The sequence below is a fragment of the Sphingomonas panaciterrae genome (assembly GCF_036890205.1).
Lineage (GTDB): Bacteria > Pseudomonadota > Alphaproteobacteria > Sphingomonadales > Sphingomonadaceae > Sphingomonas > Sphingomonas panaciterrae.
This window is the reverse complement of sequence record NZ_JAKNQR010000003.1, coordinates 1-111,856: the sequence shown is the minus strand read 5'-3', so window position 1 is coordinate 111,856 and position 111,856 is coordinate 1. Positions and strand designations below refer to the sequence as shown.

General features: G+C 66.5%; 109 protein-coding genes, 2 tRNA genes and 1 pseudogene (1 of these 112 cut by a window edge). 46 read left to right on the top strand and 66 right to left on the bottom strand.

What is annotated here, in order from left to right; all coding sequences use genetic code 11:
• The 3 genes from L8F96_RS10635 to L8F96_RS10625 all read left to right on the top strand — a co-directional run.
• Window positions 1–733, top strand: partial view of a circularly permuted type 2 ATP-grasp protein gene (locus L8F96_RS10635; protein WP_417158973.1) — the 3' end only. 1,754 nt of this gene lie to the left of the window's left edge; the window shows 733 of its 2,487 coding nt (coding positions 1,755–2,487); its start codon lies beyond the left edge, outside the window; the stop codon is at window positions 731–733.
• Entirely contained in the window at window positions 730–1,620 is an 891-nt protein-coding gene (locus L8F96_RS10630) for a transglutaminase family protein (protein ID WP_334655969.1), read from the top strand. The genes L8F96_RS10635 and L8F96_RS10630 overlap by 4 nt, the downstream gene beginning before the upstream one ends.
• A gap of 84 nt (window positions 1,621–1,704) precedes the next feature.
• Window positions 1,705–2,898: a multidrug effflux MFS transporter gene (locus tag L8F96_RS10625; protein WP_145120826.1), complete on the top strand. Its 1,194-nt coding sequence runs from the start codon at window positions 1,705–1,707 to the stop codon at window positions 2,896–2,898.
• Between the two features lie 14 nt (window positions 2,899–2,912).
• On the opposite strand, the gene L8F96_RS10620 is transcribed toward L8F96_RS10625, so the two are convergent.
• From L8F96_RS10620 to L8F96_RS10610, 3 genes are all read right to left on the bottom strand, one after another.
• Entirely contained in the window at window positions 2,913–3,215 is a 303-nt protein-coding gene (locus L8F96_RS10620; protein ID WP_136450451.1) for a hypothetical protein, read from the bottom strand.
• A 121-nt stretch (window positions 3,216–3,336) separates the two neighbouring features.
• The gene (locus L8F96_RS10615) at window positions 3,337–3,984 is read right to left on the bottom strand and encodes a peptidylprolyl isomerase (RefSeq protein WP_334655968.1); all 648 of its coding nucleotides are present in this window, start codon (window positions 3,982–3,984) and stop codon (window positions 3,337–3,339) included.
• A gap of 469 nt (window positions 3,985–4,453) precedes the next feature.
• Window positions 4,454–4,987 carry a hypothetical protein gene (locus L8F96_RS10610; protein WP_296218094.1) on the bottom strand — a complete coding sequence of 178 codons (534 nt, stop codon included), beginning with the start codon at window positions 4,985–4,987 and terminating at the stop codon, window positions 4,454–4,456.
• 98 nt (window positions 4,988–5,085) lie between these two features.
• Between L8F96_RS10610 and L8F96_RS10605 the strand changes: the two genes are divergently transcribed.
• A complete protein-coding gene (locus L8F96_RS10605) occupies window positions 5,086–5,460 on the top strand; it encodes a PRC-barrel domain-containing protein (protein WP_125945133.1) in 375 nt (124 codons plus the stop codon).
• A 27-nt stretch (window positions 5,461–5,487) separates the two neighbouring features.
• Here the strand turns inward: L8F96_RS10605 and uvrB are convergent, their stop codons facing one another.
• A complete protein-coding gene (gene uvrB / locus L8F96_RS10600; RefSeq protein WP_334656071.1) occupies window positions 5,488–7,680 on the bottom strand; it encodes an excinuclease ABC subunit UvrB in 2,193 nt (730 codons plus the stop codon).
• Window positions 7,681–8,033: 353 nt separating this feature from the next.
• Here uvrB and L8F96_RS10595 point away from each other — a divergent pair, with 353 nt between their 5' ends.
• The 3 genes from L8F96_RS10595 to L8F96_RS10585 are packed head-to-tail and all read left to right on the top strand — an operon-like array spanning window position 8,034 to window position 10,546.
• The gene (locus tag L8F96_RS10595; protein WP_052742520.1) at window positions 8,034–8,855 is read left to right on the top strand and encodes a ferredoxin--NADP reductase; all 822 of its coding nucleotides are present in this window, start codon (window positions 8,034–8,036) and stop codon (window positions 8,853–8,855) included.
• A gap of 57 nt (window positions 8,856–8,912) precedes the next feature.
• A complete protein-coding gene (locus tag L8F96_RS10590) occupies window positions 8,913–10,241 on the top strand; it encodes an amidohydrolase (protein ID WP_334655967.1) in 1,329 nt (442 codons plus the stop codon).
• A complete protein-coding gene (locus L8F96_RS10585) occupies window positions 10,238–10,546 on the top strand; it encodes a hypothetical protein (protein ID WP_052742519.1) in 309 nt (102 codons plus the stop codon). The genes L8F96_RS10590 and L8F96_RS10585 overlap by 4 nt, the downstream gene beginning before the upstream one ends.
• A gap of 61 nt (window positions 10,547–10,607) precedes the next feature.
• On the opposite strand, the gene L8F96_RS10580 is transcribed toward L8F96_RS10585, so the two are convergent.
• Complete coding sequence (locus L8F96_RS10580; RefSeq protein WP_125945129.1) at window positions 10,608–11,600, bottom strand: adenosine kinase; 993 nt, start codon at window positions 11,598–11,600, stop codon at window positions 10,608–10,610.
• A gap of 97 nt (window positions 11,601–11,697) precedes the next feature.
• Between L8F96_RS10580 and L8F96_RS10575 the strand changes: the two genes are divergently transcribed.
• The 5 genes from L8F96_RS10575 to L8F96_RS10555 all read left to right on the top strand — a co-directional run bounded on the left by L8F96_RS10575 (window position 11,698) and on the right by L8F96_RS10555 (window position 16,719).
• Entirely contained in the window at window positions 11,698–12,366 is a 669-nt protein-coding gene (locus tag L8F96_RS10575) for an EI24 domain-containing protein (RefSeq protein WP_334655966.1), read from the top strand.
• A complete protein-coding gene (locus tag L8F96_RS10570) occupies window positions 12,363–12,731 on the top strand; it encodes a hypothetical protein (protein ID WP_046409064.1) in 369 nt (122 codons plus the stop codon). The genes L8F96_RS10575 and L8F96_RS10570 overlap by 4 nt, the downstream gene beginning before the upstream one ends.
• A 519-nt stretch (window positions 12,732–13,250) precedes the next feature.
• A complete protein-coding gene (locus L8F96_RS10565) occupies window positions 13,251–14,180 on the top strand; it encodes an ABC transporter ATP-binding protein (protein WP_334655965.1) in 930 nt (309 codons plus the stop codon).
• The gene (locus L8F96_RS10560; RefSeq protein WP_334655964.1) at window positions 14,177–15,442 is read left to right on the top strand and encodes an ABC transporter permease; all 1,266 of its coding nucleotides are present in this window, start codon (window positions 14,177–14,179) and stop codon (window positions 15,440–15,442) included. Before L8F96_RS10565 ends, L8F96_RS10560 begins: the two co-directional genes overlap by 4 nt.
• A gap of 35 nt (window positions 15,443–15,477) precedes the next feature.
• Window positions 15,478–16,719 carry a cytochrome P450 gene (locus L8F96_RS10555; protein WP_145120608.1) on the top strand — a complete coding sequence of 414 codons (1,242 nt, stop codon included), beginning with the start codon at window positions 15,478–15,480 and terminating at the stop codon, window positions 16,717–16,719.
• Between the two features lie 296 nt (window positions 16,720–17,015).
• Here the strand turns inward: L8F96_RS10555 and ftsH are convergent, their stop codons facing one another.
• The 12 genes from ftsH to L8F96_RS10495 all read right to left on the bottom strand — a co-directional run bounded on the left by ftsH (window position 17,016) and on the right by L8F96_RS10495 (window position 29,101).
• Window positions 17,016–18,980: an ATP-dependent zinc metalloprotease FtsH gene (gene ftsH, locus L8F96_RS10550; protein WP_145120610.1), complete on the bottom strand. Its 1,965-nt coding sequence runs from the start codon at window positions 18,978–18,980 to the stop codon at window positions 17,016–17,018.
• A 75-nt stretch (window positions 18,981–19,055) separates the two neighbouring features.
• Window positions 19,056–20,039: a tRNA lysidine(34) synthetase TilS gene (gene tilS, locus L8F96_RS10545; RefSeq protein ID WP_125945123.1), complete on the bottom strand. Its 984-nt coding sequence runs from the start codon at window positions 20,037–20,039 to the stop codon at window positions 19,056–19,058.
• Between the two features lie 4 nt (window positions 20,040–20,043).
• On the bottom strand, window positions 20,044–20,994 hold the full coding sequence (locus L8F96_RS10540; RefSeq protein ID WP_145120612.1) for a tetratricopeptide repeat protein: 951 nt from the start codon (window positions 20,992–20,994) through the stop codon (window positions 20,044–20,046).
• Window positions 20,995–21,070: 76 nt separating this feature from the next.
• Window positions 21,071–21,991 carry a helix-turn-helix domain-containing protein gene (locus L8F96_RS10535; RefSeq protein WP_136450442.1) on the bottom strand — a complete coding sequence of 307 codons (921 nt, stop codon included), beginning with the start codon at window positions 21,989–21,991 and terminating at the stop codon, window positions 21,071–21,073.
• Window positions 21,992–22,118: 127 nt separating this feature from the next.
• Window positions 22,119–24,389 (bottom strand): phosphoenolpyruvate--protein phosphotransferase, encoded by a 2,271-nt coding sequence (gene ptsP, locus L8F96_RS10530; RefSeq protein WP_334655963.1) that lies wholly within the window; start codon window positions 24,387–24,389, stop codon window positions 22,119–22,121.
• A gap of 69 nt (window positions 24,390–24,458) precedes the next feature.
• A complete protein-coding gene (locus tag L8F96_RS10525) occupies window positions 24,459–24,767 on the bottom strand; it encodes a hypothetical protein (protein ID WP_125945120.1) in 309 nt (102 codons plus the stop codon).
• A gap of 55 nt (window positions 24,768–24,822) precedes the next feature.
• A complete protein-coding gene (gene ruvB / locus L8F96_RS10520) occupies window positions 24,823–25,845 on the bottom strand; it encodes a Holliday junction branch migration DNA helicase RuvB (RefSeq protein WP_125945119.1) in 1,023 nt (340 codons plus the stop codon).
• Entirely contained in the window at window positions 25,845–26,582 is a 738-nt protein-coding gene (locus L8F96_RS10515) for a ParA family protein (protein WP_334655962.1), read from the bottom strand. The genes ruvB and L8F96_RS10515 overlap by 1 nt, the downstream gene beginning before the upstream one ends.
• Window positions 26,579–27,175, bottom strand: coding sequence for a Holliday junction branch migration protein RuvA (ruvA, locus tag L8F96_RS10510; protein WP_145120618.1), 597 nt, complete (start codon window positions 27,173–27,175; stop codon window positions 26,579–26,581). Before ruvA ends, L8F96_RS10515 begins: the two co-directional genes overlap by 4 nt.
• A gap of 81 nt (window positions 27,176–27,256) precedes the next feature.
• Entirely contained in the window at window positions 27,257–27,763 is a 507-nt protein-coding gene (gene ruvC / locus L8F96_RS10505; RefSeq protein ID WP_125945116.1) for a crossover junction endodeoxyribonuclease RuvC, read from the bottom strand.
• Between the two features lie 10 nt (window positions 27,764–27,773).
• Window positions 27,774–28,517, bottom strand: coding sequence for a YebC/PmpR family DNA-binding transcriptional regulator (locus tag L8F96_RS10500; protein WP_046409052.1), 744 nt, complete (start codon window positions 28,515–28,517; stop codon window positions 27,774–27,776).
• 47 nt (window positions 28,518–28,564) lie between these two features.
• The gene (locus L8F96_RS10495; protein ID WP_334655961.1) at window positions 28,565–29,101 is read right to left on the bottom strand and encodes a DUF1003 domain-containing protein; all 537 of its coding nucleotides are present in this window, start codon (window positions 29,099–29,101) and stop codon (window positions 28,565–28,567) included.
• A gap of 96 nt (window positions 29,102–29,197) precedes the next feature.
• Between L8F96_RS10495 and L8F96_RS10490 the strand changes: the two genes are divergently transcribed.
• The gene (locus tag L8F96_RS10490) at window positions 29,198–30,655 is read left to right on the top strand and encodes an AAA family ATPase (RefSeq protein WP_046409140.1); all 1,458 of its coding nucleotides are present in this window, start codon (window positions 29,198–29,200) and stop codon (window positions 30,653–30,655) included.
• Window positions 30,656–30,673: 18 nt separating this feature from the next.
• Here the strand turns inward: L8F96_RS10490 and L8F96_RS10485 are convergent, their stop codons facing one another.
• The 4 genes from L8F96_RS10485 to L8F96_RS10470 all read right to left on the bottom strand — a co-directional run bounded on the left by L8F96_RS10485 (window position 30,674) and on the right by L8F96_RS10470 (window position 33,291).
• Window positions 30,674–31,096 carry a hypothetical protein gene (locus tag L8F96_RS10485; protein WP_046409050.1) on the bottom strand — a complete coding sequence of 141 codons (423 nt, stop codon included), beginning with the start codon at window positions 31,094–31,096 and terminating at the stop codon, window positions 30,674–30,676.
• 47 nt (window positions 31,097–31,143) lie between these two features.
• The gene (locus L8F96_RS10480; protein ID WP_125945112.1) at window positions 31,144–31,410 is read right to left on the bottom strand and encodes a DUF2312 domain-containing protein; all 267 of its coding nucleotides are present in this window, start codon (window positions 31,408–31,410) and stop codon (window positions 31,144–31,146) included.
• A gap of 139 nt (window positions 31,411–31,549) precedes the next feature.
• Window positions 31,550–32,878: a metal-dependent hydrolase family protein gene (locus tag L8F96_RS10475; protein WP_145120624.1), complete on the bottom strand. Its 1,329-nt coding sequence runs from the start codon at window positions 32,876–32,878 to the stop codon at window positions 31,550–31,552.
• Between the two features lie 122 nt (window positions 32,879–33,000).
• Window positions 33,001–33,291, bottom strand: a complete 291-nt coding sequence (locus L8F96_RS10470; RefSeq protein ID WP_145120625.1) for a DUF1244 domain-containing protein — start codon at window positions 33,289–33,291, stop codon at window positions 33,001–33,003.
• Window positions 33,292–33,363: 72 nt separating this feature from the next.
• On the opposite strand from L8F96_RS10470, the gene pyk reads away from it, so the two are divergent.
• Window positions 33,364–34,818 (top strand): pyruvate kinase, encoded by a 1,455-nt coding sequence (gene pyk, locus L8F96_RS10465; RefSeq protein WP_145120626.1) that lies wholly within the window; start codon window positions 33,364–33,366, stop codon window positions 34,816–34,818.
• 57 nt (window positions 34,819–34,875) lie between these two features.
• Here the strand turns inward: pyk and L8F96_RS10460 are convergent, their stop codons facing one another.
• Window positions 34,876–35,487: an HAD family hydrolase gene (locus L8F96_RS10460; RefSeq protein ID WP_314472420.1), complete on the bottom strand. Its 612-nt coding sequence runs from the start codon at window positions 35,485–35,487 to the stop codon at window positions 34,876–34,878.
• A 5-nt stretch (window positions 35,488–35,492) separates the two neighbouring features.
• A complete protein-coding gene (ykgO, locus tag L8F96_RS10455; RefSeq protein WP_003046794.1) occupies window positions 35,493–35,618 on the bottom strand; it encodes a type B 50S ribosomal protein L36 in 126 nt (41 codons plus the stop codon).
• 132 nt (window positions 35,619–35,750) lie between these two features.
• Here ykgO and L8F96_RS10450 point away from each other — a divergent pair, with 132 nt between their 5' ends.
• The 4 genes from L8F96_RS10450 (at window position 35,751) to L8F96_RS10435 (ending at window position 38,952) form a co-directional block, all read left to right on the top strand.
• The gene (locus L8F96_RS10450; protein ID WP_046409045.1) at window positions 35,751–36,350 is read left to right on the top strand and encodes a DUF4136 domain-containing protein; all 600 of its coding nucleotides are present in this window, start codon (window positions 35,751–35,753) and stop codon (window positions 36,348–36,350) included.
• On the top strand, window positions 36,347–37,456 hold the full coding sequence (locus tag L8F96_RS10445; protein WP_334655960.1) for a M14 family metallopeptidase: 1,110 nt from the start codon (window positions 36,347–36,349) through the stop codon (window positions 37,454–37,456). Before L8F96_RS10450 ends, L8F96_RS10445 begins: the two co-directional genes overlap by 4 nt.
• The gene (locus tag L8F96_RS10440) at window positions 37,453–37,911 is read left to right on the top strand and encodes a GNAT family N-acetyltransferase (RefSeq protein ID WP_052742518.1); all 459 of its coding nucleotides are present in this window, start codon (window positions 37,453–37,455) and stop codon (window positions 37,909–37,911) included. Before L8F96_RS10445 ends, L8F96_RS10440 begins: the two co-directional genes overlap by 4 nt.
• A gap of 141 nt (window positions 37,912–38,052) precedes the next feature.
• Window positions 38,053–38,952: a MipA/OmpV family protein gene (locus L8F96_RS10435; protein ID WP_334655959.1), complete on the top strand. Its 900-nt coding sequence runs from the start codon at window positions 38,053–38,055 to the stop codon at window positions 38,950–38,952.
• Between the two features lie 40 nt (window positions 38,953–38,992).
• Here L8F96_RS10435 and L8F96_RS10430 read toward each other — a convergent pair whose 3' ends face one another.
• Window positions 38,993–39,766: a hypothetical protein gene (locus tag L8F96_RS10430; protein ID WP_334655958.1), complete on the bottom strand. Its 774-nt coding sequence runs from the start codon at window positions 39,764–39,766 to the stop codon at window positions 38,993–38,995.
• Window positions 39,767–39,897: 131 nt separating this feature from the next.
• On the opposite strand from L8F96_RS10430, the gene L8F96_RS10425 reads away from it, so the two are divergent.
• From L8F96_RS10425 to L8F96_RS10415, 3 genes are read left to right on the top strand one after another with little or no spacing between them, the layout of a single operon-like run.
• Entirely contained in the window at window positions 39,898–40,791 is an 894-nt protein-coding gene (locus L8F96_RS10425; RefSeq protein WP_125945102.1) for a dienelactone hydrolase family protein, read from the top strand.
• A 30-nt stretch (window positions 40,792–40,821) separates the two neighbouring features.
• The gene (locus L8F96_RS10420; RefSeq protein ID WP_334655957.1) at window positions 40,822–41,451 is read left to right on the top strand and encodes a glutathione S-transferase family protein; all 630 of its coding nucleotides are present in this window, start codon (window positions 40,822–40,824) and stop codon (window positions 41,449–41,451) included.
• Between the two features lie 39 nt (window positions 41,452–41,490).
• Window positions 41,491–42,297: an energy transducer TonB gene (locus L8F96_RS10415; protein WP_334655956.1), complete on the top strand. Its 807-nt coding sequence runs from the start codon at window positions 41,491–41,493 to the stop codon at window positions 42,295–42,297.
• Between the two features lie 36 nt (window positions 42,298–42,333).
• Here the strand turns inward: L8F96_RS10415 and L8F96_RS10410 are convergent, their stop codons facing one another.
• The 3 genes from L8F96_RS10410 to L8F96_RS10400 form a co-directional block, all read right to left on the bottom strand.
• Complete coding sequence (locus L8F96_RS10410) at window positions 42,334–42,768, bottom strand: NUDIX domain-containing protein (protein ID WP_334655955.1); 435 nt, start codon at window positions 42,766–42,768, stop codon at window positions 42,334–42,336.
• Between the two features lie 39 nt (window positions 42,769–42,807).
• The gene (locus L8F96_RS10405) at window positions 42,808–44,193 is read right to left on the bottom strand and encodes a DEAD/DEAH box helicase (protein ID WP_046409037.1); all 1,386 of its coding nucleotides are present in this window, start codon (window positions 44,191–44,193) and stop codon (window positions 42,808–42,810) included.
• 103 nt (window positions 44,194–44,296) lie between these two features.
• Window positions 44,297–44,746 (bottom strand): hypothetical protein, encoded by a 450-nt coding sequence (locus L8F96_RS10400; protein ID WP_231621916.1) that lies wholly within the window; start codon window positions 44,744–44,746, stop codon window positions 44,297–44,299.
• Window positions 44,747–44,787: 41 nt separating this feature from the next.
• Here L8F96_RS10400 and L8F96_RS10395 point away from each other — a divergent pair, with 41 nt between their 5' ends.
• Together L8F96_RS10395 and L8F96_RS10390 are read left to right on the top strand one after the other, a co-directional pair.
• Window positions 44,788–46,260 carry an FAD-binding oxidoreductase gene (locus L8F96_RS10395; protein ID WP_417158963.1) on the top strand — a complete coding sequence of 491 codons (1,473 nt, stop codon included), beginning with the start codon at window positions 44,788–44,790 and terminating at the stop codon, window positions 46,258–46,260.
• 54 nt (window positions 46,261–46,314) lie between these two features.
• Entirely contained in the window at window positions 46,315–47,079 is a 765-nt protein-coding gene (locus tag L8F96_RS10390) for a SapC family protein (protein ID WP_046409035.1), read from the top strand.
• A 252-nt stretch (window positions 47,080–47,331) separates the two neighbouring features.
• Here L8F96_RS10390 and L8F96_RS10385 read toward each other — a convergent pair whose 3' ends face one another.
• Window positions 47,332–48,165, bottom strand: coding sequence for an N-formylglutamate amidohydrolase (locus L8F96_RS10385; RefSeq protein WP_046409034.1), 834 nt, complete (start codon window positions 48,163–48,165; stop codon window positions 47,332–47,334).
• Between the two features lie 121 nt (window positions 48,166–48,286).
• Here L8F96_RS10385 and cpdR point away from each other — a divergent pair, with 121 nt between their 5' ends.
• From cpdR to L8F96_RS10365, 4 genes are all read left to right on the top strand, one after another.
• Entirely contained in the window at window positions 48,287–48,664 is a 378-nt protein-coding gene (cpdR, locus tag L8F96_RS10380) for a cell cycle two-component system response regulator CpdR (protein WP_125945097.1), read from the top strand.
• Window positions 48,665–48,713: 49 nt separating this feature from the next.
• Window positions 48,714–48,788, top strand: a tRNA-Val gene (locus L8F96_RS10375).
• A gap of 280 nt (window positions 48,789–49,068) precedes the next feature.
• Window positions 49,069–50,733: a catalase gene (locus L8F96_RS10370; protein ID WP_334655954.1), complete on the top strand. Its 1,665-nt coding sequence runs from the start codon at window positions 49,069–49,071 to the stop codon at window positions 50,731–50,733.
• A 54-nt stretch (window positions 50,734–50,787) separates the two neighbouring features.
• Window positions 50,788–51,390 (top strand): ankyrin repeat domain-containing protein, encoded by a 603-nt coding sequence (locus L8F96_RS10365; protein WP_334655953.1) that lies wholly within the window; start codon window positions 50,788–50,790, stop codon window positions 51,388–51,390.
• Between the two features lie 26 nt (window positions 51,391–51,416).
• Here the strand turns inward: L8F96_RS10365 and L8F96_RS10360 are convergent, their stop codons facing one another.
• The 4 genes from L8F96_RS10360 to sucC form a co-directional block, all read right to left on the bottom strand.
• A complete protein-coding gene (locus L8F96_RS10360) occupies window positions 51,417–51,986 on the bottom strand; it encodes a septal ring lytic transglycosylase RlpA family protein (RefSeq protein WP_417158972.1) in 570 nt (189 codons plus the stop codon).
• A gap of 227 nt (window positions 51,987–52,213) precedes the next feature.
• Window positions 52,214–53,143 carry an electron transfer flavoprotein subunit alpha/FixB family protein gene (locus tag L8F96_RS10355; RefSeq protein WP_334655951.1) on the bottom strand — a complete coding sequence of 310 codons (930 nt, stop codon included), beginning with the start codon at window positions 53,141–53,143 and terminating at the stop codon, window positions 52,214–52,216.
• A gap of 76 nt (window positions 53,144–53,219) precedes the next feature.
• Window positions 53,220–53,969, bottom strand: a complete 750-nt coding sequence (locus L8F96_RS10350; protein WP_125946175.1) for an electron transfer flavoprotein subunit beta/FixA family protein — start codon at window positions 53,967–53,969, stop codon at window positions 53,220–53,222.
• 116 nt (window positions 53,970–54,085) lie between these two features.
• A complete protein-coding gene (sucC, locus tag L8F96_RS10345; RefSeq protein WP_334655950.1) occupies window positions 54,086–55,285 on the bottom strand; it encodes an ADP-forming succinate--CoA ligase subunit beta in 1,200 nt (399 codons plus the stop codon).
• Window positions 55,286–55,540: 255 nt separating this feature from the next.
• Here sucC and L8F96_RS10340 point away from each other — a divergent pair, with 255 nt between their 5' ends.
• Both L8F96_RS10340 and L8F96_RS10335 read left to right on the top strand, forming a co-directional pair.
• On the top strand, window positions 55,541–58,246 hold the full coding sequence (locus L8F96_RS10340) for an ATP-dependent DNA helicase (RefSeq protein WP_334655949.1): 2,706 nt from the start codon (window positions 55,541–55,543) through the stop codon (window positions 58,244–58,246).
• A 12-nt stretch (window positions 58,247–58,258) separates the two neighbouring features.
• Window positions 58,259–58,798 carry a SixA phosphatase family protein gene (locus L8F96_RS10335; RefSeq protein ID WP_334655948.1) on the top strand — a complete coding sequence of 180 codons (540 nt, stop codon included), beginning with the start codon at window positions 58,259–58,261 and terminating at the stop codon, window positions 58,796–58,798.
• A 34-nt stretch (window positions 58,799–58,832) separates the two neighbouring features.
• On the opposite strand, the gene L8F96_RS10330 is transcribed toward L8F96_RS10335, so the two are convergent.
• From L8F96_RS10330 to L8F96_RS10300, 7 genes are all read right to left on the bottom strand, one after another.
• Window positions 58,833–60,494, bottom strand: coding sequence for an ATP-binding protein (locus L8F96_RS10330; RefSeq protein WP_334655947.1), 1,662 nt, complete (start codon window positions 60,492–60,494; stop codon window positions 58,833–58,835).
• Between the two features lie 92 nt (window positions 60,495–60,586).
• Window positions 60,587–61,345 (bottom strand): TIGR02186 family protein, encoded by a 759-nt coding sequence (locus L8F96_RS10325; protein ID WP_046409023.1) that lies wholly within the window; start codon window positions 61,343–61,345, stop codon window positions 60,587–60,589.
• Window positions 61,342–62,256, bottom strand: coding sequence for a sulfite exporter TauE/SafE family protein (locus tag L8F96_RS10320; RefSeq protein WP_334655946.1), 915 nt, complete (start codon window positions 62,254–62,256; stop codon window positions 61,342–61,344). Before L8F96_RS10320 ends, L8F96_RS10325 begins: the two co-directional genes overlap by 4 nt.
• 46 nt (window positions 62,257–62,302) lie before the next feature.
• Window positions 62,303–63,484, bottom strand: coding sequence for a hypothetical protein (locus L8F96_RS10315; protein ID WP_334655945.1), 1,182 nt, complete (start codon window positions 63,482–63,484; stop codon window positions 62,303–62,305).
• Entirely contained in the window at window positions 63,481–64,851 is a 1,371-nt protein-coding gene (locus tag L8F96_RS10310) for a glycosyl transferase family protein (RefSeq protein ID WP_334655944.1), read from the bottom strand. Before L8F96_RS10310 ends, L8F96_RS10315 begins: the two co-directional genes overlap by 4 nt.
• A gap of 298 nt (window positions 64,852–65,149) precedes the next feature.
• Window positions 65,150–65,656, bottom strand: coding sequence for an RcnB family protein (locus L8F96_RS10305; RefSeq protein WP_125946171.1), 507 nt, complete (start codon window positions 65,654–65,656; stop codon window positions 65,150–65,152).
• Window positions 65,657–65,819: 163 nt separating this feature from the next.
• Window positions 65,820–66,275, bottom strand: coding sequence for an outer membrane protein assembly factor BamE (locus L8F96_RS10300; RefSeq protein ID WP_046409019.1), 456 nt, complete (start codon window positions 66,273–66,275; stop codon window positions 65,820–65,822).
• 109 nt (window positions 66,276–66,384) lie between these two features.
• Here L8F96_RS10300 and L8F96_RS10295 point away from each other — a divergent pair, with 109 nt between their 5' ends.
• Window positions 66,385–66,903: a ubiquinol-cytochrome C chaperone family protein gene (locus tag L8F96_RS10295; RefSeq protein WP_241212690.1), complete on the top strand. Its 519-nt coding sequence runs from the start codon at window positions 66,385–66,387 to the stop codon at window positions 66,901–66,903.
• Window positions 66,900–67,421 carry a YceD family protein gene (locus L8F96_RS10290; RefSeq protein WP_046409017.1) on the top strand — a complete coding sequence of 174 codons (522 nt, stop codon included), beginning with the start codon at window positions 66,900–66,902 and terminating at the stop codon, window positions 67,419–67,421. Before L8F96_RS10295 ends, L8F96_RS10290 begins: the two co-directional genes overlap by 4 nt.
• A 48-nt stretch (window positions 67,422–67,469) precedes the next feature.
• Here the strand turns inward: L8F96_RS10290 and L8F96_RS10285 are convergent, their stop codons facing one another.
• Window positions 67,470–69,134, bottom strand: a complete 1,665-nt coding sequence (locus tag L8F96_RS10285) for a thiamine pyrophosphate-binding protein (protein WP_334655943.1) — start codon at window positions 69,132–69,134, stop codon at window positions 67,470–67,472.
• A gap of 166 nt (window positions 69,135–69,300) precedes the next feature.
• Here L8F96_RS10285 and L8F96_RS10280 point away from each other — a divergent pair, with 166 nt between their 5' ends.
• A complete protein-coding gene (locus tag L8F96_RS10280; protein ID WP_334655942.1) occupies window positions 69,301–70,221 on the top strand; it encodes an SMP-30/gluconolactonase/LRE family protein in 921 nt (306 codons plus the stop codon).
• Window positions 70,222–70,260: 39 nt separating this feature from the next.
• Here L8F96_RS10280 and L8F96_RS10275 read toward each other — a convergent pair whose 3' ends face one another.
• Window positions 70,261–71,568, bottom strand: coding sequence for a sensor histidine kinase (locus L8F96_RS10275; protein ID WP_417158971.1), 1,308 nt, complete (start codon window positions 71,566–71,568; stop codon window positions 70,261–70,263).
• A gap of 111 nt (window positions 71,569–71,679) precedes the next feature.
• On the opposite strand from L8F96_RS10275, the gene L8F96_RS10270 reads away from it, so the two are divergent.
• Window positions 71,680–71,937 carry a hypothetical protein gene (locus tag L8F96_RS10270; protein ID WP_125946167.1) on the top strand — a complete coding sequence of 86 codons (258 nt, stop codon included), beginning with the start codon at window positions 71,680–71,682 and terminating at the stop codon, window positions 71,935–71,937.
• Here the strand turns inward: L8F96_RS10270 and L8F96_RS10265 are convergent.
• The 10 genes from L8F96_RS10265 to gltX form a co-directional block, all read right to left on the bottom strand.
• Window positions 71,910–72,575: a response regulator transcription factor gene (locus L8F96_RS10265; protein WP_046409012.1), complete on the bottom strand. Its 666-nt coding sequence runs from the start codon at window positions 72,573–72,575 to the stop codon at window positions 71,910–71,912. The two genes, L8F96_RS10270 and L8F96_RS10265, sit on opposite strands and share 28 nt — an antisense overlap.
• Before the next feature lie 61 nt (window positions 72,576–72,636).
• Window positions 72,637–72,933, bottom strand: coding sequence for a hypothetical protein (locus tag L8F96_RS10260; protein WP_052742516.1), 297 nt, complete (start codon window positions 72,931–72,933; stop codon window positions 72,637–72,639).
• Between the two features lie 134 nt (window positions 72,934–73,067).
• Window positions 73,068–74,441, bottom strand: a complete 1,374-nt coding sequence (locus tag L8F96_RS10255) for a cytochrome P450 (RefSeq protein WP_046409010.1) — start codon at window positions 74,439–74,441, stop codon at window positions 73,068–73,070.
• A 131-nt stretch (window positions 74,442–74,572) separates the two neighbouring features.
• Window positions 74,573–75,454, bottom strand: coding sequence for a bestrophin family protein (locus L8F96_RS10250; RefSeq protein ID WP_334655941.1), 882 nt, complete (start codon window positions 75,452–75,454; stop codon window positions 74,573–74,575).
• Between the two features lie 119 nt (window positions 75,455–75,573).
• On the bottom strand, window positions 75,574–75,993 hold the full coding sequence (ribH, locus tag L8F96_RS10245) for a 6,7-dimethyl-8-ribityllumazine synthase (protein ID WP_046409008.1): 420 nt from the start codon (window positions 75,991–75,993) through the stop codon (window positions 75,574–75,576).
• A gap of 154 nt (window positions 75,994–76,147) precedes the next feature.
• Window positions 76,148–77,338, bottom strand: a complete 1,191-nt coding sequence (gene ribB, locus L8F96_RS10240) for a 3,4-dihydroxy-2-butanone-4-phosphate synthase (RefSeq protein WP_334655940.1) — start codon at window positions 77,336–77,338, stop codon at window positions 76,148–76,150.
• The gene (locus L8F96_RS10235; protein ID WP_046409005.1) at window positions 77,283–77,897 is read right to left on the bottom strand and encodes a riboflavin synthase; all 615 of its coding nucleotides are present in this window, start codon (window positions 77,895–77,897) and stop codon (window positions 77,283–77,285) included. Before L8F96_RS10235 ends, ribB begins: the two co-directional genes overlap by 56 nt.
• Window positions 77,879–78,838 carry a bifunctional diaminohydroxyphosphoribosylaminopyrimidine deaminase/5-amino-6-(5-phosphoribosylamino)uracil reductase RibD gene (ribD, locus tag L8F96_RS10230; protein WP_417158970.1) on the bottom strand — a complete coding sequence of 320 codons (960 nt, stop codon included), beginning with the start codon at window positions 78,836–78,838 and terminating at the stop codon, window positions 77,879–77,881. The genes L8F96_RS10235 and ribD overlap by 19 nt, the downstream gene beginning before the upstream one ends.
• A gap of 32 nt (window positions 78,839–78,870) precedes the next feature.
• A complete protein-coding gene (locus L8F96_RS10225; protein ID WP_136450410.1) occupies window positions 78,871–79,218 on the bottom strand; it encodes a hypothetical protein in 348 nt (115 codons plus the stop codon).
• A 48-nt stretch (window positions 79,219–79,266) separates the two neighbouring features.
• Entirely contained in the window at window positions 79,267–80,613 is a 1,347-nt protein-coding gene (gltX, locus tag L8F96_RS10220; protein WP_334655939.1) for a glutamate--tRNA ligase, read from the bottom strand.
• Window positions 80,614–80,725: 112 nt separating this feature from the next.
• Between gltX and L8F96_RS10215 the strand changes: the two are divergent.
• The 5 genes and pseudogenes from L8F96_RS10215 (at window position 80,726) to L8F96_RS10195 (ending at window position 84,350) form a co-directional block, all read left to right on the top strand.
• A pseudogene (locus tag L8F96_RS10215) lies at window positions 80,726–81,659 on the top strand (ribose-phosphate pyrophosphokinase).
• A gap of 130 nt (window positions 81,660–81,789) precedes the next feature.
• Window positions 81,790–82,344, top strand: a complete 555-nt coding sequence (locus L8F96_RS10210; RefSeq protein WP_046409002.1) for a pyridoxamine 5'-phosphate oxidase family protein — start codon at window positions 81,790–81,792, stop codon at window positions 82,342–82,344.
• Window positions 82,344–82,541, top strand: coding sequence for a putative signal transducing protein (locus L8F96_RS10205; RefSeq protein WP_417158962.1), 198 nt, complete (start codon window positions 82,344–82,346; stop codon window positions 82,539–82,541). The genes L8F96_RS10210 and L8F96_RS10205 overlap by 1 nt, the downstream gene beginning before the upstream one ends.
• A 130-nt stretch (window positions 82,542–82,671) precedes the next feature.
• Entirely contained in the window at window positions 82,672–83,010 is a 339-nt protein-coding gene (locus L8F96_RS10200) for a P-II family nitrogen regulator (protein ID WP_046409000.1), read from the top strand.
• 11 nt (window positions 83,011–83,021) lie between these two features.
• Window positions 83,022–84,350 (top strand): ammonium transporter, encoded by a 1,329-nt coding sequence (locus L8F96_RS10195; RefSeq protein ID WP_334655938.1) that lies wholly within the window; start codon window positions 83,022–83,024, stop codon window positions 84,348–84,350.
• 185 nt (window positions 84,351–84,535) lie between these two features.
• Here the strand turns inward: L8F96_RS10195 and L8F96_RS10190 are convergent, their stop codons facing one another.
• The 3 genes from L8F96_RS10190 to L8F96_RS10180 form a co-directional block, all read right to left on the bottom strand.
• Window positions 84,536–85,504, bottom strand: a complete 969-nt coding sequence (locus L8F96_RS10190; protein ID WP_334655937.1) for a retropepsin-like aspartic protease — start codon at window positions 85,502–85,504, stop codon at window positions 84,536–84,538.
• Window positions 85,505–85,570: 66 nt separating this feature from the next.
• Entirely contained in the window at window positions 85,571–87,997 is a 2,427-nt protein-coding gene (locus L8F96_RS10185) for a ligase-associated DNA damage response DEXH box helicase (RefSeq protein ID WP_334655936.1), read from the bottom strand.
• Between the two features lie 258 nt (window positions 87,998–88,255).
• Window positions 88,256–88,444, bottom strand: a complete 189-nt coding sequence (locus tag L8F96_RS10180) for a hypothetical protein (RefSeq protein WP_046408997.1) — start codon at window positions 88,442–88,444, stop codon at window positions 88,256–88,258.
• 75 nt (window positions 88,445–88,519) lie between these two features.
• Here L8F96_RS10180 and L8F96_RS10175 point away from each other — a divergent pair, with 75 nt between their 5' ends.
• Together L8F96_RS10175 and L8F96_RS10170 are read left to right on the top strand one after the other, a co-directional pair.
• Window positions 88,520–89,518, top strand: coding sequence for a ligase-associated DNA damage response exonuclease (locus L8F96_RS10175; protein WP_046408996.1), 999 nt, complete (start codon window positions 88,520–88,522; stop codon window positions 89,516–89,518).
• 67 nt (window positions 89,519–89,585) lie between these two features.
• A tRNA-Ser gene (locus tag L8F96_RS10170) sits at window positions 89,586–89,676 on the top strand.
• Between the two features lie 737 nt (window positions 89,677–90,413).
• Here the strand turns inward: L8F96_RS10170 and L8F96_RS10165 are convergent.
• The 6 genes from L8F96_RS10165 to L8F96_RS10140 all read right to left on the bottom strand — a co-directional run bounded on the left by L8F96_RS10165 (window position 90,414) and on the right by L8F96_RS10140 (window position 94,720).
• Window positions 90,414–90,782, bottom strand: coding sequence for a hypothetical protein (locus L8F96_RS10165; protein ID WP_334655935.1), 369 nt, complete (start codon window positions 90,780–90,782; stop codon window positions 90,414–90,416).
• An 83-nt stretch (window positions 90,783–90,865) separates the two neighbouring features.
• Entirely contained in the window at window positions 90,866–91,189 is a 324-nt protein-coding gene (locus tag L8F96_RS10160) for a hypothetical protein (RefSeq protein ID WP_334655934.1), read from the bottom strand.
• Window positions 91,186–92,550 (bottom strand): site-specific DNA-methyltransferase, encoded by a 1,365-nt coding sequence (locus tag L8F96_RS10155; RefSeq protein WP_334655933.1) that lies wholly within the window; start codon window positions 92,548–92,550, stop codon window positions 91,186–91,188. The genes L8F96_RS10160 and L8F96_RS10155 overlap by 4 nt, the downstream gene beginning before the upstream one ends.
• A gap of 51 nt (window positions 92,551–92,601) precedes the next feature.
• Window positions 92,602–93,015: a hypothetical protein gene (locus L8F96_RS10150; RefSeq protein ID WP_334655932.1), complete on the bottom strand. Its 414-nt coding sequence runs from the start codon at window positions 93,013–93,015 to the stop codon at window positions 92,602–92,604.
• A 108-nt stretch (window positions 93,016–93,123) separates the two neighbouring features.
• Window positions 93,124–93,783, bottom strand: a complete 660-nt coding sequence (locus tag L8F96_RS10145) for a hypothetical protein (RefSeq protein ID WP_334655931.1) — start codon at window positions 93,781–93,783, stop codon at window positions 93,124–93,126.
• Window positions 93,776–94,720, bottom strand: a complete 945-nt coding sequence (locus L8F96_RS10140) for a hypothetical protein (RefSeq protein ID WP_334655930.1) — start codon at window positions 94,718–94,720, stop codon at window positions 93,776–93,778. Before L8F96_RS10140 ends, L8F96_RS10145 begins: the two co-directional genes overlap by 8 nt.
• Before the next feature lie 655 nt (window positions 94,721–95,375).
• Between L8F96_RS10140 and rpsU the strand changes: the two genes are divergently transcribed.
• Window positions 95,376–95,576, top strand: a complete 201-nt coding sequence (gene rpsU / locus L8F96_RS10135) for a 30S ribosomal protein S21 (RefSeq protein ID WP_334655929.1) — start codon at window positions 95,376–95,378, stop codon at window positions 95,574–95,576.
• 196 nt (window positions 95,577–95,772) lie between these two features.
• A complete protein-coding gene (locus L8F96_RS10130) occupies window positions 95,773–96,555 on the top strand; it encodes an EAL domain-containing protein (protein WP_465250263.1) in 783 nt (260 codons plus the stop codon).
• Window positions 96,556–96,653: 98 nt separating this feature from the next.
• On the opposite strand, the gene L8F96_RS10125 is transcribed toward L8F96_RS10130, so the two are convergent.
• The gene (locus tag L8F96_RS10125) at window positions 96,654–98,126 is read right to left on the bottom strand and encodes a PAS domain S-box protein (protein WP_334655928.1); all 1,473 of its coding nucleotides are present in this window, start codon (window positions 98,124–98,126) and stop codon (window positions 96,654–96,656) included.
• 158 nt (window positions 98,127–98,284) lie between these two features.
• Here L8F96_RS10125 and L8F96_RS10120 point away from each other — a divergent pair, with 158 nt between their 5' ends.
• Together L8F96_RS10120 and L8F96_RS10115 are read left to right on the top strand one after the other, a co-directional pair.
• The gene (locus L8F96_RS10120; protein WP_334655927.1) at window positions 98,285–98,554 is read left to right on the top strand and encodes a GlsB/YeaQ/YmgE family stress response membrane protein; all 270 of its coding nucleotides are present in this window, start codon (window positions 98,285–98,287) and stop codon (window positions 98,552–98,554) included.
• 17 nt (window positions 98,555–98,571) lie between these two features.
• Window positions 98,572–99,102: a hypothetical protein gene (locus L8F96_RS10115; RefSeq protein WP_334655926.1), complete on the top strand. Its 531-nt coding sequence runs from the start codon at window positions 98,572–98,574 to the stop codon at window positions 99,100–99,102.
• A 371-nt stretch (window positions 99,103–99,473) separates the two neighbouring features.
• Here the strand turns inward: L8F96_RS10115 and L8F96_RS10110 are convergent, their stop codons facing one another.
• The 5 genes from L8F96_RS10110 to L8F96_RS10090 all read right to left on the bottom strand — a co-directional run bounded on the left by L8F96_RS10110 (window position 99,474) and on the right by L8F96_RS10090 (window position 106,788).
• Window positions 99,474–101,093: an alkaline phosphatase D family protein gene (locus L8F96_RS10110; protein ID WP_334655925.1), complete on the bottom strand. Its 1,620-nt coding sequence runs from the start codon at window positions 101,091–101,093 to the stop codon at window positions 99,474–99,476.
• 19 nt (window positions 101,094–101,112) lie between these two features.
• On the bottom strand, window positions 101,113–102,300 hold the full coding sequence (locus L8F96_RS10105) for an ElyC/SanA/YdcF family protein (RefSeq protein WP_334655924.1): 1,188 nt from the start codon (window positions 102,298–102,300) through the stop codon (window positions 101,113–101,115).
• A gap of 8 nt (window positions 102,301–102,308) precedes the next feature.
• Window positions 102,309–105,203, bottom strand: coding sequence for a TonB-dependent receptor (locus L8F96_RS10100; RefSeq protein WP_334655923.1), 2,895 nt, complete (start codon window positions 105,201–105,203; stop codon window positions 102,309–102,311).
• A gap of 72 nt (window positions 105,204–105,275) precedes the next feature.
• Window positions 105,276–106,229 carry a FecR family protein gene (locus tag L8F96_RS10095; protein WP_334655922.1) on the bottom strand — a complete coding sequence of 318 codons (954 nt, stop codon included), beginning with the start codon at window positions 106,227–106,229 and terminating at the stop codon, window positions 105,276–105,278.
• Window positions 106,213–106,788 carry an RNA polymerase sigma factor gene (locus L8F96_RS10090; protein WP_334655921.1) on the bottom strand — a complete coding sequence of 192 codons (576 nt, stop codon included), beginning with the start codon at window positions 106,786–106,788 and terminating at the stop codon, window positions 106,213–106,215. Before L8F96_RS10090 ends, L8F96_RS10095 begins: the two co-directional genes overlap by 17 nt.
• 796 nt (window positions 106,789–107,584) lie before the next feature.
• Between L8F96_RS10090 and L8F96_RS10085 the strand changes: the two genes are divergently transcribed.
• Window positions 107,585–110,389, top strand: a complete 2,805-nt coding sequence (locus L8F96_RS10085; protein WP_334655920.1) for a TonB-dependent receptor domain-containing protein — start codon at window positions 107,585–107,587, stop codon at window positions 110,387–110,389.
• A 68-nt stretch (window positions 110,390–110,457) separates the two neighbouring features.
• The gene (locus L8F96_RS10080) at window positions 110,458–111,831 is read left to right on the top strand and encodes a serine hydrolase domain-containing protein (RefSeq protein WP_334655919.1); all 1,374 of its coding nucleotides are present in this window, start codon (window positions 110,458–110,460) and stop codon (window positions 111,829–111,831) included.
• The last annotated feature ends 25 nt before the right edge of the window (window positions 111,832–111,856 follow it).

Below are 111,856 nucleotides of genomic sequence, written 5' to 3'. Positions count from 1 at the left end.
CAAGCGGGCGGACCTGACCCAGATGGCGCGGCATGCGATGGAATCGGTCGGCCAGGGCTGGCAATCGGTCGCGGAGATCAACCTACACGCACGGCGGATCGGCAACAATTCGCGTGACCGGTTGTCGGCGGATATGGTGCGGCTGCTTGACGCGCCCTTCCCCACCCATCGCGGGACGCTGGATCGCGCGGGCTCGCTTCAGCGGCGCTACGCGGCGATCGCCGGCCTGTCGGCGGAACATATGAGCCGCACCGCGGCCTGGCGGTTCCACGATCTCGGTCGGCGGATCGAGCGCGCACTGGCCATGGTCCGCGCTCTCCTGACCTTTGGCCTCGCGGGATCCTCGCTCGATGATCTGTCGACCTTGCTCGACCTCGCCGACAGCCAGATCAGCTATCGCCAGCGCTATCTGACCGGCCTCGCACGCGTGCCGGTGGTCGATCTGGTCGCGCTCGACACGGGCAACCCGCGCTCGCTCGCCTTTCAGGTGGAGCGCATCTGGGAGCATCTTTGTGCGTTGCCGGTGCTGAACGACGACGGCATGGCGGAGGAGCAGCAGCAACAGGCAACCGAGCTGAAGGCGATCGTATCGAGCGCCCGCGCCGGAACGCTCGACGGCAAGATGCTGAGCGAGCTGGAGGCGCGGCTGATCGGCCTCTCCAACGAGATTGCCCGGCGCTATTTCCTGCAAGGGGCGGAGCCGCTGCGCGCCGGCGGGCTGACGCTGGCATGATCTACGACATCACCCACGTCACCCGGTTCGACTATGGTGCGCCGGTGCGGTTTGCGCGCTGCAATCTGCGGCTCGAGCCGATCGACTGGCCGGGACAAAGGCTGGAATCGTACATGCTGCGCGTCACGCCATCGGGCCGGACCACCCCGGCGCAGGCAGAGGCGGGGCTCGCCAACGTGACGCGCCTCACGATCGACGTGCCGGTCCAGCGGCTGACGATCGAGAGCTGCGCACGCATGACGGTGGACCGTCCGGTGCCGATGCTGGCGCCGGGCGATCCGACGCTGGGCGAGATTGCCGCGATGGCGCGCGACAGCCGCGACCTGTCACCCGCGGGGCCGCCAAGCTATCTCTTCCCCTCCCCGCTGATCCCGCTCGATCGCCCGATCGCCGATTATTGCGCACCCGATCTCGACCCCGCGCGCAACGCGCTGGAGGCGGGCATTGCGTTGGCGCAGCGGATTCAGCGCGAGTTCGAATTTGATCCCGCCGCGACGCTGGTCGACACGCCGCCGCACGAGGCGTTCCTGAAGCGGCGCGGCGTATGCCAGGATTTCGCGCAGATCATGATCACCGGCCTGCGCGCGGCGGGCCTGCCGGCAGCCTATGCCTCGGGCTATATCCGCACGCTGCCACCGCCCGGGCAGGAGCGGCTGGTGGGCGCGGATGCGACGCATGCCTGGGTGCTGTTATGGTGCGGTCCGGTGCGTGGCTGGATCGGCGTCGACCCGACCAACGGCATCTGGATGGCCAGCGACCATATCATCACCGCGGTCGGCCGCGATTATGCCGAAATCGCCCCTGTCGACGGTGTCGTGCTGGGGTCCGGCGCGCAGAAGATGGAGGTTTCCGTCGACGTTGCCCCGCTGGCCGAAGGTGAGGAATAGCGCCTCGCCCGCCATCCACCGCTTGTCCTCCTGCCGTACCTTCCCGATAGGCCCTGCATGAACACCCACCCTGCTCCCGCCGGCATGCACCCGCGCGAATTCGTGGCCTTTGTCGCCGCGGTGATGGCAGTCAACGCATTCGGCGTCGACCTGATGCTGCCGGCGCTCGCCGATATCGGCCGTGACCTGTCGATCATGGAAGCGAACCATCGGCAGTGGATCATCACCGTCTATATGGTGGGATTCGGCGCGGGGCAGCTGGTCTATGGCCCGCTCGCGGACCGGTATGGCCGGCGGCCGATCCTGCTGGTGACGCTGGCGGGATTCACCGCCGCGAGCATCTTTGCCGCCAGTTCGACAACCTTTGCCGCCCTGCTCTTCGCGCGGCTGCTGCAGGGGTTGATGTCCGCCTCCACCCGCGTGCTGGCGGTCGCCATCGTGCGCGACGGATCGTCCGGGCGGCAGATGGCGCGCACCATGTCAGTTGCGCAGATGATCTTCTTCCTGGTGCCGATCCTGGCGCCGACGCTGGGACAGTTGCTGCTCGCCTTCGGGCCATGGCGCTTCATCTTCTACGTGCTGGGCGGCTTTGCGGCGTTCGTCCTGGCGTGGAGCGCGGTGCGTCTGCCCGAGACGCTGCCCATTGCGCGGCGGCGGGCTATCTCGATGGAGGCGCTGCGCGGCAGCTATCATCTGACGCTCACCAATCGCTATTCGCTGGGCTATGCAATTGCCGCCTCACTCACCTTTGGCGGCATCATCGCCTTCGTGTCGCTGTCGCAACAGATCTTCGTCGACGAGTTTGATGCGGGCGATCGCTTCACCATGTTGTTCGCGCTGTGCGCCTGCGCGATGGGAGCGGCCTCGTTCCTCAACAGCCGACTGGTGGAGCGGCTGGGCACGCGGCTCATCTCGCAAAGCGCGGTGCTGGCGCTGATCGCGCTTTCGATCGTCCATGTCGCCGTCGTGCTCGCGGGGTGGGAGACGCTGGCCAGCTATGTCTTCTTCCAGGCGCTCAGCATGACCTGCATCGGCCTGTGCGGCGCCAATTTCGGCGCCATGGCTATGGAGCCGGTAGGACATATCGCCGGCACCGCGTCGTCGCTGCAAGGCTTCATCACCAGCATTGGCGCGGTGATCGTGGGGACGCTGATCGGCCAGTCCTATGCGGGCACCACCACGCCGCTGGCGATCGGCTATTTGTGCATCGGCCTGATCGTGCTGGGCATCATCTGGGTCGTGGAGGAAGGGCAGCTGTTCCGCGCCCGCATGTCATAGCGGGTGAGGCGCGATCAGGCATCCTCGCGGCGGCGCGCGTAGAGGGGCGCGGCAAGCGCATGGATCAGCTGGTCCTCGGCAGGATTGCGGTTCCCGCTGGTAATGAAGAACAGCTGCTGCTCGCGCGCCGGGCCGCTGTCCACATCATGCGCGTCATCAATGAGGGGATCGGCCTCCTCATAGCGCGGACGAGGCGGAGGAACGAAGGCGGTTACGGGGTCCGCTTCCTCGTAGCAAAGCCCCAAGGGGCGCTGCGAACCGGCCGTGCCGTAGCGGAAGGACGTAACCGATCCGGCCATATGATCGCCGTACTGCATGACGATTGCTAGGTCAGTGTCACTGCCATAGCAACGTCAAAGTACCGTTATATCGTCCAGCTTGCGACGAGTGGAGTGGCGCGCTGTCCTGACCCTACTTCTGCCCCTGCCGCGTGGGCGCCTAGCCGTCCCTGCGCCCTTCCAGCACCCATGGCCGGGGCCGGCCAGTCGGCTTCGCCTTGCCGTCGAGCCGCACCGCGCGCTTCACGTAGATCGGCTTCATCAACAGCGTGCCATTCATGCCCCCGCCCGTCGGCTGCGCCAGGATCTTCTTCACCACCACTTGCCCGGCGACGACGCGGCCGAAGGCGGCATAGCCGGGATTGTCGGGCTTCCAGTCCATCCAGGGCATGGCCCCGACCGAGATGAACCAATTGCCGTTGGCCGAACCCGGCGGGCCGCGCCGCGCCATCGAGATGGTCATGTCGAGATGCTTGATCCCGGTCTTCTTGGTCGATTCATGCGGAATCATGTCGAGGAAGCGGCGCGCATCGGTGCGGATGCCCGACTGGATGAAGCCGAACTGCGGCGCCTTCTTGTTGCGTGCGACACGGTAGAAGCTGACGCCATCGAAACGGCCGTCATCGACATATTTCATGAAATTCGCGGTGGTCTCCGGCGCCCGCTTTGCGTCCAGCGCCAGCGTGATCGGCCCGAACGCCGTTTCCAGCCGCACCCGCACATAGCCGGGGGTCGCGCGGTCGGCGCGCTGCGCCGCAGCGGGGAAGGCCAGGCCGAGGCCGAGAAGCAGGAGAAGGAGAGCACGCATCGATACGCCGTGTAGCGGCCAAGCGTGGGAAGCTCCACCGTTGGTGCGTCTCCGCGCGGCATGGCGGTCGCCCGGCGCGGCGTCCTGCACGTTTACAGGCACCTTGCGGAAGCGTCAGATATGAGAAGAGGTTGCCGGGCACCCTTTCGGACAACCCGACAACCCCTAAACATGGTCAGCGGCCGGAGAGCTCCAGCCCGGGAGACCATGCGGGCCTCTGATCACTACAGCGTTCGACGTTGGCTGGAGGAAAATACCCCCCGTCGACCGCTACAGGCTCAGAAGCGCGTCCCCCGAACGAACTGAACCGACCCCATTGCTGAACCATGAGACATCGGATCACCTCCTTTCGCTGGTTGATAACGAGCGTGACCTTGTCAGCCACATCCGCAATCTGAATCCTTTATCGACCAGAAACAAGACTTGTTTTCAGTGCCGCTTCGCACGATCCTTCGCGCCGCGGATCGGATCAACCCCGGCAATCCTCGATCACGCGGCCGACTTCGGCATAGGGCGGAACCACCAGCGTCCGCGCGCCCGGCTGCTCGATCGCGACCCGCCCGCGGCTGAACGCCATGGCATCCAGCAACGGCTCGCGCGCGGTGAACACCGCCTGCGCAGAGGGGGCGGAGCCGGTCGACACCTGCACCGGAACGGCGCGCGTCGTGCTGCTGGTGCGGATCGTCATCGCGCCCGGCAGCGCGCCGGGCCGCGACAGGACGAGGCGGCGCCCCGCCAGGTCACAGCGCAACGACAACAGGGGCGCGCCGTTGCCCGGCCCGAACACCGCGCGCGTGCCGCCGCTTTCGCGGGCATAGCGCCAGGTTCCGGGCGTCAAGGGCCAATCCTGCCAGTCGGCCGCCAGCGGCGCCGGCTTGGGCGGCTGCGGCGGCGCTGGCGCGGTGACCGGAGGCGGTGGCGGCGGGGGAGCATCGGCCGGCGGGGCGACGCAGGCCGCCATGCTGATCGGGAGAAGAAGGGCGGCGGCAGGCAGAAGGCGCATGGCCCACCCTAGCGCGCACCGGCGCCCCGGCTCAACCGGAACCGCCGCGCGGGACCATCGGTTCAGCGAAACACCATCCGCCCGACCGGGAGACAATGATGAGCACCGCCGACACGCCGACCACTCTTGCCCTGATCGAAGCGACGCTCGTCTCCACCGTAAAGGTCGAAAGTCGCGACGGTGACAAGATCGGGACGGTGCAGTCGTTCCTGACCCACAAGGTCAGCGGGCGCGTGACCCATGCGGTGCTGAGCCTCGGCGGGTTCCTGGGCATGGGGAAAAGCTATTATGCCCTGCCCTTCTCGCTGTTGAGCTTTGATCCTGTCCGCGACCTGTATGTGGTCACGATCGACCGCCGCATGCTCGAAGGCGGGCCGAGCTGGGCCAGCAATGCACCGCATTTCGACCAGGCCTATGCCGATCGCGTCGCCGGCTATTACGGGGTGAGCGGCGAGGACCTGACGCTTCGATAGGGCTTTGCCGGCGGCGGCAGGCGCGCCCTACCGCCGCTTCGCCATCCTGATCGCCTGCTGCTTGCCGAAGCGCGTCTTGCGCGTGCCCGGCTTGCCCTCGTTGCTGCGGCCCATCAGCGGCGCCTTGTGCTCCTGCACCGGCAGGCCAAGCTCCTCCTGCTCCAGCGCGCGGATCTCATCGCGCAGGCGGCCGGCTTCCTCGAACTCCAAGTCGGACGCGGCCTTGCGCATCTTCTTCTCGAGTTCCTCGATATAGGCGCGCAGATTGTGTCCCACCATGTGCGGCCGCTGCTCGTCGCCGGTGTCGATCAGCACGCTGTCCTGGTTCGACACATGCGCGATGATATCGCCGATGTTGCGCTTGATCGTGGTCGGCGTGATGCCGTGCTCGCGGTTATACGCTTCCTGCTTCTCGCGGCGACGCGCCGTCTCGTTCATCGCCCGCTCCATCGAGCCGGTGATGCGATCGGCGTAGAGGATCACCCGCCCGTCGACGTTGCGCGCCGCGCGCCCGATCGTCTGGATCAGCGACGTCTCGGAACGCAGGAAGCCTTCCTTGTCCGCATCCATGATGCACACGAGGCCACATTCAGGGATGTCGAGCCCCTCGCGCAGCAGGTTGATGCCGATCAGCACGTCATAGACGCCAAGGCGAAGGTCACGGATCAGCTCGATACGCTCCAGCGTCTCGACGTCGGAGTGCATGTAGCGGACCTTCACGCCCGCCTCGTGCATATACTCGGTCAGATCCTCCGCCATCCGCTTAGTCAGCGTGGTGACGAGGGTGCGATAGCCGAGCTCCGCGGTCTTGCGGCATTCGACGATGCAATCCTGCACCTGCTCCTCGACCGGGCGGATCTCGACCGGCGGATCGATGAGGCCGGTGGGGCGAATGACCTGTTCGGCAAAGACGCCGCCGGTCTGCTCCATCTCCCAGTGGCCGGGTGTCGCCGAGACGCTGACCGTCTGCGGGCGCATCGCATCCCATTCGTTGAAGCGCAGCGGGCGGTTGTCGATGCAGCTCGGCAGGCGGAAGCCATATTCGGCAAGCGTGATCTTTCGCCGATGGTCACCGCGCGCCATCGCGCCGATCTGCGGCACCGTCTGGTGGCTCTCGTCGACGAACAGCAATGCGTTCTCGGGCAGATATTCGAACAAGGTGGGCGGCGGCTCGCCGGGCAGGCGTCCAGTGAGGAAGCGGCTGTAATTCTCGATCCCGTTGCAGCTGCCGGTGGCGGCGATCATCTCGAGGTCGAAATTGGTGCGCTGCTCCAGCCGCTGATGCTCCAGCAGCTTGCCCTCCGCCTCCAGCTCCTTCAGCCGCTCCGCCAGTTCGTGGCGGATCGCCTCGGTCGCCTGCTTCATCGTCGGCCCGGGGGTCACATAGTGCGAGTTCGCATAGACGCGCACCGAGTTCATGCTCGCCGCCTTCTTGCCGGTCAGCGGGTCGAACTCGACGATCTCCTCGATGTCATCACCGAAGAAGCTGATCCGCCACGCCGCATCCTCGAGGTGGCTGGGGAAGATCTCCAGATTGTCGCCCTTCACGCGAAAATTGCCGCGCTGGAACGCTGCATCGTTGCGTTTGTACTGAAGCGCGACGAGCTTCCGCACGATCTCGCGCTGGTCGACCGTCTGGCCCTTCTTCAGGTCAAAGATCATCGCCGAGTAGGTTTCGACCGATCCAATACCGTAAAGGCAGGAGACGGAGGCGACGATCAGTACGTCGTCCCGCTCCAGCAGCGATCGGGTGGCCGAATGGCGCATCCGGTCGATCGCCTCGTTCACCGAGCTTTCCTTCTCGATGTACGTGTCGGACCGGGGGACATACGCCTCGGGCTGATAATAATCGTAGTAGCTGACGAAATATTCGACCGCATTCTCGGGGAAGAAGCTCTTGAACTCCCCGTACAGCTGCGCCGCCAGGATCTTGTTCGGCGCGAGGATCAGCGCGGGACGCTGCAATTCCTCGATCACCTTCGCCATGGTGAAGGTCTTGCCCGAGCCGGTGACGCCCAACAGCACCTGATCCTTCTCGCCCGCCAGCGCGGCACCGACGAGCTCGCGGATCGCGGTCGGCTGGTCACCTGCGGGCTCGTAGTCGGACACCAGCTTGAACGGCTTGCCGCCCTCCACCTTGTCCGGGCGCTGGGGCCGATGGGGAACGAAATTCTCGCCGGTTTCGGGTTCAGCAAGCGAGGTACGGATCTGGATCGCCATCGCGGCAATATGGGGGCGAGGGGTGCGGCGCGGAAGAGCAATGCTGCTGCTGTCGTGCTGGTCGGCGCGTTGCACTCCGACCGTGCTTCACCTACTTGAGCGGTCGTTGGCGCGCCCCGGGCAGAAGTGTCTGAGGCTGCGCAGGATCGTCAGGCGCTGACCATGGCTCGCCCCCTGCATGATGCAGGGGCCGTGCGCGTGGCCGGCTTTTCGTGCCGTCAGCTTTTCTTGCTTGCGGCGGGGGCGCAGGACGACGACGTTGTTGGTAACCCGAGTGGCGGTCAGGTGTTGAAGACTGCCGATGTTTGGATGGCGCCGCCAGTCGCACCAGGCGCCATCAAGGAGCGAGATCGTTGACCGTACTTGCAGAACCGAAGTTGATTCCCGACCACAAGGCCTTCCTGACGGTCAACGTGAAATGGGTGCGCCACTGGAACGAGCATCTGTTCAGCTTCGCGGTGGATCGCCCGTCGTCGCTGCGCTTCCGCTCGGGCGAATTCATCATGATCGGCCTGCCCGGCGAGGATGATTCGGCCAAGCCGATCATGCGCGCTTATTCGATCGCCAGCCCGTCCTATGCCGATGAACTCGAATTCCTGTCGATCAAGGTGCAGGACGGCCCGCTGACCGGCCGGCTGCAGATGATCCAGCCGGGCGACCAGCTGTATATGGGCAAGAAGCCGACCGGCACGCTGGTCTGCGACGCGCTGCTGGGTGGCGAGCGGCTGTGGCTGCTGTCGACCGGCACCGGTCTTGCCCCGTTCCTGAGCCTCGCGCGCGACCCGGAAGTGTACGAGCGCTTCAACCAGGTGATCGTCGTTCACGGCGTGCGCCGGGTGAACGACTTGGCGTTCCGCGAAGAGCTGGGCGCGCGGCTGGCGGACGATCCGCTGGTCGGCGACCAGGCGGCGGAGCAATTCCACTATATTCCCACCGTGACGCGTGAGGAGTTCGAGACCAAGGGCCGGATCACCGATCTGATCGCCGACGGTCGCCTGTTCGCGCCGCCGGTGACCGGCCCGGCGAAGTTCGATCCGGAAACCGACCGCGTCATGCTATGCGGATCGACGGCAATGATCCGCGAGACGGCGCAGATGCTGGAACAGCTCGGCATGACCGAGGGGTCGAACGCCAATCCCGGCCAGTTCGTGATCGAACGCGCCTTCGTCGACTAAACGCGCTTCACCCCCGCGGCGCGGCGGCTATGCTGCAGGCGACAAGAGGGGAATAGAATGCGCCGTTTGATTGTTGCCGCACTGCTTTGCGCCGTCGCCACGCCCGTGGCGGCGGCGCCCGATTATCAGGCCCAGATCAAGGCCGATTACGACCGCGACCTCGGCAAATTGTGGGACCAGTTCCACCGCAATCCCGAACTGTCGTTCCGCGAGACCAAGACGGCGGCCGCCATTGCGGCGGAGCTGCGCAAGATCGCTGGCATGCAGGTGACCGAAAAGGTCGGCCAGACCGGCGTGGTCGGCGTGCTGAAGAACGGGCCCGGCCCAGTGGTGCTTCTCCGCGCGGACATGGATGGCCTGCCGGTGCAGGAAAAGTCGGGGCTGCCCAATGCCTCCACCGTGCGCCAGGTCGGCGTCGACGGCGTCGAGGTGCCGGTGATGCACGCCTGCGGGCATGACACCCATATCGTCGGCCTGATCGCCACCGCGCGCCGCCTCGCCGCGATGACCGATCGCTGGAAGGGCACGGTGGTGTTCGTCGCGCAGCCGGCCGAGGAGCGGATCGCTGGCGCCAAGGCGATGGTGGCCGACGGCCTCTACACCCGCTTCCCCAAGCCCGATTACGCGCTGGCCTATCACGTCGATGCCAGCATGGAGACGGGCAAGATCGCGGCCAGCGAGACGATCCAATATTCCTCGTCCGATTCGATCGACATCGTCGTGCCCGGGATCGGCGCGCATGGCGCCAGCCCCAATACCGGCAAGGACCCGGTCTATATGGCGTCGCAGATCGTCATCGCGCTTCAGGGGCTGGTCAGCCGCGAACGGGCGCCGCTGCTCCCCGGCGTCATCACCGTCGGCTCGTTCCACGCCGGGCTGAAGCACAATATCATCAGCGACGAGGCGAAGCTGCAGGTGACGGTGCGCGCCAATGACGAGGCGACCCGCGCGCAACTGGTCAACGGAATCAAGCGGATCGCGCGCGGCGTCGGCATCATGAACGGCATGCCGGAGGACAAGATGCCCGTGGTGACCCAGATCGAGGGAACGCCCACCACGATCAACGACACGCCGCTCGCCCGCCGGCTGAACGCGGTGATGGTCGACACGCTGGGCGCCGCCAACGTCGTGCCGTTCCAGCAGATGGGCATGGGGGCAGAGGATTTTGCCTATTTCGTCCAGCCCGATACCGGCGTGAAGGGCTATTACATCGCGGTCGGCGGCACGCCGCGCGCGGCGCTAGAGGCCGCGCGCAACGGCGGACCGGCCGTCGCGTCACACCATTCGCCGCTGTTCAAGATCACGCCAGAGCCGGTAGTGGTGACTGGTGCGACCGCGATGACGGCGGCGGTGCTCGATTTGCTGAAGCCGGGAGCGGCGCAGTGAAGCGCGCCGCGCTGCTTCTGCTGGCGCTGGGCGGGTGCGAGGTGGCGCCCGATCGAGGAGAGGTGGAGCGCGTGCGCGCCGGTACCGAAGCGGTGCGCCAGCAATTGCGCGAGCCTGAAAGCGCGCAGTTCAAGGGCGTCATCGCGCGTGGCGACGCAGTCTGCGGCGAAGTGAACGCCAGCGTCGGCATGGGCCGCACCGGCTATGAACGCTTCATCGTCAAGGCAGGCAAGGTGACGCTCGCGTCGCAGCTGCGCACCGATGCCGACATGGACGCCCGCTGGAAGGCGGATTGCGGCGGGTAAGGGGATGAGGGGGATCAGGCCGGATACGCTGGCCTGATCCCCCGCCGTTGAACTCTGCCGATCAGGCGTCGGCGGCCAGCGCCTTCAGGTCGGCGAGCGGACGCGCGCCGAAATGGCTGATCACTTCCGCGGCGCAGATCGCCCCCAGGCGAAGCGAACGCTCCAGATCCCAGCCCTGCGCCTGACCATGCAGGAAGCCGGCGGCGAACAGATCGCCCGCGCCGGTCGTGTCGACCACCTTGTCGACCGGTGCTGCCGGTACGTGGACGCGTTGGTCGCCGGTTATGGCGCAGGCGCCCTCCTCGCTCATCGTCACGACCAGCAGCGGAACCTTGTCCTTGACCGCAGCGATCGCGCCTTCGGTGTCGGCCGCCTGGGTCAGCGCGACGATTTCCGCCTCATTGGCGAAGAGTACGTCGATCAACCCGGCGTTGATCAGCTCGTGGAAGGCATCGCGGTGACGATCGATGACGAATTCCGCCGACAGCGTGAAGGCCACCTTGCGCCCGGCGGCACGCGCGATGTCGATCGCCTCGCGCATCGCGGCGCGCGGCTCTTCCGGATCCCAGAGGTAGCCTTCGAGGTAGAGATATTGCGCGTTGGCGATCAAATCGCGGTCCAGCGCCTCGGCCGGCAGATAGTGCGATGCGCCAAGGAACGTGTTCATCGTGCGCTGCCCATCAGGCGTCACGAAGATCATGCAGCGACCGGTCGTCGGGCTGCCGGGGCGCGCATTGGTATCGAAACGGATGCCAGCGGCGCGAATGTCGTGCGCGAAGACCGCGCCCAACTGGTCATCGGCAACCTGGCCGATGAAGGCGCACTTGCCGCCAAGTGCGGCCATGCCGGCGATGGTATTCGCCGCGGAGCCGCCGGACACTTCCTGTCCCGGACCCATCTTGGCGTATAGCGCGTCAGCGTCCTCAGGAGAGAAGACGAGCGCCATCGCCCCCTTCGTCATGCCGTTCTCGGCGACAAAGGCGTCGGTGGAGGGAGACAGGATGTCGACGATCGCATTACCGATCGCGACGACGTCATAGGCAGGCTGGGTCAAAAGCAGGGACTCCGATCCCGATAAGATGAGGGTTGCGCGCGGCCGTAGATGGCAGGTCCGCCTTGCGCAACCGCACGGGTGCGCGCATTCGGCAGGGATGTTCACGGCGCTTGCCCTCAGCCTGGCCCAGCTCGGTGACCGGGCGATCCTGTCCGTCCTGCGCAAGAGCCTGCTGCTGACGCTTGCCGTCTTCATCCTGCTGGGGGGCGCGATCTGGTGGGGGGTGAACCGCCTGCTGGAGGGCTGGACCTACAACGGGTCGCTGGCCGCCGCGGCCGCGCTGATCGTCAGCATGCTGGCACTGTGGCTCACCTTCCGCGCGGTCGCGATCGCGATCGTCGGCCTGTATGCCGATACGATCGTCGCGGCAGTGGAAAGCCGCCATTACCCGCGTGCGCTGGCGACGGCGCGCGACGTGCCGATGGACCAGTCGCTGCGCATGGGCCTTGCCTCCGCGGCGCGCTTCGTCGGCGTGAACCTGCTGCTGCTGCCCGCTTATCTGGCGCTGATGGTCACCGGCGTCGGTACGGCGGCATTGTTCCTTGCCGTGAATGCCTGGCTGTTGGGCCGCGACCTCGGCGACATGGTCGCCGTCCGGCACCTGTCGCCGGCGGAACTGCCGCAATGGCGCCGCCGCACGATGGCGCGCCGCTTTCTCCTCGGTCTGGCGGTGACGGGGCTGTTCCTCGTCCCCGTGCTCAACATCCTGGCGCCCGTGCTGGGCGCCGCCATGGCCACTCATTACTATCACCGGAGCCGTCGATGATCCGCCTTGCCGCTTCTCCCATCCTGCTGCTGCTCGTCGCGGGCTGCGCCACGACGGGGAGCGGGGCGCCGGAACGCGCGGCGCCGGTACCGATCCCCTATAGCGGTGTTGGCCTGGAACGGGTGATTGGCCAGAACGCCAACGGGCTCGTGCGGCTGTTCGGCCAGCCGGACGCCGATGTTCGCGAAGGCAATGCGCGCAAGCTGCAATTCCACAGCGGTATCTGCGTGCTCGATACGTATCTCTATCCCAAGGGGTCGGGCGAACCGCGCGTCACCTATGTCGATGCACGCCAGCCCGATGGCCGCACGATCGACCGGGCAAGCTGCGTCTCGGCGCTGACCCGGCGGGTGGGCGGCAAGTAAGCGCCTGCCTGGCTGGTGCCCTGTCCATCCGCCAGCAGGCGACCAGCCCGCTATGACCTGTTGTTTTGTGAAGTAGAGGCATAGGACATAGCCTCCGCCGTGCCAGTTCCCGGCTTCAGACTGAACCATTCCTGATGCTCGATGGCGACGAGAAAAAGAAGAATCGCCACGCCGAAACACATAAAGAACAACGACGACCACACCGGCTCACCGATTGAACTTACAAGTCGCTTACGCTGTCGGCTCATGTATCCAGGCTCCTCTGTTTCGGAGCAGCATATAGGGACGCGTTTGTTTCGCCGCGTCTGCAGAATGTAATCTATGTTTTCTGCACTGCGGCAAGGTGAAGCTGGTCAACGCCGGGCCGTGCGAATGGCTCCCGCCCTGCCCGGATCAAATCGCCTGTATTTTCCACGGGCCAATTGCTAGCGATACCGGCAGCGGGTCGGCCGGTTCTCGGCCGCTCCTCCCCTGATCATGACGGACGATCGTTCGTTCTTACGGGCAGAACCGGTGGACGTGACCAGCAACCAGGATTTCGTCATCGTCGCCGAGAGGCTGGTCAAACGCTTCGGCCACCGGCGGGTCGTCGACGGCGTGTCGCTCGTCGTGCCACGCGGCATGATCTATGGCGTGCTGGGGCCCAACGGCGCCGGCAAGACGACCACCTTGCGGATGCTGCTGGGCATCATCGAGCCGGAGGAGGGCAGCCGAACGCTGCTCGGGTATTCCCATCCGCGCGATGCCAGCGACCGCGTCGGCTATCTTCCCGAGGAGCGCGGCCTGTACCCGGCGATGAAGGCGCGCGAGGCGATCGCCTTCATGGGGGCCTTGCGCGGCCTTCCCTGGCATGAGGGTCGCGCCCGCGCCGGCGCGCTGCTCGAACAGGTCGGGCTCGGCCAGGCGGCCAATGAGAAGATCCGCAAATTGTCGAAGGGCATGGCGCAGCTCGTCCAGCTGCTGGGATCGATCGTCCACCAGCCTGACCTCCTTGTGCTGGACGAGCCTTTCTCCGGCCTTGATCCCGTCAACCAGGAACGGCTGGAAACGCTGATCCTGGCGGAGCGCGACCGCGGTGCCACGATCCTGTTCTCGACCCATGTCATGGCGCATGCGCAGCGCTTGTGCGACCGGCTGGCGATCATCGCCGGTGGCCAGCGCCGGTTCGAGGGGACGGTCGGTGAGGCGCGCGCGATGCTGCCGCAGCAGGTGCTGTACGAACCCCATTTCCCCAACGACGGCATCGCGGCACAATTGCCACCCGGCGCCCAGCGGGAAGGCAATGCGTGGCGGTTCGAACTGCCACCCGAGGGGATCGAGACGCTGCTGAAGCGGCTGATCGACGCCGGCTACGGCATTTCCGGGCTGTCGATCGAGCGGCCCGGGCTGCACGAGGCATTCGTTCGCATCGTCGGCGAGGCGGCCGCCGATCCGGAGCGCGTGGCATGACCGGCCGATCATCCTCCTTCCGCCGGCGGCTGCGCCAGACGCTGACGATCGCTCGCCGCGATTTCACCGCCACCGTCTTCACGCCGATCTTCCTGTTGTTCCTGCTCGCCCCCGTGATCATGGGATCGTTCGGCGCCATTGGCGGGCTGGGCGCGGCATCGGTGTCGGCCGGCGCTGCGGAGAAGGAACGGCTGGTGATCCTCGCCGACCCGGGTGACAGCGCCGCGCTGCTCGCCGCCGACCGGGAATTGCGACGCCTGTCACCGCCCGAGGCCACACCGCCGCCGGTCGACCTGCGGGCACCGAGCAGCGATGCCCGGGCTCAGGCGCGCGCGGCGCTTGAAACACGCGATGTCGACGTATTGGCGGTGATGTACGGCCCGCTGGCGACGCCGGAGATCATCTATGGCCAGAGCCGCCGGTCCGCCCGCTATCTCGCGCTCTTGGCAGATCAGGCGGTGCGTCTTGATCGCACCGGGATCGATCCGCTCAGCCGCGCCACCTTCACCAGCGTGACGCGCGCCGCACCCACCGTGGGATCGCGCAGCACATCGGCGTTCTTCGCCGTGTTCGGCATCTTCTTCCTGACGCTCTTCCTGTCCGGCCAGGTCGTCGGCACCATGGCGGAAGAGCGCAACAACAAGGTGATCGAGGTGCTGGCCGCGGCGGTGCCGCTTGAAAGCGTGTTCCTGGGCAAGCTGCTCGGCATGTTCGGGGTCGCGGTGCTGTTCGTCGGTTTCTGGGGACTGGTGGTCAGCCAGCTCGGCGCCGTGCTGCCGCCTGAACTGAACGTCGCCGACCTGACGCCGGCGGTGGGCTTTCGCATCTTTGCCCTGTTGTTCGCGGCCTATTTCACCACCGCCTATCTGCTGCTCGGCTCGGTTTTCCTTGGGATTGGCGCACAGGCATCGACGATGCGCGAAATCCAGATGCTGTCCCTGCCGATCACCGTGCTTCAGGTCGGGATGTTCGCTCTTGCCTCGGCCGCCGCGTCCAATCCGGGCAGCTGGGTGGCCCAGCTCGCCGAGATCCTGCCGCTCTCCTCCCCCTTCGCGATGGCGGGGCGAGCTGCGAACTCGCCCGATCTGTGGCCGCATGTCGCGGCGCTCGCGTGGCAATTGCTGTGGGTGGCGATCTTCATCATCGTCGGCGCGCGACTGTTCCGGCGCGGCGTGCTGCAGTCCGGTAGCCCGGCCGGCGCGTGGAAGAAGCTGTTTCGCCGCACCCCGGCCGCAGCCCCTATTGACAGTTCTGTCAGTTAGGTCTTCTCTCTACCCATAAATGCGGGAGAGAGATGATGGCGACGCTTGCGAGAAGCGCGGCGGAGACGGTCGATCCGTTCGATGTGAGCCGGCCTGAGCTGTACCGGGACGATACATGGCGGGCGCCCTTCGCCAAGCTGCGCGCCGAGGCGCCGGTTCATTATGTGCCGGATTCGGAGTTCGGCGCTTACTGGTCGGTGTCGACCTACAAGCCGATCGTCGAGGTCGAGTCGCTGCCCGACCTTTATTCGTCGGAAGCCGGCGGCATCACCATCGCCAATTTCGACGCCGATGATCCCAATGCCGTCCGCATGCCGATGTTCATCGCGCGCGATCGGCCGGTGCATACCGCGCAGCGGCGCACCGTAGCGCCCGCCTTCACCCCGTCCGAAATGACGCGCATGGCCGCCGACATCCGCCACCGCACCGAAGAGGTGCTCGATCGGCTGCCGTGGGGTGAGGGATTCGACTGGGTCGACACGGTGTCGATCGAACTGACCACCGGAATGCTCGCCATCCTGTTCGATTTCCCCTGGGAGGATCGACGCAAGCTCACCTTCTGGTCCGACTGGGCGGGCGATATCGAGATCATCAAGAATGACGAGCTGCGCCAGCAGCGGCTGATGCACATGTATGAATGCGGCAGCTATTTCCGCCGCCTGTGGAACGAGCGGGTCGACAAGCCGCTGCAGCCCGACCTCATCAGTATGATGATCCATTCCGATGCGATGCGAGAGATGGACGACAATGAGTTTATCGGGAACCTGATCCTGCTGATCGTCGGCGGGAACGACACGACCCGCAACACCATGTCGGGGCTTGCCTATGGCCTCGACAAATATCCCGACCAGCGCGCCAAGCTGGAAGCTGATCCGTCGCTAATTCCCAATGCGGTCAGTGAGCTGATCCGTTGGCAGACGCCGCTGGCGCACATGCGGCGCACCGCGACGCGCGACACCGAACTGATGGGCCAGCAGATCAAGGCCGGCGACAAGCTCGCGCTCTGGTACATCTCGGGCAACCGCGACGAGAGCGTGTTCGGCGAGGATGCCGATGCGCTGGTGGTGGATCGCCCCAATGCGCGGCGCCACCTCGCCTTTGGTCACGGCATCCACCGCTGCGTGGGCGCGCGGCTCGCCGAACTGCAGATCGGCATCCTGCTGGAGGAAATGGCCAAGCGGCGGATGCGCGTGAACGTGACCGGCGCGCCGGAGCGTGTCTCGGCTTGCTTCGTCCACGGCTATCGCCGCCTGCCGGTCGAGTTGAGCAAATACTGACGTGAGGGGCGCGGCGGGGCAGGAGGCCCGCGCCGCGCTGCTGCGGAAAGAGGCGCGATCACGCTGCCGCAGCGCGCGCACGTCGGTTGGATCGCCGACAAGATGCGCCACGCGCGAGAACCCGACGTTGCTGCTCCAGAAGATGAAGACGTCAGCCTATGAGTTCAGTTGGGCGCTGATCCCGCTCTGGGCCCAGCTTCGCGATTTCCCATACGACAAAGGCCGGGCGATCGCCCGGCCTTTGATCTTTTGGCATGTTCGTTCGGACAGCCGCTCTACGGCTGCCGCCGCGGCGGTCAGGCGCCCGCGGGCGACGGATTGCCGAACGGACCCTGCGGACGACGCGTCTTGGGGATCGACGTGCCCACTGCCGGCAACGATGACGTCTTGGGCTGCTCCGTGCGGCCGATGCTCTCGCCGGAGATCAGCTTCTTGATCTCGTCGCCCGACAGCGTCTCATATTCGAGCAGCGCGCCCGCCAGCAGGTGAAGCTGGTCGATATGCTCGGTCAGCACGGTCTTTGCCCGCGTCAGACCGCCTTCGACGATCGTCTTGATCTCGTGATCGATCAGTTGCGCCGTCTCGTTCGACATGTGCGTCGGCTGCGAGGAGGAATAGCCAAGGAAGCTCTCACCCTCGGGCTGTGCGTAATCGACCGGGCCGACCTTGTCCGACATGCCCCATTTCGTGACCATGTCGCGTGCCAGGCCTGTCGCATATTGGATGTCGCCAGACGCCCCCGACGACACCTTGTCATAGCCGAAGATGATCTCCTCGGCGACGCGGCCTCCCATTGCCACCGCCAGGTTCGCGTACATCTTGTCGCGGTGGTAGCTGTAGCTGTCACGTTCCGGCAGGCGCATCACCATGCCCAGCGCGCGGCCGCGCGGGATGATCGTCGCCTTGTGGATCGGATCGGACGCCGGCTCATGCAGCGCGACGATCGCGTGACCGGCCTCATGATAGGCGGTCATCCGCTTCTCATCCTCGGTCATCACCATGGAGCGCCGCTCGGCACCCATCATGACCTTGTCCTTGGCCTCCTCGAACTCGGCCATCGCGACGAGGCGCTTCGACTTGCGCGCCGCCATCAGCGCCGCCTCGTTGACGAGGTTGGCGAGATCAGCGCCCGAGAAGCCGGGCGTGCCGCGGGCGATGGTGCGTGCATCGACGTCGGGCGCCAGCGGCACCTTCTTCATGTGCACTTCGAGGATCTTTACGCGGCCCTCGATGTCAGGCCGCGGCACCACGACCTGGCGGTCGAAGCGACCCGGACGCAGCAGCGCAGGGTCGAGCACGTCGGGGCGGTTGGTCGCCGCGATGATGATGATGCCCTCGTTCGCCTCGAAGCCATCCATCTCGACCAGCAGCTGGTTCAGCGTCTGCTCGCGCTCGTCGTTGCCATTGCCAAGTCCCGCGCCACGATGACGGCCGACCGCGTCGATTTCGTCGATGAAGACGATGCACGGCGCGCTCTTCTTAGCCTGTTCGAACATGTCGCGCACGCGGCTGGCACCGACGCCGACGAACATCTCGACGAAGTCCGAGCCGGAAATGGTGAAGAACGGGACGCCCGCCTCCCCCGCGATCGCGCGGGCGAGCAACGTCTTGCCGGTGCCGGGCGAGCCAACCAGCAGCGCGCCCTTCGGGATCTTGCCGCCAAGCCGCGCAAACTTCGACGGGTCCTTCAGGAACTCGACGATTTCCTCCAGCTCCTCGCGCGCCTCGTCGATGCCCGCGACGTCGGCAAAGGTGACCTTGCCTTCCTTCTGCGTCAGCATCTTCGCGCGGCTCTTGCCGAAGCCCATCGCGCCACCCGCGCCGCCGCCCTTCTGCATCTGGCGCACCACGAAGAAGGCGATGCCCAGGAACAGCAGGAACGGCAGCGCCTGGACCAGCATATACTGCCAGATCGAGGGGCCTTCGTCTCGCTTGCCCGAAATCTCGACGCCTGCCTTGCGCAGGCGATCGGTCAGCTGCGGATCGGAAACCGGGTCGGTACGGAATTTCTCGCCGCTCGACAGCGTCCCCGATATCTGGTCGCGCGAGATGGTCACGTCCTTGACCGTCCCTTCGTCAACCTTGTCGAGGAATGCCGAATAGGCGATCGCATTGCCCGTCGCGGTGCTCGTCCGACCATCGAACATGGTCACGACGATCGCCAGCGACAGCAGGATGCCGACCCAGATCAGCAGACTCTTCATCCAGGGATTGGGGCCATTGCCGCCATTGTCACCTGACTGCTTGTCGTTGTCGTTCATGCCGTACCTTTCACGGCCTGCAATGTAGGCTGCGCGAGGTTAATGGCAATGGAACGGACCGCAGAATTCAATCACTCAGACTGATCGACGCGGGGGTGCCGGGCGGAAGTGCCAGCTGCCCCGCCGGATGCCCACGACCACGCCACCATGCGTGGCGCGCCGGCCGCTCTCGAGCGCGTCGAGCAGCGGCTCTACATTGGCCGCGTCGTCAAACGCCGGCGTGGTAATTCCCGCCGCAGCCCGCACCACGATGATCGCCCGCCGCGCGAGCCGGCGCAGCGTGTCGCGCGGCAATCCCTGAGGGTTCAGCGTCACGCCCTCGTCGCGGATCTCGGCCCGGCCGCGCCAGAACAGCGCGGCGATCTCCGCCAGCTCACGCTCGGCCTCCCCCACTGCCGCCGCGGTGCGCGCGAGCGCTGGCGGATCGAGCCATTCGTTGCGGTCGAGCAACTGGCGAAAGCGGGTACGATCGTGCCTGAGGTCGTGATTGGCCGGATCGTCGATGAACGGCAGCCCCGCCCGCCGCACGGTGGCACGCAACGCGGCACGCCGCCACGACAGCAAGGGTCGCACCACCGCTGCCCCGCTGATCGTCGTCGCCGGGCGGATGGCGGCAAGCCCCGTCACGCCCGACCCGCGCGAGGCGCGCATCAGGAACGTTTCGGCCTGGTCATCGGCATGATGGGCGGTGGCGATCGCCATCGCGTGGCGACGCTCCGCCCAGGCCGCAAGCGCCTCATAGCGGCCCTCACGCGCGCGGGCCTGGACGCTCGCCCCCTCGATCGGCGCGCTCACCGCCAGGATGTCGTGCGGCACGCGCAATGTGGCCGCCTCCCGCCCGACCATCCGCGCTTCCTCCGCCGCCTCCGGCCGCAAGCCGTGGTCGACGGTCGCCGCGACGACCGCGTCGGGGAAGGCAAGCGCCGCCAGTACCAACAGCGCCATGCTGTCCGGCCCGCCGGACACCGCCACGCCGATCGGACGATCGCGGCTCGGCGCCTCGCGGGTGAGCGCGATCAGATCCTGGCGAAGCCGGACGACTTCGGGATGGTCGGCCACAAGACTACTTGCACTTGGCGGAAGTGCGCGCGCGCGCGACGTTGTCCTTCATCCCCTGTCCGATCTTGTCGCCATAGACGTCGGTCAGCTCGTTATACACCTTGCACGCGTCTGCCGGCTTGTTGAGCTTCAGCAGCGCCTGCCCCAGATAATAGAGGCTCTCGGGCGCGCGCTCCCCATCGGGATATTTCTTGTAATTGTCGTAGAAGGCGATCGACGCAAGGCTCGGCTTGCCATCGTCGAGATAGGATCGGCCCAGCAGGTTCTGGGCATAGCTGGCGCGGCGGGACTTGGGATAAGTCGCGACCACCTTCTTCAGCTGATCAGCCGCCTCGGGATAGCGCTTCGCCGCCCACAGGCGGTAGCCATAGATGTATTCATCCTCATCCGCCTTGCCCGTCGACGGCTTCTCGATCCCGCCCGCCGCGGTGGCCGCCGGCTTGCTGGCCGCGGGGGTGCCGGCGACCTGCCCCTCCAGGCTGCCACCGCCACGCGGCTGATTGCTCGCTCCGCCTGCCGGGGCGGCTGCGCGCGGCGGCGGCGGAACCACCGGCCCGCCCGTGCCGGTGCTATCGAGCCCCGCGTCGCCCGCGCCGCTGTCCAGCCGCGCATCAGTCGTCCGCTTATAGGCGGCGAACTGGTCTTCGAGCTGGCGCATGCGATATTGCGTCTGCTCGATCTGCCCGGTCATCGTCGCGAGCTGCTGTTCCAGCGAGGACACGCGCTGGGTCAGATCCAGCACTGCGCTGGAGGCGGGTGCGCCGATCTCCTCGGGTGCCGACTGCGGCGCGCGCACCTGCGGCTCGAGATACGCGCCTGCCCCGCCCGGGAACACCTTGCGCTGCACCGCGCGCATTTCGCTCTCGAGCTTGCCGACCCGGCCCTCGAGGCCGGACTGCGCCGCGACCGGCGTCGCCGCGGCCGACATCAACGCGACAATGAGGAACCTACGCATCAGTCCATGCCCCCGGAAACAGGTTAATATCGCGCTATAACTATACACGCCTGCCTGTCGCCAGCCTTAAGGCCGATCAGTTTGCGGGAGCGCTGGTCCCTGCGCCAGTCTCCGCACCAGCCGCCCCAGCCGCTGACGTGGCGAACGCGGGCGGAACGGCGGTGCTGGTGCGCGCGCCGACGACTGCCGGAGGTGAAGCGGGCGATGCCACCGGTGCCGGCGCACCTTCCCCGCCCATCCGGGCGGTTAGGGCCGCCGCGCCGACCGGCACGTCCTTGATCGGCCGCGCGCCGCTGCCCAGCGGGGGCAATGCGGAGCCGTTCAGCGTCACCTGCAATTTGTCGGGGCGACCGACGTTGATCTTCGGATCATTGGCGTCCGCAGGCACGTCATAGCGCTCGCCCGGCTTCATCGTGCCAAGGTACAGCGTCTTGTCGGCCGCATCATAGACGCGCAGCCACACCTCGTCGGTCGCCACCAGCGAGACCTGGTCGGCACGGCGCGCCGCTTGCGTGGGCTGCGCGGCCGGAACGGCGACCGCGACCGAGGGCGCCGCTTCCGGCGCGTCGTCGCCACCGCGGAACAGCCCGCTCGCAAACCACAGCACTGCAAGCACCGCGACGGCCAGCGCCAATCCGGCCGCCACCACCACCAGCCCGCGGCTGGGCACGCGCGCCGGATCGGCGATCTCATAGGGCTGATATTGCGGCGTTGTGCGCGGTGCTTTCAGCGCCTCGACGCGCACGTCGCGGGCCAGCGCCACCTCATCCTCGCCCACCGCGCGGGCGTAGGCGCGCACGAAGCCGACCGCATAGGTCGGCGACGGCAGCGCGCCGTAGTTCGAGGCCTCGATCGCCTCCAGGTGGCGCAGCGGCACACGGGTGCGCGCGCCAATCTCCGCCAGTGACATGCCTTGCTGCTCGCGGGCCGCGCGCAGCCTATCACCAACAGGTTGCGGGAAGAGCGTCGCGTTATCGCCGCGCTCGGCCTCAGTCATTCGCTTCTCCGCTTCGGGCGGACTGCCCCGTCCGTCCCCGCCCGCACGTCTCACAGAGCGCGATACCTGTGTCAATCGAGCCACACGTCTTTTGATCGGCGCTGGCGCTCCGTTCAGCGCCCTTCGCTCACCCCAGCTCGACGCCGTTGGCCTCGGCCCATTGCGTCAGCGCGGCGCGAAGATCGTGCGGCGGCGCCGCCAGCAGCCGCGTCATCTCGGCCGTTACGGCCGCGCGATCGAGCGTACGGACCATTGCCTTGATCGGGCCGACCGCTGCCGGGGTGATCGAGAAACGATCGATCCCGATCCCGATCAGCGCCATCGCCTCCAGCGGTCGCCCGCCCATCTCGCCGCACACCGCCACCGGAACCCCGGCAATGCGCGACGGCTCAAGGACCGAGCCGATGAAGCGGAGGATGGAGGAGGAAAGCCAGTCATATCGCTCCGCCAGCTTGGGATTGGCGCGGTCGGCAGCGAACAGGAACTGCGTCAGATCGTTGGTGCCGATCGACAGGAAATCGACCTGCGGCAACAACAGGTCGAGTTGATAAGCGAGGCTCGGCACCTCAAGCATCGCGCCGTAGCGCACCTCATTGGGCAGCCGGCGATGGCGCGAGGCAACCCAGGCGCGCTGCTGCTCGAACAGCGCGCGCGCCTCGGCGAACTCCCACGCCTCGCTGACCATCGGGAACATGACGTTGAGCGTGCGCCCCGCCGCCGCTTCCAGCAGCGCACGCGCCTGCGCCTTCATCAGCCCGTTGCGCTCAAGCGCCAGGCGAAGCGCGCGCCAGCCCATGGCGGGATTTTCCTCCTCGCCGTCATGCTGGATCAGATAAGGCAGCGCCTTGTCGCCGCCGATGTCGACCGTGCGGAAGACCACCGGGCGCTCGTCCGCCACGTCCAGCACCTCGCGGTACAATCGCTGCTGGCGTTCGCGCTGCGGCAGGGTGGCGGAGACGAGGAACTGGAATTCGGTGCGGAACAGCCCGATCCCGTCCGCGCCTGTCACATCCAGCGCGCCCACGTCGTCGCGCAGCCCGGCGTTGACCATGACGGTCACGCGATGGCCATCCCTGGTGGTGGGCGCCACGTCGCGCAGCGCGGCATAGGCCGCGCGCCGCTTCTGCCGCAGCGCCAGCTTGGCGTCGAACGCTTCCTCCATCGCGCTCGACGGGCGCACCACGACCGACCCCTCGTTGACGTCGAGCAGCAGCAGGTCGCCCTCGGAAATCTGCCGCCGCACCTCGCGCACCCGACCCAGCACGGGGACTCCCATCGCGCGCGCGACGATCGTGACGTGCGCCGTCAGCGATCCTTCTTCCAGAATCACGCCCTTCAATCGGCGGCGGTCATATTCCAGCAGCTCGGCCGGGCCCAGGTTGCGGGCGATCAGGATCGCATCCTGCCGCAGCCCCAACTGCGCCGCCGTGCCCATCTGGCCCGACACGATGCGCAGCAGCCGGTTGGAGAGATCCTCCAGGTCGTGCATCCGGTCCGCCAACAGCGGATCATCAATCTGTCGCATGCGCTGGCGGGTGCGCTGCTGCACGCGCTCGATCGCCGCCTCAGCGGTCAGGCCGCTGTCGATCGCCTCGTTGATGCGCCGCGACCAGCCCTCGTCATAGGCGAACATCTTGTAGGTCTCGAGCACCTCCTCATGTTCGCCCCCGCCGCCAAATTCGGCCTCGCGGGTCATCTTGTCGATCTGCTCGCGCATCTTGTCGAACGCGGCATAGACCCGGTGCCGCTCCGCCTCGACGTCCTCGGCGACCGTGTGCTCGATGTGGATGCGCGGCTGGTGGAACACGGCGTAGCCAGCGCCCATTCCCTCGACCAGCTTCTGTCCAGTCAGCCGGATGCTCGCGGTGGAGGATTGCGGCCGGTCGCGCACACCGGCGGGGTCGATCAGCCCTGCGTTCGCGATCAACTCGCTCAGCACCATCGCCACTGTCTGCAGCGCCTCGATCTCAACATCGGCATAGCGGCGCGGCTCCGCATGCTGCACCGCCAGAACGCCGACCGAGCGCTCGCGCCGGATGATCGGCACGCCGGCGAAACTGTGGAAGCGATCCTCCCCGGTCTCCGGCTTGTAGGCGAAATCCGGGTGGCTTGCCGCCTCGTCGAGGTTCAGCACCTCGCTGTTCTGCGCGATGGTGCCGACCAGGCCCTCGCCCAACGCCAGCTTGGTCACATGAACCGCATCAGGCGACAGGCCGCGCGTCGCGAACAGCTCCAGCACGCCTTCGCGCAGGAGGTAGATCGAACAGACTTCGCTGTTCAGCGCCTCGCCGATAATGTCGACGACCTGGTTCAGCTTGGCTTGCGCGTTGGACCGCGCCGCCATCACGTCATGGAGATTGACGAGGATCTCGCGGGCGGAAGCGGCGGCAGAAAGCATGATAAAGGGGCTAGCAGGCGACAGGGCCGGGTGCCACGCAACATTTGCTGCGTGGCACCGCAGCAAACATCAGTTCTTCCGCTTCTTTTTCTTGGGCTCCGGCGCGCTGTCACGCGGGAACAGCACCGCCGCGACGCCGATCGCGATCGCACCGATGCCGGCGGTCGCGCCGGCGATCTTGCCCAGCGACCAGCGACGCTTCGCCGGCGCGGCCCATTCGTCGCTGCCCGCTGCCTTCGCGGCGTCGGGCTTCACGGAGTCAGGCTTGCCCGACTCCTGCTTGGCGCTCGGCGCTTCGGGCGTCGTCGGCGTGTGCGGCGGCTCCTGGATCGGGAACGGGGACTGGTTGCCTGGCGGTACCGGCGGCGTGTGGGTCATCGTGGTCCTCTTGCTGTTGAACGAACAAACGCTGCGGTCGACCGACGGCTCCCGTTCAGTCGAACAAACCGTCCTGGCTGCCCGCAGGCGGGTTGAGCCCTAGGTGTTTCCAGCCGCCCGCGTTCAGCACCCGGCCTCGCGCCGTCCGAGCGACGAGGCCAAGCTGGATCAGATACGGCTCGATCACTTCCTCAATCGTGTCGCGCGGCTCGGACAGGCCCGCCGCCAGCGTCTCCACGCCGACCGGGCCGCCGCGATAAATGTCCGCGATCATCGTCAGGTAGCGGCGGTCCATCGCGTCGAGACCCAAGCTGTCGACCTCCAGCCGGTTCAACGCGCGATCGGCCGCGACCGCATCAACCTCGACCACGCCCGCGACATTGGCGAAATCGCGCACCCGGCGCAGCAAGCGCCCGGAGATACGCGGTGTCCCGCGCGATCGGCGCGCAATCTCGGCTGCGCCATCTGGTGCGATATGCAGGTCGAGCAGCGCCGCCGCCCGCGTCACGACCCTGGTCAATTCCTCCACCGTGTAGAATTGCAATCGGATCGGAATGCCGAACCGGTCGCGCAGCGGCGTCGTCAGCAATCCCTGCCGCGTCGTCGCGCCCACCAGCGTGAAGCGCGGCAGGTCGATCCGGACGCTGCGCGCCGACGGCCCCTCGCCGATCATCAGGTCGAGTGCGCGGTCCTCCATCGCCGGGTACAGCACTTCCTCGACTGCGGGTTGCAGCCGGTGGATCTCGTCGATGAACAGTACGTCGCCATCCTCGAGATTGGTGAGCAACGCGGCGAGATCGCCCGACTTGGCGATCACCGGGCCCGACGTGGCGCGGAAACCCACCCCCATCTCGCGCGCGACGATCTGCGCCAGCGTCGTCTTGCCCAGCCCGGGCGGACCGAAGAACAGCACATGGTCCAGCGCGTCGCCGCGCGATTTCGCCGCTTCGATGAACACGCGCAGATTGTCGCGCGCCGCCGCCTGGCCGACAAATTCGTCCAGCCGCTTGGGGCGCAGCGCGGCATCGGCATCCTCGACGCGGCGCGTGGGCGTGATCAGGCGATCGCTATCGGTCATCAGATCTCCGATAGCGTAGTTTCGATCCGGCGCCACAGGTCCGATATTGCTTCCACGCCAGCGGAGCCGCGCGGGGCGTAGGCACCCAGCGGCGCGCGGCGCACGGTCATCGCCTCGAACGCGCTGGTCATCGGGATGACCGGCCAGTCGGTATGCTGCTGCAAGGCCTCACGGTGAAGCGCGCGCCGCCGGTCGACCAACGAGAATACCGGCGCCAGCGTCACCTTCGGGCCCTTCTTGCGCATGACGTGCGCCGCGATGGTGTCGAGCGCGCGCTGCGACAGCGCGGAGGGGATAACCGGCACCACCACCAGATCGGCCGCGCGCATCACCTGATCCGACGTGTCGGTCAGGCCCGGGGGGCAATCGATGATGATCCGGTCGTAATCACCCGCCAGATCCTCGACGAGGCGGGTCAGCCGGCGCTTCTTGTCGATGGCGTGAAAGGCAAGGTCGAGCGTGCGCAGCGAGGCATCGACCGGCAGCAGGTCGAGCCGGTCAAGGGCGGTCGGCCGGATCAGCCGGCGCGGATCGATCTCGCGGCGGATCGCAGCATCGGCCTCGCGCCCTCCCCCGTCATGCCCGAGGATCCAGGTCGCCGCGGCCTGGCCATCGAGATCCCAGAGCAAGGTGCGCCGCGCGGACAGCGTCGCCGCCGCCCAGGCCAGGTTCACCGCCAGCGTCGTTTTGCCAACGCCGCCCTTCAGGCTGTAGACCGCGACCGCGCGGCCGCTCACTTCGCCGCCTTGCGCAGCGCCAGCCGGACGAGCGCGTCCAGCGTGGCGCCCGCACCCAGCTCCTCTTCTGCCGCGGCCACCGCCGCGGTTGCCTCCACCGGGCGGAAGCCGAGGTTGAGCAGCGCCGACACCGCATCCGCGGCCGCACCGATTGGCATCGCCTGCGCCGCCGCCGCCGGGCCCAGAACGATCCCACCCGCCTTGTCCTTCAACTCGCGCACGATCCGCTCGGCCAGCTTCGGTCCCACGCCATTGGCGCGTGCCACCATCGCCTTGTCCTGCGCCGCGATTGCCCGGTTGAGCTCGGCCGGTTCAAGCGCCGACAGGATCGCCAGTGCGACGCGTGCGCCCACTCCCTGCACACCCGTGAGCAGGCGAAACCAGTCGCGCTCCTCGGCGCTGGCAAAACCGACCAGCCGCTGGAAATCCTCGCCGACCAGCATTTCGGTATGGATGAGAACCGCTTCGCCGACCGGCCCTAGCGCCGCGAGTGTGCGCGACGACGCACCGACCAGATAGCCGACGCCATTGACCTCGATCACGGCCGCGTCCGCACTCGTGCTGGCGAGAATACCCTTGAGGTAGGCGATCACCGATGCTGGTCCGTCATGTCGCCCGAACCGTAGCGCCTCGGCGACGACGGGCCAACTCCCGGCGCTCGCAATGCGAAGGTGTCAGCCGCCGGTTTGCAGCCGCCGCATCATCCCTGCCGCGCTCGCGCGATGGTGCGCGTGGCAGATCGCCACCGCCAGCGCGTCGGCGGCGTCCGGGCCCGCGACTTTCGCGCCGGGCAGCAACACCCCGATCATAGCCTGGATCTGGCGCTTTTCCGCGCCGCCGGTGCCGACCACCGCCTTTTTGACCGTGGACGGGTGATATTCACCGATGTCGAGCCCCGCGCCGGCTGCGGCAAGCAGCACCACGCCGCGCGCCTGCCCCAGCTTCAGCGTCGATTGGGCATTGGTGTTGCCCAGCACTTCTTCCGCCGCCGCGCTGTCCGGCCGCTCCGTGCGGATGACGTCGATCAGCGCGGCATAGAGGTTCGCCAGCCGGCGCGGCAGCGGCATGGAGGGGTCGGTGCGGATCTGCCCGTTGGCAACGTGCCGCAGCCGGTTCCCTTCCGCCGCGATCACCCCCCAGCCGGTGGTGCCGAGGCCGGGGTCGAGGCCGAGGATGATCATCGCCGGGCCATCAGCCCAGCTTCGCCATCACCTCGTCGGACACTTCGTAATTGCCCCACACCTGCTGGACGTCGTCATCATCGTCGAGCGCGTCGATCAGCTTGAACAGCGTCGCCGCGTCATTCTCGTCCACCGACACCATCGTTTGCGGCCGCCACGCGAGCTTCGCGCTCTCCGCTTCACCCAGCACCGGCTCGAGCGCCTTGACAACTTCGTGAAGGTCGCCCTGCGCGGTCCAGATCTCGTGGCCGTCCTCGCTCGACGTCACGTCCTCCGCGCCCGCTTCCAGCGCGGCCTCGAACACCTTGTCCGCGTCGCCCGCGCTTGCCGGATAGTTGATCAGGCCCATGCGGTCGAAACCATGGCTGACGGAGCCCGACGCGCCAAGGTTGCCGCCGTTCTTGCTCACCGCGGTGCGTACGTTGGTGGCGGTGCGGTTGCGGTTGTCGCTCAGTGCCTCGATGATCAGGCTGACGCCGCCGGGACCGAAGCCCTCGTAACGGATTTCTTCGTAATTCTCCGCGTCGCTGCGGCTCGCCTTGTCGATCGCCCGCTGGATATTGTCCTTGGGCATCGACTGCGCCTTGGCGGCGTTCACCGCGGCGCGCAGGCGTGGATTCATATCCGGATCCGGCAGTCCCATCTTTGCCGCGACGGTGATTTCGCGGGAAAGCTTCGAGAACATGCCCGAACGCTTCTTATCCTGTGCACCCTTGCGGTGCATGATGTTCTTGAACTTGGAATGACCTGCCATGTGCGCGCCTCTAGCGAAGGTTGGGCGCCCTGCTCAAGCCGCTCTGCTCATCGGCCGGTGCAATTCCGTTCGATCAGTGCCTCGAGCCGGGTCAGCCGGGCGATCACATCCTGGTCCATCTTGCGATGGAGGCGCAGGATTTCGAGCTCCGCGCGAAGGTTCGTCTCGTAATCCAGGGCGGCGGTCAGCCGGTCCTTCGCCGCCTGCCGGTTCTGGCTCATCATGATGATCGGCGCCTGCACCGCCGCGAGCGTCGACAGCATCAGATTGAGGAAGATGTAGGGATAGGGATCGAACACCAGCCCCATCCGCCCCAGCACATTGCTGTTGAGCACCATCCAGCCAAGCAGGACGGCGGTGAAGGCGCCGATAAACGCCCAGGATCCGCCGATCTCGGCGACCCGGTCGGCCAGCCGCTCGCCAAATGTCGCCTGCTCCTCGGCCACGTCGGATGCATCGCGTACGCCGATGGTGCCAGACGCGATCGCTGCCAGGACTCGCTGCTCTTCCTCGTCCAGCGCCTCCACCGGCTTGCCCAGCAGATGGTGGGCCAGTTCCTCGATATCCGCTCGATGCCCGTGCATGATCTGCTCCCGGCTAGCTGCCCGGCGAACCTCCACGATATCCGCAATGCACGCAAACCCTTGCCCCCCGGGGCCGGTTTCGGCCAAACGCATCGCATGACGATAGCGGTGGACATGGGCGCCGATGCCTCGGGCGCGCCGGTCCTGATCGACCTAGAGGAATTGCTGGCCACCCGATTGCTTGTTCAGGGCAATTCCGGGTCCGGAAAGTCGCACCTGCTGCGCCGCCTGCTGGAGCGGTCGGCCGGGCAGGTGCAGCAGGTGGTGATCGACCCGGAGGGCGATTTCGTGACGCTTGGCCCCGCTTATGGCCATGTCGTGATCGAGGCGGCGGACTATGCCGAGCGGGAGATTGCGCGAATCGCCGGGCGCCTGCGCGAACATCGCGCCTCCGTCGTGCTCAGCCTTGAGGGGCTGGAGGCGGAGGGGCAGATGCGCTGCGCCGCCACGTTCCTGTCGGCGATGTTCGATGCCCCGCGCGAACATTGGTACCCCGCGCTGGTCGTGGTGGACGAGGCGCAGCTGTTCGCCCCCACCACCGGCGGCGAAGTGGCGGAGGAGGTGCGCCGCGCGTCACTCTCGGCGATGACCAACCTCATGTGCCGCGGCCGAAAGCGCGGCCTCGCCGGGGTTATCGCGACCCAGCGACTCGCAAAGCTGGCCAAGAACGTCGCGGCCGAAGCGTCGAACTTCCTGATGGGCCGCACCTTCCTCGATATCGACATGGCGCGCGCCGCCGACCTGCTCGGCATGGAGCGCCGCCAGGCCGAATCGATCCGCGACCTGCCGCGCGGCACGTTCCTCGCGCTCGGCCCCGCGGTCTGCCGCCGTCCCAAGACGGTGAAGATCGGTGCGGTGGAGACCAGCGCGCGCAGCGGCAGCCCTAAGCTGACACCGCTCCCCTCCGCCCCGCCGGCGGACCTGCAGGAGCTGATCTTCGCCGAACCCGAGCCGGAGGCAGCCCCCCAGCTGCCGATGGCGTTCGAGGCCCGCCCGCGCCGCGTGCCGGCGGAGGAGATCATCGCCGACATGGCGCGCCCCGCCCCGCTGCCGCCCGAGCCGGAGCGCAGCGAGGAGGAAGTCGCGGCGATCATCGCCGATGTGCTGCGCGCGATCGTCGAGGATGCCGATGCCGCGGGCCGCCCGGCGTCGGTCTTGTTCCAGGATTTCCAGGTCCGCTGCCGGATGCAGGGCCTGTCGCGATCGGGCATCGACCTGGGCGATTTCTCCCGTCGCCTGTCGTGCGCGCGCGCCGGCATCTTCGACATCGCCGATCCCGAATGGGCGGAGGTGATCGCGCTCGCCGGCACGCTGCAGGACGAGATGGTCGGGCCATTCCTGCTTGTCGCCAAGGCGGCGCGTGAGGGCGCGCCCTGCCCCAGCGATGCCGCCTTGGCGGAGACGTACGGCACATCATCGCTCGGCCGCGTGCGGCGGCTGATGGGCTATATCGAAAGCCGCGACCTCATCGTCACCCGCACCGATCTGTCGGGCAAGCGATCGATCACGATCGCGCGGCTCGGCTGGACGACGGCGCCGGCGGAGGCTGCCTAGCCTTCGTTCGGGGGGCGGTCAGCGTTCCTCGCAGCGGATGCGGTTCTTGGCCATGCTGACTTCGGCCTGCTCACCAGGCGCCGCGTCGGTGGTGGCGGCATGCTCGCCCACCGTCATCTCGAATCTCGACGGGCCGCTGATCCTGCAGGCCACTCGCCCCGCGCTCAGCTTGCACGCATCGGCGAAGCGCGCAGGGTCGCCGATTGCAGCGGGGTCGTCGGGCGGGCTCAGCTGCATGCCGACCATCGTCGACCCGCCGAACAGCGCCACGCCCAAGCCCTTCAGCGCACGCGCCTCATAGGCGGGCTTGCCGTTCGGCTGGCTGGCCAGCTTCATCCCATGCTGCGCCGCCATGCGGGCGCAAAAGCCCGCCGCAGGGTCAACGGCCGGTGCCGCTGCGGCAGGCAGCAGAAGCGACAGGACAAGAATGATGGTCTTCATGCCGGCCGCCTCAGCTTAATTTTTGTGACGTTCACGAGCCGTGCGGCTCAGAGCATGCCGAGCGCCTGCATGTACGTCTCGAGGATCATTTCCTCTTCCTGATATTCCTCGCGCTTCTTCTTGCGGATCGACATGATCTTCTTGATCGCCTTGGGGTCGTATCCGCGGCTCTTCGCCTCGGCGAACACGTCCTTGATGTCGTCGGCGATGCCCTTTTTCTCTTCTTCGAGCCGCTCGGCGCGCTCAATCAGCAGGCGCAGCTCGTCCGCCGCCACCTGACCGCCGCCCATGCCCTCGCCGCGTTCTTCAGCCATCTTGAAAACCCCATAAGTGAAGCACCGCCGCTTCACGCGCGAATCGCGGGTGGGGCGGCGGCGCAATTGCCGGACTATCGGTTGCGGCGGCGGCTCCTATGGGATGCCGCCGCCCCAATCAAATCGAAATCGGCGAACTTCAGTCGGCGAGCGGCTTGGCGACTGCCCCCTTGCGCATGACGAAGCGGACACGCTCCAGCTGGCGCACATCGGACAGCGGCGATGCGTCGACGGCGATGATATCGGCCTGCTTGCCCGGTTCGATCGTGCCGATCACATTGCCCTGACCCAGCACTTCGGCCGCCGCGACGGTCGCGCTGCGGATCGCGTCGGCGGGGGTCATGCCGACCTTTTCCACCAGCAAGGCGAATTCCTGCGCATTGTCGCCATGTTTGGAGACGCCGCTGTCGGTGCCGAAGGCAAACTTCACGCCCGCCTTGTACGCGCGGCGGTGGCTTTCCTGCATCGCGGCAGCAGCGGCCTCGGCCTTGGGAATGGTCGCGGGCGGCAGTGCACCGGCACGCGCCTGCGCCACGGCAGCAACCGGGGCGATCTCGGTCGGAACCAGATAAGCGCCCGTCTTCTTGAACGCGGCGATCGCCTCGTCGTCGATGAAGCTGCCGTGCTCGATCGAGTCGACGCCCGCCGCCAGCGCCGCCTTGGTACCCTCGGCGGCATGGCTGTGCGCCGCCACCTTGCGGCCCAGATTGTGCGCCGTGTCGACGATCGCCTTCATTTCCTCCGGCGTGAAGGCGCGGCCAAGCCCGCCCGACACGTTGGAGAGGACGCCGCCGGTCGCAGTGATCTTGATCACCTGCGCGCCGAGCCCGATCTGCCGCCGCGTCGCGCGTACGCAATCCGACGGCCCGTCACAGGTATTCTCAACCGTCTCTTTCACCGCATGGGCGAACGGTTCGGCCAGCCCATTGAGCGGATCGCCATGCCCGCCGGTGACCGAGATCGCGGTACCCGCATTAACGATCGTCGGGCCGACCACGTCGCCGCGATCCACCGCATCGCGCAGCGCACGAATGCTGCGCGGCTCACCGCCGAGGTCGCGAACGGTGGTGAAACCGGCGTTCAGCGTCGCCTTGGCGTTACCCGCGCCATACAGCACGTCGTCGGCGCCTTCGGTATTGAGCGCGGTCAGGCGCGCGCGCAGCGGATCGCCGCCGATGCCGATCAGGTGGACGTGAAGGTCGATCAACCCCGGCAGCACGAACTTGTCGTTCAGCGCCACCAGCTTCGCGCCACCCTCCGGCGGGACGAAGCCGTCACGCACCTCGACGATCTTGCCATCGCGCACGATGATCGTGCTGTTGCCGCGCGGCGCCTGGCCCGGCCGGTCGAGCAAAGCGCCGGCGTGGATATAGGTCACCGCGGGGGCGGCCGCGGGTGCCGGCGCGGTCTGCGCCATGGCCGGCACGCTGACGGCCGCCAGCAACGCGGTCGCGATCATCTTCTTCATCGTTCCCCTACCCCCCTCGGCGCCGCTTCACGCGCGGCGCATTGTTTGACGCCGCCGGCGGTAGAAGAAACAACCCGTGCCCGACAAGCGCGCAAAGGCAGGAAAGTTGCGCAAACCGCCCGTCAGGCGTTCTTCGCGACGCTTTCTTCCATGCGGCGCAACTGTTCGGGGGTCGCCTCCTGCTGATGCTCGGCCTTCCACTGCGCATAGGGCATGCCGTAGATTGCGGTGCGCGCTTCCTCCTTCGGCAGCCCGCCCGCCTCGCCGACCCAGTCGGACAGGCAATTGCGGCAGAAACCGGCCAGCCCCATCAGCTCGACATTCTGCGCATCGCTCCGATGCCGCAGATGGCGTACCAGCCGGCGGAATGCGGCAGCGGCGGCGGCATCGTCGATCGTGTCGATCGGGTCCATTGTCTTCTCCACAGTTGATCGCGACGAGATAAGGGCTAGGGCATCGCGCGGCAAAGCGGAGTAACCGTTTACATGACACGATCGATCATTCGTCGCAGCCGGCAGGTCCGCGTGCTCGCGACGCTCGGCCCGGCGAGCAACACGCCCGACATGATTGCGAAGCTGTTCCTCGCGGGTGCCGACGCCTTTCGCGTCAACATGAGCCACGGGGACCAGGCATCCAAGGTGGAGGTGATCCAGGCGATCCGCGCGCTGGAGAAACGCTATGGCCGCCCCACGACGATCCTTGCCGACCTGCAGGGTCCCAAGCTGCGCGTCGGCCGCTTCGCCGCCGGCCGTGTCGAACTGGCGCATGGCGCCACCTTCGTGCTCGACCGCGATCCCACGCCGGGCGACGCGTCCCGCGTCGAACTGCCGCACCGGGAAATCTTTGCCGCCGTCGAACCGGGCGCGCGCCTGCTCCTCGATGACGGAAAGCTTGTCCTGCGTGTCATCGATCACGAGGCGGACCGGATCATCACCAATGTCGAGGTCGGCGGCACGCTCAGCAACAACAAGGGGCTGAATGTACCCGACGTGGTGCTGCCGATGGCGGCGCTGACCGACAAGGACCGATCCGACCTCGCCTTCGCGATTGACCAGCACGTCGACTGGATCGCGCTGTCGTTCGTGCAGCGGCCGGAGGATCTGGCCGAGGCGCGCAAGCTGATCGGCGGCAAGGCCGCGTTGATGGCCAAGATCGAAAAGCCCGCCGCGATCGACCGGCTGGAGGAGATTGTCGAGCTGTGCGACGGTGTGATGGTCGCGCGCGGTGACCTCGGCGTCGAACTGCCGCCCCAGGCCGTTCCGCCGCTTCAGAAGCGAATCGTCGAGACCGCCCGCCGGCTCGGTCGCCCGGTGGTGGTCGCGACGCAGATGCTGGAATCGATGATCAAGTCGCCCTCCCCGACCCGCGCCGAGGTCTCGGACGTCGCAACCGCGGTGTACGACGGCGCGGATGCGATCATGCTGTCGGCGGAAAGCGCCGCGGGTGACTGGCCGGTCGAATCGGTGGCGATGATGGATGCCATCGGCACGTCCGTCGAACGCGATCCCATGCATGGCGATCGGGTGCGCTTCACCGAAACCCGCCCCGATCCGACCACTGCGGACGCCCTGGCGGAAGCGGCCAAGAACATCGCCACCACGGTGTCGGCAAAGGCGATCATCTGCTTCACCACCTCCGGCTCCACCGCCCGCCGCGTGGCGCGAGAGCGGCCGTCGATCCCGCTGCTGGTGCTGACTCCGCAGATGGAAACCGCGCGTCGCCTGGGCATGTTGTGGGGCGCCCATGCCGTCCACACGCGCGACGTCGATTCGTTCGAGGAGATGGTGGCCAAGTCGAAGCGGATGGCATTGCGCCACGGCCTTGCTGCCGCGGGCGACCGGGTCATCATCATGGCCGGCGTTCCGTTCCGCACACCGGGCGCCACCAACGTGCTTCACGTCGTCAGCATCATCGGCGACGAACTGCACAGCCACAAATGACCGGAGCCGGCGCGCAGGCGGCGCGCCGGTTACCAGCACTTGGCGATCGCGGCGTGACTAGGGAAGCAGCCCCTGGCGCTTCAGTTCGGCGCGCAGCGTCGCGGTGTCGGTAAACAGCACGCCATGCATCCCGACGGCCGCCGCGGCATCGACATTGTCCTGTCGGTCGTCAACGAACAACGCCTCGTCCGGCTTCAGCCCGAACCGATTCAGCGCCAGATGGTAGATCGCCGGGTCGGGCTTCACCAGCTTCTCCGTGCCGGATACGACGATGTCGCGGAACCGGTCGAACATCGCCGCCTCCCGTTCACGGAAGGGCGCGAAGAATTCGTCGCTGAAATTGGTGATCGCGAACAGCGGCACGCCCGCTTCGTCCAGCGCGGCGACCAGTCCCGGCATGCCGTCGATCGGCCCGGGGATCTGCTCCGAAAAGCGCGGTCCCCATTGCGCGATCAGATCGGCATGATCCGGGAATTGCGCGCACAGCTCCGCAGACGTCTCGGCAAACGGGCGGCCGGCGTCATGCTGGAAATGCCACTCCTTGGAGCAGACATCACGCAGAAATACGTCCAGCGCCTCATCATCGGTGATGAGGCGCCGGTAGAGGACCTTGGGGTCCCAATCGTACAGGACGTTGCCGATGTCGAAGACAACGGCAATCGGCCGCATTCGAATCAGCCCTGGCGGGCCTTGAAGCGGCGATTCGTCTTGTTGATGACATAGGTCCGGCCGCGACGACGGATGACGCGGTTGTCGCGGTGGCGGTCCTTGAGCGACTTCAGGCTGTTGCGGATCTTCATGGCGGATTCGCTTCTATAAATGGGCGTGTCTGGAAAGCGTGGCCGCCTAGTGCCTGGCCCCTTGCAAGTCAAGCCGGAGCCGGAGATCACGCGATGCGTTGTAGCAGCGTAACGACAGTGGGGAGAACGCAAATGCGCAAGATCATGATCGCCGCGGGGCTCGCCGCGGCCCTCTCCGGCTGTGCCACCGGGCCGACTCGCTTTCCGGTCCAGGCCACGCGCTATCATTTCGACGCCATGACCGATCGCGGCACGATCGCGGTCGAGCCGCTGACCGGCAGCGGCACCGCCAGCATCGAGTACAAGACCTATGCCGCCGCGGTGCAGACCGAATTGCTGCGCCTCGGCTTCACCGCCCCGCCCCCCGGCCAGACGCCGCAATTCCTTGCCACGGTGTCGTTCAGCCGCGCTCCGGGCATGCTGCCCCCGCGCCGCTCGCCGGTCTCGATCGGGCTGGGGGGCGGCGGCATCAGCGGCGGGCGCGGCGGCGGCGTCGGCCTTGGCGGCGGGGTCAGCTTCCCGGTCGGCGGCAGCGGCGCGCGCGAAGGCGTGGTGACCGAATTGTCGGTACGTATCCGCCGCGGCCCCGATGCCGTGTGGGAGGGGCAGGCCCAGTCGCTGACCGACCTCGCCTCCCCTGATGCCGACACCCCGGCGATTGCCGCCCGGCTGGCCCGCGCGCTCTTCTCCGGCTTTCCCGGCGACAGCGGGCGCACTATCGAGGTGCCATGACCCTCAGCATCAACGCCGCCTTCGACAGCGGCAACATTCGTCTCGTCGGGATTCAAGGCGATCGTGTCGATCTGGAGATCGTCCGCGACGCCGAGTCCGATTTCTACCAGTGGTTCTATTTCCGCGTCGCCGGAGCGGCCGGGCGCCGCCTGACGTTCCGCATCCTGAACGCGGGCGGCTCCGCCTATCCGTTCGGCTGGCCCGGTTACCGCGCGCGCGCCTCGACCGATCGGCAGGCGTGGCGCACGGTCGACACGCGCTATGCCGATGGCGTGCTTGAATTCGACTGGACCGGCGACGCGCAGGTCGTCTGGTTCGCGTATTTCGCGCCCTACACGATGGAACGGCACGCCGATCTGGTCGCGCGCATCGCCGCGCGGCCCGGCGTCACCCATCGCGAGCTGGGCGTCACGCTGGACGGCCAGGCAATCGACTATTTCCGCCTCGGCACCGGCAAGACGCAGGTCTGGGTCTATGCCCGCCAGCATCCCGGCGAATCGATGGCCGAATATTGGATGGACGGCGCGCTCGACTGGCTGACCAGCCCGGCGGCGGCGCGGCTGCTGTCGGCTGCGACGGTGCATGTCGTGCCCAACATGAACCCGGACGGCACGCACCGCGGCCATCTGCGCACCAATGCAGCCGGGGTGAACCTCAACCGCGAATGGCACACCCCGACGCTGGAGCGCAGCCCGGAGGTCTATCATGTCCTCGCCGCGATGGACGAAACGGGCGTCGATTTCGCGATGGACGTGCACGGCGACGAAGCGATCGCCGCCAATTTCATCGCCGGGTTCGAAGGCATTCCGTCGCTCAAGCCCGAACAGGGTGATGCCTTCGGCGAATTCGGCCGGCGCCTGGCGGCGCACACGCCCGATTTCCAGACCGAGCTTGGCTATGAGCGCGCCCAGGCCGGCCGCGCCAATCTCTCGATGTCCACCAACCAGCTCGCCGAGCGGTTCGGCGCGGTCAGCATCACGCTGGAAATGCCCTTCAAGGATCACGACGCCAACCCCGATCCCGAGTTCGCCTGGTCGCCCGAGCGGTCGGCACGCCTCGGCGTGGCGTGCCTCGAGGTGCTGGACGAAATGATCGCCGGGCGATGATGGAGTTGCGCGAGGGCGGGCTGGACGATCCGCGCGTCCTCGCGCTGGTGGCGCATCATCAGGCGGAGGCGCACGCCTCGACGCCGTCGGAAAACGCCCATGCGATGAACGTCGACGGCCTGCGTCATCCCGACATCAGCTTCTGGGGATTGTGGGAGGGCGAGGATCTGCTCGGCATTGCCGCCCTGCGCGCGCTGGCCAGCGATCATGGCGAGATCAAGTCGATGCGGACCGCGCCGGTCCACCTGCGTCGCGGCGTTGCGCGCACGCTGCTGACGCACCTGATCACGCTCGCCCGCACCCGTGGGTACACACGCGTCAGCCTGGAAACCGGCACCGCGCCGATGTTCGACGCCGCCAACCGCCTGTACGAGGCCGCCGGCTTTACCGATGGCCCGCCCTTCGGCGGCTATCCCGAAAGCCCGCACAACCGCTTCATGACCCTGTCGCTATAGCCATGCTGCCGCCTGACCCGGCCCGGCGGTGGATAAGCCATTGTCTTTGCATCGCGATCATTTAGTTTGCGCACAACTTACCGAGGCCGTTCGTACCGCCTGCTTACCGGCGCGGGCGCTCGGCCAGCGAGAGGATTGCTGATGCGCTCATTCCCCGCCGCCGCGGCGCTTGCCCTTGGCGCCACCGCCTTTGCTCTTCCCGCGGTCGTTCAGGCCCAGGCGCCGGTGCAGACACCGCCCATCGTCGAGGCGCCGCCGCTGAACACGCCGCCGGGCGGCCCACCCCCCGGCCGGCCGCCTGCCCTGCCCGGCGCCGACGGCTGGAGCATAACGATCGGCGTCGCCCCGGTGCTCAGCCCCGTCTGGCAGGGCTCGCGCGACACGGCGCTGTCGCTCTTCCCGGACCTCCGCTTCAACTACAAGGACGTGATCTTCGCCTCGATCCCCGAGGGGCTGGGCTGGAATGCGATCAACGGCGACGGCTGGCGCGCCGGCCCGCTGGCCAAGATTCGCTTCGGTCGCGACGAGGAACGCGGCGGATCGCCCTTCCTCATCACCGGCGGCAGCGACGCCCTGCTGGGCCTTGGCGACGTGAGCGCGGCGGCCGAAGTCGGCGCCTTTGCCGAAAAGCGCGTCGGTCCGTGGCGCGGCCGCCTGGAGGCACGACGCGGCTTTGGCGGGCATGAAGGTGTACTGATCGATGGCTCGATCGCCTATCAGGCACGCCTCGGCCGCACGAGCATCAGCTTCGGCCCGCGCGCGACAATCGCCAGCGCGGATTACATGCGCACGTATTTCGGGATCGATCCGGCGCAGTCGCAGCGTTCCGGCCTGGCGCCCTATCGGCCGGGTGGCGGGCTCTTATCGTTCGGCGTCGGCAGCTCGGTCGTCCACCCGCTCGATCGGCGCAGCGTGCTGACGCTGTTCAGCGGCCTCGATCGGCTCGGCGGCGAACCCGGCGATTCCCCGCTGGTGCGCGAGCGCGGGCGGCGGATGCAGTTCACGCTTGGGCTTGGTTACGGCTTCCGCTTCGGCCTGTGATGAGCGGCCTGTGATGAGCCTCCCGTGACGAGGGCGGCGATCAGCGGGCGCGCCGTGCGCCCGCGATCGCCCCGCCGATGATCAGGACGGCCGCCACCGCGACACCGCCGGCCACCAGCGAGGATTGCTGCCCGCCAGCGGCAAAGATCGCCGCCAGCGCCCACAGGAACACCGCGGCATAGGGCAGGTTGCCGCGCCCGCGCACCAGCGCCGTCGCGCCGATTGCGCCCGCCACCACTACGATGATCGCGCCGATCACCGATGCCGATTCGCCTGCTTCGACTCCATGGTAGCGCAGCGCGGCGGCGATGTTCACGGTCGTCGCCACCGTCAGCCACGCGGCCAGCGCGCACAGCGGCAGATACGCCAGCCAGCGCTCACCCGTGGTCAGCTGCCGGGCAGAGGACAATGTGCGATAGCAGACCAGGAGACACCAAAGCGTCGCGCCGATGATCACCACCGAAATCGCGCTCAGGCCGAACACCTGCGTATAGGCCGCCCAGAGCGCATTGCCGAGGAACGCGCCCGCCGCCGGCCAGCGCAGCCGCTGGATCAGCGGATTGTTTCGCTGCGCCGGCAGCGCCTGGTAAATCGCGAACAGCGTCGACCCGGTATAGAGCGCACCCCAGATCGAGAACGCCCAGCCCGCTGGCGTGATGATCGTTCGCACCGAATCCGATTGCGATCCGATCGGCTCGCCAATGCCGAGCGCCGGCATCACCGGTGTCAGGATCTGCAGCGCGGCGGCGATCAGGACGGCGATCACGGCCGTGTTGACGGTGCTTCCGGCACCGGGATGAGAACGGGTAGCCATGTCGCCGTAACGATCCCGGCCCAAACTCGTTGCACGTCCGATTCGATGACGCCCGGCGCGCGCTCGCCTCGACTGCCGCTTCCCGCTAGCCTGCGGCGTCGCGCCTACCGGCGCCGATTCGGGGGAAAGCCATGACCGATCCGTCCCTTCGCGACCGCGCCGTCCAGCTCTATGACGCCTTCACCCATGAGCATCGCGATCGGCGCACCTTGCTGCGCCAGATGACCGCGCTGGCCGGCTCCGCCGTCGCGGCCGAGGCGCTGATTGCCGGCATCGCCGCCTCACCCGCGGCCGCAACGATCATCGACCCGGCCGATCCGCGCCTGCTGACCGAGATGCGCATGGGGACGCAGGCTGACAAGCCGGCCCGAGCCTATGTCGCCATGCTGAAGGACCCAGCCACCGGAAGGCCTGCCGCGGCGAAGCGCGGCGTGGTTCTGGTGATTCATGAAAATCGCGGGCTCACGCCGCACATCCAGGATGTCACCCGCCGGCTCGCGCTTGACGGCTTCCTCGCCGTCGCGCCCGATCTGCTCGCGCCGCAGGGCGGAACGCCCGCTGATGAGGACAAGGCGCGCGAGATGATCGGCACGGTCGATTATGATCTGGCGCTGGCGCAGGCGCGCGGCTTTGCCGATGAGCTGCGCACCCTGCCGCAATCGACGGGCAAGGTCGGCATGATCGGCTTTTGCTGGGGCGGCGCGTTCGTCAACCGCATGGCGCTGGCCGGGGGGATCGACGCCGGCGTCTCTTACTACGGCCCCGCCCCAGCCCCGGCCGAGGCGGCGCGCGTCACCATCCCGCTGATGTTCCATTATGCGGAAAAGGACACCCGTGTCGCGCAGACCGGCGATCCCTGGGTTGCGGCGCTGAAGGCAGCGGGCAAGCCGGTACAGGCCTTCACCTATCCCGGCGTCGATCACGCCTTCAATAACGACACCTCCGCCGCGCGCTACGACAAGGCGGCGGCCGATCTCGCCTGGCAGCGCAGCACCGCCTTTCTCCACCGCTATCTGGATCGCTGACGCCCGCCAATCTCACGGGGAGCAGACACGATGGCCGATGATCTGATCTTCTACACCAATCCCATGTCGCGCGGGCGCATCGCCCGCTGGATGCTGGAGGAGGTCGGCACACCCTATGCGGTGCGGCTGGTCGACTGGGGGGACAAGCCCGCCGATTTCCTCGCCGCCAATCCGATGGGAAAGGTGCCGACGATCGTTCACCACGGCCGCGTGGTCAGCGAGGCGGCGGCGATCATCGCCTATCTCGCCGACAGCTTCCCCGCCGCTGGCCTTGCCCCCACGGCAGAGGAACGGGCGGATTATTACCGCTGGCTGTTCTTCGCCGCCGGCCCGCTGGAGGCAGCCAGCACCAATCTCGCCATGGGCGTGGTCCCCACACCGCAGCAGCAGGTCATGCTCGGCTATGGCAGCATCGACCGGGTGGTGAGCACGCTGCGCACCGCCGCCGGCGCGCATGATTATATCGCCGGTGATCGCTTCACCGCCGCCGATGTCTATGTCGGCAGCCATATCGACTGGGGGCGGCAGACCGGGGCGCTGCCCGATGATCCGGCGTTCACCCGCTACCTCGATCGGGTGATGGCGCGTCCCGCCGCAATCCGCGCGCGGGAGCTCGACGATGCGCTCGCGGGACAGATCGCGCCGCACTCCGGCGACTGAGCCAGCAGCCGTTCAGCGATCCCGTGCGTTGTGCCGCGCATGGCCTATGGCACGATCGATCGGCAGCGGCTGACGCGGGAGCGCGTGATTGGCGCAGGCGCCGCGATCATCGTGCAACTCGCGCTCGGCTATGCGCTGATCACTGGCCTTGCCGTGTCATTCCCGACAGCCGTCGAGAACGGGCTGAAGCTGTTCACCGCCGAACCAACGCCGCCGCCACCACCGCCGCCACCTGTGCCACCGCCGCCGCGCCCGACGGTCGCCCCTCCGGAGGGCCGCGCCTCCGCGCCCAACCTGCGCAGCCGCGCCGCGCCCGTCGCCGCCCCGACGCCGATCGTCGTGACACCCCCGCCGCCGCCGCCCGTGGTCGCCGCCCCGCGGCCCTATGTGGCCAATGATTTCATGTCCGGCTCGGCCGACGTGCGTGGCCCTGGCACGGGGGCCGGGGGCAGCGGCGACGGATTTGGCAGCGGCGGGGCGGGCGATGGCGATGGCAGCGGCGGCGGATCGCCGGAAACCGCGCCCCGCTTCCTGCGCGGCCGGATGAGTACGTCCGACCTGCCGGAGGCGCTGTTCGTCTCGGGGTTCAATGGCACAGTCGGGGTGCGCTACCTCGTCACCACCGACGGGCGCGTGCGCGACTGTGTGGTCACCCGGTCCAGCGGCAACGCCACCGTCGATGCGATCACGTGCCGCCTGATCCGCGAGCGCTTCCGCTTCCGCCCCTCGCTCGATGGCGACGGGCGCCCGGTGAACGCCTGGATCGTCGAAAACCATAGCTGGGAGGTGGAGGCGGACACGGTCGAGGAGACGGAGACCATCCGCCGCCGGCGCCTGCGCTGGTAACCGGGAAGTGGTCGGGCCGGTGTTCGCGCGACGCTACTACCAGCGGCCGATGCCATGCGCCCCTGCGCGATGCTCGTCGATCCGCCGCCGCGTCGCCGGGGAGGTACCGTCGGGCAGCGCATCGAGCGCAAACCAGCCTGCCTCCGCAATCTCGCGCCGGTCCGCCGCACGCAGCGCCGCGGGGTCATCCACCACGCAGCGATAGACGACGACATGATCGTCCTTCGCTTCGCCGCGGTTGTGATACACTCCTAGCAACCCCGCAATCGTGACCGCGCGCAGCCCGACCTCCTCGATCAGCTCGCGTCGGATCGCCGCATCGGCGCTCTCTCCCCGATCGACGCCGCCGCCGGGCAGATACCATCCGTCGATATAATGATGGCGGACCAGCGCCACGCGCCCGGCAGGGTCAAGCACCAGCGCGCGAACGCCAAAGGTTCGCGGGCGGACGATCCGTGCGTAAAGTCGCATGGCGCGTCCGGCAGCCCGGTAGCGCCAAGCCACCATCGGTCAGGAGCCGAGCGACACGCTCAGGAAGGCCGGAACCGGGCCGTTCCACCCCGAATCCGATCCGGCATCGCTGTCGATGCGGCTGTCCTGACGCTGCGGCTGCGCCCGGCGGCTGCGCTCGGGCGCGCGCTCCTGCTCGCGCGGGGGCTGCGGCGCGCGGGCGACGGGCGCTTCCGCCTCGCGCTCTGGCACCGGCCGCTCGTCACGCCGGCGATCGCTGCCCTGGCGCCGCGCACGCGGCGGCCGGCCCTGCTCTTCGGCCTCTACCACGACGGTGCGGCGCTGGATCTTCTGGCCGGTAAGCTTCTCGATATTCTCGATATTCTCGGCGTCGTCCGGGCCAACGAGCGTATAGGCGATTCCGGTCGCCCCACCGCGCCCGGTACGCCCGATACGATGGACGTAATCGTCCGGGTGCCAGGGCGCGTCGAAGTTGAAGACGTGGCTGACACCCTTGATGTCCAGCCCGCGGGCCGCGACGTCGGAGGCGACCAGGATATTGATATCGCCGGCCTTGAACCGCTCCAGCTCCGCGATCCGCGCCGGCTGTTCCATGTCGCCATGGATTTCGCCCGCCGCAAAACCGTGTTTCTTCAGGCTCTTGTTCAGCTCCCGCACGGTCGTCTTGCGGTTGCAGAAGATGATCGCGGTGGTCACGGCCTCTTCACGCAGCAACTGGCGAAGCACCGCCCTTTTCTCGAACGCCGCGCCCTTCACCGGCACCACCCATTGGGTGATGTTGATGTTGGTGCTCGCCGGCCGGGCGACCTCGATTGTCTTGGGATTGCTGAGGAACTTGTCCGCCAGCTTCTTGATCGGCGGCGGCATCGTTGCCGAAAACAGCAACGTCTGGCGCTGCTTGGGCAATTTGGTGCAGATTTCCTCGATATCGGGGATGAACCCCATGTCGAGCATCCGGTCCGCCTCGTCGATCACCAGCATGCTGCAGCCGTTGAGCAGGATCTTGCCGCGGCTGAACAGGTCCATCAAACGGCCCGGCGTCGCGATCAGCACGTCGACGCCGCGTTCCAGCGCCTTGACCTGGTCGCCCATCTGCACGCCGCCGATCAGCAGCGCCATCGATAGCTTGTGATACTTGCCGTAGATTTCGAAATTCTCGGCGACCTGCGCGGCCAGCTCGCGCGTCGGCTCCAGGATCAGGCTGCGCGGCATCAGCGCGCGCGCGCGGCCATGTGCCAGAATGTCGATCATCGGCAGCACGAACGACGCGGTCTTGCCGGTGCCGGTCTGCGCGATCCCGATGATGTCGCGCATCATCAACACGCTGGGGATGGCGGACGCCTGGATCGGAGTCGGGTCGGTATAGCCCGTATCGCCGACGGCGCGGAGGAGTTCTTCTGACAAGCCGAGGTCGGCGAAGCTCATGGCAATCCTGAAAAGAAGGCGCGTCGATGCTGCCCTTTTATCGTGCGGGCGAGACGCGATTGTGCCTTCGATGTCAAGGTAGAGCGGTGCGCAAGGCCGCTTTTTAGGACGGATTCTTCGGGATGAGCAGCCGAAAGCGACTTATTTCACACTGTCGGCCCGATCGGGTGCGCAACACGTCGCGCCGGGCGCAGAACTTTCCGTCCTTGGAACGCTTCAGGTAGAAGCCGCCGTAGAAATTCAGTGTCGGGCAATCACGGTCGAGCTTGGCGCGCAGCCGGCGCCCGTCGGTGACGATCAGGTCGATGTCGCCGTCCGGGGAGATGCTGGCGCTCGCCAGCCGGTCCATCGGCACGCATTTGGGCGCCTTCTTCTCCTCCCAGGTGACCGGCGCGGCGCGCTGCGCCCGCGACGGCCCGGGCAGCCGCGGGATGCGAATGATGATCCGCTCGCGAGTCGACAGCTGCGCATAGCGCTCGTCCGCCGGCCCGGCAGCGATTGCCAGGGGCGCAGCCATGAGCAGCGGAAGCATGGGGCAGGCGCGGATCAGCATGGATAGGCCCCCGTCGCTGCCCATCGAAGTTTGAACCCTTGATGAATTCGCGCGATGAAGCGGCGATGACCCCGCGCCAGACCCGCCTCATACAATCGCTCGCCGATACCCTGCCCGATCGCGCGATCGTCACTGATCGTACCGATATCGCACCGTGGGAAACCGACTGGCGGCAGCGGTGGCACGGCACGGCGCCGATCCTGTTTGCGCCTGACAGCGTGGCGCAGGTGCAGGCGATCGTCGCCGCGGCGGGCCGTGAGCGGGCGCCGTTGGTGCCGCAGGGCGGCAACACCTCGATGGTGGGCGGCGCCACCCCGCCCGCAGATGGCACCGCGGCGATCCTGTCGCTGCGGCGCCTCAACCGGATTCGCTCGATCGACGCCGATGCAGGGCTGGCGATCGTCGAGGCTGGCGTGATCCTCGCTGATCTCCATGCCGCGGCAGCAGCGGTGGGTCGTCGCTTCCCGCTGACCCTCGGCAGCCGCGGCTCCGCGACGATCGGCGGCCTGGTCTCCACCAACGCCGGGGGTACCCAGGTGCTGCGCTGGGGCACGATGCGCGGGCTTGTGGCCGGGGTGGAGGCGGTGCTGGCGGATGGCAGTCTTTATGACGGTCTCGCTGCGTTGAAAAAGGACAATCGTGGCTATGATCCGAACCAGCTGCTGATCGGCGCCGAGGGCACGCTCGGCATCGTCACCGCCGCAACGCTTCGCCTTGCCCCGGCAATTGCCAGCCGGGCGGTCGGCTGGATCGGCCTTGCCAGCCCCGACGACGCGCTGCGCCTTTTGCGGCGCTTCCAGGCGGCGGGCGATCTGGTCGAAAGCTTCGAGCTCTTGCCTGCCGAATCCCTTGCGGCAGTACTGGCGCATGTTCCCGGTGCCCGCGCGCCGCTTGCCGGCGAGCATCGCTGGCACGTGCTGGTGGAGGCGGTAATCAGCGATCCCGACGCCCCCTCGCCTGCGCAGTTCATCGAGCGTGTGCTCGTCCAGGCGATCGCCGAGAACATGGTCGAGGATGCGACCATCGCCGTGAACGAGGCGCAGGCGGAGGCATTCTGGCGCATCCGCGATTCCATCTCGGACGCCGAACGCGCCACCGGGCCAGCCGCGCAGCACGACATATCGGTGCCGGTGGAGGCCATGCCCCGCTTCCTGATCGAGGCGGCGGCGGCGTGCGAAGCGCGCTTCCCCGGCACCCGCGCCAGCGGTTTCGGCCACCTGGGCGACGGCAACGTCCATTTCCACGTCCGTGCGCCACGGGGCGCCGATCGCGCAACATGGCTGGCCGAGGAAGCACCCGTCGTCACCCGCTTCGTCGACGATCTCGTGGTCGCGGCGGGCGGCTCGATCTCCGCCGAACATGGTATCGGCCAGATGAAGCTTGCCGAACTGGAACGCCTGTCGCCGCCGCCGCGCATGGCGATGCTGCGCGCGATCAAGCAGGCGCTTGATCCGCATGGCATCTTCAACCCGGGCAAACTGGTGGCGCTTGCGCCCGGCGCGGTGGCCGAATAGGGGCCGAAATCGAGCTTTTTGGGTCGTACCCGCACCCGCATCTGGAGAGTAATCATGGCCAGCGCGCCGCAGCAGCTTCCGCTTTTCTACAACGGCCTCGAGCCGCTTTCGAGCGACCTGCATGCCGACTACAAGATCCGCCCGGCCGCGACCGCGCCGTTCCTGACGACGCAGCACGCCATCCCGGTGACGGTCGATGAATTCGCGCTGGTGCAGCGTTACATGCCGATCGTCTTTTCCGCCGGCGAGGATTCGATCCCGATCGCGCTGATGGGCCTGAACGAGGGCGTGAACGTGTTCGTCGATGCCGACGGCAAGCTGATCGACAACACCTTCTACGTCCCCGCCTACATCCGCCGCTATCCCTATCTCCTCGCCCGCCTGCGTCCCGACGCGGAGGAGCTGTCGCTCTGCTTCGACCCGACGTCGGACACGATCGGCCAGTTCGATGAGGGCGAGCCGCTGTTCGAGAACGGCCAGCCGAGCGACGTGACCAAGAACATCCTGGCCTTCAACGAGCAGTTCGAACAGGCCGGCGCCCGCACCGCCCAGTTCATGAACGAGCTGCGCGAATCCGAACTGCTGATGGACGGTGAAGTCTCGATCCAGCAGGAAGGGTTCGAGCAGCCGTTCGTGTATCGCGGCTTCCAGATGGTCAACGAAGAGAAGCTGCAGGGCCTGCGCGGCGACCAGCTGCGCAAGATGGTGCAGAGCGGGATGCTGCCGCTGCTGTATGCGCACCTGTTCTCGCTGTCGCTGATGCGCGAAGTGTTCGCGCGCCAGGTACAGATGGGCAAGATGCCGCAGCCGACGCTCTGACCGCGCTGGCGGCAAGCCTCCAATGAACCGGACGGGCGCGGGGACAATCCTGCGCCCGTTTGTCGTTGGGGCGCGGGCATCGCGCGACACCTTTTGCCGTATCAGCCAGGGTTCTTGAAACCGATTGCCGGTCTCTTATGTTATAAAGGTACGGTTTCCGTGTCCCCCCTTTCGCGGAACCGTATGGCACACCTTCTGGTGTGTCTCCTCCCTGAACCTTGGCCACCTCGGGCACCGCCCGGGGTGGTTTTTTTATTCGGCGGCGAGCCGCTCGGGCCCAGCGATCGCCTCATCGGCCAGCGCGTCGAGGATTTCGCGGACTAGCTGCACGATACGCCCGTGTCCCGGCCCCGCGCCGTCCATCCGGCTGTCGAGGTATAAGGAGCGATCGATCTCCAGCTGGATGGCGTGAATGCCCTGCTCTGGCGCGCCGTGCCGCTCCAGGATATATCCGCCGGCGTAAGGGACGTTGAGCGCCTGCGGCAGGTGCCCCGCTGCCACCGCCGCCTCCACCCGGTTCACGAAACGGCTGTCCGCCGATCGGCCGAAGCGGTCCCCGATCACGATCCGCGTCCGGCTGCCACGGATCGGCGGCATGGAATGAAGGTCCAGCAGCACCGCCACGCCAAAACGCGCACGCGCGGCCGCCAACGCCGCCGCCAGCGCCGCGTGATAGGGACGATGCGCCGCGTTGATCCGCGCGATCACGTCGTCGGCGCTCAGCCGCTTGCGCCACAATTCCCCCGCCGCGGTGGTGCGCCGCGGCACCAGCCCCAGCCCGCTGCGTACCTTGGCGCTCAGGTGGCCGGTACGTGCGCCATCGTCGAGCATCGGGTCGCGATCATCCTCCGCCCGGTTCAGGTCGATCCACGCGCGCGCCGCCTGCTGGATCAGCGTCGTCTCGCCGCCACGCGCGGCCATCGCCACCGAATCGATCAGCCGGTCTTCCAGCATCGTCAGCGCCGCGAATGGCACCCGCAGCGAATCGCGCACGCCCTCGGGATAGCAGCGCCCCGCGTGCGGCACCGACAGCACGACCGGGCTGGCGGGCGGCACGTCACCGTATGAGATGAAGCACGCGTCCATCGCTCGCCAACCTATGGGCAGGCGGCACGTCTCGCAATGCGGGCGCACAGCGATCAACGCGCGTCTGGAAAATATTAAGCGATCTTCCCATAAGCTGCCGGTTGAGCACAGGAACCCACGAATGATCCGAATTTTGCTGGCCGAGGACGACCAGGTCATGCGCGAATATCTGGCGCGTGCGCTGGAAAAGTCCGGATATGCGGTCACCGCGGTGGACCGCGGCACGGCCGCGCTGCCGCTCATCGAGGAGGAGGAATTCGACCTTCTCCTCACCGATATCGTCATGCCTGAAATGGATGGCATCGAACTGGCGCAGAAAGCCGGGGAGATCCGCCCCAAGCTGCGCGTCATGTTCATCACCGGCTTCGCCGCCGTCACGCTGAAGGCTGGCCAAGCAATGCCGCAGGCCCGTGTCCTCTCCAAGCCGTTCCACCTGCGCGATCTCGTGATGGAGGTCGATCGCATGTTCGAAGTGGGAGAATTTCAGGGTTTGAGCTGAACAGGGGTTGCGCACTCCCGGCAGCCCGGCTAATGGCGCCGCTCCCCGTGGGCGTGTAGCTCAGTGGTAGAGCACTGTGTTGACATCGCAGGGGTCGCAAGTTCAATCCTTGCCACGCCCACCATAAAAAGCCCTGCCAGGCGATCCGCTTGGCAGGGCTTTTTTGATTTTCCCATCTTTACCTCATTCAACAGGCTCGCCGGGTCGCGCATCAGCGCGCCTCAACAGCATCCGACGGCACCGAGCCGGTGGGACCGCCTGGGCTTCATCATCAGATTGTTCGATTTGTGTAAGCGGGCAGTCTCGTTTCGTGGCGGAATCGACTGCTCTTAGTGGGACGTGACCCGGCAGAGACCGGAACCCACCTCGCCGCGCGGCGCCGCGGCACAACAAAGAGATATGTGATGAACGCCAGCTTGAAGGCGCGCGCGCTCCGCGCGGCCGCGTTGCTCCTCGGAGGGGTCGCGCTCCCTCTTCCCGCCATTGCACAGTCGGTGAGCGATGCCGATGCGTCGGCCGCCGCGCGGATGCAGACCGGCCCGGCACCGGTGGCCCCGGGCGCTGCACCGCCGCGCGTCGACCTCTCGCGCGGCCCCGCCATGCAGTTCACGCGCGACAATGGCGCGCCGATCGGCGAGAATCGTCATTCCAAGGCCGCCGGCGATTTCGGCCCGGTCCTGCTGGAAGACGCGCACCTCATCGAAAAGCTTGCCCGTTTCGATCGTGAGCGCGTGCCCGAGCGCGTCGTTCATGCCCGCGGCACTGGTGCCCATGGCGTGTTCAAGGCGACCGCGGACATTTCCGACCTGACCAAGGCATCGCTCTTCGCGCAGGGCAAGGAAACGCCGGTGTTCGTCCGCTTCTCCACCGTGATCCACGGCAAGGACAGTCCTGAATTCGCCCGCGACCCGCATGGCTTCGCGACGAAATTCTACACCGATCAGGGCAATTGGGACCTGGTGGGCAACAACCTGCCCATCTTCTTCATCCGCGATGCGATCCAGTTCCCGGACATGATCCATTCGCTGAAGCCCGATCCCGTGCTCAACAAGCAGGATCCCAACCGCTTCTTCGACTTCTTCTCGGCCACGCCCGAGGCGACCAACATGATCACCCAGGTCTTCTCCAACCTGGGCACGCCCGCCTCGTACCGCACGATGGACGGCAATGGCGTGCACGCGTTCAAGCTGGTCAATGCGAAGGGCGAGACGGTTTTCGCCAAGTTCCGCTGGATCAGCCGCCAGGGCGTCCACAATTACAAGGCGGACGACGCGGTAAAGGCCGGCTTCAACTATCTGACCGATGATCTTTATGCGGAAATCGCCAAGGGCAATTTCCCGAGCTGGGATCTGATGATCCAGATCATGCCCGAAAGCGAGTTTGCGAAGCTCGACTATAATCCCTTCGACGACACCAAGGAGTGGCTGGGCGTGCCGTTCCGCAAGATCGGCGAGATGACGCTCAACAAGGTGCCGGACAATTTCTTCGAATGGACCGAACAGTCCGCGTTTGCCCCCTCCAACATGGTCCCGGGGATCGAGCCCTCGCTCGATCGCATGCTCCAGGGCCGCCTGTTCTCCTATGCCGATACGCAGCGCTATCGCGTTGGCGCGAGTGTCATGTCGCTGCCGGTCAATCGCCCGCGCGTGGCGGTCGTGAACAACAACCAGGATGGGCAGCTCAATGCGTCAGGTCGTGACAGCAGCGTCAATTATTTCCCGGCGGCCGCAGCGCCCAAGGAAACGGCCGACACGTTCCGCAACTCGACCTACACGGTGAATGCGGTGGTGGATTCGCGGCCGATCGCGAAGACCAACAACTTCAAGCAGGCCGGCATCTTCTACCGTTCGCTGCCGGCCGCGGAAAAGGTCGACCTGATCCGCAACCTTGCCGCCGATCTCGGGCAGGTGCGCTCGGACCGTACCCGCACGATCATGGTGAGCTATTTCTACCAGGCCGACCCGGACTACGGCACGCGCATGGCGAAGGCCGTCAACGTGCCGCTCGCCGAGGTGAAGCGCGCCGTCGCCGAATATCAGGCGGCCAACCCCGAACAGCCCACCAACTAACCCCTCCGGGCCGCCTGCCACGGCGGGCGGCCCCCTTTCTTTCGGAACACCAACATGATTTCGCTGATCGCCGCTGCGCTACTGGCGGGGACTGCCCCGCAGGGCGCCGCCGCCTCACCGCCCGCTCTCCCCGCTGCGATTCCCTCCCCGGAACGCCGACAGGAATTGCTGTTCGAGGCCGCACGGCTCGGCCGCACCGATCTGATCGCCCCGCTGATCACCGCCGGTGCAGACGTCAATGCCCGCGATCGCCGCGGGTTCACGCCCGTGATCCTCGCCGCTTACGCCGGGCATCGCGACACGCTCGACGCCCTGCTCGCCGCCGGCGCCGACGCCTGCCTGGCTGACGCGGGCCAGGGGAATACCGCGCTGATGGGCGTCGCCTTCAAGGGTGAGGATGCGATCGCCGAGCGCCTGCTCGCTGCCGGCTGCGACGTGAATGCGCGCAACAAGGCCGGACAGACCGCGCTGATGATGGCCGCGCTGTTCAATCGCACCCGCCAGATCGAGCTGCTCCTCGCCGCTGGCGCCGATCCCGCGCTGGCCGACGCCTCAGGCCGAATCGCCGCCGAGGTCGCCCGCGCGCAGGGCAATGATATGGTTACCAAGCGGCTCGCCAGTCCGGCGGCGCGCGAAGCAGCCCCCAAAAGGCCCTGAGCGGCCACGCGGTTCGCCTGCGCGCTTCAGGGCGCCTGAACCAGCCCCTGCCGCACGCCGGCGGCCAATTGCGCGCGCAGATTGGCCAGTGCCTGATCCGACACGCGCTCGCGCTCCCGCGCCGGCTTCCCGCGACGAAGCCGCTTGCGGTCCTTCTCCGGCGGGTCGACGATCCGCACGCGCACCGGGATGATACCGGCCCGTTTCGCGCCCAGTTGCTCGGCCGCCCCACGCGACAGGTCGATCACCCGCCCCCGGGCGAAGGGGCCACGGTCATTGACCCGCACGACGATCGTGCGCCCCGTCTCCAGCGACGTCACCTCGACATAGCTTGGCAGTGGCAGCGTCGGGTGCGCCGCCGTCACCCATTTGGGGCGAAACCGCTCGCCCAGCGCGACCCGGTTTCCGCTTTCCGAGCCGTACCAGCTGGCATAGCCCAGAACGTCCAGGTTCGGGTCGGCCGCCGGCGTATAGGTCACGCCACGCACCGTATAAGGCTTGCCGATCTTGACGGGCGTGTCGCTGACGGGACGGAATTTCTGCGATGCGCAGGCGGACAGGGCAAGCGCCAGAACGGCGACCAGCGGCAGGCGCATCACGCTTCTATCTAATCCACCCATTGCGATCGGCTTAGACGACGCGGCCCAGCCTCTGCAATGCAGCGGTGACGTGTGTTTGGGGAAGATCGCGCCGCAAATGAGCGGCGACTGGCTGCCATCCTGCGGCAGAGCGCACGCACATGGCGTCTCGGCAGCAGCAGCGACGACGCTCATCAGAGCGCCGCCGGCCGTGGCGCGATCCGCTGGACCGCGCCGGAACGGGATCAGAGCTTCTCGGTCAGCTCCGGGACGACCTTGAACAGGTCGCCGACGAGGCCGATGTCCGCGACCTGGAAGATCGGGGCATCCTCGTCCTTGTTGATGGCGATGATGGTCTTGGAATCCTTCATGCCGGCAAGGTGCTGGATCGCGCCCGAGATGCCGACCGCGATATAGACTTCCGGGGCGACGATCTTGCCGGTCTGGCCGACCTGATAGTCGTTCGGCACGAAGCCAGCGTCCACCGCCGCGCGGCTGGCGCCGACACCGGCACCCAGCTTGTCGGCCAGCGGCTCGATCAGCTTGGCAAAGTTCTCGCCGTTCTGCAGCGCGCGGCCGCCGGAGACGATGATCTTCGCGCTGGCCAGCTCCGGACGTGCGCTCTTGGCGATTTCCGAGCTCTCGTAGGTCGACAGGCCCTGGTCGCCGGTCGAGGCGACTGCTTCGACGGCGGCCGAACCACCCTCTGCCGCTGCCTTCTCGAACGCCGTGGTACGGACGGTGAGCACCTTCTTCGCGTCCGACGTCTGCACCGTCGCGATCGCGTTGCCGGCGTAGATCGGACGCGTGAACGTGTCCTCGCTCTCGACCGACAGCACTTCGGAGATCTGCATCACGTCCAGCAACGCAGCGACGCGCGGCGCGATGTTCTTGGCCGACGTGGTGGCCGGCGCGACGAACGCGTCGTGATGGCCCATCAGCTCGACGACCAGCGGCGCGACGTTCTCGGCCAGCGCATGCGCATAGGCGTCGTCGTCAGCGACGTGGACCTTGCCCACGCCGGCGATCTTGGCGGCTTCCTGCGCCACGCCATCGACGCCCTTGCCGGCGACCAGCAGGTGAACTTCACCCAGCTTCGACGCGGCGGTCACCGCGGCGAGCGTGGCATCCTTGACGGTCGAACCGTCATGCTCGACCCAAACCAGAGTCTTCATCTTGAACCTCTTTCCTCTCCCCGTCGGGGCCGCGTCCACGCGGCGCCCGGAACGGGATCAGTGACCGGCGGTGCGCTTACTTCGCGACGCCCATCGCCTTGAGCTTCATCACCAGCTCGTCGACATCGGCAACCTTGATGCCCGCCTGGCGCTTACCCGGCTCGACGACCTTCAGCGTCTTGACGCGCGGCGCGGTGTCGACGCCGTAGTCGGCGGCGGTCTTGGTCGCGAGCGGCTTCGACTTCGCCTTCATGATGTTCGGCAGCGAGGCGTAGCGCGGCTCGTTCAGGCGAAGATCGGTGGTGACGATCGCCGGCAGCTTGAACGAATCGGTCTCGAGACCGCCGTCCACTTCGCGCGTGACCTTGACGGTCTCGCCCTCGACTTCGACCTTGGACGCGAACGTGCCCTGGCCCCAGCCGAGCAGGCCGGCAAGCATCTGGCCGGTCTGGTTGTTGTCGTCGTCGATCGCCTGCTTGCCCAGGATGATGAGCTGCGGCTGTTCCTCGGCGGCAACCGCCTTCAGGATCTTCGCGACGGCGAGCGGCTCAACCTTGTCGTCCGAGGTGACGAGAATCGCGCGATCCGCACCCATGGCAAGCGCGGTACGCAGCGTTTCCTGCGCCTTCGCCTCACCGATCGACACGACCACGATCTCGGTCGCCACGCCCTTTTCCTTCAGGCGGATGGCTTCCTCGACCGCGATCTCGTCGAACGGGTTCATGCTCATCTTGACGTTGGCCAGATCGACCCCCGTCCCGTCCGCCTTCACGCGGGGCTTCACATTATAGTCAAGCACGCGCTTGACCGGCACCAGAACCTTCATTCCACTCTCCCAAGCGTCACCCCAGCAAGCGCTGGAGTCTCCCGGTTGTGTCGCGCTCCATGTCGGGGAGATGCCGGCCGGAGCCGGCATGACGATGGAGAACGATCAGTCGAAACTTACGCCGCCTTCTTCACCTCGGCGACGATCTTCTGCGCGGCATCGCCCAGGTCGTTCGCAGGAACGATGGCGAGGCCAGAGTTGGCGAGGATTTCCTTGCCCTTCTCGACATTGGTGCCCTCGAGGCGAACGACAAGCGGCACCGACAGATTAACTTCCTTCGCCGCGGCGACGATGCCGTCGGCGATGATGTCGCACTTCATGATCCCGCCGAAGATGTTGACGAGGATGCCCTTCACGTTCGGATCGGCGAGGATGATCTTGAACGCCGCGGTCACCTTCTCCTTCGATGCGCCGCCGCCGACGTCGAGGAAGTTCGCCGGGAACATGCCGTTCAGCTTGATGATGTCCATCGTCGCCATGGCAAGGCCCGCGCCGTTCACCATGCAGCCGATGTCGCCGTCGAGCTTGATGTAGGCGAGGTCGTACTTCGACGCTTCCAGCTCGGCCGGGTCTTCCTCGGTCTCGTCGCGCAGCTCGGCCAGGTCCTTGTGGCGGAACATGGCGTTGCCGTCGAAGCCGACCTTCGCGTCGAGCACCATCAGCTTGTTGTCGTCGGTGACGGCAAGCGGGTTGATCTCGATCTGCGCGGCATCGGTGCCGAGGAAGGCGTCATATACCTTGCTCGCGAGGCTCTGCGCCTGCTTGGCGAGATCGCCGGTAAGGCCCAGCGCATGCGCGACGGCGCGGCCGTGGTGCGGCTGGAAACCCGTTGCCGGATCGACGGCGAAGGTGTGGATCTTCTCCGGCGTGTCGTGCGCAACGGTCTCGATGTCCATGCCACCTTCGGTCGATACGACGAAGGCGACGCGGCCGGTGGCGCGATCGACCAGCACGGCGAGGTAGAATTCCTTGGCGATGTCGACGCCGTCGGTGACGTACAGGCGGTTGACCTGCTTGCCGGCATCACCCGTCTGGATCGTCACCAGCGTGTTGCCGAGCATCTCGGTCGCGGCGTGGCGAACCTCGTCCTCGGTCTTGGCGAGGCGGACACCACCCTTGGCCTCAGCCGGCAGTTCCTTGAACTTGCCCTTGCCGCGGCCGCCGGCGTGGATCTGCGCCTTCACGACATAAAGCGGCCCGGGCAGCTTCTTGGAGGCTTCCACTGCTTCCTCGACGGTCATCGCCGCATAGCCCGCGGGAACGGGCACGCCGAACTTCGCCAGCAGTTCCTTGGCCTGATATTCGTGGATGTTCATGCCGGAGCTCGCCTTACAAAACCGAAAACAGGCAGCCTTAAGCACAGCGGCGGTCGGGAATCCAGCCTTGATAGGTCGTGTGTGCCGATCAACCGACGAGAGCACAGCCTCACTGATGCTAAACGTTCGCAATAGCGGAATTGCGATCAGGCAAGGGTGCTGTGGCGATGATCAGCATCGATCCGGCGAGGCGCGCGGCAACCCGCCGACGAAGAACACTGGAACAGGTTTTCCGTTTGTTCTAACGCTGGCGGCGTGATCGCTCTTCCCTATCCGGCGCTGCACGCGAGCCATACGGGCATCTGGATCGCGAGCGACGACGGCGTGCGCGGCGTGTCGCGCGGCGAGGCGATCCGTGCCGCCGCCGATACGCCGATGATCGTGATGAACGCGCCGCTGGTCGGGCAGCGGCTGGGCTATGCCGATCTGTCGGGTCTCGACATCCTAGAGCTGTTCGCCTTTCTGCGGCCGGCACGCTTCATGGTGCCGACGCCTAAGGGACTGGCGACCGTCACCGGCCTCGACGTCCCGGCGAGCGACAGCGACATCGCGCCCTTCCTGCGCACTGCCGCCCTGCGGCTGCTGGAAATAACCGATGGCGACTGGCCCGAGCGGGAAGGCGCCTGGGCGGCGGCGCAGACACTGGCGCGGCTGCGCTGGTCCTGGGGACCGCTGCTCGCCAGCCGCTTGCGCAAGCCGGCGCGGGACGAACCCTGGCTCTTCTCGCGGCTGCCGGAATGGGAGGAAAGCGCACCGCGCCCTGCGCCCCGTGCGATCAGCCTGGACGCCGATGCGACTCAGCGCACGCTGACGACGCTGGTCGGCGCCGCCGCCGAACCGCGCCAGGGCCAGCGTGATTTCGCCGCCGCGGCGGCGCACGCCTTCTCACCGCGCGTGGGGCGCGACAGCCCCAATCTGGTGCTGGCGGAGGCCGGCACCGGGATCGGCAAGACCCTGGGCTATCTGGCGCCGGCCAGCCTCTGGTCACGCACTGCCGGCGGCGCTGTGTGGGTGTCCACCTATACCAAGGCGCTGCAACGGCAGCTCGGCCACGAAACGCAGCGCGTCTATCCCGATGAGGCGGAGCGTCGCGCGCGGGTCGTCACGCGCAAGGGGCGGGAGAATTATCTCTGCCTGCTCAATCTGGAGGATGCGCTGCAGGGCGGCTTCGCCGGGCGCGCGGCGGTGCTGGCGCAACTGGTCGCGCGCTGGGCCGCCTATACCGCCGATGGCGACATGATGGGCGGCGACCTTCCCGGCTGGCTGACCACCCTGTTCCGGCGCAACGGCTCGGTCGCACTCACCGACCGGCGTGGTGAGTGCATCTACGCCGGCTGTCCGCATTATCGGAAATGCTTCATCGAGCGCGCCGCCCGCGCCTCCGCCGATGCCGACATCGTGATCGCCAACCATGCGCTGGTGATGGTCAATGCGGCGCGCGGGCGCGAAACGGCCACACGCCCCAGCCGCTATGTGTTCGATGAGGGGCATCACCTGTTCGATGCCGCGGATTCGATGTTCGCCACCGCGCTCACCGGCCAAGAGACGATCGAGCTGCGCCGCTGGATCATCGGCCCCGAGGCCGGCAGCCGCGGACGCCGACGGGGCCTGGCCGCGCGCCTCTCCGATGTCGCCAGCTACGATGAGGCAGGCGCACAGGCGATGGCCGACGCGGTGAAGGCCGCGCATGGCCTTGCCGCCGACGGCTGGCTGCAACGCATCATTGAGGGCGCGCCGTTCGGCCCGATCGAGGCGCTGCTGGCCAGCGTACGGGCGCTCACCTTCGCCCGCGCAGAGGGCCCCGATGACGCGGGCTATGGGCTCGAAACCGAACTGGCCGAACCCTCGCCCGAGCTGATCGAGGCCGCCGCCCATGCCGCGGAGGCACTCGATGCGCTCTACCGCCCCCTCGTCGTGCTCGGAAAGCGGCTGGAGGCGGTGCTGAACGATGCGCCCGACTGGCTCGACGGCCAGGCCCGCGCCCGGGTGGAGGGCGCCATCGCCTCGCTCGGCTGGCGCGCGGAAAGTGTTTCGGCGTGGCTCGCCCTCATCGCCCGCGTCGGCGCGCCGGCCAGCCCCGACTTCGTCGACTGGCTCGCCGTCGACCGGGTCGAGGGGCGCGAATATGACATCGGGCTTCACCGCCGCTGGCTCGACCCCACCCGCCCCTTTGCCGAGATCGTGCTGAAGCCGGCGCATGGCGCGCTGGTCACCTCCGCCACGCTGACCGCCGGCGGCACGTGGGAAACGGCGGAGGCCCGCGTCGGCGCGCCGCATCTCACCGGCGCGGCGGCACGGTTCGAGGCGGCGAGCCCGTTCGATTATGCCGGCAACGCCGAAGTCATCATCGTCACCGATGTGAAGCGCGGCGACGTACCGGCGCTCAGCAACGCTTACGCCCGGCTGATCGAGGCGGCGGGCGGCGGGACGCTGGGGCTGTTCACCGCGATCCGCCGGCTGCGCGGCGTGCATGCGCGGATTGCCGACCGGCTCGCCCGCGCTGGCCATCCGCTCCTCGCGCAACATGTCGATCCGATCGACACCGGCACGCTCGTCGACATCTTCCGCGATGATCCGCACGCCTCGCTGCTGGGCACCGACGCGCTGCGCGACGGCGTCGACGTGCCCGGCCATTCGCTGCGCATGGTGGTGATGGAGGGCGTTCCCTGGCCCAAGCCCACCGTGCTCCACGCCGCGCGCCGGCTGGCGGGCGGCGGCAGCGCCTATGACGACCGCATCGTGCGCGCTCGTCTGGCGCAGGCGTTCGGCCGGCTGATCCGTTCCCGCGATGATCGGGGCGTCTTCGTGCTGCTGTCGGCGGCGACGCCGTCGCGGCTGCTCGACTCCTTCCCCCCCGGTGTCCCGATTTCGCGCGTCCCGCTCGACGAGGCGGTGGCGCGAGTCGCATCGCGGCTTTCCTCGCGCGCCGGCTTGGGGCATGAGGCGGCTCCCGCGGCCTAACGGAGACGAGCCTTGAAGACGCTGACGCTGTTGCGCCACGCCAAATCGGGCTGGGACGATCCGGTGACGCGTGATTTCGATCGCCCGCTCAACGACAAGGGGCGCAAGGCCGCGCGCGTCATGGGGCGCCAGCTGCGCACACTAGGCGAAGAGTTCGACCGCATCCTCGCCTCGCCCGCGCGCCGCGTCGTGGAAACCATCGCCGAAGTCGCAGTGGGCTATGAGGCGCCGATCGAACCGGTGTGGGACAAACGGCTCTACCTCGCCTCGGCGGCCACCCTGCTCGAGATTGCGCGCGAGGCGCCAGACGATTGCAACCGCCTGCTGATGATCGGGCACAATCCGGGGCTGGAGGATTTCGCGCTGCTCCTCGCCGGCGACGGCACGCCCGAGCTGATGTCGGCGCTGGACGAGAAATACCCGACGGCGACGCTGGCGCAGATCACCTTCGACGTTGATCGCTGGGCCGATGTCGTACGCGGCGGCGGTACGCTCACGCGTTTCATCCGCCCGCGTGACCTCGACCCGACGCTCGGCCCCGACGACCATTAAGCCTGGGCTGACGCCGCGCCGTCAGCACCCGGGCCTAACGGCCCTGCGCGCGCCACTTCTGGATCGTGCGCTCGATGATCTCGCTCTCATGGCCGACATCGCGCCACAGGCGGGAGAAGACCGGATCGGCCGACGCCGGCCGTTTCCCTTCCTCCAGCCGGTCGAACCGCACCCGGATCGGGATCGCCACGCCCTCCCCGCTGATGATGCATTCCTGATTGCGCAGCGCGGGGATCGAATCGAGGAAACCGCGCGCGCCTTCGGGCATCGCCGCGCGCACGAACGACTGATCCCGATCGTTGTTTAGGCGCATGGCCACGATCGTGCCGCACTGCGACAGCACCCCCTCCGCCAGGTCCGACGGCCGCTGCGTGATCAGCCCCAGCGACACGCCGTATTTGCGCCCTTCCTTGGCGATCCGGCTCAGGATCCGGCCGACGGAGGACCCGTCCTCATCGCGCGGGATATAGCGGTGCGCCTCCTCGCAGATCAGCAGGATCGGGCGCTGCGGCTCGTTGCGTGACCAGATCGCAAAGTCGAACACCATCCGGCTCAGCACCGCGACGACCACCGACGTGATCTCGCTTGGCACGCCCGAGACGTCGATGATCGAGATCGGCTTGCCATCACCCGGCAGGCGGAACACCCGCTGGATGAAGCTGCTCATCGTGTCCGCGACCAGCATGCCGGAGAACATGAAGCCATAGCGCGGATCGGCCTTGATCTCGTCAATCTTGCTCTTCAGCCGAAGATAGGGTGCCGTGTTGGACGCCTTGTCCATCTTCCCCATCTCATGCTGGATGAGGGTGGTGAGGTCGCTCAGCAGATAGGGCACCGGCGCATCGACGGTCAGCTTGGGGATTTCGGCCCCGACCCGGCTCTTGGCGCGCGCGGCGAGCAGGCATTTGGCAAGGATGTCGGCATCCACCTGCCGCTCGGCGCCCTCGGTGGTCAGGAACACCTCGCAATGTTCCTCGAAGTTCATCAGCCAGTACGGCATCTGAAGGTTCGACACATCGTAGATCGCGCCATTGTGGCGGAACGCGGCGGCATATTCGCCGTGCGGGTCGACCATCACGATATGGCCCTGCGGCGCCATTTCGCAGATCCGGTGGAGGATCAGCGCGGCGGCCGTCGACTTGCCGGTGCCGGTCGAACCCAGCAGCGCGAAATGCTTGCCGAGCATGGCATCGACATACAGCGCGCCGCGCACGTCGCTGGTCGGATAGACGTTGCCGACCTCGATATGCGCGCGTCCTTCCGCGGCATAGACCTGGCGAAGATCGTCGGAGGAGATCGGGTAAACATCCGCGCCGGGTGTGGGATAGCGCGTCACGCCGCGGCGGAACTGGTACAATTTGCCAGTCAGCTTCTCCTCATCTCCCTCGCCGAGGAAGTCGACGGCGGCAACGATGCGGCCGGTCTCGTAATCGTCGAGCCGCAGGGTGCGAACATTGGCGATCAGCCAATTGTGCCCCACCCGCACCTTGATCTGCCCGCCGACCTGCCCGCCACTGGCAACCACCGGATCGGCATGGGCGCCAAGCGCCGCCAGCGCCGCCGGATCGAACACCACCTGGCTCGATGCGCCGCCGATCTCGGTGACGAAGCCGATCGGGTCCAGGCCGGCCGGCGCGCACGCCCCCGCCGCGGCAATCGCCGCGTCGAACACGTGACGTGCAGGTAGTTCACTCATGCGGCATTTCCACGCCTTTTCCCATCCGGGCGGGTCTACGGAACAAGGGTAAACAGAGCGTGAGCGATATATTGCGGCGCGGCGCCAGCCACTTACACCCGCTGAGCGATCCGCCCCGCGCCCCAGCCTAGCAGAACCGACAGCGCCACCGCCGCCAGCCCATAGACAAAGGCATGGCGATCCGCGGCGCGCGCAACGAACCGCTCGAACCCGGTCTTCTCCACTGTGATGTCGCGCACCGCCGCGGCCAGCACCTTGCCGTCGCGGATCAAAAAGGTCTCAGCGGTGAATTGTCCCACCGGCACGCGCGCCGGAATCCTGACGCGCGTGCGGTACAACACGCCCTCGGTGATCTCCACCGCGCCGGGCGCCTCGTAATACAGGCCCGCGCGGCGACGCAGGTCGACCAGCCCGCGCGCGAACCGGTCCTGCACCGGCGGCGGCGCGGAGGATGCCGGCGATAATTGCAGGCTGTCGAGCCCCAGTTCGTAGATCGCGCGCGTGCGATCATCGACGATCTGGCTGACGGGGCGGGACGAGGCGACCGCGTAGAAGCTCGGCGCCGAGCGATACCGCAGCGCCTCCGCATTGACCCACACGCCGGCAAGCTTCTCCTTCTCGCGCACGGTGATCGATTGCACCGGGCCCTTCACCACCACCACCAGGTCGGTGGGATGCTTGTCGTCGGGCAGCCGGCCGCCCGGATAGAGGATGGCACCGAACAGCAGCAATTCTGCGCCGGTGAAGCTGTAGGCGATACGGATCTCTCGCTGCGACACGTCGGGTACCAGCACCGGCTTGGCCTGCGCCATCAGCAGCGGCGCGGCCAGGATCAGCGCGGCGCGCTTCACAGCAGCTCGACCGAATAGATCTCGTCCGGCCGCCAGCCGAGACCGATCGCGATTCGGCCCGCCACCAGCAACACCATCAGCGCCAGCGCAAGGCGCAAATATTCGGGCCGCGCACGGGCCGCGAAATGTGCACCGACCTGCGCGCCGACCACCGATCCGACCAGCAGCAGGCCAGCGAGCACGATGTCAACCGCCTTGGTCGTCATGGCATGGACCATGGTAGCGGCGGCGGTGACGAACAGGATCTGGAACAGCGACGTGCCCACTACGACCTGAGTCGCCATGCCGAGGAGGTAGATCATTGCCGGCACCAGCACGAAACCGCCGCCGACGCCCAGCAGGATGGTGAGGATGCCGGTCCCGAACCCCAGCAACAGGGGGGCGAGCGGCGAAATATACAGGCCCGAACGGTAGAAACGCATGCGGAACGGCAGCGACGCGACCAGCGGATGGTGCCGCCGCCGGCGCGCCGGTGCCGCGCGCCGGCCCCGGCTGACGGCGATCGCCTCCAGCGATTCCTTCAGCATCAGCCCGCCGATGGAAACGAGCAGCAGGACATAGGTGATGGCGATGGCGGTATCGATCTGCCCGCTCGCTTGCAGCAGGCGGAACAGCCAGGCGCCGAACAGCGATCCCAATATGCCCCCGACGACCATCACGCCGCCCATCTGCACGTCCACGCCGCCGCGCCGGAAATAGGCCGACACGCCCGACACGCTCGCCCCCGTCACCTGGCTCGCGGCAGAGGCGGCGGCAACGGTCGGCGGGATGCCGTAGACGATCAGCAACGGCGTGGTGAGGAAACCGCCGCCAACCCCGAACATGCCCGATAGCAGACCCACACCCGCGCCCAGCGCGATGATCACGAGCGCGTTGACCGACAGGTTCGCGATCGGGAGGTACAGATCCATGCCACCGTCGATATGCCGATCGGCCGCGGCGGGGAAGCGCCAGCGGTCAGAAATCGGTGCCGATGGTCAGTGCCGGACCGGAATGCGGCGTTGCGCGGCCCGCCAGCCGCTGCCGCCATTCGAGCGACAACCGCAACGATCGGCCCGCGACGGGCAAAGCGGTCGACAGCCACGGCCCGGCGTCGACGCGAGACGCCCCGCGCTGCGCCGCACCCCATGCACCCAGCCCCAGGTCGATCCGCGCCGGGCCCAGCCGCGCCAGCGGGTAGCTGATCCGCATCGCCCCATCGACATAGCCCTCGATCCCGTCGCGCGCGATCCCGCCGCCCTGCGCATAGCCGTCCAGCATCAGCCACGAAGTCAGCGGCAACGGGCCAAAGCCGCCGACCAGCCCCAGCGCCGGGCCGCCCCGTGCGCGATCGATCCCGATGCGCTGCTCGGCGACGACATGCACCGGCAGCGACGTCGGCCGCCAGTCGAGCCCAATCGCGGCCTCGCTCTGCCGGCTTTCCAGCGCCCCCGAAAACCGCCCGGCAATCGACAGTCGCCGCGCGGCATCGATGGCATAGGTCAGCCGCGCCCCCGCCTGACTTCCGCCAAGCTGCGGGACGAACGGCGCCGCATCGCCCGGCCGCAAGATCGCCCAGGCGCTGCCGCCAAATCGCGACGGGCCCTGCGCCGCCGGCAACGGCGCGCCGGCCGCGACGCTGGCTTGGCTCGCGGGCGGCGGGACGGCATGGGTGGAGTGACCTCCCGGACTAGGCGGCACCAATCTTGGCCGCTCCCACTCTCCCGCCGCGGGCGACGATTGCCGCGGCAGATCGTATGAAAAAGCGAGCGTTTCGACCGCCCTGACCCGCATGTCGGCCGACGGCACGTAGCGCGGCCGGACCTCGTTCGCCGGCGTCAATCGCACCGGGGCGCCCGCACCCGGCATGTCGGGCAGCGCGCGCGACGTCGCCGCGACCGACATGGCCGGGGGCGACGCCACAATGACTCGCGCCGGTTCGGCCGGTGGCCGGGCCGCCACCTCCTGCGGTCGCGCAAACGGCGCCGCGATGATCGCCAGGATGCGCGGCGCCATCGCCGGCTCTGCCCTGGCCGCCACCGCCCGGGTTTCGGCCGCGAGTGCAACGTCACCAGGCCACAATTGCAATGCCCGCAGCCCGATCCACAGCCCCAGCAGGCCGACCAGAAAGCGCAGCGGGCGCCCGGTCCGGGCCGTCATGCCGGCAGCTCCTCAGGGAAGACATGCACGGTCTTGTCCCAACGCGGGGGCGACCCGCTCAGCATGCGCACATATTGGGCGGCGGCGCGAATCGCGGCGAGCATCGATATGACGTTGCCGACAATCGCCCGCGGCACCGCCCACAGCGCCTCGTGCCAGTCATAGGCCCGGCCGGTGGAGGCCACGCGCCAGCCGAGCCGCCAGATCAGCAACAGGAGATTGACGGTGAGCAGCAGGCGCATACCCTCGCTGATATCCAGCACCGGCAAGCCAAGGACGGTATGCGCCAGTGCCGCCGCGCCCCAGCCCACGATCGCCAGATAGGCGGCGGCCAGGACGATCACCGCCAGCGGGCCACGCCGGTCGCGCATCCGCATCCAGTGATCGGCAAGGTGCGGCACGCGCGCCCAGCCGATCCGATCCCAGCCGGCGAGCGCGATGCCGGTCATCCACCGACCCTTCTGGCGAACCGCCGCCTCCACCGTCGCCGGGAAGAAGGCGCGCACCGCGACCAGCCGTCCCGCCCAGTCCTCGACCCGCGCAAAGAACGGCCGGTAGCCAAGCGCCGTCGCGCGCAGCCCCAACTCATAATCCTCGGTCAGGCTGTCCTCATCGAACGGCGCCCCATAAGCGTCTTCCATCGCTGCCAGCACCGCGACCGAGATGGCGCAGCCCACGCCGGACAGCGGCAACCCCGCCCCCAATGCCGCGCGCAGCGCCATGTGGCGGCCATGCGATTCGGCAAACTCGTCGGCATAATGGCCCGACACCAGCCGGGCGCGGCGATCGACCAGCGGCAGCACCGGGATCTGCACCAGCTGGTATCGGCTGATCAGCGCGTCGAACACCATCAGCTCCAGCGGATGAACCACGTCCTCCGCATCGTGCAGCACCACCGCCAGCGTCATCTCGCCGTCGACCGCATCGTCATGCCGCAGCGCGCGCCACATTTCGTTGAGATTGTCCGCCTTGGTCGTCGGCCCTGCCCGCGTTGCGATGACCAGCCGCACGCGCGAATCCTGCGCCGCCAGTTCGGCGACGATGCCGCTGGTCACAGGATCGTTGGGGTAGCAGCCGACGTAGATGCGGAAACACGGATGGTCGAACCGGGCGAGCGCGGTGCGCAGCATCGGCCCGATCACCGCCCCCTCGTCCCATGCCGGGACGAACACCGCCAGTCGACGCGCATCTTCCGGATGCGGCAGATTGGCGAGCGAGCGACGCGTCGATCCGTAACGCAGCCGGTGGTACATCCACACCACGTCGACCAACAGATCATCCACGCCGCCGATCAGAAAACCGACAGCTGCAAACAATGTAAGCTCGCGCACTGTTGCGTCGAGCCACCAGAGTGCGATTTCTCCCATCGCAAGCCGACCCCCCGATACGGCCGGCCAAGACTGTGCGATTATTTGCGCATAAGCAACAAAAAGCCGTTCGACCCCTATTGGATCAAGTATTCGCCGGGTATTTCAAAAATCGCAGGCATCAACAGAACCAATCCGGGACATGCGCGTTCCCTCGCTTAGTCCCAACCCCCTTTCGGGACTAGTGCCGGATCCCAAGCCAGGCACCGGCCGCGCTTGCGGCGTAGCTTGCGGCGCGGCCGCTCCGGGTCACGAGAACGGGACGGGCCGGGCGATCAAACGCCCGGCCCGCTTCGCGTCACCAGTAAAAGTTCCGGATCACGTCCAGCACGGTACCACGCCGGTAATCGACCAGAAGGACGTCGTTGTAATGGCGTACCCAGCGCGTATTGGGGCGGGCCGGCGGCAGGCGATAACGCCATGGATCGTTGATCCAGTAACGCTGCGCATAATAGCTGGGCGCAATCCGCGCGCCCGGCCGCCACTGATTGTAGCGGAACGGCGCGCGCCACTGCCCACGGGCGTAGAGCGCACGATTCTGGTTGCGATAGCCGCGCCAGTCGTCGCGGGCCCAGCGGCGGTCGCGATCACGCAGGTCTTCACGATATTCGCGCCGTGCCTCGCGCAAGTCCTGCCGGGCCTCGCGCACGTCGCGCCGGTCGCCCCGGCGCTGCGCCTCATACAGGTCCCGGCGCTGTTCCCGGATATCCTGCCGGTCGCGGCGCAACTCCCCCGGCGACTGTGCAGCGGCCACAGCGGGGGCGATGGTCGCCGCCATCATCAGCGAAACGATCAACTTACGCATGATCAGACACCTCCATTCGTCTGGCCGGCATTCCCGCGGAATGCCCTGCCGTAATCGAAGGTATCGGCCCCCGCCGCTGAACCGCCGGAGAATGCGCCAGTCAGCAGATAGAAAGCTGCGCCGCGAAAAGGCCCCGGCGCCGGAAGGCCGGAAGCCGAAAGACTCAGCGGCCGCCCGGCCCCGCACCCGCGCCGGCGGCGCCGACCGTGCCGATGTTGCCGAACAGGTCGGCGAAGAAGCCGCGATCACGGCCCAGCGTCGGGGTGGTCTTCTTGGTCGGGCTGATCGACGCGACCTGCTCGACACCCGACTTGCGGATCGCGCTGACGTTGCCGTTCTGATCAAAGCTGATCTGGACGGTCACCTGCTCCTTGGGCTTGGGCGTATTGAACGCATAATTCCGGCTGTCGCGCGAAATGTAATACCAGTCGCCCTGGTTGAACTGGCTGGCGAAGCTCGGCTGGCCCAGCGTCGCCAGTACCGACTGCCGGTTGTCCACGCCGGGCTGCACCGAATTGAGCAGGTCCGCATCGACGACATAGCCCTGATGCGAGCGCAGGGGCGCACAGGCCGACGCGGTCACCGCGATGGCGGCAGCGATCAGGAGGGGAAAACGCATGGCTACTCCGCAAAAGGCCTTGGGGCATGCGACGCGCCGTTGCGCCGTCGGCCATTCCCCTCAATATGCCTCCACGACACTTGACACAAGCACGACAGGCACGACGATCTTGGCTCTTCTTCAACGGTTTCGACGGCGCAATCGCGATGCGGCGGCCCCGCTCTATGCGGCGGTGGTGGCAAAGGCGCGCGAACCGCATTGGTATCTCGATGGCGGCGCGCCCGATACGCTCGACGGGCGGTTCGACATGGTGGCCGCGGTTCTCGCCATGGTGATGCTGCGGATCGAGGCAGAACCGCCGGGCGACCTTGCCGCCGCCACGCTCTCGACCGACCTGACCGAGCGATTCGTCGACGACATGGACGCGCAGGTGCGGCAGATCGGCTTTGGCGATATCGTCGTCGGCAAGCATGTCGGGCGCATGATGGGGATGCTGGGTGGCCGGCTCGGCACCTACCGTGAGGGGATCGCCGCCGGCGACCTTACCGACGGGCTGATCCGCAACCTGTGGCGCGGCGAGGCACCCGGCGAATCGCAGGCGCGCTATGTCAGCGACCAGTTGCAGGCACTGCATGCCGCGCTCGCCACCATTCCCCTATCCGCGCTGCGCGAAGGCCGACTGGCATGACCCCCGAATTCTCCCATCCCGTCCGCATCGACATGATCGGCGAAGGCGCGCGGACCGAAACCATCGCCGCTGACGAGACGCAGCGCGCCGCGCTCGCGCGCCGGTTCAACCTGATCGGGATCAAGCGCCTGGAGGGCAGCTTCACCGTGCAGCGCGTCGCCGGCGGGATCGCCGTGTCTGGGAAGGTGCAGGCGGAGGCGACCCAGCGCTGCTCGATCACCGATGAGCCGCTGCCCGCGCGGATCGCCGAAACCGTCGACCTTCGCTTCGTCGAGGATTCGGCCGCCGGCGAGGAAGTGGAGCTCGACGACGACGGGATCGACGTCCTCCCGCTGGAGGGCGGCGCGATCGACCTTGGCGAGGTCGCGGCGGAAACGCTCGCCCTTGCGCTCGATCCCTTTCCGCGCGGCCCCAATGCCGAAGCGGCGCTGCGCGAGGCCGGAATCCTGGGCGAGGACGAAGCCGGTCCGTTCGGCGCGCTCGCCGGGCTCAAGGACAAGCTGGCGGGAAAGAAATAACGTTGCGAACAGGCGAGCGGTATCGACCGCCCGCCGTTGTCGCAGGTTTCAGCGTTTCGCCGCGCTGCGGATCGCGCTCAGCGTGGTCCCGGCGGTGATGAACTCGACGTCGGTTTTCAGGTGCAGCAACCTGACGCCGCCCTGCCCGACGGCACGTTCCAGCGCGCCGGCGAAGTCGGCCGTCCGCTCCACCGTCTCCGCCCAGGCGCCATAGGCCCGCGCCAGCGCTGCGAAGTCGGGATTGTGCAGTCGGGTCGCCGACAACCGGCCGGGAAACTCACGCTCCTGATGCATGCGGATCGTGCCATAAGCGCCATTGTCGACGATGATGACCAGCAACTCACAATCGTGCTGGACGGCGGTCGCCAGTTCCTGCCCGTTCATCAGGAAATCGCCATCTCCCGCCACGGCAACCACGGTGCGATCCGGGCGGCGGCGCGACGCCGCCACGGCGGCCGGAACGCCATAGCCCATGGCTCCGGCGGTCGGCGCCAGCTGAGTCCCCGGCCCGGCATAGGGCCAATAGCGGTGCCACCAGCCGGAAAAGTTGCCCGCGCCGTTGCAGATGATGGTGTCCGCCGGCAGCTGCTCGCGCATCGCCAGCACGCACTGCCCCAGGTCCAGCGTCACGCCCTCGCGCTCGCGCGGCGTCGACCAGGCGCGATAATCGTCGTGCGCCTCCAGATCGTGCGCGCGTGCCGGACCGTCGACCAGCGCCAGCGCCTCGGCGAACTCCGCCATGGTCGCGCAGATCGCGAGGTCCGTGCAATAAGTGCTGCCAAGCTCGGACGGATCGGGGTGAACATGCACCATCCGCTGGCCGGGATGTTCCGGGGAGATCAGCGTATAGCCGTCGGTCGTCGCTTCCCCCAGCCGCGCGCCGATCACCAGCAGCAGGTCGGCGTCCTTCACGCGTTCGACCAGCAGCGGGTTGGGGCCATAGCCCAGGTTGCCGGCATAGGCCGGGCAGTCGTTGGGCACCGCATCCTGTCGGCGGAAAGCGGCGACCAGCGGCACGCCGGTCCGGTCGGCCCAGGCGGCAATGTCCTGCCCCGCCGCCGCATCCCATCCTGCGCCGCCGATGATCGCCAAAGGTCGCTCCGCCGTGGCCAGCAGATCGGCAAGCTGCTCCATCGCATCGGGATCGGGCGCCTGCCCGATCCGCTCGACGCGCGGGCGATCCACCGCCACCACTTCGTCAAGCAGCATGTCCTCCGGCAGCGCGATCACCACCGCGCCCGGCCGCCCGTTCATCGCCACGCTATAGGCGCGCGCGACATATTCCGGGATGCGCCGCGCATCGTCGATCCGCGCCGCCCATTTGGCAATCGGGCTGAACATCGCGGCGAAATCGATCTCCTGAAACGCCTCGCGGTCGCGCATGCCGCGGTCGACGTCGCCGATGAACAGGATCATCGGCTGTGAATCCTGCATCGCGACATGGACGCCGATCGACGCGTTGGTGGCGCCCGGCCCGCGCGTGACGAACGCAATGCCCGGCCGATGGGTCAGCGCGCCGTCGGCGCAGGCCATGAACGTCACGCCGCCTTCCTGCCGGCACGTCACCACATCGATCTGCGGCACGTCGACCAGCGCGTCGAGCACGGCAAGGAAACTTTCGCCCGGCACCGTGAAGATGCGATCGCAGCCCTGCGCTGCCAGTTGATCCACCAGGATGCGGCCGCCGGTGCGGGTCGTCTCGGGTTCGCTCATGCGACGATCCCTACCCCGGCCTCTGCACCTCCGCCACTATATTGGTAGCAATGTGGCCATAACGGCGCTGCCTGACTTGCTGCCCGCCGAATGCCACCGAAGCGGCTTGCTAAGCCGATCGCCTTAGACAATTCTCCCGCGCAACAAGAAAAGAGCGGAGAGGATCATGGCGAACTTCGAACTGGTGACCGACGGGCTGCGTTTTCCCGAAGGGCCAGTCTTCATGCCGGACGGCAGCATCGCGCTGGTGGAGATCGAGCCGGGGCGAATCACCAGGGTGACGCCCGATGGATCGAAGGAGACGATCGCCGAGCCTGGCGGCGGTCCCAATGGCCTCGCGCTCGGCCCCGACGGCATGCTCTATTGCTGCAACAACGGCGGGTTCGACTGGCACGAAAACAACGGCATGCTCGCTCCCGGCGGCATTGCCTCCAATTATTCGGGCGGCCGGATCGAGCGGATCGACCCTGCAACCGGCACGGTCGAGGTGCTGTACAAGTCGGGCGATTTCGGCTGCGTCCTGCGCGGCCCCAACGACCTCGTGTTCGATAATCACGGCGGCTTCTGGTTCACCGATCACGGCAAGATGGATCACGCCAAGCGGATCCATGATGTCGTTGGCATCTTCTATGCGAAGGCCGACGGCAGCCATCTCGAGGAAGTCGTCTTCCCGTCCAACAATCCCAACGGTTGCGGCCTCTCACCCGACGGCCAATGGCTCTACGCCGCGGAAACCTACACCTGCCGGCTGATGAAATTCCGCGTCACCGCGCCGGGCAAGGTCGATACCGCGGCCGGCGTCGGCGGTGCCGGCATCCCGGTCTACCGCCCCGCGGGGTGGAAATTCTTCGATTCGCTCGCGGTGGAGGCGTCGGGCAACGTCTGCGTCGCGACGATCGGCGAAAGCGGGATCAGCGTCGTCTCGCCCGACGGCGACCTCGTTGAATTCGTCGCCACAGACGACATCTTCACCACCAACATCTGCTTCGGCGGTGATGACATGCGTGATGCCTATCTCACGCTGTCGGGCACCGGCCGGCTGGTGAAGACCCGCTGGAACCGCCCCGGCCTGAAGCTCGCCTATTGATCGCGAACGGGCGCCTTCCGCCACGGCGGACGGTGCCCGTCAGGTCGCCAGCGGCAGTCGCAGCCGCACCAGCAGCCCGCCCAGGTCCTCGCTCTCCTCCAGGCTGACGGTCCCTTCGTAGATCTCCGCCACGTCGCGCACGATGGCGAGGCCAAGCCCCGTACCCGGCTTGCCCGTGTCCAGCCTGACGCCGCGGTCGAAGATGCGGATGCGGTCCGCCTCCGGTATGCCCATGCCGTCATCCTCGACCAGGATCTCGACGAACCCGGCCTGCGCGCCCACCGTCACGAACACGCTGCCGCCGCCATATTTGGCGGCATTCTCGACCAGATTGCCCATGATCTCGTCCAGATCCTGGCGCTCGATATGCGCGACCAGGTCCTTCGGCCCATCCATGTCGATCCGCACATGCGGATAGAGCCGCCGCACCGCACGCTCGACCGATTCGACGCTCGGCCACACCTCCGCCCGGCTGTGCGCCGATCCGCGCCGCCCGACCGCACGCGCCCGCGCGAGATGGTGGTCGACCTGCCGCCGCATCGTCCGCGCCTCGCGCACCACCGTGTCGGCCAGATCGTCCGACTGCGCGGTCGCCGCGTTCATGATCACCGTCAGCGGCGTCTTCAGCGCATGGGCAAGGTTCCCGGCATGGCGCCGCGCTTCCTCCGCCTGCGTTTCGTTATGCGCCACCAGCGCATTCAGCTCCTCGACCAGCGGCGCCACCTCGACCGGCAGCGGCCCGGCGATGCGGTTGGTCCGCCCGCCCCGCATCCGCGCAATCTCCAGCCGCAGCTTGCGCAGCGGCAACAGCCCGTAAAAGGTCTGCAGCGCCGCCAGCACGATCAGCCCCAGCCCCAGCAGCAGGAAACTGCGCACCAGCGTCCGGCGCAGCGCCCCGATCTGCGCGTCGAGCCCGTCGCGATTGTGCGCCACCTGGAACCGCCAGCGCACGTCCGATCCCGGCAGCTTCACGTCACGCTCGACGACCCGCAGCTTTTCGGTGCCGAATTGGTCGCTGTCATAGATGTGCACCGCGCGGTCGTCGTGCGGTTGGCCATATTGCAGCTGGCGATCCCACAAGGATCGGGAGGGAAACGCCTCGCGCCCCTTTGCCGACACTTGCCAGTACACGCCGGAATAAGGCTCGAGGAAGCGCTGGTCGGCGGGCTCGCGATTGAACATCACCTCGCCCTCCGGCCCGATCTCGGCCGAGACGAGCAGTGAGCGCAGCACATATTCGAGCTGGTCGTCGAAATTCTGCGTCACCGCCGCAGTCAGCACCCGGTCCAGCGCGAAGCCGCCACCCGCCAGCAATACCGCGATCCACACCGCGGCAATGACGATCATCCGCCGGGTCAGCGACCCCGTGCTGGCGAAGCGCCCGTCCGCACTCGTTTCGTCGCGCGCCGGAACCATGCCGGTGCCCTGTTGTTCACTCGCGGAGAAAGGAGACGAAGTATGTCGCGTACCTTTCCGGTCCTCGCGATCGCGTCGCTCGGCGCGCTCATCACCAGCCTGGTCGCGGGCTTCCTGCTCGCGTCCTGGGTCTTCACCGGCATCGTTCCCGCTCATGCCGCGCCGCCGGTCATCGCCGCGCTGGATTCGCAGGCCGTGCCGGGGACCAACAGCTGGCACGAGGCGGGATATGAACGCATCGGACTATGGGAACAGCCGCAGGCCGCCGACCTTTACGCCGCCGGATCTTCCAGACTGTAACCCAGTCCCCGGATCGTGGTGATCACGTCCTGGCCCAGCTTCTTGCGGATGCGCGTCACGAACACTTCGATGGTGTTCGAATCCCGATCGAAATCCTGATCGTAGATATGCTCGATCAACTCGGTGCGGCTCACCACCTTGCCCTTGTGATGGAGCAGGTAGGACAAAAGCTTATATTCCTGCGCGGTCAGCTTCACCGGCTCGCCGGCGCGCGTCACCTTGCCGCTACGCGTGTCGAGCCGGACGTCGCCCGCGTTCAGCTCTGAGGAGGCATTGCCCGATGCGCGCCGGATCAGCGCGCGCAGGCGGGCGATCAGCTCTTCGGACTGGAACGGCTTGGCGACATAATCGTCCGCGCCTGCGTCCAGCCCGGCGACCTTGTCGGACCAGCTGTCGCGCGCGGTCAGCACCAGCACGGGCATCACCTTGCCCTCCTTGCGCCAGCGATCGAGCACGGTCAGCCCGTCGATCTCCGGCAGGCCAAGGTCCAGCACGACGGCATCGTAATTCTCGGTCGAGCCGAGGAAATGCCCTTCCTCGCCGTCCGTCGCCAGATCGATGGCATAGCCCGCTCCTTCCAGCGTGCTCTTGAGCTGCTGGCCGAGATTGGGTTCATCCTCAACGATCAGGACGCGCATGGACTACCTCTTGTCACCAAAGGTCGTGGTTAGCATTGCGGTGGCGCGCGTCAACGATCGCTCACCGACCCGTGCGGCCGATGACCTGACCCGAGCGACCATCGACATCCACCCAGATCACCGTGCCATCGCGCAGGAACTTCAGCGTGTAGACCGCGCTCGGCATCTCGAAATCGAAACCGATATATTGCGCGTCCTTCATCGTCGGGACGACGCGTCGCTCGATTTCCTTGATCGGCAGGATGCGCCCTTCGCGCAGCGCGCGCCACGCGGCCACGCCGTCGCGCTGCTGCTCGGCCGGCTGCGCCATCGTGGCGGCGGGCAAGAGTGACAGGGCAAGGGCGGCGAACATCCTCATGCCTCGTTGCATAGCGGGATCGGATTGAACACCTTGTGAATAGCCCCGCAATGGGACGCAGCGCATCCTTCCCCGGGTCACGGACGCCGGCCGCCGCTGCGGCAACCGGCGTCGCTGAGGTCACCGGCTCGCGATCAGAGCGGCACGAAGCGTACCGGCAGGCCGTCCTTGGGCTGTGGGATCGGGAAGATTTGCCAGTCGCTGCCCGACCCCGGTTCCAGCTCGATGCGATAGCGGCTCAGCAGCTGGGCCATCAGGATCCGGATCTGCATCGTCGCGAAATGCAGCCCGATGCACATGTGCGCCCCGCCGCCGAACGGCACCCAGGCAAAGCGATGCCGCCCCTTCGACCGTTCGGGAGAGAAGCGCTCGGGATCGAACGTCTCGGGATTGGGCCAATGCTCCGGCATCATATGGGTATAGGCGGTGTTCACCCCGACATGCGTGCCGGCCGGAATGTGATAGCCGCCAAAGGTGAAGTCGCGCATCGCGCGGCGCGGGATGGACGGCACCGGCGGCACCATCCGCAGCGCTTCCTTGAACGCCCATTCGGTCTCGACCAGCCGGTCGAGCTGCTCATAGGGCACGCCGCCGTCGTTGCTGCCCAGCGACTGGACCTCGGCACGCAGCCGGTCCTGCCATTCGACATGACGCCCCAGCAGCATGACGAGGCTGGTGGCGGACGAGGTGATCGTGTCGTGCGCCGCCATCATCAGGAAGTTCATGTGATCGACGATCGCCTCGTCGGACAGCAGGGCACCGCTTTCGTCGGTTGCGCGGCAGAATTGCGAGAAGAAATCCTGCCCCTGCTGCTCCCCCGCGCGCCGGCGCGGGATCTCGCGGGTGAAGTAATCGACCAGATATTCGCGCGCCTTCACGCCCTTGCGCATCGAGGTGCCGGGCAGCGGCTTGCGGATCGGCGATACCGACGCCTGCACCTCGTCGACGAAGGCCTGGTTGATCCGCGATGCCTCGGGGCCCAGCGGCACGCCAAGGAAACTGGTTGCCGCCAGGTCGAGGCTCAGCGCCTTGATCGCGCGATAGAATGGCATCGGGCGATTGCCCCAGCTGCTCACCTGCGCCGCGATCCCGGCATTCAGCTCGGCGGCATAATGGCGCATCGGCTCCGGCTTGAACGCTACTGACAATGCCTTGCGGTCGGCGCGATGCTTCTCGAAATCCATCAGCATCAGGCCGCGCGGGAAGACGAGGTTCAGGATCGGGCCCCAGCCCTGTTCGGAGGAGAAATTCTTCTCCTTGTCGAACAGCACCAGCTCGTTCGCTTCCGGCCCCAGCAAGACCACGCCGTCGCCCCCAAACGTTCGGTTGCGATAGACCGGGCCGTACTTGGCCACCATCCTGTTGGTGAAGCCCAGCGGGTCCTTCAGCACCCTGAAGGTATTGCCGACGAACGGCAGCCCGCGGCTTCCGGGAATGTCCTTCAGCGCCGATGGAGGATTAGCCGGCAGCCAGTGCGGATTGGCGGCGAGCGTGTGCGCATAGGCCATGGTGGCAATCTCTCTCCCGATCTTACTTACACGAGTATAAGTAAGATATTATCGGGACGCCAGACCCCATGGCGTTGCGCGCGACCTATCCCGCAGCACGTTGAAAATACTGCCTTTTGCCGGCCATTCTGTCACCACAACACGCCGTCCACCGGCTGCAACGGCGTTGGCGCTTCGTCGCCGATCGATTGCAGCAGGTCGATCTCGATCGTCCGGCACATACCCGTCAGCGGGACATCGTGGATCGTGTTGGCGAACGGGTCGACCAGGTCATCGCCGATCTGCAGCGCGGCGAGGAACATCAGCCCGGCGACGGTCGACCCGACCGGCGTCGCGATGCCCAGCGTCTCCACCAGCCCGATCGGCAGCAGGACGCAGAACAATCGCGTGAAGAACGTGGGGAAGAAGCGATATTGGTTGGGCAAGGGCGTGTTCTTGATCCGCTCCATGCCGCCCTGCGCGTTGGAGATGTCGACGAACAATTGCTCGAAATGCGCCTGCTGGATGGTGTCGATCCAGCCCCTCTGCCGCGCATCGTCCAGCCGTCGTGAGGATCCGTCGAGGATGCCGTTGGCGACGTTCGCCCGCTGCAAGGCAGGCTCCGCCTCGCCGCGCGACAGGAAGCGCAGCACCTCGGCGTCGGCCGACTGACGGCGCAACTGGCACCGCAAAGCATTCACATAAGCGACGTGGCGCAGCACGATCGTGCGCTTCAGGTCCAGTGCCTCTTCGGGCAGCAGGTTGCGCGCCGTGCGGGCCAGGCTGCGCGATGCGTTGATCATCAGCCCCCACAGGCCGCGCCCTTCCCACCAGCGCTGATAGGCGGAGTTCGTGCGGAAGCCGAGGAACAGCGCCAGCGCCGAACCGAAGATGGTCAGCGGCAGCGATGGCGCGGTGAACGGATAATAGAAATAGACTGCCGTGACGATGCAGTCCCACACGAACAAGGCCGCGAGGGGTCGCCACACTTCGCCAACGATGTTGCCGAAGCGTGGAGTGGAAGAAACTATCATAAGGGAAGCAGCGGCTCGCTTGTGGATCGGATGATCCATACGCGCGATCGCTGCTTCAGGTCCGTGACGAACCTTTTCCGCAGGCGGGCGCCCGCCCGCGCTTACTTAGGTGAGCAGGATCAGGCGAAGCGCTGCTGCAACTCGAGCATGGCGATCGCCGCCTGCGCCGCGCCGCCGCCCTTGTCGAGCTGCGCCGGATCCGCGCGGCGGATCGCCTGTTCCTCATTCTCGGTGGTGAGGATGCCGTTACCGATCGGGATGCCGTCCATGGTCAGCGCCATGATGCCGCGCGCGCTCTCGTTAGATACGATCTCGAAGTGATAGGTTTCGCCGCGGATCACGACGCCCAGCGCGACAAAGGCGTCATAGCGCCCGCTCTCCGCCGCCATCGCGATCGCGCCCGGCACTTCCAGCGCGCCCGGCACGGTCACCACCTCGGCGCTATGCCCCGCCGCCTCGATCGCCGCGCGCGCGCCCGCGATCAGCATGTCGTTCAGATGATCGTAGAAACGCGCTTCCACGATGAGGACGCTTGCCATGATCTCGCCTTTCTCCTCCCCGGCTCAGGGGAGCGCCGCCGGGGCGGCAAAAAAGGGGGCATTCCTTGTCCACGCCACCAGCCGGTGCCCCCTCCCGACTGGCGTTGCCGGCCGCTGCGCAAGCTGCTGGCCGAATATCTCCGTAAACAGGCCGTTATTCGCCGCCGGTACCCGGGATCGGCCGCTCGCCCACGATGGAAAGGCCATAGCCCTCCAGCCCGACGAGCGTGTGATGGGTGTTGGTCAGCAGGACCATTTCCTCGACGCCCAGCTCCGCCAGGATCTGCGCACCCACGCCATAGTCGCGCAATTCCTCGACTTCCGGCTCGCCGGCGCCCTTGCCCGCGGCACGCAGCTCCATGAAGCGCGTCACCACGCCCTTCATCGGGCGGTTGATCACCACGATCACGCCGGCGCCTTCCTCCGCGATCAGCTCCATCGACTTGGAAAGCAGCCCCGAGCGTTCGGAATTTTCGCCAAACATATCAACGAAGAAGCTCGCCGTGTGCATCCGCACCAGCGTCGGCTTGTCGGGGTCGATCTTGCCCTTCACCAGCGCGATCGTCTCGTCGCCGGTGGCCTTGTTGTGGAAGGTCACGGCCTTCCACTGGCCGCCCCAGCGCGAGTCAAAGGTCATCTCGGCCTTCTTCTCGACCAGATGGTCATAGCGCCGACGATAGGCGATCAGGTCGCGGATCGTGCCGATCTTGAGGTTGTGCAGCTGCGCGAAGGAGACGAGATCGTCCATCCGCGCCATCGTGCCGTCCTCGTTCATGATCTCGCAGATCACGCCCGAGGGGTTGAGGCCGGCCAGCCGCGACACGTCGACCGCCGCTTCGGTATGCCCCGCACGCACCAGCACGCCGCCATCACGCGCGACCAGCGGGAAGACGTGACCCGGCGTCACGATTTCTTCGCGGCTCTTCGACGAATCGATCGCCACCGCGATCGTCCGCGCACGATCGGCCGCGGAAATGCCCGTCGTCACCCCATCGCGCGCCTCGATCGAAACGGTGAAGGCGGTTTCGTGACGGGTGCCGTTGTGCCGGCTCATCAGGTCGAGGCCCAGCGCGTCGACACGCGACTTGGTCATCGCCAAGCAGATCAGGCCGCGGCCATGGCGTGCCATGAAGTTGATCTTTTCCGGCGTCGCCATCTGCGCGGGGATGACCAGATCACCCTCGTTTTCGCGATCCTCGTCATCGACCAGGATGAACATCCGGCCATTCTTGGCCTCGTCGATGATCTCTTCCGGGGTCGAGAGAAAGGCGTGGCGCAGGCGCGCGAGTTCAGCGGGCTTTTGCACGATAATGTTCCATCCGTTGGAGGTAGCGGGCGAGCACATCGATCTCGATGTTGACGGCGCTGCCCGGCGCCAGATCTGAAAGCGTCGTCACCGCCTGGGTATGCGGAATGATGTTGACCGCGAAGGTGGTCGCGCCGTCGGGGTCGTCCGTTACGTCGTTGACGGTCAGCGACACGCCGTCGACCGTAACCGACCCCTTGGTAGCGAGGAAGGGCGCAAGATCGCTTGAGACCCGGAAATCGACGCGCTTCGAATCGCCATCGGGCCGTACGCTGGTGACCTCGGCGATTCCGTCGACGTGGCCGGTGACGATATGACCACCAAGCTCATCGCCCAGCTTCATCGCGCGTTCGAGATTCAACCGACGCCCTTCGGACCATTGCCCCTGAGCGGTCCGCGTCAGAGTCTCGCCCGAAACGTCGAACGCGAGCCAGTCAGGCCCCTTGTCGACGACGGTGAGGCAAACGCCCGAACAGGCGACCGAAGCCCCCAGGTCAATCTCAAGCGTTTCATAGCTGGTGGCGACAACGACGCGCGTATCCCCGCGCGTCTCAACGCGCGTAATCTCTCCGACGTCGGTTATGATCCCGGTGAACATCGCACCCGCTCGTAGACCTCGAGCCGATCGCTGCCAAGCTGGCGTGAATCGATCATTGCCCATCGATCGTGCGCATCGGCCAAGGCGCCCAACCCGATGTCGCCCAACGCATGCCTGCCGTCGCCGATCAGGATCGGGGCGCGATACAGCAGCAGGCGATCGACCAGATCCGCCGCGAGGAAAGCGGAGGCGACCCCAGCGCCCCCCTCCACAAGCAGACGATCGGCGGGAAGCCAGGCGATTTCCTCCGGGGCCGAGAGCTGAAGCACGTCATCACCCATGTCGTGGGTCGACAGGATCACGCGTTGCGGAGCGCGATTCTCCAGTCCCGGCAACCGCACGTCGAGCGCCGGGCGGTCGATCTCCCAGGTGCCTCGCCCTACCAGAATGGCCTCATGCCGGCTTCGTTCGAGATGCGCGTGCGCGCGCGCTTGCGGACCCGTGATCCAGCGGCTTTCGCCGTCAGCACGAGCGATGCATCCATCAAGCGAGGTCGCGAGCTTCAGCGTCACCTGCGGCCGGCCGAGGACGATTCGCGTGAGAAATCCGGCCAGCGTCGCGCGGGCCTCTCGCTCGCGCACACCAGATACAATCTGCACACCCGCCGCGGCGAGCCGCCCCAGCCCCTTGCCGTTGGTGCGCGGGTCAGGATCGGTCACCGCCGCGACCACGCGGTCTACACCGCTGGCGACCAGAAGGTCGGCGCAGGCGGGGCCGCGCGATGAGACATGGGCGCAGGGCTCCAGTGTCACATAAGCGGTCGCGCCCTTTGCCGCGCTTCCCGCCTCAGCGAGCGCCATCGCCTCCGCATGCGGCCGGCCGCCGGGCTGGGTCCAGCCGCGCCCGACAACAATGCCATCGCGCACCAGAATGCATCCGACGGAAGGATTGGGATGGGTGCGCCCCTGCCCGCGGCTGGCGAGCGCCAGCGCAGCCCCCATCCAGCGCTGGTCCGCGGACGACACGCCGGCGGTCAGAGCCCCCACTTCTTCATCTTGTCCTCAAGACGCTTGAAGGATGCCTGCCGCTCGGCCAGCGCCTTCTCGCGCTCCTCGATCTGCTTCTGCTTGATCGGGGCATCGATCGCCTGCTGCGCGCGAATCTCCGCGTCGCTGCGATCGAGTCGCCATTGCTGAACATAGATGATGTCCGGCTTGTAGACCTTCTCGACCTTCGAATCCTTGGCGAAGCCGATCAGCAGCAAGCCCGTCATAAAGACCGAGAGAAACAGGAAGAACAGTTCGTGCTTCTGCCGCTGATGCAGAAACAGGCGTAGGTCGCGCACCGCGCGAAACGGGCTTAGCCGGGCAAAGAACTGCATCCGCGCAACATAGGCGCACGCGGTCGCGACGGCCAGACCCCGATCCGATTACCCGCCGGACGCGGCGCGAAGTCGCGCGAGCGCCCGGTCGCGGCCGATCAACGGCAGCAGCGCCGCCATGTCCGGCCCGTGATCGCGACCGGTGAGCGCGCGCCGCAACGGCAGGAACAGCGCCTTGCCCTTGCGTCCTGTGCGCTCCTTCAGCCGCTGGGTCAGGCCGTGCCAAGGGTCGCCATCCCAGTCGATCGCCGCAGCTTCCTCGGCAGCCACGGCCAGATAGGCGCCATCGTCAGCCGACAGCGCCGGCGCCGGCGCCGTGACCGGCCCTTCAACCACGCCCCACCACTCGGCCGCTTCCGCCAGGGTCGAGAGGTTCGGCCGCACTGCTTCCCAGGCAACGGGCGTCATGGCACGCGGCAGGCGATCGCGCACCGCTTCGAATGGGAGCTGATGCACGATCCGCGCATTCAGCTGCATCAATTCCGCCTCGTCGAACCGCGCCGGCGCTCGGCCAAAGCGGGCGAAATCGAAAGCGGCAAGCAGCGGCTGCATGTCGACCGCGGGCTCGACCGGATCGCTGGTGCCCAGACGCGCCAGCAGCGCCCGGATCGCCTGCGGCTCCACCCCCGCCTCGCGAAGCTGATCGACGCCAAGGCTCCCCAGCCGCTTGGACAATTTGCCCTCGGCGCCGGTGAGCAGCGCGGCATGGGCAAAGGTCGGCGGGGTGCTGCCAAGCGCGGCAAACATCTGGATCTGCAAGGCGGTGTTGGCGACGTGGTCCTCGCCGCGCACCACATGCGTGATCCCCATGTCGACATCGTCAATCGCGGACGGCAGCATATACAGCCATGAACCATCGGCGCGGCGCACGATCGGGTCGCTCATCGTAGCGGGATCGAACCGCTGGTGACCGCGGATCATGTCGCCCCATTCGATCGGCGCGCCATGATCGAGCCGGAAGCGCCAGTGCGGCTTGATGCCCTCCGCCTCCAGCCGCGACCGATCCGCATCGCTCAGCGCCAGTGCCGCGCGATCATAGATGGGCGGCAGTCCGCGACCCAGCTGGATCTTCCGCTTGAGGTCCAGTTCCTGGCTGGTCTCATAGGCGGGGTAAATACGTCCGGCCGCGACCAGCGCATCGAAGCGCGCCTGATACAGATCGAAACGCGCCGATTGCCGCGCCTCGCCATCAGCCTCAAGGTCCAGCCACGCGAGGTCCTGGTGCAGCGCCTCGACGAACCGTTCTTCACTACGCTCCTGATCGGTATCGTCGATCCGCAGCATGAAGCGGCCGCCATGAGCACGCGCGAACATCCAGTTGTGCAGCGCCGTGCGGATGTTGCCGACGTGCAGCCGCCCGGTCGGTGACGGGGCAAAGCGGGTAACGATGGTCATGTCGGCGCCGGTACGCCCTGCGACGCGCGACGGCAAACGTCCTCTGAGTGCGTCGCACGATTGAAACATATGCCCGGCCCGCTAAGGGGGCGTCACGAAAGGGCGTGCTGACATGAAACTGATGACCGGCAACTCCAACCTGCCGCTGGCACGGGACATCGCCTCCTATCTGGAGCTCCCGTTGACCGAGGCTCTGGTGCGGCGATTCGCCGACGAGGAGATCTTCGTCGAGATCATGGAGAACGTCCGCGGTGAAGACGTTTTCCTGATCCAGTCGACCAGCTATCCGGTCAACGACAACCTCATGGAGTTGCTGATCTGCATCGATGCGCTGAAGCGCGCGTCGGCCAAGCGGATCACGGCGGTCCTTCCCTATTTCGGCTATGCGCGGCAGGACCGGAAGCCCGGCCCGCGCACGCCGATCTCGGCCAAGCTGGTCGCCAACCTGATCACCACGGCCGGCGCCGACCGCGTGCTCTCCGTCGACCTCCATGCCGGTCAGATCCAGGGCTTCTTCGACATCCCGACCGACAATCTGTTTGGCGCGCCGGTCATGTCCGCGGACATCCTGGCGCGCTTCGGGTCGAAGAACCTGATGGTCGTCTCCCCCGACGTGGGCGGCGTGGTGCGCGCGCGCGCTCGCCAAGCGGCTCGACAACGCACCGCTGGCGATCGTCGACAAGCGCCGCGAGCGCGCCGGCGAGTCGGAGGTGATGAACATCATCGGCGACGTGGAAGGGCGCTTCTGCATCCTGATCGACGATATCGTCGATTCCGCCGGCACGCTGTGCAACGCGGCCGCAGCGCTGCGTGAGGCGGGCGCCGAGGACGTCGTTGCCTATGTCACCCATGGCGTCCTCTCCGGCGGTGCCGTCGCCCGGGTCGAAGGGTCGGCGCTGCGCGAGCTGGTGATCACCGATTCGATCGGCAACCAGGAAGCCATCAGCCACGCCAAGCGTATCCGGCACCTGACGATTGCACCGCTCCTTGCGGAGGCGATCCGCCGTATCGCCGACGAGACCAGCGTCTCCTCGCTGTTCGACTGAGATCGCCGGGTGCATTCCTGACACCTCGCACCGCTGGTGACTACCGGCGGTGCGGTGGATCGGACGCATCGTAAATGGTAGGCAGGCGCCGCGAGCCATCCTTCTCGCCTGAACAGGGGAGCACGCCTGCATGGCGGAATTCTTTCCGGCGCTGAACGACGCGCATCGTGCCTTCATCGCCCGGCAGCCGGTCTTCTTCGTGGCAACGAGCGCGCCCGGCGCGCGGATCAACCTCAGCCCCAAGGGCATGGACACGTTCCGCGTTCTGGACCCGACCACCGTCGCCTATCTCGACGTTGCAGGATCGGGCAATGAGACCAACGCGCACCTGCTCGCCGACGGGCGCATCACCATCATGTTCTGCGCCTTCGATCAGCCCGCACTGATCTTTCGCATCTACGGTCGGGGCCGCCCAGTCCTTCCCCAGGATCCGGAATGGCGCGCGCTGTATAGCGAGTTTCCGCCACTGCCCGGCACGCGGCAGATCTTCGTCGTGGCGATCGACCAGGCGCAGACGTCCTGCGGCTGGGGCGTGCCGCAGATGACGCTGGATCATCCGCGTGAGACGCTGAACAAATATAACGCCAAGTACAGCGATGAAGAGCGGCTGGCCTATTGGCAGGGCAGCAACGCGAAAAGCATCGATGACTTGCCAGTACGCACGCCCGACGCGCTGCCGCGCTGATGCTGGTCGAACTGGGTCGCTATGACCGCAATCTTGCCAGCATCCTCGCCGCGCGACTGGAGAGCGAAGGAATAGTCGCGCTCACCTTCGATGCCGGGGCGTCGATCGCCGACGGCAGCTGGTTGCTGATCCCCGTGCGCCTGATGGTCGAAGAGGATGATCTTGATCGTGCTAGGATGGTAGTCGACGGTGCCTAATTCTTGAGCATGTTTTCGCATCTGCACAAAAAGTAACGTGTCAAATGTGGTTGCCGTGATCATGCACTAGGCAGCGACGGTTTGGCACATCTGTTGCGAAGTACCTTTCCGGGTAACGGAAGGGGGCGCGATGAAACTGGTCATAGCCATCATCAAGCCGTTCAAGCTCGACGAAGTGAGGGAAGCACTCACCGGGATCGGGGTGGCGGGGATGACAGTCACCGAGGTGAAGGGTTTCGGGCGCCAGAAGGGGCAGACCGAAATCTACCGCGGCGCCGAATACAGCACCAACATGGTGCCCAAGATCAAAATCGAAGTGGTTTGCCCGGTCGACCTCGCGGATCGCGTGGTCGAGGCGGTGCAGGCGGCCGCGAACACCGGCGCGATCGGTGACGGCAAGATCTTCGTCCTCGATGTCGGGCAGGCGGTGCGCATCCGCACCGGCGAAACCGACGATACGGCACTCTGAGGGGGGTGGTGATGAAGCAGATAATCAGGACTGCCCTGGCATTGGGCGTGGCGGCAACAGCCGCGGCGGCGGCACCCGCCTGGGCCCAGGCAACCGCGCCGGTGCCCAACAAGGGCGACACCGCCTGGATGATGACCGCGACCGTGCTGGTCATGACGATGATCGTGCCCGGGCTGGCGCTGTTCTATGGCGGCCTCGTGCGCACCAAGAACATGCTATCGGTGCTGACCCAGATCCTGGCCGTCGCGAGCTTCGCGATGATCATCTGGGTCACCTACGGCTACACCATGGCGTTCGGTGACGGCGGCAACGCCTTTATCGCCGGGTTCAACAAGCTGTTCCTTGCCGGGGTCAACGCCGACTCGACGGCGGCAACCTTCACCGACGGTGTCGTCATCCCGGAATATGTCTTCATCGCCTTCCAGATGACCTTTGCGGCGATCACCGTCAGCCTGGTGGTCGGTGGCCTGGTCGAGCGGATGAAGTTTGCCGGCCTGATGGTCTTTGCGCTGATCTGGCTCACCATCGTCTATTTCCCGATCGCGCACATGGTGTGGGCGGGCAACGGCCTTCTCTTTAATTGGCAGCCCGCCGCGCTCGACTTCGCCGGCGGCACGGTGGTTCACATCAACGCCGGCATCTCGGCGCTGGTCGGGGCGATCATCATCGGCCCGCGGCTGGGCTACAAGAAAGAGATCATGGCCCCGCACTCGCTGGTCATGACGCTGATCGGCACCGGCCTCCTGTGGGTCGGCTGGTTCGGGTTCAACGCCGGATCGGCGCTGGAGGCCAATGGCTCGGCGGCGCTGGCGATGATCAACACCTTCGTCGCCACGGCGGCGGGTGTATTGTTCTGGATGCTGACGGAACGGATGCTGGGCCACAAGGGATCGATGCTCGGCGCCTGCTCCGGCGCGATCGCCGGCCTGGTCGCGGTGACCCCGGCGGCGGGCAATTCGGGGCCGTTCGGCGCCATCCTGCTGGGTGCGATCGCGGCCATCATCTGCGCCTATTTCGTGGTCGCGGTGAAGCCCAAGCTCAGCCTTGACGACTCGCTGGATGCGTTCGGAATCCACGGCATCGGTGGCATCGTGGGGTCGATCGGCACGGCATTCACCATGCTGCCGGGCCTCGGCGGGCCTGGCGCTGCAGACTATGCCCTGGGGCCGCAGCTCGTGACCCAGGTGGTCGCGGTGCTCATCTCGGTGGCCTGGGCCGGCGTCGGATCCGCCATCGCCTTCTCGATCGCCAAGGCGACCGTCGGGCTGCGGGTCAGCGAAGAGGTGGAGCGCGAAGGGCTCGACCTCAGCGAGCATGGCGAGCGCGCCTACAATTATTGACGAGATTGGGAGCCGGCTGCGGCCGGTTCCCAGACGATGTTCCTCCTGCGGACGCACTAGGCCCGGTACGAAAGTGCCGGGCCCTTTTTTATGGGCCATCGGCCGCGACGAGGCGTCGACCGGAGTCGTTCGGCCGCTTCTGGCCGCCTTTGGGCGCATTCGGCCCTTTATGGAGAAATCCGGCCCTAGCCGCGGCGCGCGGCGCCGCGCGGCAGCAGCAGGCGCAGTTCGCGGTTGGCGAAATCGATCTGAACGCGGGTGAACAGTTTCAGCACGTCCATGCCGAGCATGATCGCCGGTTTCTTTTCCAGCCCGAACACGCGGAATGGCGGCACGTCGGCAAAGGCCACCGGCATGTCGCGGATCTCCGCATCGCCGATCTTGATCGACTTGACCGACCCATAATCGGCGACGAGTTCGCCGCCCGTCACGCTGATCAGCGTGATCGGGGTGACCTTGCCGCGCTTGGCGAGCCGCTTGCGCAGCGCGAGGTTGCCCATCGACACCACGCTGCCGGTATCGAGGATGACGCGGACCCGTTCCCCGCCGACCCGCGCGTCGGTGACGACGAGCTGGCCGAACAGGCTTTTCGCCTGGATGACGATTTCGTCGGGCACGCGGCGGACCCGCTCGCCGCGCTTGCGCGCCGGCGTCACCGTCATCCGCTGCTGATCGAAATCGATCGCCAGCGCATGGCCCTGAAGCGCGTCGATGCCGAGCATGCCGGGCGCGCCGAGGTTCGCCGCCGATAGCGCCGGCGCCTCGATCCGCTCCCCGCCGAGCGTGCTGACGGAAATTGACGGGATCACCACCGTGCCGACATCCTGTGTCCCGGTCATCCCGGTCAGGCGGACGTTGCGGCCGCCGGGGAGGCGAAGCCGCGCCGCCAGTTCGCGGCTGATCACCGTTCGCTGGGCGCCGGTATCGATGACGAACTGATAGGGCCCCGCCCCCGCGATCTGGACCGGCACCGTCATGCGCGGGCCGTCGACGCCGAAATCGAGATGCTCGCCGGTGGGCACGGCCGGATCCTCGGCATGGCCGAGCCCGATGTGCGCGGCGTAATCGGTGATCGGCGCGGGCGGCACCACGGGCTGCTGATCGTCCGCATTGGCGAGCAGCGACAGGAGCGGCAAGGCAAGCCAGCGGCGCATACAGGGATGAAGCGCCCGATCCGGACCCTTGTCAATCGTTATCCCCGGCGGCGGAAGCCCCCGGCCTCAGTCGAGCCGCATCGCCTCCCCGGCGAGTGCCTCCGCCTCGATCAGCAGCGCATCGTCCGCGCTGCCGGTGGCGACTCGTTCGCGGCCGATCAGGACCAGCACCGGCACGGCGAGCGGCGAGACGCGCGGGAGATCGACGTGGAGCATCGTCCCCGCCGCGCGATCGAGCAGGTCGGCGAGGCGGCCGACGTCGGTCATGCGCGCGCGGGCGTCGGCCCAGGCAGCCTCGAGCAGGATGTGGCCCGGTTCGTACTTGCGCAGCACGTCGTAGATGAGGTCGGTGGAGAAGGTGACCTGCTTGCCGGTCTTGCGCTTGCCGGGATGCTGCCGCTCGACGAGCCCGCCGATCACCGCGACTTCGCGGAAGGCGCGTTTCAGCAGGTGCGACTGCTGTACCCAGTCGACGAATTCATGCTCAAGGATGTCGGGCGAGAAGAGCGCGGCGGGATCGGTGACGGGATCGATCGAATAGGTGGCGATGGCATAATCATTGGCGACGAAGCCGAGCGGCTTCAGCCCCGCGGTTTCCATCCGCCGCGTGATCAGCATGCCGAGCGACTGGTGCGCGTTCCACCCCTCGAAGGAATAGGCGACCATGTAGTTGCGCCCTTCGCGCGGGAAGGTTTCGACGAGCAGCTGGTCGGGATGCGGCAGCGCGGAGCGGCGGGCCTGGATTTCCAGCCATTCGCGCACGTCATCGGGGAAGCGCGCCCATTCGGCAGGCGTATCGAGGAAGCCGCGGACGCGATCAGCGAGGTTGGTGGAGAGCGGCATCCGGCTGCCGCCATAAGTGGGGATTCGCGCGGGCCGCGCGGTGGCGCGGACGATCAGATCCTCGGTATCGATCTTCTCCACCTCAAGGCTCATCCCGGCGAAGAAGAAGGTGTCGCCATGGCTGAGCGTGGAGGCGAACGCCTCCTCCACCTTGCCCAGCGCGCGGCCGTTGCGGAAGCGGACCTTGAGCATCGTCGCCTCGACGATGATTCCGGCGTTGAGGCGATGCTGCGCGACGAATTTCGGATGGCTGACGCGCCACAGGCCATCGGCATCCTGCGTCAGCCGCTTGAAGCGATCATAAGCGCGAAGCGAATAGCCACCGTCGCGAATGAAGCCGAGCACCTTGTTGAACAGTTCATCAGTGAGCGCCGAATAGGGCAAGGACGAGCGGATCTCGTCAAGCAATGCGGCCTGATCGAACGGAGCGGCGCAGGCGCAGGCCATGACATGCTGCGCCAGCACGTCGAGCGCGCCCATGCGGAACACATCGGTATCGAGCTCGCCCGCCTCCACCGCGTCCAGCGCGGCGCGCGCCTCGAGATATTCAAAGCGGTTGCCGGGGACGACGATCGCCTCCGACGGCTCATCAAGGCGGTGGTTGCTGCGGCCGATGCGCTGCAGCAGGCGCGACGAACCCTTGGGCGCCCCCATCTGGATCACGCAATCGACATCGCCCCAGTCGACTCCCAGGTCGAGGCTGGCGGTGGCGACCAGCGCGCGCAGGCGGCCGCCGGCCATCGCCGCCTCCACCTTGCGCCGCGCCTCTTTTTCCAGGCTGCCGTGATGGATGCCGATCGGCAGCTGCATCTCGTTCGCCTTCCACAGATCCTGGAAGATCAGCTCGGCCAGGCTGCGGGTGTTGCAGAAGACGATGGTGGTCTTGTGAGTCTCGATCTCCGCCATCACCTGCGCCGCGGCATAGCGGCCGGAATGGCCCGCCCAGGGCACGCGATCCTCGGGCAGCAGGATGGCGATATTGGGATCGACGCCGGTTTCGCCCTGCACCAGGCTGACGCTGTCGATATCGCCCTCGGGCGCGAGCCAGGCGCGATAGCCGTCGGGGTCGGCGACGGTGGCGGACAAGGCGACGCGGCGCAGGCCGGGCGCGATCGCCTGAAGCCGGGCCATGCATAGCGACAGCAGGTCGCCGCGCTTGCCGGTGGCGAAGGCGTGCACCTCATCGATCACGATCGTGCGCAGGCCGGCGAACATGGTGAAGCTGTCGGGGTAGCTGAGCAGTAGCGACAGCGATTCGGGTGTGGTGAGCAGGATCTGCGGCGGCTTCACCCGCTGGCGCGCCTTGCGATCGGACGGGGTGTCGCCGGTGCGGGTTTCGACGCGGATCTCGATGCCCATTTCGTCGAGGCCCATTTCATCGAGGGGCGTGACGAGGTTGCGCTGAATGTCGACCGCCAGCGCCTTCAACGGCGAGACATAAAGGGTGTGGAGACCCTCGGTCGGCTGCTCGATCAATTCCGCAAGCGTGGGAAGGAAGCCGGCGAGCGTCTTGCCTGCGCCAGTCGCGGCGACGAGCAGCGCGTGCCGCCCGGCGCGGCCCTCGGCGAGCATGTCGAGCTGGTGGCGGCGCGGAGACCAGCCCCGCGACGCGAACCAGTCGGCCAGCGGGGTCGGAAGTGAAACAGTCATCGCGTCGACATATAGGGTCGCCATCCCGTTTCAGAACGCCGCGCCTGCATCGTCGCCCGGCCGCGGCAGGTGGCGCTTTGCGGCGACAGCCCCTGACGCAGCACACTCGGAGCACACTCTCCCCTGAGGGAGCGGCGGCATAGCGTCCTGGCGATCAGATCACGCGGCTGTCCCAGCGCCCGGCTCGCAGGGAGGCGCTGTCACCGCGGGATCGGCCGCCGCCGACCGCGCCGGCCAAGTGACGGGGCGGCGCGACAATCAGCCGCGCGCGGCGTCCTCGCGCGATTGTTCCTCGTACAGCCGGTGAGTCGCCTCTTCGGTGCGGCGTTCCTGTTCCGGGGTCACCTTGTTGCGGAACTTCGCAAAGGCGATCGCGAGGCCCAGGATGATGAAGCCGCCGATGACGACGAAAACCCAAAGGCTGTCGCCCAAAGCCTGATGTTCCATGCCGCACTCTCCTTTTTCTGTTGTTCCCACAACGAGGCGCCGGGGCGATTTGATCCGCTCGTGCGTACTGCCCCCATGCCCAAGCTTGGCGACTGGCTCGAACCTCACCCCCATGGCATCTTCGTTCGCCCGGCCGATGCCTGGGTCGATCCCTCCCTGCCCCAGCCACGCGCGCTGGTGACTCATGGCCATGCCGACCACGCGCGCGGCGGGCATGGCGCGGTGTGGGCGACGCCCGAGACGCTGGCGATCATGGACACGCGCTATGGCGAGCAGGCGGGACACCCGGTAGGCTATGGCGATAGCGTGCGGCTGGGCGAGGTGCAGGCGACCTTCGTTCCCGCCGGCCATGTGCTGGGCTCGGCGCAGATCCTGCTGGAATATCGCGGCGAGCGGATCGTCGTGTCGGGCGACTACAAGCGCCGGCCGGACCCGACCTGCGCGCCGTTCGAGCCGGTGGCGTGCGATGTGTTCATCACCGAGGCGACGTTCGGCCTCCCCGTGTTCCGCCACCCCGATACCGGGGACGAGATCGACAAGCTGGTCGCGCGGCTGCACGCCAACCCGGATCGCTGCGTGCTGGTCGGCGCCTATGCGCTGGGCAAGGCGCAGCGGGTGATCGCCGAGCTGCGCGAGCGCGGGCATGAGGCGCCGATCTATATCCATGGCGCGTTGCAGCGATTGTGCGACCTTTATGCCGACCACGGCGTGCGGCTGGGTGAGCTGATCCCCGTGGCGGGGGTGCCGAAGGCGGCGATGGCGGGGCATGTCGTGATGTGCCCGCCCGGCGCGCTCAACGACCGCTGGTCGCGCCGCCTGCCCGATCCGATTACCGCGATGGCGAGTGGTTGGATGCGGGTGCGCCAGCGTGCGCGCCAGAAGCTGGTCGAGCTGCCGCTGATCATGTCCGACCATGCCGATTGGGACGAGCTGACCGATACGATCGAGGAGATCGCGCCGCGCGAGGTGTGGGTGACTCACGGGCGCGAGGAGGCGCTGATCCACTGGTGCGCGATGCGCCAGATCAAGGCGCGCGCGCTCGCGCTGGTCGGCTTCGAGGACGAGGACGATTGATGCGTGTGCGGCAAACGCTTGCGCGCGGCGAAAGACCGGCCTAGGGCGCGCTTCTTCCGGGACATGCGGAGCGGTGGCCGAGTGGTCGAAGGCGCTCGCCTGGAAAGTGAGTATACGGCAAAACCGTATCGAGGGTTCGAATCCCTCCCGCTCCGCCACCCAGTCGTAAGATACTGACCGAATTAGATTTTGTCCGCGAAAGCGGCGCAGTTCTGCGCGATTTCTGTTCGCTTCCGTACTGCAGAGAGTCGGATCGAACGCGCGATACAGAATTTTCCGGCGGTTTTCTCCGGGCGGATGCGCGGCGGTACGGAATCGAAAAAGTGCAGCATTCCGGTCTGGAATGTGGAACAATCCAAACTTCTGGATGCCGTCGTTGAACGTCAACCTTTCCTCCCGAGCCTTTGAGATTACACGCGTCGCGCGCGGTACATTCGCTGCTCAGTGCTGATAGCTGCCCGAAGACGCGGATTGGTTCGCCTGACCTGGAGAAGGCGCAGTAGAAATGCGCCGGCCCGTTACCTCGCGAGCGTACTTGCTGCCTCCGCAAAGGCTCACCTTTTATTAGCTGGCAGCAATGCACCTCGCCAGCCTGAAATTTCCAGTAAGTCACGGCAGCAGGGCGCGTTTTTCGCTTCAGCAGACATGACGACCGCTGCGCAAGAGCAGGTGCGCGGCAGGCAACGGTCGCGGATCTGCACGCAGTGAGCAGTCCTGCACCTCCCGTCATGCAGGGTGAAAAACAGGAATTCAGCCGCACACTGCATTACGCGGGCGATTGGCGGTTTTCAGCCATATTCACGCGATCCAGCCTTGTGTTGCTGACCGCCTTGCAGGAGCTGTCGATCGTACCGATGAGAACGGGCCGCGCGCGACAGAGGCCGCCATCGCGGGTTCAGCGAGGGAGCCTGACTTTGGCAAGTTCGAGAAGCCACTCATAGAACGAGACAGCAGATCGGTCGGCCGGCGTTGCATCCCCACTCCGGGCAGCGCTTCGAAGGTTGGCAAGGTGCTCCTGCAGGCGAATGACACCCGCCGGTGCCGGTGCCGGAGCGGGCGTGGTAACGGCGGTTTCGGGAGCGGCTGCCTGTTGGACCAGTCGGATGAAGTCCATCACCGCCGCGCGACGATAGACCTTTCCGCTGGCGATCATACGCACAAGCGCCTCGTACAACGTGACGACCCGTCGTCCCCGACCGCGCGGAATCGACACAGGCAGGTTTGCAGTAGCCATCACGATCTGGCGCAGATCGTCATCCAGCACATCATCGGAGCGTGGCCGCCCGCCCCGCATGCGGCCTGGAGTCAATCCGGAGTCGGCCCCATCAGGAGCGTCGCGCCCCTCCATCATGAACGGGGCCTGGTGATTGCTTTCCGGCGTTCCTCGGCCTGAAAATGAAAAGTGGCACTTTTGGTCATCTCGACATGGTCGCGCAGGGCGAGGCGGTTCTCCCCCTGTCCAGTGGCAAGGCAACGAATTGCATTCTCCAGACGCGTGACCGGCTTACCGTTCCGGTGCCCGATCACCTCTCCGGCGACCTCCAGCACGATGCGGTGCACGTCCGTGAGGGTGAGCAGTTCGCGCGGCTTGCGCCGTCGTGCGCCATCGGGGTTGCCCGAGTACCCCGGCGCGAACCTGCCGTCGCCGTCACGCCCAGTCTGCCTGGTCATACGGTCTCTCCCAGAGCGAGATCTGCCAGCCGCTCGATTTCCGCATTGCGGCGTGCGTACACCTCGGCAAACGTCTCTCCCGTCGCCTCAAGGACCGCCTTGCCTCGCGCAATCTTCTGCCAGCGGCGGATGGTGACGGCACAATAGCGAGGTTCGTACTCGATCAGTCGCGCCCGGCGGCCCGTCTTGTGCGCGGCGATCAGCGTCGAGCCCGAGCCGCCGAACGGATCGAGTACGATCTCGCCACGCTTGGAGGTATCCTTGATGGCGTCCATGATCATCGTGACCGGCTTCACCGTTGGATGCAGTGCGAGTTCGGCGTCACGCCCCGTCTTCGTGGCGCCGCGATAGTTCCAGACGTTGGTGCGGTATCGTCCGTTCTTCCCGAGCTGGACCGTGTTGAGGTGCGGAGCCTCGCCAACCTTCCACACGAAGACGAACTCGTGCTGGCTGCGGTAGAAACTGCCCATGCCGCCATTGTCCTTTACCCAGGTGCAGATGTTCTGGAGCCCGGAATAGACGGCATGACCGGCCTCCATCATCTCGCGCACGTGGCGCCAGTCCATGCACTGATAGTGGATCGCGCCGTCAATGCTGTTCGCTGCGGAGTGGGCGAAGACGCCCTGAAGGAAAGCGGTAAACTGCGCGGGCGACATCTCACCGCTCGCCATGGCGAACTCGGCATGCTTCGTCTGGCCGAGCCCACCGACATGCCCGTCGATCTTCACGTTAAAGGGAGGGTCGGAGAAAACCATTCGAGCGGGCTCAAGGTTCATCAGCCGATCGAAGGAAGCCTCCTCACGGGAGTCTCCGCACAGGAGTCGATGCGAACCGAGGATCCACAGATCACCACGCTCCACCCCTGGCACTTCCCTGCGGTCCAGTGTCGGCTGCTCCTCAAGCTTTGCCTCGGCCGGACTAACGTCGAGCAGGAGATCGATGTCAGTGGTGGAGAAACCGGTAGTCTCGATATCAAAGCGCGCCTCGATCTCGACCAGCTCTGCGAACTCGATGCGCAGGATGTCCTCATCCCAATCGGCGTTCTCCGCGATCCTGTTGTCCGCAAGTCGATAGGCACGCAGCTCATCGGGCGTCAGATGCGTGATCTGGATCGTTGGAACATCCTCGATGCCCAGCAGCTTCGACGCCTCGACCCGGGCATGGCCAGCCACGATCGTCCCATCCGCCTCGATGATGATCGGGTTGGTGAAACCGAAATGACGGATCGACGCCGCGACCTGCTCGACCTGCTTCTCACTGTGCCTGCGTGCATTGCGCGCTGCCGGCCGGAGGGATCCGATCGGCCGCAACTCGACCTTCAGCGGGTCGATCGTGTGCCGGTTGACATGCGTTTCGCTCACTCTCCATACTCCCCATCATTCCTGGTGGTTAGTACCCATGGACTAACTCAGCTAACTACTCAACAGGCTTGTTAACAGTGATGCATGCTCGGGCATGCGCTCTGCCGCGACGCGCTGCATCTCGGCGATGGCAACCTGTCTTGGCATCAGCAGCAGCCCCTCGTCAGTCTGCCGCACGAAAAGCTGCCCACCGCCGCGCAGTGAAAAGGCATCAAGCAGTGTTTCGGGTAGTGCGAGCGTTCCATCCTTCCTGACGTCGAGCGAGAGTATCGGGCCCTGCTCGACAGCCTCGCTGGCCCGCTGGATGCGTCCGGCCCGCAGCAGAACGTTGTAGGTGTGCTGGTAGCGTATGCCGAGAAAGCTGGAGATGTCGGATGTGCTGACACCTGCCTCGTTCAGCGCCCGGATCTTTGCTGCCTTGCTGTCATGAGCGCTCGCGATGCGCTTCATCTCTTCCTGATCCATCATTCCCTCCACCGGTTCGCCACTCGATACACGAGTGAGCGTCACCTGTCAGGATGAGTGAGGGCTGGCGACGTGCCGAAGGTTGCGGTGCCGGATACCCGGTGTGGATCAATCGCCGGGCGTTGCTGCGATCCCGCAGGTGGCGAGGCCAGCCCTCAGGCTCTCGTCGAGTGGATAGGGACGGAGACCGTCTTTCGTGATCTGCCCGATGCGCTGGTTTGCGCCGCCCGGCAGACCATAGCCGAGGGTCGCTGCAACAGGGCGGAACAGCAGGCCACTGCCGGCAAGCATCTCGTCAAGCATGGTGCGCGCGGTCTTCCCGCTGGCGACGGTGCTGGTGGCGGTGGCGGCAGCGACCAGCCGCATCTGCTGCTCCACGAGCGCGGCCGTGGCCGCATGATCGGACGGGATGGGGGAGGTGTTCATTCCGGCTGGATTGTCAGCGGCGACGAGCGTTCGGAACGGATGATCATCGATCCGCCACGCGATGTCACCGGTCGGCATGCGGTAGCGGCCACCACTGCTGACGCCAACAAGCAGACCGTGGACGCTGCTGTTCTCGACGAACGGATAGAGCGCGCCCGTACGCGAAAAACTCATGCCCCCGGCCCTGTCCCATGCCGCGACAACGCAGCTGGTGACGCCAGTGATGGGATCGTTGGTACGTGCAACCTGCCAGGTGAGCTTCGGCTTCTTTCCGGCCATCACCGGAGAGGCTGCAACGGTGGCCGCCAGCACTGCGCCCATGGCGGTGACCAGCTTATGCATCGGCTGCCTCCAGTTCGACCAGCGCTGCACGCAGCTGCTGGCAGAGCATGTCCAGCCGCGCTGGTGGGTCGCCGAAGTCATTGGCGCCAAACCTGTCCGCCCGAAGTTCGAGGAAAAGGGTGATCCAGAGCAGCACCGCATCACCGGGCCAGCTCCCGGCCTCTTCCTGCAACTGGCGCTGGTGGGTCAGGAAGGCGTCATGATCCTTCTCCCCGATGAGGTCCAGCAGACGATAGCCGTCGATCAGATCAGCCAGCGGTGCCGCCTGATCCCAGGTGAGGTCCGCCGGGATTGCCGCAAAGTTGCCGAAACCAACCTGCTGTACCCACGACTGCTTGCTCGCGGAGCCCGAACGCAGTCGCGAGCGCAGAAGCGAGAGCGGATCAGCAGGCAGCTGGCCGAACAGCCGGTCGGCGAGGTGTGCGACATCGTCGAGCCGCTCGAACCGGCGCACCGGCACGACACGGTGATGCGGGCGTTCCGCCTTCACCCCCTGACTGTTGGCGCGGGTGTGACGCGCGACCCTGTCTCCGAGGTCCGGCAGCGGCTCGCCGGGTGCACCACCGAACCACTGGATGTCGCAGAAGGTGCGGGTCTCGGGATCGTAGGTCAGCCATACGACACATCCCGATGGGCGGGCTGCAAGGCGGGTATGGACGGTGATCTCGCTTCGCGCCCCGCCAAGGACCTTCACCTTCAGCTGGGTGTGCCGCTGGATGCCTCCGGCCTCGAGCATGACGTCGAAGCCGTCCTTGTCGACGCTGCTGTAGAGTTCGTCATATTCGACGCCTCGCGCGAGGAGCTCGGCACCGAGCTGGCCGAGCAGCATGTGCTCGAATACGTTCTCGCGCATGGATGACTGGTGAGTGAGTTGCCGCACTCGCCAGTGGGCTCCGGGCAGCGGCTTTGCCGCGGCGCATTCGATAAGGCCGGTCATCACGTCTCCTGCTGCAGGCGACGTCCGTTGCCGATGACCTCGTTCGTCGCGCCTATGTCCTCTCGGAGCGACGGCCCGAAGCCGGATGTTGAGAACCTGACCGTAGGCACAGGCGCATGCGCCTTTACCGTTGCCGGCTGGACATGCGCGCATGCCACCCGGCCTCGACAAAGTCGTGACCGAGTTCCTACAGGTTGAGGTTCTCACGCCCCGCCCCCCGGCTTTCACGAGGGGCAGGCACCTGATTGCTCTGCTTCGCGTGGCAGGCAAGTGGAATGTGTCGGTAACCGCAAATAGATGACGGGAGCTGGCATCCTGTCGCGCTCTCTGACGATCACTGGCGGACGGCGAACGGTCCGCCTGTCGCGCGCGCAAAAAGGAAGGATGCCGATGCGACAGGCTACTGCGGCTGCGGGATTGTGCATGGCTGGTCACCCTGCGGGGGTGAGGCGATGAACGTGGTGCGGAAAGCTGCGGGCTCGCCCAGCATGGACGGCCGGCCAGTCGCCACGGCGAATACACTCACATTTCGAGAGTACCGGGATGCCGACAGTAAACGTTCAGTCATCTGGAGCTTTTTGGGGTCGTGTAGCTCCTGGCAATGGTCTAAAGCCCAGACCCGATACCCGGTCCAATGCGGTTAGAAGTCAAAGCCATGCAAATCATCGTTCGTGACAATAACGTCGACCAGGCTCTCCGGGTGCTGAAGAAGAAGCTGCAGCGCGAGGGCGTCTACCGCGAGTGGAAGCTCCGCAGGCACTATGAGAAACCTTCCGAAAAGCGTGCGCGCGAGCATGCGGCCGCTATCAGTCGCGCACGGAAGGCTGATCGCAAGCGAGCCGAGCGGGATAGCTGACTTCGCGGGTGACAGGAACGCATGGTCGGGCGTCCGCCGCGGCGCAGCTGTCGCTTCATCCCTTATTCGAATGCGACCGAGCTGGGCAGCGCGACACGCTGCCCACCGCGAACCTAACCAACCAGACAGCGGCGGAAGTGCCCGGTCCAGCCGGAGGCGTGGTCCATCTCTTTTATTCACAACGTTTTAGCAGCACATGGCTCATCAGCTCGCCATGAAAATGGAACGTCTTTGCAGCGGATGTCGCGATGGCGCGGACTTCGAAGTCCCATCTACAATGGCCTTTCAGCCGATCGTGGACATCGAAGCTCGACAGGTCTTCGCCTATGAGGCGCTGGTTCGTGGCGTCGACGGCGCTGGCGCGCATCAGGTCCTCTCCAGCGCCACCGAAACCAATCGCTATTCGTTCGACCAGGCGTGTCGGATCAAGGCGATCGAGATGGCCATTGCAGCAGGGTTGATGCAGAGCAATGCAAGGCTCTCGATCAACTTCCTGCCGAACGCAGTTTATTCGCCGCTCGCCTGTATCCAGCTGACGCTCGCCACCGCGCGTAACGTGGGCCTGCCTGTCGACAGGCTGATCTTCGAATTCACCGAGAACGAGCAGATGGGCTCACCCGAGCACGTTTCGTCGATCATCGACACCTACAAGCAGATCGGTTTTACCGTCGCAATTGATGATTTTGGCGCGGGACACTCGGGTCTGGACATGTTCGCGAAGTTCTGTCCCGACGAGATCAAGCTCGACATGGAACTGGTGCGAGGAATTGACACTGATCGTCGCCGTCAGGCGATCGTGCGGGCTGTCGTCCGTATGTGCGAAGACCTCGACACGCTGGTCATCGCCGAAGGGATCGAGAACGCGCAGGAGGCGTCTGCACTGCGCGATCTGGGCGTGCGCTATCATCAGGGTTACTGGTATGCGCGGCCTCAGCTCGAGGTGCTGCCGGCAATCAGTCCCGAGTGCTTCGCCGTCTGACCGCGGAAACAGTGCATGCGGTCGGCCAGCGCCTCAGCGTTTTGACCACCACCGATCATTTACCCGTTCGCGTTAGTGTCCCAGCCCCGACCGTTCGTTCATATGGCCTCACCTTTCCCGATGCCTCGCTCGCGCCCCCATATCACTGCACCGCTGCGGCGATTGACACCGATTTTTGCGTAAAGACGCGCGACATGGTTGCGCACCGTGTTGCGCGAGAGCGCCAGCCGTTCGGCGATGGCGCCGTCGTCGAGATCGTCGCAGACAAGTTCGAGGATCTCGCGCTCGCGCGGGCTCAGCGTTGCTGCCGGAGCGCGCGCTTCCGGGTGGCGCAGGGTAGCCAGTTTGTCCAGGATCGAATGGCTGAGCCAGCTGGTGTCCTTCATCACCTCCTCGATCGCGGCAGCCAGTTCGCGCTCGCTCTGCTTTCGCTCGGTGACATCGTGGAACACCCAGAGCACGCTCGGCGCTCCGTCAACGCTGATCGTCTCCGCCGACATGAGTGTGTCCAGCGCTGCGCCACCTGCGGATCGAAGCGCGGCGTTTCCATCCCGAACGCTACCGTGCTCCACCAATTCACATTCGAGCGCTACGCGTTGTTCGGCCTGCGTCCATAGCTGCAGGTCGTCGGCCGTCCGCCCGATCGCGGCAGTACCGGTATGCCCGGTCAGCTCGCGAAAGGCTGCATTGACGCTCGCAATCCGATGGTCGACGTCGCGCGTCACCATCATGGCCACCGGCGCCATCTCGAACATCGCCTGCAGGTGATGCTCACTTGCGGCGAGCGCGCGCTCTGCCTCACGCCGGGGTTCGAGGTCGGCGAAGGTCAGCAGCAGTGCGTCCTCTTCGGTTACGTCGATCGGTTGCCCGGCGAACAGCACCAGCCGGCGGGCTCCGTCGGCAATGCGCAGTTCGGCCTCAGCTTGCGGGACGACTTCGCCGTCCTCGATTTGTCGCCGCACAGTGACAGGGTCGGATAGGCCGCTGAGGAGGTCGAGCCCGAACAGCGTCTTGCCGACGAGCTGCTCAGGTGCGAACCCGGTCAGCGTTTCGAACCCGGGATTGACCTGCGCGATCCGGCGGTCGCTTAGCCGAACAACGATCGCCGGCGCCGGATTTGCGTTGAACATCGCCGCGAACCGCGCCTCGGCATCGAACTGGTCGGACAGGTCGTCGATCACGAGCGCCAGGTAATCGGCATCACCGCCATCAACATCCATCACCACGTCACGCACCTGGTGCACCCAGCGGACCTGATCGTCGCCGGCTGACGCGACCTCAACGATCAGGTCGGGGAAACTCTCCCCCGCGAGCAGGCGAAATAGTGGGTATTCGCGCTGCTTCATCGGGCGATTGTCGCGCGTGCGTAGCGAGAAGCGCTGTGCATAGCCTTCCGCCGTGCCCCCCAGATCCTCGAGGGCTCTCACGCCGTGCATGCGCAGCGCTGCTTCGTTCGCGCTAAGGATTACGCCGGTTGTGTCGATCAGGATTACCCCGTCGAGCAACTGCGCCATCAATTGCTCCAGATGGCGCAGCGTTGGCTGATCGTCGTGGGTCGAGGCATCTGGCATGCCGCACAAGCGCGCAGCAACAACGGCTGTTCCGCAGATGGGTACCAGGCGACCTGGTACTTGTGCACCAACCACAAATCGATCGCATCAGCGCCGATCTGAACATTCGCATACCGCCGACGGTTCAATCGTCAGGTAATCAAGCGAAGGAAAATACCATGGGCCTTATCGTCCTTCTTATCGTTGGCGGGCTGATCGGCTGGGTCGCCAGCATGATCATGCGCACCGATGGCCAGCAGGGCATCCTGTTGAACGTCGTCGTGGGCATCGTCGGCGCGTTGTTGGCCGGGTTCATCGTGACCCCGCTGATCGGCGGCGCTCCGATCACCAGCGGCGTAATCTCGATCCAGTCCGTGCTGGTGTCGCTGCTCGGCGCGGTTGTGCTGCTCGCAACCATCAACCTGTTTCGTCGCGGCTCGCTGCGCTGATCTTCGGAGAATAACCCATGACTACCAATCTGGCTTCGGCCGTTTTCGACACCCCCGCAGAGGCGAACCGCGCCGTGGCAGACCTGCGGCAGGCCGGTGTTTCCGATCGCGCCCTGTCGATCGTGACCGCCAACGACGGCGTGACCAGCACCGAAGACGGCGGCGGTGAGGTTACCGACGACGGTCACGGCAGCATCATGCGTGGCATTCTGAGTGGCGGGGCGCTCGGTGCCGGCCTCGGCGTCGCAGCGCTCGCAATCCCAGGCGTAGGACCGCTCGTCGCCGCTGGCGCAATAGCCGCATCGGCGGTGCCTGGCGCAGTGGCAATTGGCGCCGCGGCTGGCGCTGCGGCGGGAACCCTTAACGAGACGCTGACAAAGCACGGCATCGATGAACAGGATGCCAGCTACTACAGCGATCATCTCGGCCGCGGGAGCGTCCTCGTCTCCGTCGAAGCGGATGCTGCGTCGGTCCCATCTGAGACAGCGGCTGACATCCTGTATCGCAATGGCGGCCATAGCTCGCGGCGGTCGCGTCTGACGGCCTGACCATTTCGGCTACGTGACGTAGCGACACATGGCAGTCGGACCGGATCGGCGACGTCGTCGGTCCGGTCTGTCCTGTTCAAGCCAACTCAGCAAGACAATACCGGACCTTCGTTCGTCGCTGCCTCGGCGGCAGCTACGCGCCCCAGTTCCAGCCGTTCAGGTGGGGCCTGCGCGTACCGAAGAGCTGCCGTTCATATTCTTGCTGGAGCGGCGGCTCGAATAACCGCCTCTGGGGACTTAGCAGTCCGACCGCTATCAGATGATGAAGGCCGATAGCTGCCTTGAGGCGCGCCTACTTGCTATGGAGCGGATTAGCGATCCACGCTTGCAATACAGCCGCCAAGGACGGTCATTCTGAACCAGCGGAAGAATCATGCGGCCTGCAAGCCGATCTTACCGTGATCCGTTACGAAGACGGCATGGTTGCGGAGCCTGCCAACGCGGTCGGTAACGCTGCTCAGTACCTTCAGTTCGCCGCGCCAGCGCTCGCGATCGACGTCGCACAGCAGATAACCACGGCGATCGCTCATCGCCTTTAGAAAATGGTTGTTGCCAAAGCGGATCGAGCGGGCGAGCGCGTCCTCGGCATCGGTACCGTCACCGCCGGACGTTACCGAGGTCGCGAGATATTCACTGGCGACCGGGTTGTCGCTGTCGTCGGGGATCAAGTCACCGGCGTAATGGCGGTGCGCGTCGCCACTGATCGTGATGACGTTGGTGAGCTTGCTCTCCCGAATGTGGTGCAGGAGGCGCTGGCGCGGCGCGCGATAGCCGGACCAGACGTCCATCGGATAGGCGAGATCAGCGGTGCCCGGCGCCTCGCGGCGACCGATCGCCATCAACATCACCTGCTGCGCGATCAGATTCCAGCGTGCATCGCTGCGCACCAGCCCGTCGAACAACCATTTCTCCTGCTCGGCACCCAGCATGGTACGATTTTCCGCGAACACCTCCGGCACCGGCACGCCATCCCGATCGCCGCCGACCTGATCGCTGCGATATTGCCGCGTGTCGAGGACATGCGCGTCGATCAGGTCGCCGAAACGCGCGTGGCGGTACATCTGCATATGGCCGTTCAGCGGCAAGGACCGGCGGCGCAGCGGCATATGTTCGTAATAGGCCTGCATCGCGGCGGCGCGGCGCAGGCGGAAGATCTCGGGCGGCGTGCCGTCCTGGTCGATGTCGGCCGCCCAATTATTATCGATCTCGTGATCGTCGAAGCTGACCAGCCAAGGCGCGGCGGCATGCGCGGCCTGAAGATCGGGATCGGTCTTGTAGAGCGCGTAGCGGCGGCGATAATCGTCGAGCGAGTAGATTTCCTGCCCGATATGGCGGCGGATCGGATTGATCGCGCGGCCGTTCAGCAGGCGCGTGGCATCGCCATTGTCGCGGCCTTCGTAGATATAGTCGCCATAATGGAAGACGAAATCGAGCGGCGTTTCGGCGATGCGGCGCCAGGCGGTGTAATGGCCTTCCTCATAATGCTGGCACCCGGCAACGGCGAAACGCGCCCGCGCCGTGCGCGCGCCGGGCAGCGGGAAGGTGCGGCTGCGGCCGGTGAAGCTGCGCTCCGATCCGCAGCGGAAGCGATACCAATAGGGCCGGTCCGGGGCGAGGCCCGCCACCTCGACATGGACGGCGTGGCCGAGTTCGGGGTGGGCGATCGCATCGCCCTTGGCGACGATCGTGCGGAAGCCTTCGTCGGCCGCCACTTCCCAGCCGACCAGCACCGGCACTATCGGCATGCCGCCGCCCGGCGCCAGCGGCTCGGGCGCGAGGCGGGTCCACAGCACGAAGCCATCTGCGGACGGATCGCCCGACGCGACGCCGAGCTGGAAGGGCGTGGTGAGGAAGACCGGATTCTCGCGCAGGTTGCGCGGGCGGACCTTGTCCTCGCCCAGCGCCACGGCGAGCGACGGCGGCGCGGCGATGATGCCGCCACCAGCGGCGATCAGGCCGGTGAGCAGGCGGCGGCGGTCGATCGGGGACATGTGGCGGTTCCTTGGCAGGTCAGGGGTCGAGCGGATCGAGCGGGTCGATGCGCGCGGAAACGGGGGACGGACGGAAGGCGAGCTCGGTTGGTGAGAGGCGCCGGGTGACCGTGCCGGGCTGGTAGCCGAGCTCGCGCTGGTTGCGCTCGGCAAAGCTCGGCTTCTCGATGTTGCGGCTCTGATCGGGTTTGCAGACGATCCGCGCCTCGCGGGTGAGCGGGGCGCCGAGCGCAATGAGGCGGCGCGTGGCGTTGCGCAAATTGGTGGTGGTGTGGCGGGCGTAAGGCTCGATCACGATCGCATCGGCGGGGATGCCGTAGCGGCCAATCAGCGCGCGGCGCATCTCCACCGCCTCGGCATGCGGCGTGGCACGCGGATGGGCGCGGCCGCCGCTGACGATGATGAAGGGTGCGGCGCCCTCGGCGAAGCGCGCGGCGGCGAGGCGAAGGTGGTATTTGCCGCCCGCGCTGAGCGTGGTGTCGGTATATTCCCGGCCGATGCCGGGGACGATGATCGCCGTGTAAGCATAGCGCTGCCAGTCGATCGTGCGGGCACGGGCGATGGCGGGAGCGTTCTCGCCGCTGTCGAGCGGTTCGAAGCCGATCGCGTCCGTGCGATCGTGCGCGTCGAGCAGCGCGAGCGCGAGATCGATGCTGGAATCGAGCGCGTCGGCGGAGGTGGCGTGGTCTGTGTCGCTGGTCCACAGCGCGATCTGCAAACGGCGGCGCTGCTCCGCGGTGCCGAAGGCGGCGGTTGGGCCGTCGATCACCGGATAGCGCGGCGGCATGCCGAGCGCATAAACGTCGAGGATCGAATTGAGGCCGGAGAGTTCGCGCTGCACGCCGGCGGCGATGCCGTCTTCGGGCACGAGGCCGCGCTTCTTCAACAGGGGTTTGACATATTGGGCGGTGGCATTGCGCAGGGCGGTGCGTTCGTCATCCAGCCAGAGCGCGGCTTGTGCGCGGCATGGCGGGGCGCTGTCGCAGGCCTGCATGCGGCTGTTGCGACGCGCGCGTGCTGCCTTGAGCGCCGGGTCGGCGTTCAGCCGCGCGACGGTGTCCGGCGCTCCGGCGACTGCCGTCAGGATCGGGAACAGCCGCTGGCCAAGCGCCTCCGCCGCCCGATCATGGACCGGGGCAGCGGAGGCGGGCGATGCCGCCGCCGCGATCGCCGCGGCGGCGAGCAGCAGGGGAAGCAAGCGCTTCATCAAGTCCGTCAGAACTTCATGATGGCGTGGAAGAACAGCGCCGATCCGTAATCGTTCTTCTGGCGCACCCAATCGTCATTCTCGCCGGCGCGGAACTGCGGCTGGTTGTCGAACAGATTGTTCCATTCGTACTTGAACACGACATTGTCGGTGACATCGTGCCACGCGGCGAGGTTCACCGTGGTGAGCGAGTCTGCGCTCTGGTCCTGCCACGGGTTGGCGCCGATCCCGCTGAGGAAGCGATCGCGATAATTGGCGTTGATGCGAATGCCGCCGTTCACCGCCGGGATGCGGTACGTCGCGGAAACGTTGCCGATCCACTTGGGCTGCGATTCCAAACGGTCGAGTTCCCGCGCCCCGGTATCAGTGACGTAGTTCATCTTGCCCCACAGGCGGGACAGATTGAACGAGAGATCGACCATGTGATCGGCGACCGGCACCGGCAGCGAACGATGCACCCAGGCGAATTCCACGCCCTGGATCTGCGAACTCGCGGCGTTGAGCGGCTGGCGGATGGTGTAGAGATTGCCGTCGATCACCTCTTCCTGCCGCAGGGTGAAGATGTCGTCGCTGATCTTCTTGTGGAAATAGCCGAGCAGCAACATGCCGTTCACGCCGGAATAATAATGCTCCACCGTCGCATCGAGATTGCGCGAGCGGCGCGGCTTCAGGTTTGGGTTGCCGCGGGTGATGGTGCATTCCAAGCTGCCCTCGCCACTGTCGCCGCAGGTGGTGCTTTCGGCGGCGGCGATGCTGTTGGGCGTCGGACGGCCGAGCGTCTGCGAATAGGACAGGCGGATGTTGGTATTGTCCAGCCGGTGAACGATGTTCAGCGAGGGCAGGAAGTAACCGTAATCGCCCTCGTTGCGCGTGAACTCGCCCGTTGCGCTGCCGCTCGTGATGATCGGCGTGGTGCCGGTGAAGGAGACGTTCTCATAGCGCACGCCGCCGACGATCGTGGTGTTCGGCAGGTTATAGTGCAGCGACAGATAGCCGGTGAACAGATCCTCCTGATAGCGATAGTCGGACGTCAGGCTGTTGTGCCGGCTGGCGGAATCGTTGACCGGGAAGCTGTTCCAGCGTTCGTCATAGTAACGGTTAAAGTCGAGCCATGCATAGGAATGCGGGCTGTGCGGCGGGCGATAGCCGGAGTCGTAGATATAATCGTTGATCGTGCCCGAGACGCGGCGATCGACGCGATCAATGTTCTTGCGCATGTCGAGCCGGCGGAACTCCCAGCCGGTGACATAGCCGAGTCCGCGCGATCCACGATCGACGTTGTTGAGCACGTCCATGCGCGTGTTGAACACCCGCTGGCGCGCATTGCTGTACACGTCGCGCTGCGCGTTCATGCGGTAGGGCGTATTGAGCAGCACGGAAGGATCCTCGATCCCGCGCAGCGTCGGGATCTCGCCTTCCGGCGCGTCATAGGTGAGGTAATAGCCGGTCGGGTTGGTCAGGATGCTGACGTACGGCTCCCAATCCTTGAACGTCTCCTCGGTCAGGCCGGTGCGCGCAGTGACGCGCGTGTCGCCCACTTCGAACGCGGCGTTGGTCAGGATGCCGCGGTTCTCGCGGCGGTACTGGTTGTGACGGTAGTTCTCGACGAGCTGGCTGATGCGCATCCGGCCGCTGGTCGGCGTCTGATCCTCGACGAAATTGGCGGTGTCGACATAGTTGATGTTGGTCGACTGGTCCTGCTTGCGGACGTAATCATAGCCGATCACGCTCGCCTGGACGCTGTCGTCGGCGGCGCGATATTCCAACTTCGCCGACCCGCCATAAGTGTCCGACACGTCGGCATAGGTGCCATAACCGAAATTGCCGGGCAGTGCGCCGCCGTTCCAGCCGAGCTCGGCATCCGGGCGTGCAATCGGCTGATTGGCGTCGGTGAAGAAGCGTTTGGTATTCTGCCAGTTCTGCGAGAAGTTGCGCGGCGTGCTTTCATAGCGGCCCGAGACGATCAAGCCGAATTCCTGATTGGCACCGAAGCGGGTGGCGTAATTGCCCTTCACACCATAGCCCCAGTGCTTGCGCGGCTCGCCATAGGAATTACTGCCGCCCTCGCCCTCCATGGTGCGATAAAGGCCATAGACGTCGAGGAAGAGATCCTGCTTGCGCTTGTCGAAGGCGCTGCGGGTGACGATGTTGATCGCGCCGCCGATCGCGCCGCCGTCCTGCTCAGCGGTGAAGGTCTTGAACAGGTCGACGCGGCCCGACAGGTCGCTGGGCAGCAGCTGGAGGTTGACCCGCCGGGTGCCCGCGCCGCTTTCGCCCACCGTCGCCAGCGTCAGGCCGTCGATGGTGGTGTGGTTGAGATCGGGCGAGATGCCGCGCACGGTGACGTAGCGGGGATATTCGCCGTCCTCGACGGTGCTGATGCCGGGCAGCTGGGTGAGCAGGCCGGCGATCGAGCCGTCCGCCGTCAGCGTCTCGACATCGTCATAGACGACCGATTCCACGATGGTGGTGGAATTGCCCTTCGATCGGAACGGCGAGGTGATGCCGATGACGAGGATTTCCTCTGATCCGACGTTGCGCGCGTCCTGCTGGTCATCGTCCTCCGCCGTCGCCGGTTCCTCGACGGCGAGCGTCACCACGTCGCCGTTCCAGGTGGCGATGCGCAGCCCGGTGCCGTTCAGCATCCGCTCCAGCCCGCTGCGCGCCTTGTGGCTGCCCTTCACCGCACGGGTGCGCACGCCCTGCGCGGCATTGGCGGACATCAGGATCTGGATGCCGGCCTGGCGCGCGAACTGCGGCACCGACGCCAGCGCCGGGCCGGCGGGCACGGCGAAATCGCGCACCATCGTCGCGGCCTGCGCGACGCTGGCACCGGCGCTCGCGAAAGCGGTTCCGGCAAGCAGCGCTGCTGCCAGCCGGGTAGCAAAATCTGACGTGAACATCTCAGCCCCCAAAAGGTGTCGGACCTCTTGATGAGCGAGAAGAGCTTTTCCGTCAGGAGATTGAGAAAGTTTTCAGTTACGGGTTTCTGACGTTGTTATGACGAGATTGTTACCGTCATGGCGCACCGATCCGTTGACGATGCCCGATGCTGCCAGCGCGAACTGCTCGGGCTGGTTGATCTTGAAATAGCCCAGCATCGGCGTGTCGGTCGCACCCGGCGCCTCGACGCGGATCTTGCGCAGATTGTAGCGGTTGAACTCCGCCGCGGCCTGGCCCAGCGTCATGCCGTCGAGCACGATATCGCCGTCGCGCCACGCGAGGGCACTTTCGTGGGCCGGGATGAGCCGGGGGAGGCGGTTCACGGGCGAGGCGAAAGCCATTTTGGCCGATTGGCCGGCGCGCGCAGGCGTACGGCGACTAGGTGTGGCGCTGTTCCACATTTCCACCGCGCCCTCTGTCACGGTGACGGTGACCGCATCGGCATCGCGGCGCACGGCAAAGGCGGTGCCGGTGGCGCGCACGCGGATCGGGCCGGCACTGACCACGAAGGGGCGGCTCTTGTCCTTGGCGACCTGGAACCAGGCCTCGCCGGTGTCGAGCGCGACCAACCGCTCGCTGCGGTCGATCGCCGTGTCGATGCGCGTATCGGTGTTGATGATCGCGTGCGATCCGTCCTCCAGCGCGACACGACGAATCTCACCGGTCTCGGTGGCGAAGCGCGCGTGATCGGGTTGCTGCCACGCGACCGTCACCGCCACCCCGGCGAGCGCGGCAGCGGCGGGCAGTGCGGCGAGCGCCCAGCGATGGCGGCGGCGCGGCGGCGCGGCGGCGGGCGCGGGCGCATCGACCAGAGTCGCGCCCGGCGCGTCATAGACCAGGCAGAGCATCGCCTGCGCGCGCAGCAACGCGCCCTTGTTCAGCGGGTCGGCGGCCAGCCACGCGTCGAGACCCGCGCGCGCCGGCGCGTCTAACGCCGCCGCGTCGAGCCGTGCCGCCCAATCCGCGGCCTCATCGGTTCGGGACATGCGTCCTCCGTACCGGCGGCTCCGCTTCCGGCGCGTGCGACACGCCGCGCTCGGCCAGCGCCTTCAGCAGCATCCTCAATCCCCGGGCGACATTGTTTTCTATCACATTCTCGCTCACACCGAGCCGCGCCGCTGCCTCGCGCTGCGACAACCCTTCGATCCGCCGCAGGTGAAGCACCTCGCGATAGGCTGGCGGCAGCGTGTCGAGCAGATCGAGCACATGCTGCAGCTCCAGCCTATCGCCGGCGATCGTTTCCGGCGACGGACTATCATCCATGATGGACGAGGCGTCCAAATCCGTCATCGCGCGGAACTGAACAATGCGCGATCGGCGCAAGCGTTCGATCAGGATCGATTTGGCGGCGGTGAAGAAATAGCGCCGACCGCTCTGGATATGGCCGACATAATCGAGTTCGGCGAGGCGGCAGTAGGCGTGCTGGATGATGTCGTCTGCATCGTCCGGGTTGCCGGCGTGACGGAGCAGCCAACGGCGCACGTCGGCCTCGTGCGGCAGGATTTGGTGCGCGATCCAGCGAACGACTTCAGGCTTGCCTGACATCGTGTCCGGCCGATCCTCCATGAACGAAGGTCGCCGCTAAGAGCCTTGATGTTACATGCCGATGACATGCACCTTCGTCATCAAGCCGTCTGCGGCTGCTCCAGCCACGACCGCTTTGTCTATTCCGAATGGTTTTTGTTGCCCACCCGCATACGGGATAACGTGAGATGAACAAAGGGCGGCTACCGGGCACCCGAACGGCCGATGGGCGTGGCTACAAGTGGGTCGGCAGCCGCCGCCCGCCCGCAGCGCTCAGCGGCGGCAGCTTTCAACTATCGTCTACCCGAAAGCCGCCGGTCGGCTCCCGGCCCACTCCCAGCCGTTCAGCGCGCCGGATGCTAGGATGGCAGCTCCTGGGCCGCGAGCGGGCCGGCCACTTTGCGGCCGCGGGGACAAAAAAGCGGATACTCGGGCGCTCGCCCGCCACGTTCTCAGCGGGAAACTCTCTGGAGGACGACGAGGAGAACGGCCCGATCATCCAAGATGGGGACCTGCTGGATCCCGCCTTCTTCTCCTGATCGCGTCATCCCACCCAACCGTCCCGATGGTGCGCTCCCTGGCAGACCCAAGCTTGAGGTTATTGTCCGCTGAACTGTGTTCGCTTGTGCCGCACTTGAAAGCAGTTTCAAATCGCTACTCCAAACATGCGGGGACGCCGAAACGGCGACACTCTCGTCGATCTTTCGGCGCCCGTTCCACGAAGATGGGCGCCGGGAGGCGGAGCGGGAAACGCAGGGCCGCGGCGCGATCTTCGATGCGTGCTCCGGCAAGAGATGAGGAACAAGGGGAATAGCCAGTGACCGAACGAAACGTATCGAACGCCGCCTTCAGGCTCGCGCTGCTCGCGACCGTCGGCCTGGCTGGATTGGGCGCAGCCCCGGCCTTCGCCCAGGCCGCCGCCGCAGTCGCACCCGAAGCGGATCCGGCGCTGGAGACTGCAGCCGCCCAGACCGAGGCAAGCACGCCGGACATCGTCGTCACGGGCTCGCGGGTCGCCCGGTCAGGGTTCAGCGCGCCGACGCCGACGACCGTGCTCGGCACGCAGGAGTTCGAGCGGGTGGCGGCGCCGAACCTTGCCGACGTCATCAACCAGATGCCGGCGGTGCGGCCGTCGCTGACGCCGTCGAGCTCGACCAACAATTCGCAATATGCTGGCGGCAATTATCTCGATCTGCGCGGTCTCGGCTTCAACCGCACGCTCGTGCTGGTCGATGGCAAGCGCTTCGTTCCAGCGCAGATCCAGGGCCCGGTCGACATCAACGCCATTCCGCAAGCGCTGATCGGCAGCATCGACATCGTCACCGGCGGCGCCTCGGCCGCTTGGGGCTCCGACGCCGTCGCGGGAGTCGTCAACTTCAAGTTCGACCACAAGCTCGAAGGCTTCAAGGGGAGCGTTCAGGGCGGCATCACCGACCACAATGACCATCGCAACTATCTCGCGTCCGTCGCCTTCGGCCAGAGCTTTGCGGGCGGCCGCGGCAAGCTGCTGCTCGCCGGCGAGATGGCGGAGAACAGTGGCATCGCCCGGCAGGGCGATCGCGACTGGGGGAACCAGGGCTGGGGCATCATCGCTAACCCCGCCTACACCGCGACCAACCAGGAACCCCGCAACCTGCTCGTCGCCGACGCCCGCTCGGCGAACCTGTCGTATGGCGGCGTCATCAATTCCGGGCCCTTGGCTGGCCGTCACTTCGCTCCGGACGGCACCCTCATTCCGTTCCGCTACGGGAGCCTGCGCACTGCTACCGGCATGGTCGGCGGCGACGGAGCCTCCGGATCCAGCGACCTCGTCCTTGAGGTGCCGCTGAAGCGCCGCAGCGCCTACGGCCGCCTTTCCTTCGAGGCCACCGACTCGATCACGGCCTATGCCGAAGCCTCCTGGGCGCAGTCCAAGACCGATCATCCCGGGCTCACCCGCACGGATACCAACATCGGCATCAACATCCAAAATCCCTTCCTCCAGCAATCGGTGCGCGATGCCATGACGGCGGCCGGCATCGAAAATTTCACGATGGGTCGGTACAGCCGCGACTACGGCCGCGGCATGAACCACATCCGCGCCGAGACCACCCGCTTCGTCGGCGGCCTCGAGGGTGAGCTCGGCGGCGGCTGGAGCTGGGACGCTTATTATACCCGCGGCCAGACCAAGAACCGTCACCGCGGCTCCAACGCGCGCATCAATGCCAATTACCTCTTCGCCGTGGACGCCGTCACCGATCCGGCGACCGGCGCCGCCGTCTGCCGCAATCTCGCCGCGCGCGCAGCGGGCTGCGTGCCGATCAATCTGTTCGGGGACGGGGCGCCCTCCCCACAGGCAATCGATTATGTGACCGGCGAAACCTGGCGCGTCTGGGACCTCACGCAGGATGCGGCGGCGGTCACGCTTCGCGGCGAGCCCTTCTCGACCTGGGCTGGGCCGGTTTCGCTCGCCACGGGCGCCGAGTGGCGCCACGAGACGGCCGACGTCACGTCGGATCCGCTGTCGGCGGCGGGCTCCTTCTCGACCGGCAACACCGTGCCGTGGAAGGGCGAAGTCACCGTCAAGGAAGCGTTCGGCGAACTCGTCGTTCCTCTCGCCGCCGACCAGAGCTGGGCGGACTCGCTCGAGCTCAACGTCGCCGGCCGCCTGACCGATTACAGCACTTCGGGAACGGTCACGACCTGGAAGGTCGGCGGCACGTGGGAGGTCAACGACGACATCCGCTTTCGGGCGACGCGCTCGCGTGACATCCGGGCGCCCAGCATGGCCGAGCTCTTCTCGGGCGCAACGACCGCTCAGTTCAGCCCGTTCGACCCGGTGATCAACCAGTCGTACAGCGTCCAGACCCTCACCCGCGGCAACGCCAGCCTGCAGCCGGAGAAAGCGGACACGCTGACCGCAGGCGTTGTGCTGAGCCCTGCCTTCGTGCCGAACCTCAGGGTCTCGATCGACTATTACGACATTAAGCTCAAGGACGCGATCCTCGCGCTCTCCGCTGCGTCGATCGTCGATCGCTGCTATCGTGATCAGCCGCAGCTGTGCGGCCTGATCACCCGCGGAGCGGACGGGCGGATCGCCCAAGTCGAATCGTCGCCGCAGAACCTGCAGTCGGTCCATACGCGGGGCGTCGACGTCGAAATCGCCTACCGCATGCCGGTGGCGTCCGGCAATCTGTCGCTGCGGACGCTCGTCACGTACGTCGGCAAGATGACGCTGGATGATGGTCGCACCGTCACCGAGTTGGCCGGTTCCACCGACCAGCCCACGATCGCCAGCCTCGGCGGCACGCCGCACTGGCGCGCCAACGCCAATGCGACTTACGAAGCTGGGCCGACGACGCTCAGCCTCACGGGTCGCTATGTCGGCGGCGGCAACATCAACAACGCCTTCACCTACAAGGACCTGAACGTGCTCGAGCACTCGGGCCGCCTCTATGTCGATCTGTCGGCGCAATATGCGATCATCGACGACGGTGACCGGAAAGTCTCCCTTTTCGCGGGTGTCTCCAATCTGTTCGACAATGATCCGCCGATCACCGGAACGGGTGGCTTTGCGACTGTACGTTCGCTCTACGACGTAGTCGGCCGCACCTACACTGCGGGTGTTCGCTTCCGCTACTAAGCCTCGGGGCTGTGGCACCCGACGGCGCCACAGCCACACCTTATAAAAAAGTCGTTCGGAGTGCAGTGATGCCCAAGGTCAAGATCATTTCCCTTCTCCTCGCAACGCTCGTTGCGACTCCCGCCCAGGCGATCGACGTGGCCAAGGTAAGGGAAATCATATCCGACCCGAAGGGCCTCGCTGCGCCCGGATGCGCCGCCGGCGCTTTTCGCGGAGGGAAGACTCTCTTCGTCACTGCGGCCGGCTCCGGCGACATCGAGAAGGGCAAGCCGCTCGATGGCGACACTCTTTTCTATGCAGCCTCGGTTTCGAAGCAGTTCACCGCGCTCGCCGCGGCCAAGCTGATCGAGCAGAAGAAGCTCTCGCTCGATGACGATGTCCGCAAATATCTCCCCGAACTCCCGGAATATGAAGTTCCAGTCACGGTTCGGATGCTCATGCTGCACACCGCAGGCATCCGCGATTCGCTCGAACTGATCCGCCTCGCCGGAATTGACAGCGCGGCGGACACCGACAAGGCCACCGCGCTCAAGCTGCTGTTCGCGCAGAAGAGCACCAACTTCACGCCCGGAACCGCCTACACTTATTCGAACGGGGGCTATCTGCTCCTCGCCGAAATCGTCGAGCGCGTCTCCGGCATGCCGTTCGCGGATTATGCCAAGAAGGCGATCCTCCGGCCGCTCGGAATGAAGCGCAGCTTCTTCATGAACGACGCAAAGCCCAGCGGGACCAACATCGCCCATGGCTACGTCCCCGTCGGCGACGGGTTCGAGATTCGCGACACCTATCCGACCTTCAGCGGCTCCGGCGGGCTAATGGTCACCATCAACGATCTCGCCCGTTTCGACCGCGACATTGAGGTCGGCCACAAGGTCTGGACGCCCGCGGTCGCGAAGATCATGACGACGCCCGGCACCTTCACCAACGGCCAGCCGGCCCTCGAGGAGCGGACCGGGCTCGTCTATGGCGGCGGCCTGATGATCGGCAGCCGTAACGGCCAGTACTTCGTCCAGCATGGTGGTGGCGCCGAAGCGTTCAAGAACATGTACGCCCGCCTGCCGGAGCGGAAGCTGAGCGTCGCCGTCTTGTGCAACCGCGGCGACTGGGTGTCCCAGGACAAGGCCGACGCGATTGTCGAGGCGATCGAGGGCGACATCCTGACTGCGGACGACGCGTCCTCCGCCGCCAAGCCCGCGCTCGACGGCCGCTACGTCTCCGACGAGCTTCAGGCGACCTGGGACGTGCGCATCGCCGGCGACGTGCTGACGGCGGGGGTTGCGTCGCGCTTCGCCCGCGCGCCGGGCGAACCGCTGGAGCTGAAGCGCAGTGCCGACGGCACGTTCACGGCGCTCGGCACGCGGCTGATCTTCGACGAGGACGGGCAAGGATTCACGATCAGGACCGCCCGCGTCCACGCCCTCCGTTTCCGCCGCGCCGGCTGATCAACAAGCCCTCGGGAGACCGACC

Bases quoted from the DNA above. Each gene is read 5' to 3' on its own strand.
- L8F96_RS10630 (WP_334655969.1), top strand. From the start codon at position 730: ATGATCTACGACATCACCCACGTCACCCGGTTCGACTATGGTGCGCCG.
- L8F96_RS10625 (WP_145120826.1), top strand. From the start codon at position 1,705: ATGCACCCGCGCGAATTCGTGGCCTTTGTCGCCGCGGTGATGGCAGTC.
- L8F96_RS10620 (WP_136450451.1), bottom strand. From the start codon at position 3,215: ATGCAGTACGGCGATCATATGGCCGGATCGGTTACGTCCTTCCGCTAC.
- L8F96_RS10615 (WP_334655968.1), bottom strand. From the start codon at position 3,984: ATGCGTGCTCTCCTTCTCCTGCTTCTCGGCCTCGGCCTGGCCTTCCCC.
- L8F96_RS10610 (WP_296218094.1), bottom strand. From the start codon at position 4,987: ATGCGCCTTCTGCCTGCCGCCGCCCTTCTTCTCCCGATCAGCATGGCG.
- L8F96_RS10605 (WP_125945133.1), top strand. From the start codon at position 5,086: ATGAGCACCGCCGACACGCCGACCACTCTTGCCCTGATCGAAGCGACG.
- uvrB (WP_334656071.1), bottom strand. From the start codon at position 7,680: ATGGCGATCCAGATCCGTACCTCGCTTGCTGAACCCGAAACCGGCGAG.
- L8F96_RS10590 (WP_334655967.1), top strand. From the start codon at position 8,913: ATGCGCCGTTTGATTGTTGCCGCACTGCTTTGCGCCGTCGCCACGCCC.
- L8F96_RS10575 (WP_334655966.1), top strand. From the start codon at position 11,698: ATGTTCACGGCGCTTGCCCTCAGCCTGGCCCAGCTCGGTGACCGGGCG.
- L8F96_RS10570 (WP_046409064.1), top strand. From the start codon at position 12,363: ATGATCCGCCTTGCCGCTTCTCCCATCCTGCTGCTGCTCGTCGCGGGC.
- L8F96_RS10560 (WP_334655964.1), top strand. From the start codon at position 14,177: ATGACCGGCCGATCATCCTCCTTCCGCCGGCGGCTGCGCCAGACGCTG.
- L8F96_RS10555 (WP_145120608.1), top strand. From the start codon at position 15,478: ATGGCGACGCTTGCGAGAAGCGCGGCGGAGACGGTCGATCCGTTCGAT.
- ftsH (WP_145120610.1), bottom strand. From the start codon at position 18,980: ATGAACGACAACGACAAGCAGTCAGGTGACAATGGCGGCAATGGCCCC.
- L8F96_RS10540 (WP_145120612.1), bottom strand. From the start codon at position 20,994: ATGCGTAGGTTCCTCATTGTCGCGTTGATGTCGGCCGCGGCGACGCCG.
- L8F96_RS10535 (WP_136450442.1), bottom strand. From the start codon at position 21,991: ATGACTGAGGCCGAGCGCGGCGATAACGCGACGCTCTTCCCGCAACCT.
- ptsP (WP_334655963.1), bottom strand. From the start codon at position 24,389: ATGCTTTCTGCCGCCGCTTCCGCCCGCGAGATCCTCGTCAATCTCCAT.
- L8F96_RS10525 (WP_125945120.1), bottom strand. From the start codon at position 24,767: ATGACCCACACGCCGCCGGTACCGCCAGGCAACCAGTCCCCGTTCCCG.
- ruvB (WP_125945119.1), bottom strand. From the start codon at position 25,845: ATGACCGATAGCGATCGCCTGATCACGCCCACGCGCCGCGTCGAGGAT.
- ruvC (WP_125945116.1), bottom strand. From the start codon at position 27,763: ATGATCATCCTCGGCCTCGACCCCGGCCTCGGCACCACCGGCTGGGGG.
- L8F96_RS10500 (WP_046409052.1), bottom strand. From the start codon at position 28,517: ATGGCAGGTCATTCCAAGTTCAAGAACATCATGCACCGCAAGGGTGCA.
- L8F96_RS10495 (WP_334655961.1), bottom strand. From the start codon at position 29,101: ATGCACGGGCATCGAGCGGATATCGAGGAACTGGCCCACCATCTGCTG.
- L8F96_RS10490 (WP_046409140.1), top strand. From the start codon at position 29,198: ATGACGATAGCGGTGGACATGGGCGCCGATGCCTCGGGCGCGCCGGTC.
- L8F96_RS10485 (WP_046409050.1), bottom strand. From the start codon at position 31,096: ATGAAGACCATCATTCTTGTCCTGTCGCTTCTGCTGCCTGCCGCAGCG.
- L8F96_RS10480 (WP_125945112.1), bottom strand. From the start codon at position 31,410: ATGGCTGAAGAACGCGGCGAGGGCATGGGCGGCGGTCAGGTGGCGGCG.
- L8F96_RS10475 (WP_145120624.1), bottom strand. From the start codon at position 32,878: ATGAAGAAGATGATCGCGACCGCGTTGCTGGCGGCCGTCAGCGTGCCG.
- L8F96_RS10470 (WP_145120625.1), bottom strand. From the start codon at position 33,291: ATGGACCCGATCGACACGATCGACGATGCCGCCGCCGCTGCCGCATTC.
- pyk (WP_145120626.1), top strand. From the start codon at position 33,364: ATGACACGATCGATCATTCGTCGCAGCCGGCAGGTCCGCGTGCTCGCG.
- L8F96_RS10460 (WP_314472420.1), bottom strand. From the start codon at position 35,487: ATGCGGCCGATTGCCGTTGTCTTCGACATCGGCAACGTCCTGTACGAT.
- ykgO (WP_003046794.1), bottom strand. From the start codon at position 35,618: ATGAAGATCCGCAACAGCCTGAAGTCGCTCAAGGACCGCCACCGCGAC.
- L8F96_RS10450 (WP_046409045.1), top strand. From the start codon at position 35,751: ATGCGCAAGATCATGATCGCCGCGGGGCTCGCCGCGGCCCTCTCCGGC.
- L8F96_RS10445 (WP_334655960.1), top strand. From the start codon at position 36,347: ATGACCCTCAGCATCAACGCCGCCTTCGACAGCGGCAACATTCGTCTC.
- L8F96_RS10440 (WP_052742518.1), top strand. From the start codon at position 37,453: ATGATGGAGTTGCGCGAGGGCGGGCTGGACGATCCGCGCGTCCTCGCG.
- L8F96_RS10435 (WP_334655959.1), top strand. From the start codon at position 38,053: ATGCGCTCATTCCCCGCCGCCGCGGCGCTTGCCCTTGGCGCCACCGCC.
- L8F96_RS10430 (WP_334655958.1), bottom strand. From the start codon at position 39,766: ATGGCTACCCGTTCTCATCCCGGTGCCGGAAGCACCGTCAACACGGCC.
- L8F96_RS10425 (WP_125945102.1), top strand. From the start codon at position 39,898: ATGACCGATCCGTCCCTTCGCGACCGCGCCGTCCAGCTCTATGACGCC.
- L8F96_RS10420 (WP_334655957.1), top strand. From the start codon at position 40,822: ATGGCCGATGATCTGATCTTCTACACCAATCCCATGTCGCGCGGGCGC.
- L8F96_RS10415 (WP_334655956.1), top strand. From the start codon at position 41,491: ATGGCCTATGGCACGATCGATCGGCAGCGGCTGACGCGGGAGCGCGTG.
- L8F96_RS10410 (WP_334655955.1), bottom strand. From the start codon at position 42,768: ATGCGACTTTACGCACGGATCGTCCGCCCGCGAACCTTTGGCGTTCGC.
- L8F96_RS10405 (WP_046409037.1), bottom strand. From the start codon at position 44,193: ATGAGCTTCGCCGACCTCGGCTTGTCAGAAGAACTCCTCCGCGCCGTC.
- L8F96_RS10400 (WP_231621916.1), bottom strand. From the start codon at position 44,746: ATGCTGATCCGCGCCTGCCCCATGCTTCCGCTGCTCATGGCTGCGCCC.
- L8F96_RS10395 (WP_417158963.1), top strand. From the start codon at position 44,788: ATGAATTCGCGCGATGAAGCGGCGATGACCCCGCGCCAGACCCGCCTC.
- L8F96_RS10390 (WP_046409035.1), top strand. From the start codon at position 46,315: ATGGCCAGCGCGCCGCAGCAGCTTCCGCTTTTCTACAACGGCCTCGAG.
- L8F96_RS10385 (WP_046409034.1), bottom strand. From the start codon at position 48,165: ATGGACGCGTGCTTCATCTCATACGGTGACGTGCCGCCCGCCAGCCCG.
- cpdR (WP_125945097.1), top strand. From the start codon at position 48,287: ATGATCCGAATTTTGCTGGCCGAGGACGACCAGGTCATGCGCGAATAT.
- L8F96_RS10370 (WP_334655954.1), top strand. From the start codon at position 49,069: ATGAACGCCAGCTTGAAGGCGCGCGCGCTCCGCGCGGCCGCGTTGCTC.
- L8F96_RS10365 (WP_334655953.1), top strand. From the start codon at position 50,788: ATGATTTCGCTGATCGCCGCTGCGCTACTGGCGGGGACTGCCCCGCAG.
- L8F96_RS10360 (WP_417158972.1), bottom strand. From the start codon at position 51,986: ATGCGCCTGCCGCTGGTCGCCGTTCTGGCGCTTGCCCTGTCCGCCTGC.
- L8F96_RS10355 (WP_334655951.1), bottom strand. From the start codon at position 53,143: ATGAAGACTCTGGTTTGGGTCGAGCATGACGGTTCGACCGTCAAGGAT.
- L8F96_RS10350 (WP_125946175.1), bottom strand. From the start codon at position 53,969: ATGAAGGTTCTGGTGCCGGTCAAGCGCGTGCTTGACTATAATGTGAAG.
- sucC (WP_334655950.1), bottom strand. From the start codon at position 55,285: ATGAACATCCACGAATATCAGGCCAAGGAACTGCTGGCGAAGTTCGGC.
- L8F96_RS10330 (WP_334655947.1), bottom strand. From the start codon at position 60,494: ATGAGTGAACTACCTGCACGTCACGTGTTCGACGCGGCGATTGCCGCG.
- L8F96_RS10320 (WP_334655946.1), bottom strand. From the start codon at position 62,256: ATGGATCTGTACCTCCCGATCGCGAACCTGTCGGTCAACGCGCTCGTG.
- L8F96_RS10315 (WP_334655945.1), bottom strand. From the start codon at position 63,484: ATGACGGCCCGGACCGGGCGCCCGCTGCGCTTTCTGGTCGGCCTGCTG.
- L8F96_RS10310 (WP_334655944.1), bottom strand. From the start codon at position 64,851: ATGGGAGAAATCGCACTCTGGTGGCTCGACGCAACAGTGCGCGAGCTT.
- L8F96_RS10305 (WP_125946171.1), bottom strand. From the start codon at position 65,656: ATGCGTAAGTTGATCGTTTCGCTGATGATGGCGGCGACCATCGCCCCC.
- L8F96_RS10300 (WP_046409019.1), bottom strand. From the start codon at position 66,275: ATGCGTTTTCCCCTCCTGATCGCTGCCGCCATCGCGGTGACCGCGTCG.
- L8F96_RS10290 (WP_046409017.1), top strand. From the start codon at position 66,900: ATGACCCCCGAATTCTCCCATCCCGTCCGCATCGACATGATCGGCGAA.
- L8F96_RS10285 (WP_334655943.1), bottom strand. From the start codon at position 69,134: ATGAGCGAACCCGAGACGACCCGCACCGGCGGCCGCATCCTGGTGGAT.
- L8F96_RS10280 (WP_334655942.1), top strand. From the start codon at position 69,301: ATGGCGAACTTCGAACTGGTGACCGACGGGCTGCGTTTTCCCGAAGGG.
- L8F96_RS10275 (WP_417158971.1), bottom strand. From the start codon at position 71,568: ATGATCGTCATTGCCGCGGTGTGGATCGCGGTATTGCTGGCGGGTGGC.
- L8F96_RS10270 (WP_125946167.1), top strand. From the start codon at position 71,680: ATGTCGCGTACCTTTCCGGTCCTCGCGATCGCGTCGCTCGGCGCGCTC.
- L8F96_RS10265 (WP_046409012.1), bottom strand. From the start codon at position 72,575: ATGCGCGTCCTGATCGTTGAGGATGAACCCAATCTCGGCCAGCAGCTC.
- L8F96_RS10260 (WP_052742516.1), bottom strand. From the start codon at position 72,933: ATGAGGATGTTCGCCGCCCTTGCCCTGTCACTCTTGCCCGCCGCCACG.
- L8F96_RS10255 (WP_046409010.1), bottom strand. From the start codon at position 74,441: ATGGCCTATGCGCACACGCTCGCCGCCAATCCGCACTGGCTGCCGGCT.
- L8F96_RS10250 (WP_334655941.1), bottom strand. From the start codon at position 75,454: ATGATAGTTTCTTCCACTCCACGCTTCGGCAACATCGTTGGCGAAGTG.
- ribH (WP_046409008.1), bottom strand. From the start codon at position 75,993: ATGGCAAGCGTCCTCATCGTGGAAGCGCGTTTCTACGATCATCTGAAC.
- ribB (WP_334655940.1), bottom strand. From the start codon at position 77,338: ATGTGCTCGCCCGCTACCTCCAACGGATGGAACATTATCGTGCAAAAG.
- L8F96_RS10235 (WP_046409005.1), bottom strand. From the start codon at position 77,897: ATGTTCACCGGGATCATAACCGACGTCGGAGAGATTACGCGCGTTGAG.
- ribD (WP_417158970.1), bottom strand. From the start codon at position 78,838: ATGGGGGCTGCGCTGGCGCTCGCCAGCCGCGGGCAGGGGCGCACCCAT.
- L8F96_RS10225 (WP_136450410.1), bottom strand. From the start codon at position 79,218: ATGCAGTTCTTTGCCCGGCTAAGCCCGTTTCGCGCGGTGCGCGACCTA.
- gltX (WP_334655939.1), bottom strand. From the start codon at position 80,613: ATGACCATCGTTACCCGCTTTGCCCCGTCACCGACCGGGCGGCTGCAC.
- L8F96_RS10210 (WP_046409002.1), top strand. From the start codon at position 81,790: ATGGCGGAATTCTTTCCGGCGCTGAACGACGCGCATCGTGCCTTCATC.
- L8F96_RS10205 (WP_417158962.1), top strand. From the start codon at position 82,344: ATGCTGGTCGAACTGGGTCGCTATGACCGCAATCTTGCCAGCATCCTC.
- L8F96_RS10200 (WP_046409000.1), top strand. From the start codon at position 82,672: ATGAAACTGGTCATAGCCATCATCAAGCCGTTCAAGCTCGACGAAGTG.
- L8F96_RS10195 (WP_334655938.1), top strand. From the start codon at position 83,022: ATGAAGCAGATAATCAGGACTGCCCTGGCATTGGGCGTGGCGGCAACA.
- L8F96_RS10190 (WP_334655937.1), bottom strand. From the start codon at position 85,504: ATGCGCCGCTGGCTTGCCTTGCCGCTCCTGTCGCTGCTCGCCAATGCG.
- L8F96_RS10185 (WP_334655936.1), bottom strand. From the start codon at position 87,997: ATGACTGTTTCACTTCCGACCCCGCTGGCCGACTGGTTCGCGTCGCGG.
- L8F96_RS10180 (WP_046408997.1), bottom strand. From the start codon at position 88,444: ATGGAACATCAGGCTTTGGGCGACAGCCTTTGGGTTTTCGTCGTCATC.
- L8F96_RS10175 (WP_046408996.1), top strand. From the start codon at position 88,520: ATGCCCAAGCTTGGCGACTGGCTCGAACCTCACCCCCATGGCATCTTC.
- L8F96_RS10160 (WP_334655934.1), bottom strand. From the start codon at position 91,189: ATGACCAGGCAGACTGGGCGTGACGGCGACGGCAGGTTCGCGCCGGGG.
- L8F96_RS10150 (WP_334655932.1), bottom strand. From the start codon at position 93,015: ATGGATCAGGAAGAGATGAAGCGCATCGCGAGCGCTCATGACAGCAAG.
- L8F96_RS10145 (WP_334655931.1), bottom strand. From the start codon at position 93,783: ATGCATAAGCTGGTCACCGCCATGGGCGCAGTGCTGGCGGCCACCGTT.
- L8F96_RS10140 (WP_334655930.1), bottom strand. From the start codon at position 94,720: ATGACCGGCCTTATCGAATGCGCCGCGGCAAAGCCGCTGCCCGGAGCC.
- rpsU (WP_334655929.1), top strand. From the start codon at position 95,376: ATGCAAATCATCGTTCGTGACAATAACGTCGACCAGGCTCTCCGGGTG.
- L8F96_RS10130 (WP_465250263.1), top strand. From the start codon at position 95,773: ATGGCTCATCAGCTCGCCATGAAAATGGAACGTCTTTGCAGCGGATGT.
- L8F96_RS10125 (WP_334655928.1), bottom strand. From the start codon at position 98,126: ATGCCAGATGCCTCGACCCACGACGATCAGCCAACGCTGCGCCATCTG.
- L8F96_RS10120 (WP_334655927.1), top strand. From the start codon at position 98,285: ATGGGCCTTATCGTCCTTCTTATCGTTGGCGGGCTGATCGGCTGGGTC.
- L8F96_RS10115 (WP_334655926.1), top strand. From the start codon at position 98,572: ATGACTACCAATCTGGCTTCGGCCGTTTTCGACACCCCCGCAGAGGCG.
- L8F96_RS10110 (WP_334655925.1), bottom strand. From the start codon at position 101,093: ATGTCCCCGATCGACCGCCGCCGCCTGCTCACCGGCCTGATCGCCGCT.
- L8F96_RS10105 (WP_334655924.1), bottom strand. From the start codon at position 102,300: ATGAAGCGCTTGCTTCCCCTGCTGCTCGCCGCCGCGGCGATCGCGGCG.
- L8F96_RS10100 (WP_334655923.1), bottom strand. From the start codon at position 105,203: ATGTTCACGTCAGATTTTGCTACCCGGCTGGCAGCAGCGCTGCTTGCC.
- L8F96_RS10095 (WP_334655922.1), bottom strand. From the start codon at position 106,229: ATGTCCCGAACCGATGAGGCCGCGGATTGGGCGGCACGGCTCGACGCG.
- L8F96_RS10090 (WP_334655921.1), bottom strand. From the start codon at position 106,788: ATGTCAGGCAAGCCTGAAGTCGTTCGCTGGATCGCGCACCAAATCCTG.
- L8F96_RS10080 (WP_334655919.1), top strand. From the start codon at position 110,458: ATGCCCAAGGTCAAGATCATTTCCCTTCTCCTCGCAACGCTCGTTGCG.